The 114,747-nt window shown below is 66.6% G+C and carries 99 protein-coding genes and 2 pseudogenes (1 of these 101 only partly in view); 38 read left to right on the top strand and 63 right to left on the bottom strand.

Annotation, left to right across the window (positions count from 1 at the left end):
- From J2S97_RS17695 to J2S97_RS17675, 5 genes are all read left to right on the top strand, one after another.
- Window positions 1-760: the 3' portion of a CPBP family intramembrane glutamic endopeptidase gene (locus tag J2S97_RS17695; RefSeq protein WP_307051253.1), read on the top strand. 2 nt of this gene lie to the left of the window's left edge; the window shows 760 of its 762 coding nt (coding positions 3-762); its start codon straddles the left edge of the window (only 1 of its three bases is visible, at window position 1); the stop codon is at window positions 758-760.
- Window positions 761-855: 95 nt separating this feature from the next.
- Window positions 856-1,296 carry a VOC family protein gene (locus tag J2S97_RS17690; protein ID WP_307051252.1) on the top strand — a complete coding sequence of 147 codons (441 nt, stop codon included), beginning with the start codon at window positions 856-858 and terminating at the stop codon, window positions 1,294-1,296.
- A 21-nt stretch (window positions 1,297-1,317) separates the two neighbouring features.
- Window positions 1,318-2,271 (top strand): 1,4-dihydroxy-2-naphthoyl-CoA synthase, encoded by a 954-nt coding sequence (locus tag J2S97_RS17685; RefSeq protein ID WP_307051251.1) that lies wholly within the window; start codon window positions 1,318-1,320, stop codon window positions 2,269-2,271.
- Window positions 2,272-2,315: 44 nt separating this feature from the next.
- On the top strand, window positions 2,316-3,506 hold the full coding sequence (locus tag J2S97_RS17680; protein WP_307051250.1) for an AMP-binding protein: 1,191 nt from the start codon (window positions 2,316-2,318) through the stop codon (window positions 3,504-3,506).
- A gap of 103 nt (window positions 3,507-3,609) precedes the next feature.
- Entirely contained in the window at window positions 3,610-4,491 is an 882-nt protein-coding gene (locus tag J2S97_RS17675) for a 1,4-dihydroxy-2-naphthoate polyprenyltransferase (RefSeq protein ID WP_307051374.1), read from the top strand.
- A 93-nt stretch (window positions 4,492-4,584) separates the two neighbouring features.
- On the opposite strand, the gene J2S97_RS17670 is transcribed toward J2S97_RS17675, so the two are convergent.
- Window positions 4,585-4,935, bottom strand: coding sequence for a DUF4229 domain-containing protein (locus tag J2S97_RS17670; RefSeq protein WP_307051373.1), 351 nt, complete (start codon window positions 4,933-4,935; stop codon window positions 4,585-4,587).
- 159 nt (window positions 4,936-5,094) lie between these two features.
- On the opposite strand from J2S97_RS17670, the gene J2S97_RS17665 reads away from it, so the two are divergent.
- Window positions 5,095-5,568, top strand: coding sequence for a PLDc N-terminal domain-containing protein (locus J2S97_RS17665; protein ID WP_307051249.1), 474 nt, complete (start codon window positions 5,095-5,097; stop codon window positions 5,566-5,568).
- 914 nt (window positions 5,569-6,482) lie between these two features.
- Here J2S97_RS17665 and ccsB read toward each other — a convergent pair.
- The 5 genes from ccsB to J2S97_RS17640 are packed head-to-tail and all read right to left on the bottom strand — an operon-like array spanning window position 6,483 to window position 11,550.
- On the bottom strand, window positions 6,483-7,622 hold the full coding sequence (ccsB, locus tag J2S97_RS17660; protein WP_307051248.1) for a c-type cytochrome biogenesis protein CcsB: 1,140 nt from the start codon (window positions 7,620-7,622) through the stop codon (window positions 6,483-6,485).
- The gene (gene resB / locus J2S97_RS17655) at window positions 7,622-9,460 is read right to left on the bottom strand and encodes a cytochrome c biogenesis protein ResB (protein WP_307051247.1); all 1,839 of its coding nucleotides are present in this window, start codon (window positions 9,458-9,460) and stop codon (window positions 7,622-7,624) included. The genes ccsB and resB overlap by 1 nt, the downstream gene beginning before the upstream one ends.
- Entirely contained in the window at window positions 9,460-10,215 is a 756-nt protein-coding gene (locus tag J2S97_RS17650; RefSeq protein WP_307051246.1) for a cytochrome c biogenesis CcdA family protein, read from the bottom strand. Before J2S97_RS17650 ends, resB begins: the two co-directional genes overlap by 1 nt.
- 16 nt (window positions 10,216-10,231) lie before the next feature.
- Window positions 10,232-10,867: a TlpA family protein disulfide reductase gene (locus J2S97_RS17645; RefSeq protein WP_307051245.1), complete on the bottom strand. Its 636-nt coding sequence runs from the start codon at window positions 10,865-10,867 to the stop codon at window positions 10,232-10,234.
- Window positions 10,868-10,884: 17 nt separating this feature from the next.
- Window positions 10,885-11,550 carry a histidine phosphatase family protein gene (locus J2S97_RS17640; RefSeq protein WP_307051244.1) on the bottom strand — a complete coding sequence of 222 codons (666 nt, stop codon included), beginning with the start codon at window positions 11,548-11,550 and terminating at the stop codon, window positions 10,885-10,887.
- A 221-nt stretch (window positions 11,551-11,771) separates the two neighbouring features.
- On the opposite strand from J2S97_RS17640, the gene J2S97_RS17635 reads away from it, so the two are divergent.
- From J2S97_RS17635 to J2S97_RS17625, 3 genes are all read left to right on the top strand, one after another.
- On the top strand, window positions 11,772-12,320 hold the full coding sequence (locus tag J2S97_RS17635; protein WP_307051243.1) for a YceI family protein: 549 nt from the start codon (window positions 11,772-11,774) through the stop codon (window positions 12,318-12,320).
- A gap of 225 nt (window positions 12,321-12,545) precedes the next feature.
- Window positions 12,546-13,403 (top strand): hypothetical protein, encoded by an 858-nt coding sequence (locus tag J2S97_RS17630; protein ID WP_307051242.1) that lies wholly within the window; start codon window positions 12,546-12,548, stop codon window positions 13,401-13,403.
- A 297-nt stretch (window positions 13,404-13,700) separates the two neighbouring features.
- Window positions 13,701-14,417, top strand: coding sequence for a hypothetical protein (locus J2S97_RS17625; RefSeq protein WP_307051241.1), 717 nt, complete (start codon window positions 13,701-13,703; stop codon window positions 14,415-14,417).
- An 85-nt stretch (window positions 14,418-14,502) separates the two neighbouring features.
- Here J2S97_RS17625 and J2S97_RS17620 read toward each other — a convergent pair whose 3' ends face one another.
- Window positions 14,503-15,198, bottom strand: a complete 696-nt coding sequence (locus J2S97_RS17620) for a redox-sensing transcriptional repressor Rex (protein WP_307051240.1) — start codon at window positions 15,196-15,198, stop codon at window positions 14,503-14,505.
- 152 nt (window positions 15,199-15,350) lie between these two features.
- Window positions 15,351-15,605 (bottom strand): glutaredoxin family protein, encoded by a 255-nt coding sequence (locus J2S97_RS17615; RefSeq protein WP_307051239.1) that lies wholly within the window; start codon window positions 15,603-15,605, stop codon window positions 15,351-15,353.
- Window positions 15,606-15,680: 75 nt separating this feature from the next.
- On the opposite strand from J2S97_RS17615, the gene J2S97_RS17610 reads away from it, so the two are divergent.
- On the top strand, window positions 15,681-16,499 hold the full coding sequence (locus J2S97_RS17610) for an HAD family hydrolase (protein ID WP_307051238.1): 819 nt from the start codon (window positions 15,681-15,683) through the stop codon (window positions 16,497-16,499).
- 157 nt (window positions 16,500-16,656) lie between these two features.
- Here the strand turns inward: J2S97_RS17610 and J2S97_RS17605 are convergent, their stop codons facing one another.
- The 8 genes from J2S97_RS17605 to J2S97_RS17570 form a co-directional block, all read right to left on the bottom strand.
- Window positions 16,657-16,755: a 30S ribosomal protein bS22 gene (locus J2S97_RS17605; RefSeq protein WP_003792170.1), complete on the bottom strand. Its 99-nt coding sequence runs from the start codon at window positions 16,753-16,755 to the stop codon at window positions 16,657-16,659.
- A gap of 184 nt (window positions 16,756-16,939) precedes the next feature.
- Window positions 16,940-17,152, bottom strand: a complete 213-nt coding sequence (locus tag J2S97_RS17600; protein WP_043429999.1) for a helix-turn-helix domain-containing protein — start codon at window positions 17,150-17,152, stop codon at window positions 16,940-16,942.
- Window positions 17,153-17,333: 181 nt separating this feature from the next.
- Window positions 17,334-18,503 carry a 3-deoxy-7-phosphoheptulonate synthase gene (locus J2S97_RS17595; RefSeq protein WP_307051237.1) on the bottom strand — a complete coding sequence of 390 codons (1,170 nt, stop codon included), beginning with the start codon at window positions 18,501-18,503 and terminating at the stop codon, window positions 17,334-17,336.
- A gap of 352 nt (window positions 18,504-18,855) precedes the next feature.
- Window positions 18,856-19,881, bottom strand: a complete 1,026-nt coding sequence (locus tag J2S97_RS17590) for an acetylxylan esterase (protein WP_307051236.1) — start codon at window positions 19,879-19,881, stop codon at window positions 18,856-18,858.
- Window positions 19,882-20,034: 153 nt separating this feature from the next.
- Window positions 20,035-21,567 carry a rhamnulokinase gene (locus J2S97_RS17585; protein WP_307051235.1) on the bottom strand — a complete coding sequence of 511 codons (1,533 nt, stop codon included), beginning with the start codon at window positions 21,565-21,567 and terminating at the stop codon, window positions 20,035-20,037.
- The gene (locus J2S97_RS17580) at window positions 21,564-23,615 is read right to left on the bottom strand and encodes a bifunctional aldolase/short-chain dehydrogenase (RefSeq protein ID WP_307051234.1); all 2,052 of its coding nucleotides are present in this window, start codon (window positions 23,613-23,615) and stop codon (window positions 21,564-21,566) included. The genes J2S97_RS17585 and J2S97_RS17580 overlap by 4 nt, the downstream gene beginning before the upstream one ends.
- Window positions 23,616-23,618: 3 nt before the next feature.
- The gene (gene rhaI / locus J2S97_RS17575) at window positions 23,619-24,785 is read right to left on the bottom strand and encodes an L-rhamnose isomerase (protein WP_307051233.1); all 1,167 of its coding nucleotides are present in this window, start codon (window positions 24,783-24,785) and stop codon (window positions 23,619-23,621) included.
- 102 nt (window positions 24,786-24,887) lie between these two features.
- On the bottom strand, window positions 24,888-25,232 hold the full coding sequence (locus J2S97_RS17570) for an L-rhamnose mutarotase (RefSeq protein WP_307051232.1): 345 nt from the start codon (window positions 25,230-25,232) through the stop codon (window positions 24,888-24,890).
- Between the two features lie 223 nt (window positions 25,233-25,455).
- On the opposite strand from J2S97_RS17570, the gene J2S97_RS17565 reads away from it, so the two are divergent.
- Entirely contained in the window at window positions 25,456-26,493 is a 1,038-nt protein-coding gene (locus J2S97_RS17565) for a LacI family DNA-binding transcriptional regulator (protein ID WP_307051231.1), read from the top strand.
- Between the two features lie 49 nt (window positions 26,494-26,542).
- Here the strand turns inward: J2S97_RS17565 and J2S97_RS17560 are convergent.
- The 8 genes and pseudogenes from J2S97_RS17560 to J2S97_RS17525 all read right to left on the bottom strand — a co-directional run bounded on the left by J2S97_RS17560 (window position 26,543) and on the right by J2S97_RS17525 (window position 33,749).
- Window positions 26,543-27,539: pseudogene (locus J2S97_RS17560) on the bottom strand (squalene cyclase).
- Window positions 27,540-27,561: 22 nt separating this feature from the next.
- Complete coding sequence (locus J2S97_RS17555; RefSeq protein ID WP_307051230.1) at window positions 27,562-27,834, bottom strand: hypothetical protein; 273 nt, start codon at window positions 27,832-27,834, stop codon at window positions 27,562-27,564.
- A 110-nt stretch (window positions 27,835-27,944) separates the two neighbouring features.
- Window positions 27,945-28,667: a DUF1961 family protein gene (locus J2S97_RS17550; protein WP_307051229.1), complete on the bottom strand. Its 723-nt coding sequence runs from the start codon at window positions 28,665-28,667 to the stop codon at window positions 27,945-27,947.
- Window positions 28,667-29,386, bottom strand: a complete 720-nt coding sequence (locus J2S97_RS17545; RefSeq protein WP_307051228.1) for a rhamnogalacturonan acetylesterase — start codon at window positions 29,384-29,386, stop codon at window positions 28,667-28,669. The genes J2S97_RS17550 and J2S97_RS17545 overlap by 1 nt, the downstream gene beginning before the upstream one ends.
- A gap of 91 nt (window positions 29,387-29,477) precedes the next feature.
- A complete protein-coding gene (locus J2S97_RS17540; RefSeq protein WP_307051227.1) occupies window positions 29,478-30,350 on the bottom strand; it encodes a carbohydrate ABC transporter permease in 873 nt (290 codons plus the stop codon).
- Window positions 30,350-31,324 (bottom strand): ABC transporter permease, encoded by a 975-nt coding sequence (locus J2S97_RS17535; RefSeq protein WP_307051226.1) that lies wholly within the window; start codon window positions 31,322-31,324, stop codon window positions 30,350-30,352. Before J2S97_RS17535 ends, J2S97_RS17540 begins: the two co-directional genes overlap by 1 nt.
- Window positions 31,321-32,850, bottom strand: a complete 1,530-nt coding sequence (locus tag J2S97_RS17530; protein WP_307051225.1) for an extracellular solute-binding protein — start codon at window positions 32,848-32,850, stop codon at window positions 31,321-31,323. Before J2S97_RS17530 ends, J2S97_RS17535 begins: the two co-directional genes overlap by 4 nt.
- Before the next feature lie 197 nt (window positions 32,851-33,047).
- On the bottom strand, window positions 33,048-33,749 hold the full coding sequence (locus J2S97_RS17525) for a YesL family protein (protein WP_307051224.1): 702 nt from the start codon (window positions 33,747-33,749) through the stop codon (window positions 33,048-33,050).
- 353 nt (window positions 33,750-34,102) lie between these two features.
- On the opposite strand from J2S97_RS17525, the gene J2S97_RS17520 reads away from it, so the two are divergent.
- Window positions 34,103-36,382, top strand: coding sequence for a DUF6807 family protein (locus tag J2S97_RS17520; protein WP_307051223.1), 2,280 nt, complete (start codon window positions 34,103-34,105; stop codon window positions 36,380-36,382).
- On the top strand, window positions 36,379-39,681 hold the full coding sequence (locus J2S97_RS17515; RefSeq protein ID WP_307051222.1) for a family 78 glycoside hydrolase catalytic domain: 3,303 nt from the start codon (window positions 36,379-36,381) through the stop codon (window positions 39,679-39,681). Before J2S97_RS17520 ends, J2S97_RS17515 begins: the two co-directional genes overlap by 4 nt.
- A 109-nt stretch (window positions 39,682-39,790) precedes the next feature.
- Here J2S97_RS17515 and J2S97_RS17510 read toward each other — a convergent pair whose 3' ends face one another.
- From J2S97_RS17510 to J2S97_RS17485, 6 genes are all read right to left on the bottom strand, one after another.
- The gene (locus tag J2S97_RS17510) at window positions 39,791-41,080 is read right to left on the bottom strand and encodes an ABC transporter substrate-binding protein (protein ID WP_307051221.1); all 1,290 of its coding nucleotides are present in this window, start codon (window positions 41,078-41,080) and stop codon (window positions 39,791-39,793) included.
- A 190-nt stretch (window positions 41,081-41,270) separates the two neighbouring features.
- Complete coding sequence (locus tag J2S97_RS17505; protein ID WP_307051220.1) at window positions 41,271-42,536, bottom strand: MFS transporter; 1,266 nt, start codon at window positions 42,534-42,536, stop codon at window positions 41,271-41,273.
- A 97-nt stretch (window positions 42,537-42,633) separates the two neighbouring features.
- Window positions 42,634-43,269, bottom strand: a complete 636-nt coding sequence (locus tag J2S97_RS17500; protein WP_307051219.1) for a Poxvirus protein I5 — start codon at window positions 43,267-43,269, stop codon at window positions 42,634-42,636.
- A gap of 28 nt (window positions 43,270-43,297) precedes the next feature.
- Entirely contained in the window at window positions 43,298-44,215 is a 918-nt protein-coding gene (locus J2S97_RS17495; RefSeq protein WP_307051218.1) for a carbohydrate ABC transporter permease, read from the bottom strand.
- Window positions 44,212-45,165: a carbohydrate ABC transporter permease gene (locus J2S97_RS17490; RefSeq protein WP_307051217.1), complete on the bottom strand. Its 954-nt coding sequence runs from the start codon at window positions 45,163-45,165 to the stop codon at window positions 44,212-44,214. The genes J2S97_RS17495 and J2S97_RS17490 overlap by 4 nt, the downstream gene beginning before the upstream one ends.
- Window positions 45,166-45,212: 47 nt before the next feature.
- Window positions 45,213-46,496, bottom strand: coding sequence for an ABC transporter substrate-binding protein (locus J2S97_RS17485; RefSeq protein WP_307051216.1), 1,284 nt, complete (start codon window positions 46,494-46,496; stop codon window positions 45,213-45,215).
- A 182-nt stretch (window positions 46,497-46,678) separates the two neighbouring features.
- On the opposite strand from J2S97_RS17485, the gene J2S97_RS17480 reads away from it, so the two are divergent.
- Window positions 46,679-48,760, top strand: a complete 2,082-nt coding sequence (locus J2S97_RS17480; RefSeq protein ID WP_307051215.1) for a beta-galactosidase — start codon at window positions 46,679-46,681, stop codon at window positions 48,758-48,760.
- A 99-nt stretch (window positions 48,761-48,859) separates the two neighbouring features.
- On the opposite strand, the gene J2S97_RS17475 is transcribed toward J2S97_RS17480, so the two are convergent.
- The 3 genes from J2S97_RS17475 to J2S97_RS17465 all read right to left on the bottom strand — a co-directional run bounded on the left by J2S97_RS17475 (window position 48,860) and on the right by J2S97_RS17465 (window position 52,438).
- Window positions 48,860-50,221 (bottom strand): ABC transporter substrate-binding protein, encoded by a 1,362-nt coding sequence (locus J2S97_RS17475; RefSeq protein ID WP_307051214.1) that lies wholly within the window; start codon window positions 50,219-50,221, stop codon window positions 48,860-48,862.
- Window positions 50,222-50,547: 326 nt separating this feature from the next.
- The gene (locus J2S97_RS17470; protein WP_307051213.1) at window positions 50,548-51,501 is read right to left on the bottom strand and encodes a carbohydrate ABC transporter permease; all 954 of its coding nucleotides are present in this window, start codon (window positions 51,499-51,501) and stop codon (window positions 50,548-50,550) included.
- A complete protein-coding gene (locus J2S97_RS17465; RefSeq protein ID WP_307051212.1) occupies window positions 51,494-52,438 on the bottom strand; it encodes a carbohydrate ABC transporter permease in 945 nt (314 codons plus the stop codon). The genes J2S97_RS17470 and J2S97_RS17465 overlap by 8 nt, the downstream gene beginning before the upstream one ends.
- Before the next feature lie 647 nt (window positions 52,439-53,085).
- Between J2S97_RS17465 and J2S97_RS17460 the strand changes: the two genes are divergently transcribed.
- The 4 genes from J2S97_RS17460 to J2S97_RS17445 all read left to right on the top strand — a co-directional run bounded on the left by J2S97_RS17460 (window position 53,086) and on the right by J2S97_RS17445 (window position 60,031).
- The gene (locus tag J2S97_RS17460) at window positions 53,086-53,991 is read left to right on the top strand and encodes an acetylesterase (protein ID WP_307051211.1); all 906 of its coding nucleotides are present in this window, start codon (window positions 53,086-53,088) and stop codon (window positions 53,989-53,991) included.
- Window positions 53,988-56,114 (top strand): DUF6807 family protein, encoded by a 2,127-nt coding sequence (locus J2S97_RS17455; RefSeq protein WP_307051210.1) that lies wholly within the window; start codon window positions 53,988-53,990, stop codon window positions 56,112-56,114. Before J2S97_RS17460 ends, J2S97_RS17455 begins: the two co-directional genes overlap by 4 nt.
- Window positions 56,111-57,280, top strand: coding sequence for a M24 family metallopeptidase (locus tag J2S97_RS17450; RefSeq protein ID WP_307051209.1), 1,170 nt, complete (start codon window positions 56,111-56,113; stop codon window positions 57,278-57,280). The genes J2S97_RS17455 and J2S97_RS17450 overlap by 4 nt, the downstream gene beginning before the upstream one ends.
- Window positions 57,281-57,652: 372 nt before the next feature.
- On the top strand, window positions 57,653-60,031 hold the full coding sequence (locus J2S97_RS17445) for a bifunctional SulP family inorganic anion transporter/carbonic anhydrase (RefSeq protein WP_307051208.1): 2,379 nt from the start codon (window positions 57,653-57,655) through the stop codon (window positions 60,029-60,031).
- Window positions 60,032-60,089: 58 nt separating this feature from the next.
- Here the strand turns inward: J2S97_RS17445 and J2S97_RS17440 are convergent, their stop codons facing one another.
- The 6 genes from J2S97_RS17440 to J2S97_RS17415 all read right to left on the bottom strand — a co-directional run bounded on the left by J2S97_RS17440 (window position 60,090) and on the right by J2S97_RS17415 (window position 66,682).
- Complete coding sequence (locus tag J2S97_RS17440; RefSeq protein ID WP_307051207.1) at window positions 60,090-60,413, bottom strand: hypothetical protein; 324 nt, start codon at window positions 60,411-60,413, stop codon at window positions 60,090-60,092.
- Between the two features lie 230 nt (window positions 60,414-60,643).
- Entirely contained in the window at window positions 60,644-62,113 is a 1,470-nt protein-coding gene (locus J2S97_RS17435) for an aldehyde dehydrogenase (NADP(+)) (protein ID WP_307051206.1), read from the bottom strand.
- Entirely contained in the window at window positions 62,110-63,240 is a 1,131-nt protein-coding gene (locus tag J2S97_RS17430; RefSeq protein ID WP_307051205.1) for a mandelate racemase/muconate lactonizing enzyme family protein, read from the bottom strand. Before J2S97_RS17430 ends, J2S97_RS17435 begins: the two co-directional genes overlap by 4 nt.
- Complete coding sequence (locus tag J2S97_RS17425; RefSeq protein WP_307051204.1) at window positions 63,240-64,145, bottom strand: 5-dehydro-4-deoxyglucarate dehydratase; 906 nt, start codon at window positions 64,143-64,145, stop codon at window positions 63,240-63,242. Before J2S97_RS17425 ends, J2S97_RS17430 begins: the two co-directional genes overlap by 1 nt.
- Window positions 64,142-65,146, bottom strand: coding sequence for an NAD-dependent epimerase/dehydratase family protein (locus tag J2S97_RS17420; RefSeq protein ID WP_307051203.1), 1,005 nt, complete (start codon window positions 65,144-65,146; stop codon window positions 64,142-64,144). The genes J2S97_RS17425 and J2S97_RS17420 overlap by 4 nt, the downstream gene beginning before the upstream one ends.
- Before the next feature lie 66 nt (window positions 65,147-65,212).
- Window positions 65,213-66,682, bottom strand: a complete 1,470-nt coding sequence (locus tag J2S97_RS17415; protein WP_307051202.1) for a Gfo/Idh/MocA family protein — start codon at window positions 66,680-66,682, stop codon at window positions 65,213-65,215.
- 179 nt (window positions 66,683-66,861) lie between these two features.
- On the opposite strand from J2S97_RS17415, the gene J2S97_RS17410 reads away from it, so the two are divergent.
- Window positions 66,862-67,887 (top strand): LacI family DNA-binding transcriptional regulator, encoded by a 1,026-nt coding sequence (locus J2S97_RS17410; protein ID WP_307051201.1) that lies wholly within the window; start codon window positions 66,862-66,864, stop codon window positions 67,885-67,887.
- Window positions 67,888-68,039: 152 nt separating this feature from the next.
- Here the strand turns inward: J2S97_RS17410 and J2S97_RS17405 are convergent, their stop codons facing one another.
- Window positions 68,040-68,630 carry a TetR/AcrR family transcriptional regulator gene (locus J2S97_RS17405; RefSeq protein WP_307051200.1) on the bottom strand — a complete coding sequence of 197 codons (591 nt, stop codon included), beginning with the start codon at window positions 68,628-68,630 and terminating at the stop codon, window positions 68,040-68,042.
- Between the two features lie 109 nt (window positions 68,631-68,739).
- On the opposite strand from J2S97_RS17405, the gene J2S97_RS17400 reads away from it, so the two are divergent.
- Together J2S97_RS17400 and J2S97_RS17395 are read left to right on the top strand one after the other, a co-directional pair.
- Window positions 68,740-70,071 carry an MFS transporter gene (locus J2S97_RS17400; protein ID WP_307051199.1) on the top strand — a complete coding sequence of 444 codons (1,332 nt, stop codon included), beginning with the start codon at window positions 68,740-68,742 and terminating at the stop codon, window positions 70,069-70,071.
- Entirely contained in the window at window positions 70,072-72,570 is a 2,499-nt protein-coding gene (locus J2S97_RS17395; RefSeq protein WP_307051198.1) for a beta-glucosidase family protein, read from the top strand.
- An 83-nt stretch (window positions 72,571-72,653) separates the two neighbouring features.
- On the opposite strand, the gene J2S97_RS17390 is transcribed toward J2S97_RS17395, so the two are convergent.
- Window positions 72,654-73,361, bottom strand: a complete 708-nt coding sequence (locus J2S97_RS17390) for a FadR/GntR family transcriptional regulator (RefSeq protein WP_307051197.1) — start codon at window positions 73,359-73,361, stop codon at window positions 72,654-72,656.
- 118 nt (window positions 73,362-73,479) lie between these two features.
- On the opposite strand from J2S97_RS17390, the gene J2S97_RS17385 reads away from it, so the two are divergent.
- Complete coding sequence (locus J2S97_RS17385; RefSeq protein ID WP_307051196.1) at window positions 73,480-74,847, top strand: alpha-hydroxy acid oxidase; 1,368 nt, start codon at window positions 73,480-73,482, stop codon at window positions 74,845-74,847.
- A gap of 98 nt (window positions 74,848-74,945) precedes the next feature.
- Here the strand turns inward: J2S97_RS17385 and J2S97_RS17380 are convergent, their stop codons facing one another.
- Window positions 74,946-75,518, bottom strand: coding sequence for an ArsR/SmtB family transcription factor (locus J2S97_RS17380; protein WP_307051195.1), 573 nt, complete (start codon window positions 75,516-75,518; stop codon window positions 74,946-74,948).
- A 155-nt stretch (window positions 75,519-75,673) separates the two neighbouring features.
- Between J2S97_RS17380 and J2S97_RS17375 the strand changes: the two genes are divergently transcribed.
- Window positions 75,674-76,168: a hypothetical protein gene (locus J2S97_RS17375; RefSeq protein WP_307051194.1), complete on the top strand. Its 495-nt coding sequence runs from the start codon at window positions 75,674-75,676 to the stop codon at window positions 76,166-76,168.
- A 12-nt stretch (window positions 76,169-76,180) separates the two neighbouring features.
- Here the strand turns inward: J2S97_RS17375 and J2S97_RS17370 are convergent, their stop codons facing one another.
- Entirely contained in the window at window positions 76,181-77,404 is a 1,224-nt protein-coding gene (locus J2S97_RS17370; RefSeq protein ID WP_307051193.1) for an acetoin utilization protein AcuC, read from the bottom strand.
- A gap of 106 nt (window positions 77,405-77,510) precedes the next feature.
- Between J2S97_RS17370 and J2S97_RS17365 the strand changes: the two genes are divergently transcribed.
- Window positions 77,511-78,944 (top strand): TrkH family potassium uptake protein, encoded by a 1,434-nt coding sequence (locus tag J2S97_RS17365; protein WP_307051192.1) that lies wholly within the window; start codon window positions 77,511-77,513, stop codon window positions 78,942-78,944.
- Window positions 78,937-79,623 (top strand): potassium channel family protein, encoded by a 687-nt coding sequence (locus tag J2S97_RS17360; RefSeq protein WP_104173368.1) that lies wholly within the window; start codon window positions 78,937-78,939, stop codon window positions 79,621-79,623. The genes J2S97_RS17365 and J2S97_RS17360 overlap by 8 nt, the downstream gene beginning before the upstream one ends.
- 52 nt (window positions 79,624-79,675) lie before the next feature.
- Here J2S97_RS17360 and proC read toward each other — a convergent pair whose 3' ends face one another.
- The 8 genes from proC to J2S97_RS17320 all read right to left on the bottom strand — a co-directional run bounded on the left by proC (window position 79,676) and on the right by J2S97_RS17320 (window position 88,940).
- Window positions 79,676-80,509 carry a pyrroline-5-carboxylate reductase gene (gene proC, locus J2S97_RS17355; protein WP_307051191.1) on the bottom strand — a complete coding sequence of 278 codons (834 nt, stop codon included), beginning with the start codon at window positions 80,507-80,509 and terminating at the stop codon, window positions 79,676-79,678.
- Between the two features lie 577 nt (window positions 80,510-81,086).
- Window positions 81,087-82,385, bottom strand: coding sequence for an RNA polymerase sigma factor (locus J2S97_RS17350; RefSeq protein ID WP_307051190.1), 1,299 nt, complete (start codon window positions 82,383-82,385; stop codon window positions 81,087-81,089).
- 18 nt (window positions 82,386-82,403) lie between these two features.
- Entirely contained in the window at window positions 82,404-82,745 is a 342-nt protein-coding gene (locus J2S97_RS17345; RefSeq protein ID WP_307051189.1) for a YciI family protein, read from the bottom strand.
- A gap of 126 nt (window positions 82,746-82,871) precedes the next feature.
- Complete coding sequence (locus J2S97_RS17340; protein ID WP_307051188.1) at window positions 82,872-83,708, bottom strand: sugar phosphate isomerase/epimerase family protein; 837 nt, start codon at window positions 83,706-83,708, stop codon at window positions 82,872-82,874.
- Window position 83,709: 1 nt separating this feature from the next.
- Entirely contained in the window at window positions 83,710-84,801 is a 1,092-nt protein-coding gene (locus tag J2S97_RS17335; protein ID WP_307051187.1) for a Ppx/GppA phosphatase family protein, read from the bottom strand.
- Between the two features lie 81 nt (window positions 84,802-84,882).
- Window positions 84,883-85,332, bottom strand: a complete 450-nt coding sequence (locus tag J2S97_RS17330; RefSeq protein ID WP_307051186.1) for an SseB family protein — start codon at window positions 85,330-85,332, stop codon at window positions 84,883-84,885.
- A gap of 123 nt (window positions 85,333-85,455) precedes the next feature.
- Window positions 85,456-88,197 carry a type I DNA topoisomerase gene (gene topA / locus J2S97_RS17325; RefSeq protein WP_307051185.1) on the bottom strand — a complete coding sequence of 914 codons (2,742 nt, stop codon included), beginning with the start codon at window positions 88,195-88,197 and terminating at the stop codon, window positions 85,456-85,458.
- A 107-nt stretch (window positions 88,198-88,304) separates the two neighbouring features.
- Window positions 88,305-88,940, bottom strand: a complete 636-nt coding sequence (locus tag J2S97_RS17320) for an ArsR/SmtB family transcription factor (RefSeq protein ID WP_307051184.1) — start codon at window positions 88,938-88,940, stop codon at window positions 88,305-88,307.
- 79 nt (window positions 88,941-89,019) lie between these two features.
- Here J2S97_RS17320 and J2S97_RS17315 point away from each other — a divergent pair.
- Window positions 89,020-90,255 (top strand): annotated as a pseudogene (locus J2S97_RS17315) (MFS transporter); the annotation flags it as partial.
- Window positions 90,256-90,474: 219 nt separating this feature from the next.
- Here J2S97_RS17315 and J2S97_RS17310 read toward each other — a convergent pair.
- The gene (locus tag J2S97_RS17310; RefSeq protein ID WP_307051372.1) at window positions 90,475-92,112 is read right to left on the bottom strand and encodes a DUF7059 domain-containing protein; all 1,638 of its coding nucleotides are present in this window, start codon (window positions 92,110-92,112) and stop codon (window positions 90,475-90,477) included.
- Between the two features lie 153 nt (window positions 92,113-92,265).
- On the opposite strand from J2S97_RS17310, the gene J2S97_RS17305 reads away from it, so the two are divergent.
- The 7 genes from J2S97_RS17305 to J2S97_RS17275 all read left to right on the top strand — a co-directional run bounded on the left by J2S97_RS17305 (window position 92,266) and on the right by J2S97_RS17275 (window position 97,637).
- Window positions 92,266-93,627: an NYN domain-containing protein gene (locus J2S97_RS17305; protein ID WP_307051183.1), complete on the top strand. Its 1,362-nt coding sequence runs from the start codon at window positions 92,266-92,268 to the stop codon at window positions 93,625-93,627.
- A gap of 222 nt (window positions 93,628-93,849) precedes the next feature.
- Window positions 93,850-95,007, top strand: a complete 1,158-nt coding sequence (gene srmL, locus J2S97_RS17300) for a PheS-related mystery ligase SrmL (RefSeq protein ID WP_307051182.1) — start codon at window positions 93,850-93,852, stop codon at window positions 95,005-95,007.
- Between the two features lie 73 nt (window positions 95,008-95,080).
- On the top strand, window positions 95,081-95,539 hold the full coding sequence (locus tag J2S97_RS17295) for a hypothetical protein (RefSeq protein ID WP_307051181.1): 459 nt from the start codon (window positions 95,081-95,083) through the stop codon (window positions 95,537-95,539).
- Between the two features lie 42 nt (window positions 95,540-95,581).
- Window positions 95,582-96,073, top strand: a complete 492-nt coding sequence (locus J2S97_RS17290) for a hypothetical protein (RefSeq protein WP_307051180.1) — start codon at window positions 95,582-95,584, stop codon at window positions 96,071-96,073.
- Between the two features lie 192 nt (window positions 96,074-96,265).
- Window positions 96,266-96,454 (top strand): hypothetical protein, encoded by a 189-nt coding sequence (locus tag J2S97_RS17285; protein ID WP_307051179.1) that lies wholly within the window; start codon window positions 96,266-96,268, stop codon window positions 96,452-96,454.
- Between the two features lie 196 nt (window positions 96,455-96,650).
- The gene (locus tag J2S97_RS17280; RefSeq protein ID WP_307051178.1) at window positions 96,651-97,004 is read left to right on the top strand and encodes a hypothetical protein; all 354 of its coding nucleotides are present in this window, start codon (window positions 96,651-96,653) and stop codon (window positions 97,002-97,004) included.
- Window positions 97,005-97,097: 93 nt separating this feature from the next.
- Window positions 97,098-97,637 carry a hypothetical protein gene (locus J2S97_RS17275; protein ID WP_307051177.1) on the top strand — a complete coding sequence of 180 codons (540 nt, stop codon included), beginning with the start codon at window positions 97,098-97,100 and terminating at the stop codon, window positions 97,635-97,637.
- A 36-nt stretch (window positions 97,638-97,673) separates the two neighbouring features.
- Here J2S97_RS17275 and trhO read toward each other — a convergent pair whose 3' ends face one another.
- Entirely contained in the window at window positions 97,674-98,567 is an 894-nt protein-coding gene (gene trhO, locus J2S97_RS17270; RefSeq protein ID WP_307051176.1) for an oxygen-dependent tRNA uridine(34) hydroxylase TrhO, read from the bottom strand.
- Window positions 98,568-98,710: 143 nt separating this feature from the next.
- Here trhO and J2S97_RS17265 point away from each other — a divergent pair, with 143 nt between their 5' ends.
- Window positions 98,711-99,403: a GNAT family N-acetyltransferase gene (locus J2S97_RS17265; protein ID WP_307051175.1), complete on the top strand. Its 693-nt coding sequence runs from the start codon at window positions 98,711-98,713 to the stop codon at window positions 99,401-99,403.
- A gap of 62 nt (window positions 99,404-99,465) precedes the next feature.
- On the top strand, window positions 99,466-101,877 hold the full coding sequence (locus tag J2S97_RS17260) for a DEAD/DEAH box helicase (protein WP_307051174.1): 2,412 nt from the start codon (window positions 99,466-99,468) through the stop codon (window positions 101,875-101,877).
- A gap of 142 nt (window positions 101,878-102,019) precedes the next feature.
- On the opposite strand, the gene J2S97_RS17255 is transcribed toward J2S97_RS17260, so the two are convergent.
- The 7 genes from J2S97_RS17255 to ssd all read right to left on the bottom strand — a co-directional run bounded on the left by J2S97_RS17255 (window position 102,020) and on the right by ssd (window position 107,151).
- Window positions 102,020-102,400 carry an Rv3654c family TadE-like protein gene (locus tag J2S97_RS17255; RefSeq protein WP_307051173.1) on the bottom strand — a complete coding sequence of 127 codons (381 nt, stop codon included), beginning with the start codon at window positions 102,398-102,400 and terminating at the stop codon, window positions 102,020-102,022.
- Entirely contained in the window at window positions 102,397-102,864 is a 468-nt protein-coding gene (locus J2S97_RS17250; RefSeq protein ID WP_307051172.1) for a TadE family type IV pilus minor pilin, read from the bottom strand. Before J2S97_RS17250 ends, J2S97_RS17255 begins: the two co-directional genes overlap by 4 nt.
- Window positions 102,861-103,154 carry a DUF4244 domain-containing protein gene (locus J2S97_RS17245; protein ID WP_307051171.1) on the bottom strand — a complete coding sequence of 98 codons (294 nt, stop codon included), beginning with the start codon at window positions 103,152-103,154 and terminating at the stop codon, window positions 102,861-102,863. Before J2S97_RS17245 ends, J2S97_RS17250 begins: the two co-directional genes overlap by 4 nt.
- 178 nt (window positions 103,155-103,332) lie before the next feature.
- On the bottom strand, window positions 103,333-103,950 hold the full coding sequence (locus J2S97_RS17240) for a type II secretion system F family protein (RefSeq protein WP_307051170.1): 618 nt from the start codon (window positions 103,948-103,950) through the stop codon (window positions 103,333-103,335).
- The gene (locus J2S97_RS17235; RefSeq protein ID WP_307051169.1) at window positions 103,947-104,780 is read right to left on the bottom strand and encodes a hypothetical protein; all 834 of its coding nucleotides are present in this window, start codon (window positions 104,778-104,780) and stop codon (window positions 103,947-103,949) included. Before J2S97_RS17235 ends, J2S97_RS17240 begins: the two co-directional genes overlap by 4 nt.
- Complete coding sequence (locus J2S97_RS17230) at window positions 104,777-106,078, bottom strand: TadA family conjugal transfer-associated ATPase (protein ID WP_307051168.1); 1,302 nt, start codon at window positions 106,076-106,078, stop codon at window positions 104,777-104,779. Before J2S97_RS17230 ends, J2S97_RS17235 begins: the two co-directional genes overlap by 4 nt.
- The gene (ssd, locus tag J2S97_RS17225; RefSeq protein WP_307051167.1) at window positions 106,075-107,151 is read right to left on the bottom strand and encodes a septum site-determining protein Ssd; all 1,077 of its coding nucleotides are present in this window, start codon (window positions 107,149-107,151) and stop codon (window positions 106,075-106,077) included. Before ssd ends, J2S97_RS17230 begins: the two co-directional genes overlap by 4 nt.
- A gap of 462 nt (window positions 107,152-107,613) precedes the next feature.
- On the opposite strand from ssd, the gene J2S97_RS17220 reads away from it, so the two are divergent.
- Together J2S97_RS17220 and J2S97_RS17215 are read left to right on the top strand one after the other, a co-directional pair.
- Window positions 107,614-109,320, top strand: a complete 1,707-nt coding sequence (locus J2S97_RS17220; RefSeq protein WP_307051166.1) for a bifunctional 3'-5' exonuclease/DNA polymerase — start codon at window positions 107,614-107,616, stop codon at window positions 109,318-109,320.
- Window positions 109,321-109,480: 160 nt separating this feature from the next.
- Complete coding sequence (locus tag J2S97_RS17215; protein WP_307051165.1) at window positions 109,481-109,681, top strand: YegP family protein; 201 nt, start codon at window positions 109,481-109,483, stop codon at window positions 109,679-109,681.
- Window positions 109,682-109,706: 25 nt separating this feature from the next.
- Here the strand turns inward: J2S97_RS17215 and J2S97_RS17210 are convergent, their stop codons facing one another.
- From J2S97_RS17210 to J2S97_RS17200, 3 genes are read right to left on the bottom strand one after another with little or no spacing between them, the layout of a single operon-like run.
- Window positions 109,707-110,384 (bottom strand): NUDIX hydrolase, encoded by a 678-nt coding sequence (locus tag J2S97_RS17210; protein ID WP_307051164.1) that lies wholly within the window; start codon window positions 110,382-110,384, stop codon window positions 109,707-109,709.
- Window positions 110,381-111,214, bottom strand: coding sequence for an endonuclease III (gene nth, locus J2S97_RS17205; RefSeq protein ID WP_307051163.1), 834 nt, complete (start codon window positions 111,212-111,214; stop codon window positions 110,381-110,383). The genes J2S97_RS17210 and nth overlap by 4 nt, the downstream gene beginning before the upstream one ends.
- A gap of 11 nt (window positions 111,215-111,225) precedes the next feature.
- Window positions 111,226-112,728, bottom strand: coding sequence for a hypothetical protein (locus J2S97_RS17200; RefSeq protein ID WP_307051162.1), 1,503 nt, complete (start codon window positions 112,726-112,728; stop codon window positions 111,226-111,228).
- 648 nt (window positions 112,729-113,376) lie between these two features.
- Between J2S97_RS17200 and J2S97_RS17195 the strand changes: the two genes are divergently transcribed.
- A partial coding sequence (locus J2S97_RS17195) for an AMP-binding protein (RefSeq protein ID WP_307051371.1) occupies window positions 113,377-114,747 on the top strand: 1,371 nt, incomplete at its 3' end.

Genomic DNA, 114,747 nt, shown 5'->3' with positions numbered 1-114,747 from the left:
GGGAACAGCTCTCCGCAATTCCCCGGCGCCACAGCCGGAGCTCTACCGTTTTTCAGCGCTCGACTACACCACCGTGGGGCTCTACGTGGCCGTGGCGGCACTCTTTGCCGTGGCGGGCTCGCTGCTGCAGCCACTGCTCCTGCAGCTCTCTCCGGACCCGACTATCGCCGCGTACTCGGTGAACCTGCTGTTCTACGGCGGGGTGGGTGTCCTGGCCCTGGCTGCCGCCCGCCGGGTTGCCTCCCGGGACCTGCGCGTCCTTGCCACCAGGCCCTGGTTCACCCTCATCATGATTCCCGTCGCGGTGGTGGCCATGCTGATCCTGACAGCCCTGCTGGTGGCCCTCACCGGCCCCGTGCAGGGCTCCGCCAACCAGGCCAATGTCCAGGCACTCGTGCAACAGGTGTCGCCGTGGCTGATCGTGCCGCTGCTGGTCATCGTGGGCCCGTTCGTGGAGGAATACATCTTCCGCCACCTGCTGATCGGCAAGCTCAGCCGCCGGCTCAACATCTGGGTGTGCTGCATACTGTCCACTGTCCTCTTCGCGGCGCTGCACATCGTGGGCCAGGAAACCCTGACCCTGCCGGTGCTGATGCCGTACCTCGCCATGGGCGCCACGCTGGTGTTCGTTTACGTGTGGACCGGGAAGAACCTGATGTTCTCCTACTTCGTGCACGCCGCAAAGAACCTGCTGGCCGTAGTGTTCATCTACGCGATTCCGCCCGAACTGATGGAGCAGCTGCAGCAGGTCCAGTCCTAGGAGTCTTCCCGTACCCACTCGGGGCACGCTGAACGCGGACCGGAAGTGACCGCAAACCACTTCCGGCGGGAACACCGCCGTCGTAGTTTTGACCCATGGGACTCAACATTCAGATAGCGATCGACTGCAGGAATCCGCACGAACTGGCCGACTGGTGGGCGGAAACCCTGGACTGGGCGGTGGAACCGCAGGATGAAGCGTTCATCCGGTCGATGATCGATCAGGGGTTTGCCACCGACGCCGAAACGAAGACACACAACGGCAAGCTCGTGTGGGCTACCGGCGCTGCGATCCGGCCAGTGGAAGAACTCGAAGCCAAGGAACCTGCGCGCCGCCTGCTATTCCAGACCGTGCCGGAAGCAAAGGCCATCAAGAACCGCGTGCACTGGGATGTCCGCCTAGACGGCAGGGACAAGGATGAGGTCCGCGCGGAGCTTGAGGCGCGCGGCGCAAAGTTCCTTTGGACGGCCAGCCAGGGGCCGCACGAATGGCACACCATGGCGGACCCCGAAGGCAACGAGTTCTGCATCAGCTGAGTCGATTACTAGACTCGGTCTGTGAGCAACGAATTCCCAGCCAAGGTATCCGACGTCTTTGACCCCTCCCGGTGGCGCACCGTGGCCGGCTTCGACGACTTCCAGGACATGACCTACCACCGGCAGGTTGAAAGGGATTCGGACGGCGCCGTGCGGCGTGACCTGCCCACGGTCCGCATCGCCTTCAACCGCCCGGAGGTCCGGAACGCGTTCCGCCCGGGCACCGTGGACGAGCTCTACCGCGCCATGGACCACGCCCGCATGACCCCCAATGTGGCCACCGTGCTGCTCACCGGCAACGGGCCCTCGCCCAAGGACGGCGGGCACTCGTTCTGCTCGGGCGGGGACCAGCGGATCCGGGGCAGGGACGGGTACAGATATGCCGAGGGCGAGACCAAAGAGACCATCGACCCCGCCCGCGCGGGCCGGCTGCACATCCTGGAAGTCCAGCGGCTGATGCGCACCATGCCCAAGGTGGTCATCGCCGTCGTCAACGGCTGGGCGGCCGGCGGCGGGCACTCGCTGCACGTCGTTTCCGACCTCACCATCGCCTCGCGCCAGCACGGCAAGTTCAAGCAGACGGACGCCACCGTGGGAAGTTTCGACGCCGGCTACGGCTCCGCGCTGCTGGCCCGCCAGATCGGCCAGAAGGCCGCCCGCGAAATCTTCTTCCTGGCCCGCGAGTACTCGGCCGAGGACATGGTCCGGATGGGCGCCGTCAACGAGGCTGTGGACCACAAACGGCTCGAGGAAGTGGCGCTGGAGTACGCGGCGGACATCGCCCGGCAGTCGCCGCAGGCCATCCGCATGCTCAAGTTCGCCTTCAACCTGGCCGACGACGGTCTGGCCGGGCAGCAGGTGTTCGCCGGCGAGGCCACCCGGCTGGCGTACATGACGGACGAGGCCGTGGAGGGCAAGGAAGCCTTCCTCGAGAAGCGCGACCCCGACTGGTCCCAGTTTCCGTACTACTTCTAAGCCCTTCCTACTCCTAAGCCCTTCCTACTCCTAAGGCAGCCCCTGTGACTTCCCAGCCTCCGAACATCGAACCCGCGACCGTCGGCTCTGCCAACCTCGACTCTGCCCTGAAGGCCCTGGCGGATGCCCTCCACGGCGAGGGTCCCGCCGTCGAACTTTCCGCCGGTGCCGACGGCAACGTTGTGGTTTCCGCAGTGGAAACGCCGGACATCGAAGATGCCGCCGTGGTGGTGCGCACCTCCGGTTCCACCGGGACTCCCAAGGCGACTGTCCTCACCGTGGAGGCCTTGGCGGCGTCGTCCGTGGCCACCGCGTTCGCGCTCAAGGGCGAGGGCCAGTGGCTGCTCGCCCTCCCCCTGCAGTACGTTGCCGGGGTGCAGGTCCTGGTGCGCTCCCTCTTTGCCGGCACTCGGCCGTGGGCCATGGACCTCTCCGAAGGGTTCACCCCGGAGGCGTTCACTGCGGCCGCCCAGGAGCTCACGGACAAGATCCGCTTCACGTCCCTGGTGCCCACGCAGCTGCAGCGGCTGCTGGACTCGCCGTCGGCCGAAACGCTGGCCGCCCTGCGCCGGTTCAACGGCATCCTGCTCGGCGGGGGCCCCGCCTCACCGGAACTGCTTGCCGCAGCCCGTGACGCCGGCCTCCGAGTGATCACCACGTACGGCTCCGCGGAGACCTGCGGCGGCTGCGTGTACGACGGCTTCCCGCTCGAGGATGTCCTGGCCCGGGTCGACGAGGACGGCAGGATCCTGCTGGGAGGTGCCACGCTGGCCGCCGGCTACCTCGGCGACGCCGGGCCGGCCGCCGGTGACTTCTTCGAGGAGGACGGCGTCCGCTGGTACCGCACCGGCGACCTCGGCTCCATCGACGCCGACGGGAAGCTCACCGTGCTGGGCCGCGCCGACGACGTGATCATCACCGGAGGCGTGAAAGTTTCCGCCACGCACGTGCAGGCCGAGCTGGAAAAGCTCGACGGCGTGACGGCGGCCTTTGTGGCCGGCGTTCCGTCGGCGGAATGGGGCCAGGCCGTGGCCGCGTACGTTGCCGTGGAGGACAGCTCCCCGGCAGGCGTCGAAGGCTTCACCGCCCGGCGGCATGATGCGCTGCACGATGCTTTGGGCCGGCTGGCCCCGAAAACCCTCCTCGCTGCTGGCGAGCTGATGATGCTGCCCAATGGCAAACCGGACCGGCTCGGCATGACTGTTCTGCTGGACGCGCTGCATCAGGGAAAATAGAGAAGCCCCGCCCGGGCCGAAAAAGTCCGGGGCGGCAGGATTTCGGCGGGTTTATCCCTCCGGCCGCACTGAAATGACCAACGAAGCAATCGGAGTACTGACCGTGGCTACAGCCGCACAATGGATCCAAGGCGCCCGACCGCGCACCCTGCCGGCTGCCATCGCACCGGTCCTGATCGGCACCGCCGCGGCCTTCGAGATGGACGCCTTCAAGCCCCTCAACGCCGTCCTGGCCGCGCTCGTGGCACTCCTGCTGCAGGTCGGCGTGAACTACGCCAACGACTACTCCGACGGGATCCGCGGCACCGACGAGGACCGCGTGGGACCGCTTCGCCTGGTCGGCTCGGGCGCGGCGAACCCTGAGATGGTGAAGCGGGCTGCTTTCGCCGCGTTCGGGCTGGCCATGCTGTTCGGGCTGGTCCTGGTGGTCATCACGCAGGCGTGGTGGCTGATCCTGGTGGGCCTCGGCTGTGTCCTGGCGGCCTGGGGGTACACCGGCGGCAAGAACCCCTACGGCTACATGGGACTCGGGGACGTGTTCGTGTTTGTGTTCTTCGGACTGGTGGCCACCCTGGGCACCACCTACACCCAGGCGGGGCAACTCAGCCTGGCCGCCGTCATCGGGGCGATCGGCACCGGCCTGATCGCCTGTGCGCTCCTGATGGCCAACAACGTCCGGGACATCCCCACGGATATCCAGGCCGGCAAGAAGACCCTGGCCGTGCGGCTCGGCGACAAGCACGCCCGCGAAAGCTATGTGCTGATGCTGGCTGTCGCCATCCTGCTGGTGGTGGTCCTGGCACCCGGTCGCCCATGGATGCTCATGGTGCTGCTGCTGATCCCGGCCAGCCTGATGCCGTCATGGCTGATGATCAATGGCCGGAAGCGCAAGAGCCTCATTCCCGTCCTCAAGCAGACGGGCCTGATCAACCTGGGTTACAGCGTGCTGTTCTCCCTGGGCCTCGTCCTGAGCCACGGGCTGTAGGGACACAGCCGGGCTTTCAGGTGGCGTTGGCTGAGGCTAGTCGCTGGGCTGAGCGGGCGCTTGGCGGAGCCGGGCCGGCTCAGGCGAGCCGGCTCAGGCGTCCTTGCGGGGAGTTTCTTCGTCTGTCCGGGGAGCTTCCGTCCGGGGAACTTCCGAACGGGGAACTTCCGAACGGACGGTAATGTCCGGGTTGGCGTCCACCAGGGTGTCCTCGGCGGCGGCGTCTTCAACCTCGCCGGCCGTGCGGATGGGCTTGGCCCGGCCGGAGAAACGCTCATGCAGGCTGGCCGTAGCGGCATCGCGCTGCTTCTGGAAGAACAGGTAGCTGATGGCGAAAGCAATCAGGCCGGCGAAGACTGCGGCCAGCAGAATCCCCACCTCGAGGAAGCTGAACAGCACAAGCAACGGCACGAACAGCGCCAGACGGATCAGTGAGTATTTCATAAAAGCCACGGTTCAAGTTTAGCCGTCCGGCGTCGAGGCCCCCGCCAGCGTGCGGTGGAGCCTCCGGGAATGCGGGAGCCAGCGTGCGTGGGGTCGGGCCCAGCAGGGGGAAAGAACGGGAGGGCACTGCTGCAGGCGTCCGGACGGTAGACTGATGGTATGCCCCGTGTATTGGTCGCCGTTGCCGTTCTTGCCATATATGTCTATGGCATCGTGGACGTGATCCGCACTGATAAGAACCTCACCAGGGGTATCTCCAAGACTGCCTGGATGGTGGTGGTTGTTGTCCTCCCGGTGGTGGGAGCGGCACTCTGGTTCATCATCGGCCGGCCTCGTGGAAGCCGCCCCGCCGCGCAGTCCTACAGCCGCACCGTCGCACCAGATGACGACCCCGACTTCCTGCGAAACCTCGAAACCCGCCGCCGCAACCAGGCCGAAGCGGACCGCCTCAAAAAGCTCAAGGACGAGCTCCAGGCCAAAGAGCACAAGCTCAACGGCGGCGCTTCAGGCACGGGCGCCCCGGGCGAGGGCAAAGGCAAGGGCAGCCCGAACGGCAGCCACCGGGGCGACAAGCACTCCCAAGAATCACACCACCCCGAGACCGACTCCCACGGCACGGACGAGGTCAAGTAAGCCCGCTGTCCGCGGCCGCAACAGACTCCGCCATGCTCTGCGCCATGAAAATTCCGCGCTAAGAATCCGTGGCGCTAGAATCCGTGGCGTTAAGAATCCATCAAGAATGCGGCATAAGCGCTCCGCGGTGCCGTCCGCGGATGTTTGATGGGTTTAGGGGACTCTCGTAATACGAGAACCGAGTGCAGAGAGCCCCGGAGCCAGGCTTAAGGAGCCCTGTCATGACCAACGATTCTGCCGAGACGGTCCTGTTCTTCGTGGGCATGGCCGTGCTGCTGGTCATCCTCGTGGTCACCCTCATCCGGTCCACAAAGTAGAACCGGCCGCGACTTCGCCCCTCACCCGGGTCCACGAACACTCGCCCACGCGCCGGCCAGCCCCGCCCACGCCCAGCCCCACCCACGCTCCCGCGCGTCCCCATTTGCCACTTTTGGCCGCTATTTTCGGCCCTGCCATGGGGCACGTGTTTCAGCAGTTGCCGGGGATACCCTGCTGCTACGGGCCACCGCCCTCGTGGTTGCCACTGGAGCCGTGGTCAGCCATCTTTCAGCGGCCCTCCTGTGGGGCTTCCCGCTACCCCTGGAACTGCCGATTATCGACGTCGTCCATCTCACGTGCACTCCGGGCCAGCGAGCCATCCGACGGAATGGTCTCCCGCGACGAGAATGCCAAGGAGGCAGGCTGGCGGGTAGTGGTCCTGACACAGCGTGACCTTGATCCCACCGCACCCGGCTGGGAGCCCAGTGCCGTGACCCGTGTCCGCAAAGCGCTCCTTGAGCGTGCCTGGACGCCGGAACCGGTCCGGCGACGTCGCCCAACTGACACTAATGGCCGCTAAGCGGGTGTGCTTAGCGGCCATTAGTGGCGAATCGCGCTGGACGGGTCACCGCCGCCGATTGCAGAGGCGCCCTTGCCTACAGCCCCGAGTAGGAGTGCAGGCCGTTGAAGAACTGGTTCACGATGGTGAAGTTGAAGATGACGCAGAGGTAACCCACGATCGACAGCCAGGCCGCGCGGGTGCCGGTCCAGCCGCGGGTGGCACGGGCATGCAGGTAGCCGGCGTAAACCACCCAGATCACGAACGTCCAGACTTCCTTCGTGTCCCAGCCCCAGAACCGGCCCCAGGCCTTCTCGGCCCAGATGGCGCCGAACATCAGCGTGAAGGTCCAGCCGACAAAAGCGATGGCATTGATGCGGTAGGACAGGTTTTCGAGGCTCAGCGCGGACGGCACCAGGCGCATGAAGCCCAGCTTGTCCCCGCTGCCGGCCGCGATGGTCTTCTGGCGGTGGGCCTGCACCAGCTGCAGGGCGGACATCGCGAACGTCAGTGTGAAGAGCGCCGAGGACAGCACGGCGATGGACACGTGGATGATCAGCCAGTAGCTCTGCAGCGCCGGCACCAGGTGCCCCACGGGCGTCCAATAGGCCACGGACGCCGCCACCAGCATGATGATGGCCAAGCCGATCACGAACGTGCCCAGGAACCGCAGGTCACGGCGGATCAGCACCAGCAGGAAGACGGCCACGGCCACGAAGGCACCGGTGGTGAGGAATTCGTACATGTTCCCCCACGGCACCCGGCCCGCACCGAGGGCACGGGTGACCACGCCGGCGCAGTGGATCACTGCGCCCAGCACGGTCAGCGCGACTGCAACGCGGGCGGGAACCCGGCGTTCTGCTGCGTAGCGCATGTCGGCGTCGGCCGTCTGCCCGGCGCCGGCTGCGGCGCCCTTGGACGCACGGCCCGTTGCCGACGACGGCCGCTCGGCGCGGCCAACCGGCCCGCTGACGTCCGAATCGGCCCGGTCAACAGCCGGACGGTCAACGGCCGGACGGTCGACGGCGGCCCCCACCCCTGCGCCGACCGGCACCTTGGCCGTCGCGGACGCTGAAGCACCCGCCGCGGCGGCAGCCTTGAGGTCCACTGCGCGCAGCGCCTTGCTGCTCTTGGCCAGGTCCCACGCGAAGGCGATAAAGGCCACCGTGTAGGTGCCGGCCGCCAGCAGCATAAAGAGCTCGCTGTACTGGCCCATGGTTTCGTTGATGGGGAACATTACTGGTCCTTCTTCGACTCGGGTGAGCCGGCTGTTGACTGGATGAAGTCTTTTGTGGGCGTTTCCGCGGAGGCCTCGTTCTTGCCGCCGCCGGCCTGGCCGCTGTCCGTGGGCGCGCTGCCGGCCGGGACATTGTCCGCCGGGCCAGTATCCACCTGGCTATTATCCACCGGCGAGCCGGGAGCATTCTGGGAATCCAGGCCCCATTCGTCCGCAAGGAGTCCGCGGATCGCCTGGGCCTCTGCCGCGAGGCGGTGGTCCTCACCGCGGGCCAGGAGCCCGTACTCCACCATGGTGCGGCCGTCCGGGTGGGTGCCCGTGCGGACCCAGACCCGGCGGCGGTTCACGTACAGCGAGATGACCAGCCCGGCCACGGCAAGCAGCGCGAAGATCAGCGCGTACAGCTGGCCCGGGTTGTGGTGGATGTCGACGCCGATGTAGCGCTTCACGCCGTCAAAGCTGATGGAGCCCTTGCCGTCCGGGAGCGTGTAGGTGCTGCCGGGAGCCAGGGTGATGCCGCCGGCGTCAAGGTTCCGGGCATTGAGCGGGGTCAGCTTCTTTACGTCGAGCTCGAAGACGTTCTGCGGGGAGCCTGCGTCCAGGCCGAGGTCGCCGAAGTATGAATTCAGGGTGAGCTGCGGGTTGATCAGTTCCGGGTCCCCGCTGAAGGAGACGCCTTCCTCGGTGACGAACGCAGTGGGCAGGAAGAAGCCGGCAAATCCGAGCTGGTCCGGCTTGGCATCGGGAACCTTGATCACCACGGACGAGTAGTAGTTCTCCCCCTGCAGCTTCGCCACCACCGGGCCCTGCATCGCAACATTGCCGGCGCCGTCGCGGATGGTCACCATAGGGGCGTAGCCGTTGCCGGTGAGGTAGATGCTGGTGCCGCCCAGGCTGACGGGATCGTTGACCTTCAGCACCTGTTTCTCGGCAGGCGCGTCCGGGGTGTCCCGGGTGGTCACGTCCGCCTTGAAGTCGATGGGCTGGCCGAACTTGCCCTTCGATTCACGGTCGAACGTGATCTGGAACTTGTCCAGCTGGATGGAATAGGGCTGGAGCTGGCTGCTCTCGAAGTTGGTGCCGGGGGTGAACTGGTCGTAGCCCACCAGGGTGTTCACGAAGGTGTCGCCCTCCACCAGGATCCGCTGCCCGCTGTAGCCGAACAGGCCGCCGGCCGCCACGGACACCAGGACGCCGATCAGCGAGGTGTGGAACACCAGGTTGCCCACTTCCCTCAGGAAGCCGCGCTCGGCCCCCAAAGAGGGCCGCGCGCCGTCGTCGTCCCTTACGTCAACGCGGTAACCGCGCTTCTTCAGCTTCGCGGCAGCGTCCGCAATAGCGCTCGACGCCGGGATCCCGGCGTCCGCGGGAATCACCAGCGTGCCGTACTCGGGCAGGCGGGACAGCCTTGCCGGGGTGCGCGGAGGCTGGGAGCGCATGGCCTTGTAGTGGGCGATCGCGCGGGGAACCACGCAGCCGATCAGCGAGATGAACAGCAGGATGTAAATGGCGGAGAACCACGCCGAGGAGTAAACGTCGTAGAGCTGGAGGGAGTCGAGGATCTTGCCGTAGTCCGGGTGGTCCGCGATGTACTGCGTGACGATCGACGGGTTCGCAGGGCGCTGCGGGAACAGTGATCCGGGCACCGCGGCAACGGCCAGCAGGAGCAGCAGGAACAACGCCGTGCGCATGCTGGTGAGCTGGGTCCATGCCCAGCGGAGCATGCCCAGGGGTCCCAGCGCCGGTAGGGCAGCTTCCGCCTTGGCCTTGGCCACGGGTGTCGCTGCCGTCTTACCGGCGGCCTCTTGCTTCTTTTTGTCGTTCACTCGCTCGCTCATCAGATCGGCAATTTCACATCGGTTTGGAACCAGTACTGCAACCCGGAAACCCAGGTGCCCCACACGCCGCTGGCCATCAGCAGGCCGAGCACCACCAGGATTCCCCCGCCGATCCGCTGGATGGCGAGGCGGTGCTTGCGGAAGAAGGACATCACGCCGACGCCGCGGCGCACGGCCAGGGCAATCAGCAGGAACGGAATGCCCAGCCCGAGGCTATAGACGAAGGCCAGGAAGGCGCCCTTGGCGGCCGAGGACCCTCCGGACATGCTCAGGAGCTGGACGGCGGAGTAGGTGGGTCCGATGCACGGAGCCCAGCCCAGGCCGAAGGTGATGCCCAGCAGCGGCGCACCCCACAGCCCGGCGGGCGGCTTGGCATGGATCTTGGCGTCACGCTGCAGCCAGCTGAATCCACCCATGAACACCACGCCCATGATGATGACCAGGACGCCCAGCACCTGCGTGATCCAGGCGTTCTGGCCACCGCTGATCATGGACCCCAACTGGCCGAACGCCCCGCCCAGCAGGACGAAGATCACCGAGAAGCCGAGCACGAACAGGCCGATTCCGGCCAGCATCCGGCCGCGCTTCTGCTTCTCCAGGTCCACGCCGGTCAGTCCGGTCACGTAGCCCAGGTACCCCGGCACCAGCGGCAGGACGCACGGCGACAGGAAGGACACGAGTCCGGCCAGCAGCGCCACCGGGATGGCAAGCAGCAGCGAACCGTTCAGGATGGCTTCGGCGAAGGGGCTGTTCACGGTGAGGGCGCCGCCGTTACTCTGCCACGGCGGCGGCAATAAGGGCCTTGAGCGTGCCCTTTTGGATTTCCCCCAGGACACGGGAGGCAACCCGGCCCTGCTTGTCCAGCACCAGCGTGGTGGGCACGGCACCCGGAGGAACCAGCCCGGAGACGGCCAGGAGCACGCCCCCGTCCTTGTCATGGAAGCTGGGGTAGGTCAGGTTGAAGGTCTTGTCGAACGCCTCGGCGGCGGCCTTCTCGTCGCGGAGGTTCACGCCGTAGAACTGCACACCCTGCTCCTTGAACTCCTGGTGCAGAGCTTCCAGCGAGGGCGCTTCGACACGGCACGGCGCACAGCCAGCGAACCAGAAGTTGAGCACGGTGACTTTTCCAACGAAGTCCGCAGGCTCCACGGTAGTGCCGTCGAAGAGGGTGCCCTTGATGCTGACGGCGGACTTGCGGTCGGCAGCGGCGAATTCGGTCACGGACCCGTCACCGGCCACATAGTTCTTGTTGTCCCCCGCCTTGGCCTGCTTGGCCAGGGCGTCTTCCTGCGCACACGCGGAGAGCCCCAGTGTCAGGGCGGCCAGGCCCAGGCCGCCGGCGGCGAGGACGCTGCGGCGGGAGGCCGGGCGCGTCGCCTTGCTGGCGAAGTTGCCTTCGTTGTTCATCCTGGATCCGGCCACGCTCAGGCCCCCGGGGTGTTGGACGCGCCGGGCAGAAGGGCGGCAGCGGGCTCGCTGTACTCCACGCGCAGGAGGGTGCCGTCGTCGTCGAACACCAGCGAGGTGAGCGACGTGAGCGTGCACTCGCGCTTGCGCGGATCGTGCCAGAGGGGCTTGCCCTCGGCGCTGAGCCGCGTGGACCAGATGGGGAGCTGGTGGCTGACAAGGATGGCCTCGGCGCCGTCGCCGCCCAGTTCGATGGCACGCAGTCGTGCGTCCTGGACCGCGGCGATGACGCGCGCGGCCTGCTCCTTGTAGGGCTCGCCCCACGACGGAACGAACGGGTTGCGCAAATGCGGCCAGTGCCTGGGCCTGAGGAGCTCGGCTTTGTTGACCCGGAGCCCTTCGAAGTGGTTACCGGCCTCGATGATGCGGTCCTCGGTGTTGATTTCCAGGTTCAGCGCCTCGGAGATGGGGAGGGCTGTTTCCTGTGCGCGGGTCAGCGGTGACGCCACCAGGTGAACGATCTTCGCCCCCCGCGCAGCGCGGTCGCTGAAGTGAACGGCGAGCGTCTTGGCCATCTGCTGCCCGAGCGCGGAGAGGTGGAATTCCGGCAGCCGTCCGTAGAGGATGCCGTCCGGATTATGGACCTCGCCGTGGCGAAGGAGATGAACAGTGGCTTGGGGCATGTTTACCAGTTTCTCAAAGATGTCGGGTGATCTGAAATCTTCTACACCAAGTAGAACTCGAAAGTTTGAAGAAATGTTCCATGGAGTTGGAATAAAAGATGCAAACGCATGTTTATACTGGGTGAAGCAGTTAGTTGAGACTTCAACCAAAGAAGTTTTAGCTGGCGATCAGACATCCTTCCGCAAGAGATTTCCGACCACAGATCACAAGGAGCAACACCATGGCACTTCCCGCCAACATCACCACCGGCACCTGGACCCTCGACAACTCGCACAGCGAAATCGCCTTCACCGTTCGCCATGCAGGCATCAGCAAGGTCCGCGGCCAGTTCAAGGACGCCGCAGCAACCCTGGACCTCTCAGAGAACGTTGCCGACTCCAAGGTCAACGCCACCATCCAGACCGCCAGCTTTGACTCGGGCGACGTCAACCGCGACGGCCACGTCCGCGGCGAAGACTTCTTCGACGTCGAGAAGTTCCCGGAGATCTCCTTCGTGTCCAACACGATCGTTCCCAAGGGCGACGCCTACGAGCTCCAGGGCGATCTCACCATCAAGGGCGTCACCCGCGCGGTTGCCCTCGAGACCGAGCTCCACGGCGTAGCTGTGGACCCCTTCGGCAACACCCGCGCCGGCCTCACGGCTGAAACCACCATCAGCCGCAAGGACTTCGGCCTGACCTGGAATGCCGTCCTGGAAGCCGGTGGCGTGCTGGTCAGCGACAAGGTTGCCATCAACCTTGAACTCGCGTTCATCGCACCGGCCGCATAGTTTCTGCGCCCAGTAGCACCCCGCACCAACACAGCGCCCCGCTCCGTCACTGCGACGGAGCGGGGCTTTGTGCTTAATGCGCTGGGCCTAATTCGGAATACCTCTGCGGAATGATCCACCGCGCGGCCGGAGCGCGGTACGGTGGAAGCAAACCATGCTGGGGGCAGGGCACCGTTACTGATCCCGGTACCCGTTTAATCAGTAGTCGACCCGCAAAGGACCACTATGAGCACGCCTCCAGCCCAACCGGCCAACCCGAACGAACCTGAGAAGGACAAGCCGGGCCCCGACGCTCCCCAGTACGGCCAGAACGCCCCGCAGTCCCCCGCGGCACCGCAGTACGGCCAGAACGCCCCGCAGTCCCCCGCGGCACCGCAGTACGGCCAGCATTCCCCGGCGGCACCGCAGTACGGGCAGCCCCAGTACGGCCAGCAGCCCCAGCAGTTCGGACAGCAGGGCACACCACCCCAGTACGGCCAACAGCCCCAGCAGTTCGGACAGCAGGGCACACCGCCGCAGTACGGCCAGCAGCCCCAGCAGCCCTACGGCCAGGCACCCCAGCAGTACGGCCAGTCACCGTATGCCCAGTACCCGTCCGAACAGCCCCAGGGTGCTGCCGCCGGCGGGGTTCCGAAAATGGTCAACAACGCTTTCTGGATGATCATTGCGGCGGGCGTCCTGTCAGTCATTTCCATCCTGGTAGCCATTCCGGCCCTCGAAGACCCCGCCATGCGGAGTACGTTCGAAGAGCAGATGCGTGCCGGCGGTGCGGACGTCGACTTCGAGTCGATCAAGGGCCTTGTGATCGGCATGATGGTTGTCGTGGGCCTGATCGGCGCAGGGCTGTACGCGCTGGTTGCCTTCAACGTCCGCAAGGGCAAGAACTGGGCACGCATCCTCGGCACCGTCTTCGCCGCCCTTTCGATCTTCAGCCTCGTCCCGCTCAGCATCGGAACCGTCTCGGCGCTCCTGGGCATCGCAGCGATTGTGATGCTTTACCTCCCGGCCTCCGCGCCGTATTTCCAGAAGCAACAGCCTTTCGGGAGCCCCTACTCCCAGCCGGGCAACCCCTACGGCCGCTAACACTTCGGTCCGGCGCCACTGACGGTCGCCACCGCAGCCAAGCAGCACACAACGCAGCACCCCAGTTCCACAGCCAGCGGGCGTGGACTTCGGAAGGTCCGGCGGCTTCAGCCGCTGACTCCGGAGTCCGCGCCCGCTGCGCTTTGCCTTGTCTCTCCTTGAGCCGAAATTGAGCCAAAAACTATCCACAGATGGCGCCATCGCGCGGTACCGTGTAACCAAAGTGACGCTGGGGGCAGGAAGACGTGGCTGATCCCAACACGCGTTTAGTCAGTAGCCGACTCGCAAAGGATCAACATGAGCACTCCGCCCGTCCCGCCGTCGTATCCTTATGATCCCCAATCTGGCGGTCAGTACGGCCAGCAGCCGCCGCAGTACGGGCAGAATCCGTCCCATTTCCCGCAGGCGCCGCAATATGCGCAGGCTCCGCAATACGGCCAGGAGCCGCCCCAATACGGCCAGAGCCCCCAGTTCGGGCAGCCGCAGCAGTTCGGGCAACCGCAGCACCTCCTCTACCCTTCGGAGATGCCGCAGCAGCGGACTAGCGCTTCCAGTGCCGCTCCCCCGCTCGTGGACATCTCCTTCTGGCTGCTGATCGGCGCGTGCCTCCTGTGGGTGTTCTCCGTCTTCCTGTCGGTAGGTGCAATCGACGACCCCGCAATGCGCAGCCAGTTCGACGCCAGGCTGGCAACCAGCGGAGCTGACGTGGATTTCGAAGCCATCAAGGGCGTCATTGTGGGAATGGTGGTGCTGATAGCCGCCGTCGGAGTCCTGATGTACGCGCTGGTGGCGTTCAACATCAGGAAGGGCCGGAACTGGGCACGGATCCTCGGCACCGTCTTCGCGGCGCTCTCCCTGCCGGGCCTCCTCGAAATGGGGCTGGGCACGCTGTCCATCCTGGCCGGCGTGGCGGCAATGGTGCTCCTGTACCTCCCCACGTCCGCGCCGTACTTCAGGAAGTACCTGCCGTTCGGGAGCCCGTACGGGCAGCCAGGCTACCCTTACGGCCGCTAGGCGCTGCGGTAGACCGGGACGCGCGTCGTCGGACGGTTCCCAGGCGGTCAGAGCGGGCAGGCGGGAAGGGCAGCCAGGCGGTCAGCTACTCGCCGTCCTCCGGGCCCCTGATCCGCTGTGCATGATAGGCAAGGATCTGCAGCTCCGTGGCCATGTCCACCTTCCGCAGGTTCACTCCGGGCGGCACCTGGAGCATCACCGGCGCGAAGCTGAGGATGCTGCGCACGCCGGCTGCGATGACGCGGTCGCACACGCCCTGCGCCACAGCCGCAGGCAGCGCCAGCACCACCATGTTGGTTCCGGTGCGCTGGAGGACCGGTTCGAGGTCCGCCACGTCGCTGACGCGCAGCCAGCCGACTTCGTTGCCCACCACCATCTGGTCGGCGTCGAAAATGGCCACAACGTCGAACCCGCGGGACTCAAAGCCGCCGTACCGCGCCAGCGCCTTGCCCAGGTTACCGGCGCCCACGATTGCCACTTTCCAGTCGCGGGTGAGGCCGAGGGCTGCTGAGATATGGCGGCTGAGGTACTGCACTTCATAGCCGACGCCGCGCGTGCCGTAGGACCCGACATGCGAGAGGTCCTTCCGGAGCGTGGACGAGCTCACACCGGAGGCTTCGGCCAGGGATTCGGAGGAGACGCGTTCAACGCCCTCGGCCAGCATTGTGGTGAGGGCGCGCAAATAAATGGTCAGCCGGGCCACGGCCGCGGGCGGAATCTGCTTGGCCGCAGTACCGCCGTCCCCGTGGACAGCCTCGGGGGAAGAATCCAGCGAAGTCACTATCTGCTCCATTGCGTCGCGTTGTGAGTCCACTCTAGAGCCCCGTCCGCACTGCCAACAAAGCAGGAGTCATGGCGCGCCGCGGCGCCTTGCGCCCGATGCCGCCATGCCCCGGAGTCGTGCGGCCGCGTCCCATGCAGCTCCCGCCGCCCCTACTTGGCCATCGCCTGGCGCAGGACCCGGTCCAGGCGCGTTTCGTCGATCTTCCAGAAATCACGCTGGATCCCGTCAACCAGAACCACGGGGATTTCTTCGGCATACCGCTCGCGCAGCTCCGGCTGGTTGTCCACCAACTGTTCCGTCCACTCCAGTCCCAACGCGGCGGTAACGCGTCCGACGGCGTCGCGCGCCGCCTCACAGAGGTGGCAGTCAGCTTTGGTGATCAGGACGACGTCGGGTTTTGCCATACCTCAACCGTATCCCTGGGCGCCGTCCCGCCGCGACGTCACCAAGGCCGGACGGGCATTGACTAGACTCAAGGCATGCCCGAGGAGAAGTACGTCGCCGTAGTCCGGCAGCCGGCCGGCGCGTCGCATCACGGCGAGGCCGCCTTCTTCGACGTCGACAACACCCTCATGAAGGGTGCCAGCCTCTTTCACGTGGCGCGCAAAATGTACCAGCGCGGCGCGTTCACCCTGCCGCAGGCGGCCGGGATGGCGTGGAAGCAGTTCAAGTTCGTCCTCCGCGGCGAGAACATGGACGACGTCCACGCGGTCCGCGATTCGGCGCTGACGCTGGCGGCCGGCATCACCGTGGAGGACATCAAAGCGCTCGGCGAGGAAGTCTTCGACGAAATGATCGAGTCCAGGATCTGGCCCGGTGCCAAGGCCCTGGCCCAGCAGCACCTCCGGGTGGGCCGCATGGTGTGGCTGGTGACGGCGACGCCCATTGAGGTGGCCACCGTGATTTCCACACGGCTGGGCCTGACCGGAGCCCTGGGAACAGTGGGCGAGATTGAGGACGGCGCCTACACCGGCCGGCTGGTGGGCGACATCCTGCACGGGCAGGCCAAGGCAGTGGCTGTCCAGGGCATCGCGGACGCCGAGGACCTGGACCTCAAGCGCTGCTGGGCCTACAGCGACTCGCACAATGACATTCCGCTGCTGAGCATGGTGGGCCATCCGGTGGCCATCAACCCCGACTCCCGTCTTCGCCGGCATGCCCGCGAAAACAACTGGCCGGTGTACGACTTCCGGTCGGGACGCCGCGCCGCCACGCTGGGCCTGAAGGCGGCGACGGTGGGCGGGGCAATCTACGGCCTCTGGCGGGGCTTCACCCGCTTCCGCGGCCCCACGGTCTAACCCACACGACCGGCGACGCGCCAAATCCCTGAGCACGCCGGAATCCGCGTACGCCGGTCATTTGCGTCAGGGCGCACTTACCGTCGGCGCCGCCCCAGCCCAAAGAAAAATGCCCGCTGCCAAAGGCAACGGGCATCTCACGCTGTATGAAGTATCTCTACTTCTTGTTACGGCGCTGGTGGCGGGTCTTACGAAGCAACTTGCGGTGCTTCTTCTTGGCCATACGCTTGCGACGCTTCTTAATAACTGAACCCACGAAAGTTCCTTACAAACTAGATGGAGTACCTGTCTGATGGAAGAGGTCCGTGGACTAGGCAACAGACTAAACAACAAACAGATTCTTACAATAACGAAAAACGTTCCCTAACAGGGTACCGCTTATCCGGCGCACCCACTGACCGCCCGCCGGAAGGCACATGGCAGGGACGGCCAGGGAGGAGCTAGGCGGTGTCCGACTGGCCTTCCACAACAGCACCCTTGACGTACTGTTCGACGGCACTCTCCGGCACCCGGAAGGACCGGCCGAAGCGGACGGCAGGCATCTCTCCGGAATGGACAAGGCGATACACGGTCATTTTGGAAACGCGCATGAGCTCGGCCACTTCGGCCACAGTCAGGAACTGAGCGTTCGAGAAGTTCGACTCTGCGGACATTTCCCTTATTCCTTTTGTTAACAGCTGATAAAGGCAACCCCATTGAAACCCCATTGCGGTGTGCCGATGCTGAGCCATCAACCTACCCTGTGCTAGTTACTCTAGTGGCTGATGGTGCCATAGTGAAAGTCATTCCGAATAACCAGTTTCCTGGCGCGTGCCCCGTGTATCCCCTGAAAATTCAGCCCTGCAGCGCGTCCCTGCGCTTGCGGGCGGACGCTGCAAGCTGGCCCAGCACCGATGCCGTGACGTCCCACTCCATGCAGGCATCCGTGACGCTCTGGCCGTAAACCAGCTCGTCGGTGCCCGCAGCGTGCTCGGCCACATCCAGATTCTGCGCACCGCCCACCAGGAAGCTCTCCAGCATGACCCCGGCTACCGCCGAAGCGGCTGCTCCGCCGTCCTCCAACTGGGCTCCGATTTCGAGGGCCACCTCGGCCTGGCGGTGGTGGCTCTTGCCGCTGTTGGCGTGGCTGGCGTCCACAATAAGCCGCGGGTTGAGCTGCTTTGCGGCCAGTTTTGCCGACGCCGCTTCAACGTCCGCTGCGGAGTAGTTGGGGCCCTTGCGCCCGCCGCGAAGGATCACGTGCGTGTCCGGGTTGCCGGCCGTGGCCACGAGCGCGGCGCGGCCGTCGCCGTCGATCCCCAGGAAGGCCTGGGAGGCCGCAGCGGCGCTGCAGGCATCAACGGCAACCTGCAGGTCGCCGTCGGTCCCGTTCTTGAAGCCGATGGGCATGGACAGGCCGGACGCCAACTGGCGGTGGATCTGGCTTTCGGTGGTGCGTGCCCCGATTGCGCCCCACGAAACGAGGTCCGCCATGTACTGCGGGCTGATCGGTTCCAGGAACTCAGTGGCCGTGGGAAGGCCCAGGGAGGTGACCTGCTTCAGGAACTGGCGGGCGGCCCGCAGTCCCGTGGCGATGTCATGGCTGCCGTCAAGGTGGGGATCGTTGATGAGGCCCTTCCAGCCCACGGTGGTTCGCGGCTTCTCGAAGTAGGTCCGCATGACGATCAGCAGGTCTTCCCGGTGCTTCTCCGCCTGGCTCACCAGCCGGCGGGCGTATTCCAGGCCGGCTTTGGGGTCGTGGATGGAGCACGGTCCCACGATCACCAGCAGGCGATCATCCACGCCGTCCATGATGGCCCGGACTTCGTCCCGGCCGCGTTCGACGACGTCGGCCACCCGGGCGTCCAGCGGCAGTTCCGAGATCATGTCCTGGGGTGAGGGCAGCGCCTGGAATTCGCTGACGCGCAGGTTTGAGGTGGATTTCTGCGCGGATGCAGTGCGGTCCCGGGAGACAGTGGTCTCCAGTGAATTCTGATGCGTTTCGGTGGCTGCTGCGGTGCTCATGGGTACGGGTCCTGTTCCGGATGGTGCGGAGCGGGCCCAGATCAGAACCCGCCGGAGAAATGGCGAAGGGCAGAGAATGATCTCTGCCCTGTTGGCTCTGAAGGAAAGTTGGGTGCGTGTCAGTTAGACGCGGGCCCCTCCAGAGCCAACGAAAAATACGCATACCAACGGTTAGTCATAGCCAAGACCATAACGGCCGAACACGCTCTCCGCAAACCCGCCCGTCATTTCGCGACCTTGTGTTGCGGGGGCCAGACGCGCGCCCCTCCCCCAACTGACTCGCAGTTAACGCTCCGAAATCGCGATTTCGGGGCGTTAACTGCGAGTCAGTTGGGAAAGCCGGGAGTCCGTTTCAGCCGAGCAGCTTGCGGAGGTACTGCAGCTGGCGGTTCCACTGGTGTTCCTGGCCGCCCTCGTGGTTGTTGAACCGGTACACCTCGATGTCCTTGGCCGGGGTGGCACCGGTTCCCGTTCCTGCCCGCATGCCGGTTCCGTAGGCGTTGAAGCTGGCGAAGACTGTGGAAGGCGGGCAAATATCGTCCATTTGCGCGGCCGAGAACAACGCCGGTGCCGTAGCCGCCCGGCCCAGGTTGACGCCGTCGAAGTAGTTCAGCACGGCGAGGATGGGCTCGTAACGCTCCCGGTGGCGGGCCAGGAACGCGGCGATTTCGGGATACGGTCCGCGCGGCGCGATGTCGATGGCGCGCGGGAAATCCTGCAGGAAGGGCACATCCGGCAGGGCGGCGACCACGCCGTCGAGCCTTCCGGCCACAAGCCCTGCCACCGCGACGGTGATGCCGCCGCCCTGGCTGACGCCCGCCACCACCACCCGGGAGGCATCGACGGCGGGGTGCGCCTGGGCGGCCTCCACCGCCCGGAAAGCATCCACGTAGACCCGCCGGTAGTAATAGTCCTCGCGGCTTCCGATGCCGCGGGTCATCAGCCCCGCATGCGCGACGTCGCCCGCTGAGGAATGCGGGTCGGCGGTGTGCCCCAGGCTTCCGCCGTAGCCCTGCCCGCGGGTGTCCATGATGAAGTGCGCGTAGCCGGCCTGTGCCCACTTGGTGTCCTGGTTGGACAGCCCCCGACCGCCGGAATAGCCCACGTACTGCACGACGACGGGAAGCGGCTCGTCCGCCGACCGGTTGGCCGGCAGGTGCAGCCAGCCTTTAACCGGGGCACCGCCGAAGCCGGAAAACGTGACATCGAAGGTGTCGATCACTGTCAGGTAGTTGTCCACGGGCTCGAAAACTGCGTCCAGCGGGTACGCCCGGGCCTCGCCGATGGTGCGGTCCCAGAAGGCACCAAGATCCGCCGGAGCGGTGACAGCCGAGGTGTAGTTTCGGAGCTGATCAAGCGGTAGGTCGAAAAGGGGCATGGGGATTCCGGTTCTGTGAAGCGGGGTGATGGGCGGGTTGTGGTTGTGATCCTGTCAGGCGGGCGCAGCGGTTTCCATCCGCCACGACGCCAGGTTGAGGACTGTGTACCAGCGCGACTGGCGGTGACGTTATTGGACGCGCTCCCCCGTCACTCAGACCAGCGCCGCCTGGTAGCTTTCCAATGACTGCGAGCCGCGCACGAGCGTCCGCAGCTCGGCGAGGCCGCCGGAGACCGCGCCCGCGGCCCGGGCCTGGACCAGGACGTTGCCGAGGGCTGTGGCTTCCACGGGTCCGGCGATGACGCGTTTGCCGGTGGCGTCGGCGGTGAGCTGGCAGAGGAGCCGGTTCTGCGAGCCGCCGCCCACGATGTGCACCACGTCCACGGGAACGTCCGCCAGGCGTTCGGCGTCCGTGATGGTCCGGGCGTAGCCGGCGGCGAGGCTGTCCAGGATGCACCGGGTGATCGCAGCCGGGTTGTCGGTGAGGACGGAGCCGGTGTTGCGGACGGCGGCGCGGATCCGTTCGGGCATGTTGTCCGGGGCAATGAAGTACGGATCGTCGGCGTTGATCTGGGGTCCGCCGAACGGCAGTGCTGCGGCGGACGCCAGCAGTTCGTCGAGTGTGGCTGTGTATCCCTGCTGCGCCCAGGTGCGCTGGCATTCGCTGAGCAGCCAGAGTCCGCCGACGTTGCGGAGATAGCGGATAGTGCCGTCCACGCCGCGCTCGTTGGTGAAGTTCGCGGCCCGGCTCGCCTCAGTGAGCACCGGTTTCGGAAGCTCGACGCCGACGAGGGACCAGGTGCCGGAGGAGATGTAGGCGAACTTCTCCGCTGGCGTTGGTACTGCCCCGGCGGTGCCGGTTGCTCCGGCGGGTACGGCGGCGACGGCGGAGGCGGTGTCGTGCGAGCCGACGGCCACAACCTTCGTTGCCTGGCCCAGTCCGGTGCGCGCGGCGATGCCGGGCAGCAGGGTGCCGACGGTTTCGCCGGGCTGGATCAGCGGCGGGAACAGCTTTTTGGGCAGGTCCAGGGCGGCCAGGAACTCGGTGGCCCACTCCCCCGCAACAGCGTCGAACAGACCGGTGGTGGACGCGTTGGTGGCTTCGGTGCGGCGGACCCCGGTGAGCAGGAACGCGATCAGGTCCGGGATGAGCAGGGCCTGGACACCGTCCAGGTCCGGTTCGCTGGCGAGCTGGTAGATCGTGTTGAACTGCAGGAACTGCAGCCCGGTGGTGGCGTAGAGCCGGGCCGGGTCCAGTTTTTGGTGGACCGGGGCGACGGCGGCGCGGCTGCGGTCATCGCGGTAGCTGAACGGCTGCGCCGTCAGCTCGCCCGCGGTGTTGACCAGGCCGTAGTCCACCGCCCAGGTGTCGATCCCGATGCTGCTGATCGTTTCGCCGCGCTCCCCGGCGACGCGGGCCGCGGCAGCGAGCCCGGCCAGGACCTCGGCGAACAGGGCGTCGAAGTCCCAGCGCAGCCCGCCGCCGGACTCCACCACCCCGTTGGGAAAGCGGTGCACGGTTTCCAGCGTCGCTTTGCCTTCAGACCCGGCGCCGCCGTCTGAAACGCGCCCTAGGATGACGCGTCCGGAGGAGGCACCAATATCGACGGCAGCGAACACACTGCCGGCGGACACTGCCCGGGCCGTGGCCGGGGCGGAGTCCGCTGTTGGTGGCACGGTGCTCATCGCAGGAACGCGGCTGCCACACCGGCGTCCACGGGGATGTGGAGGCCGGTGGTGTGGGACAGTTCGGCGCTGGTGAGCACGGCGGCTGCGTTGGCCACGTGCTCGGGCAGCACTTCGCGTTTGAGCAGGGTGCGCTGGGCGTAGTACTTGCCCAGCTCCTGCTCGTCGACGCCGTAGACCGCGGCGCGCTTGGCGCCCCAGCCGCCGGCGAAGATCCCGGAGCCGCGAACCACGCCGTCGGGGTTGATGCCGTTGACCCGGATGCCGTACTCACCGAGCTCGGCTGCGAGGAGCCGGACCTGGTGGGCCTGGTCGGCCTTGGTCGCGGAGTAGGCGATGTTGTTCGGGCCGGCGAACACGGAGTTCTTCGAGGAGATGTAGATGATGTCCCCGCCCATGTCTTGGTCGATCATGACCTTCGCCGCGGCCTTGGCCACCAGGAAGGAGCCCTTGGCCATCACGTTGTGCTGGATGTCCCAATCCTTCTCCGTGGTTTCCAGCAGCGGCTTGGAGATGGACAGCCCGGCGTTGTTGACCACCAGGTCCAGTCCGCCGAACGCCAGCACCGCTTCCTGGATGGCGGCGGCGATCTGCGCCTCGTCGGTCACGTCGGCCTGCACGCCGATGGCAACGTCCGGACCGCCGAGCTCGGCGGCGACGGCCTGCGCGTTCTCCAGGTTCAGGTCCGCGATCACCACGCAGGCGCCTTCCGCGGCGAGGCGGGTGGCGATGGCCTTGCCGATGCCCGATGCCGCACCGGTGACCAGCGCGATGCGGGTGGCGTGCGACTTCGGCTTGGGCAGGCGGGCGAGCTTGGCTTCCTCGAGGGACCAGTACTCGATCCGGAACTTCTCGGATTCCTCGATCGGGGCGTACGTGGAGATCGCCTCGGCGCCGCGCATCACATTGATCGCGTTGATGTAAAACTCCCCGGCAACGCGGGCGGTCTGCTTGTTCGCACCGAAGGAGAACATGCCCACGCCCGGGACCAGCACAATCGCCGGGTCCGCGCCGCGCAGGGCCGGGCTTTCCGGGGTTGCGTGCCGGTCGTAGTACGCCTGGTAATCCTCGCGGTAGTCCGCGTGCAGCTCCTGCAGCCGGGCGACCGAGTCCTCGATCGAAGCGTCCGCGGGAAGGTCCAGGATCAGCGGCTTGACCTTGGTGCGCAGGAAGTGGTCCGGGCAGGACGTACCCAGCGCGCCGAGCCGCGGGTGCTCGGCGGCTTCCAGGAAGTCCAGCACGACGGCGTCATCGCTGAAGTGCCCCAGCTGCGGTTTGTCCGTGGACGCCAGTCCGCGGATCACCGGCGCCAGCGCGGCGGCCTTCGCACGGCGCTCAGCCTCCGGGAGGGCACCGTAGCCGGGCAGCTTCGCACCGAACGGTTCGGTGCGGCCGTTGTCGGCAATGAATTTCTCGGCCTGGTCGATGATCCACAGCGAGTTCTGCTCTGCTTCTTCGCTGGTGGCGCCCCAGGCGGTGATGCCGTGCCCGCCCAGGATGGTGCCGACAGCCTGCGGGTTGGCGTCCTTGATCGCGGCGATGTCCAGGCCCAGCTGGAAACCGGGCCGGCGCCACGGCACCCACACCACCTTGTTGCCGAAGATCTTGGCGGTCAGGGCCTCCCCATCCACCGCCGTGGCAATCGCGATCCCCGAATCCGGGTGAAGGTGGTCCACATGCGCGGCGTCCACCAGCCCGTGCATCGCGGTGTCAATCGACGGCGCCGCCCCGCCCTTGCCATGCAGGCAGTAATCAAACGCGGCCACTATCTCATCTTCACGCTCAACACCCGGGTACACGTTCTTCAAAGCGTTCAACCGGTCCAGGCGCAGCACCGCAAGGTTCCCGGCCGTCAGCGTGCCCAGGTCCCCGCCGGAGCCCTTCACCCAGAGCAGCTGGACATCCTCGCCCGTCACAGGGTCCTTCTCCGTGCCCTTCGCCGAGGTGTTGCCGCCGGCGAAGTTGGTGTTCCGCTTGTCCGCACCCAGGCGATTGGAACGGGCAATCAGTTCTTCAACAGTCTTATTCGCTGTGTTCTGCATGCTCATGCTCTATGCGCCCCATCCGGCTTGCTGGCCGCCCACGCGGTCCTCGTTGATCTGTTTCTGGTAACCGCTGGCCTTGAAGGCGGCCATCGGGTCCGCGGGCAGGCCGCGGGATTCACGCCATGCGGCCAGTGCCGGGCGGACGTCCGTGTAGAAGGCGTCGTTGAAGACCGCGTTCGCGGCCAGGACGTCGCCGGCCTTCTGGGCCTCACTCAGCGCTGAGGTGTCCACCATCAGGGCACGCGCCGTCATCTCCTGGACGTTCAGCACCGAGCGGATCTGGCCCGGGATCTTCTCTTCCAGGTTGTGGCACTGGTCCAGCATGAGCGCCACGCCTGAGCCCTTGCCGAATCCGCCGCCGCGGATCACCTCGAACATGATCCGGAACAGCTGGAACGGGTCCGCCGCGCCCACGATCAGGTCATCATCGGCGTAGAAACGGGAGTTGAAGTCGAAGGAACCCAGCTTGCCCAGGCGCAGCAGCTGCATCACGATGAACTCGATGTTGGTGCCCGGGGCATGGTGGCCGGTGTCCAGGCAGACGAACGCCTTTTCACCCAGCGCCAGGGTCTGCGCGTAGGACGTGCCCCAGTCCGGAACGTCAGTGTGGTAGAAAGCCGGCTCGAAGAACTTGTACTCCAGCACCAGCCGCTGCTCATCACCAAGACCGGCGTAAATCTCCTGCAGCGACTCGGCCAGCCGGTCCTGGCGGCCGCGCATGTCGTCCTGGCCCGGGTAGTTGGTACCGTCCGCCAGCCAGATCTTCAGGTCCTTCGAGCCGGTGGCGTGCATGATCCCGATGCATTCGAGGTGATGGGCGATGGCCCGGCGCCGGACGGTCTCGTTGGAGGACGTCAGCGAGCCGAACTTGTACTCGTCATCCTGGAACGTGTTGGAATTGATGGTGCCCAGGCCCACGCCCAGGCCTGCCGCATACTCGCGCAGGGCAGCGTAGTCGTCCACCTTGTCCCACGGAATGTGCAGCGCAACGGTCGGAGCCAGGCCCGTCAGTTCGTGCACCTTCGCGGCGTCCGCGATCTTCTCCTGCACCGTCCGCGGGGTGCCCGGCGTGCCGAACACCTTGAAGCGGGTACCCGAGTTGCCATAGGCCCAGGAGGGTACTTCAATGGCAAGCTCGCCGAGCCTGCCCAGCGCCGTTGCTACGTCATTCATGATGGTTCTTCCGGTCTCTCGTGGTGCGATTGTCTGTTGTGTGCCGACTCCCGCGTCGGCTGCATGCGGTCGTCGGTAGGTCCCGCTGCCCTTGACGCTGGGCTAATCCGCGGCGTTGGCCGTGGCCAAGTGGTCCTCCAGGTTGAAGATCTCCTCGAGCGCCACAAATCCTGTGTCAGGGGGCTGCTCCGTGTCTTCGAAGAGCGTGGCCATCTCCGCCTGCCAGCGGGCGTTGACCTCGGTGAGTGCCATCCGTGCCCGCACGGCGTCGAAGTCGTCGCACTCCACGTAGCCCACCAGCAGCCCGTCGTCGGCCAGGAAGAGCGAGTAGTTGTGCCAGCCCGCGTCCTTGAGCGCACGGAGCATCTCCGGCCAGACGGCGGCGTGCCGGCGCCTGTACTCATCGATCAGTCCCGGTTGGACTGAGGAGCGAAAACACACCCTCATCTGCGACTCTCCTGAAATTCAGATTCTTTGAATCGTTTCATTGTTACGATTCAAAGTACTCTTGAATTCGAGTAGGTGTCAAGAGATTGTCAGCGATTGAAAACCATTTATCTGCTGGCTGAACCGTTTCGTCCGACCCGAACGCCACCCTGGCAAGGACAATTGGTCAGGGGTCCGGTCCAGGCGGTTGCACGCCGCCCCGCAAGAGAGAGCTTGGAGAAAGATGTCACGGTCAGCCAGCATCAAGGACGTTGCAAACCATGCCCGCGTGGCAGTGGGAACAGTTTCCAACGTCCTGAACTACCCGGACCGGGTTTCTCAGCGGACCAAGGACCGGGTGCTGCAGGCCATCGACGAACTGGGCTTCGTCCGCAACGATGCGGCCCGCCAGCTCCGGGCGGGGCACAGCCGCACCATCGGCCTGATCGTCCTCGACGTAGGCAACCCCTTCTTCACCTCCGTGGTCCGCGCTGCCGAGGACGCCGCCGCTTTGCAAGGCAGCGCCGTCCTGCTCGGGGACAGCGGGCACGACGCCAGTCGCGAATCGAACTACATCGACCTCTTCCAGGAGCAGCGGGTCCAGGGCCTGCTCATCTCGCCGGTGGGCGATGTCACCGAGCGCCTGGACCAGTTGCGCGAACGCGGGGTGCCCACTGTCCTGGTGGACCGGCTGGCAGACGAGACGAAGTACAGTTCCGTCTCCGTTGACGACGACGCCGGCGGTTACCTTGCGGCGCGGCACCTGCTGGACCTGGGCCGCCGTCGGCTTGCCTTCGTGGGAGGCCCGACGTCGATACGCCAGGTGGCGGACCGTCTCCAGGGGGCGCAACGCGCCATCGCCGAGGTTCCGGACGCTTCCCTGGAAGTCCTGGATTCCGCCGGGCAGACGGTCCTGGCTGGGCGGGGCGTGGGCAACCAACTGGTCCGCCGCAGCGCCGAGGAGCTTCCGGACGGCGTGTTCTGCGCCAACGACCTGCTGGCCCTCGGCGTCATGCAGTCCCTCGCCATGATGCACACGCTGCGGATCCCCGAGGACATCGCACTGATCGGCTACGACGACATCGACTTCGCCGTGTCCGCCGTCGTGCCCCTGTCCTCCATCCGGCAGCCCACGGAAGCGCTGGGGCGGACCGCGATCGAGCTGCTGGCCGAGGAACTGGACGCCATGGGACCCACTTCCGTGCGGCCCCATCACCGCGCGGTGATCTTCACCCCGGAGCTGGTGGTGCGGCAGAGCACGGCGGGGGCTTCCGCGGGCTAGGCGTTACCGGAGGCCGCGGAACAGTCCCTAATGGGGAATCCCGGCCGGACTAAACTCGGGCAGCACCGTCCCACCAGGCCAGCACGCGCGTGCCGTAGAACGTAAGCCACTTGGACGGCTCACCGGGAGCCACGTCGACTTCAAACCACACCCGTCCGGGATGGCGGCGCTCCTGCAGCCAGGTGCCGTCGGGACGGCGGGCGGCGCGTATCGCTTCGATGGCGTCGGCAAGCCGCGGATCCGGCGAGGCACCGTCGTGCAGGGCTGCTGCCCGGAAGTAGTCGGCCGCGTTGAGCACGCTGTAGAACCAGCGGAACGGATACGCGAACCGGGTCGCCCACGGCCCGACGCGCTCCCCTGTTGACAGGGCCCGGAGCAGGCGGCGCTGAAGCAGGTACTCCTCGCCGGCCTTTCGGGCAGAACGCAGCTGGACCGCGCGCAACGCATTGCTGCCCCCGGTCGCGCCCTCGTAGTACAACAGGCCTTTGAGGGAATTGAGGGTGGAATGGAACGATGAGCGCGTCGAGCCCTCGACCCACTCGCAGTTCCAACCGCCGTCGGCCATGCGGTGGTCGAGGAACCACCGGGCGATTCCAGAGACATCCGCCCCCAGCCACGCGCCGTTGGCGAGGGTGTAAGGCGTTGATGCAGCAGTCGACTTCGCCGCCCCAGTACGGCAGGTTCCCGTACTCCCAACGGCTGTTCCTGGCGAGCAGTTCGGCGGTGCCGGCGAGGGCGGCAGCATCGAGCCCCCGGTCACGCAGCATGTTGAGCGCCCACGTCGTGGCGGTCCAGGGCTGCCCCGCATCTCCGGCTGCCTCGGGGCCGTGGAAGTCGAAGTCTTTGGGGAAGAACGCCCCGCCCGCCCACTGGCCGTCGGGATCCTGCAGCGCGAGCAGCCGCGCCCCGAACCCGTCCGTCGCGACCTCTGCCCGGGTTGCACCCCACATCTCCGGCGGGGCGCCCGCGAGGTCGCGCTCGACCTGCCAGCGCAAAGCCGGGTCGGCGTCGAGCAACCAGTCGAGCAGAGCGGGGTCGCTGGCCATTGTCCGCACCATCAGGCTCGGTCTATGCGCGCGGCTTGCGGGTGGGCACGGATTCCGGGGACGGGCTGTGCATCACCGTCATCGTGTACTCGTAGCCTTCGTGGCCTGACGCATAGCGGTAGTGGTAGTGCCCGAAGCCGATGACCGACGGTCCCCACATCGCCGCCGGCTGGCCGGTGACATCCTCCATCAGTTCCAGCAGGATTTCGGCATCGGCCCGGCGGACGGGATGGTCGACCGACGCGATGAATTCGCGGGGATCGACGTCGGTGAGGCGCAGCGCTGGTTCGGCCATGGAAGCAGTATGCCATCCGCGGGGATGCCCGCGGATGGCATCACGGAGGCGAAGCGCGAACGGACACTTGCGGCTAGGGCCGCAAGTGTCCGTTCGCGCTAAGAGGGAGGCTACAGCGCCTGCACCACCAGGTTCCGGTAGGCAGCCTGCAGCGGCGCCATCTGCCGGAAGCCGAGATAGCCCCCGCCCAGCACGCTGCGGCTCCCATCCCGCCACGCCAGCACGGGCAGTCCGTTGATGGAAAAGGCCACCTCCGGCCCGTCCTTGACTAGCTCCATGCGGTAGAAATCCAGTGCATCCTCCGTGGGCGGCAGCGGGTCCGCTGCCTGCGCCACCAGCTTGAAACCGGCACTCTTGCGCAGGTTGCAGGTCCGGAACGCCCGCTCCTCCGCGTGCTTGTGCCGGAAGTACGAGACGTGCAGGGCGTCGATGTCGCCTGAGTGGTACTGCGGGTAGTAGCCGGTGCGCGGCGCGAGGGCGCCCGAAAACAGGTCCCGTCCGCCGTGGCCCGCCGCCGAAAAGAACACCATGGCCAGCCCCGGCTCCGCGAGGGGGAGGAACTCCCAGCTGACCCTCACCCGGTCCGGGAACTCCACCGGGCACCAGATCGTCCAGTGGGCATGGTCGCCGAAGTCTTCCTCGTCCTTTGACCCGGAAAGCAGCAGTGCCCCCGGCAGGAGGTCAGCGGCAGGTGCCGTCCCGCCGTCGTCGTCCGCTGCCGGATGCCCGGCCAGGCTGACCGGGCCCTCGGCAATCCAGTCCGCCACGTCCTCCGGACCGGCGAGCGGGTTGCTGTACAGCAGGCCTCCGGACTTTTCCGCCGGCGTTCCCATCAGACGGACGCAGCCGCGGAGTGCCGGCGGGTTCCCTCGGGTACGGCGAGTCCCGGCGATGCCAGCCGGGCCGCCAACTGCGAAGCGACGTGCTCCGCCACCAGCCGGGCGCCGTCAACATGGAAGTGCGTGTTGTCCGCCAGGCCGTCCGGCCAGTGGGCGTGCTCCCCCGGGCCGAAGTGGCAGAACAGGGATTTGGAGCCCTCCACGCCGAGCCGCAGGTAGAGACCGCGCGTCCAGCTGGTGAGATCGATCAGCGGGACATGAAGCTCCGCCGCGAGCTCCCGGACCACTTCGGGGTAATCCTCCAGGCTCTGCTCCAGCACGGTCCCGGCCCTGCCCTCGGTCCCGGCGCCGGCAAGGAAATGGCGCCGTTCCACTGAGCTGCACAGCACGGGCACCGCACCGAGCGCGCCCACTTCGGCAACCATTGTCCGCAGGTTCGCCGCGTAGCCGGTCCTGGCCGCGAGGTGCGGGCGCTTCTGGTCGTTGTGGCCGAACTGGATCAGCACCACGTCGCCTTCGCCGGCCAGCTCCAGCAGCGCATCCCACAGGCCTTCGACCCGGAAGGACTCCGTACTGGCCCCGCCCTTGGCGAAGTTGTGGACTGATCCCCACGTGTAGACGTGCGGGGCAAGGTGCGCGCCCCAGCCGCTCATCGGGTACTCATGGGTGGGACAATTGGCGACCGTCGAGTCGCCGGCCAGGAGGATCTTCATCTTCGGCCTTTCTGTCAGATGGCGGTTGGGGAGTGGGGGTTGGAGGTGAGGCGGGGGCAGTGACTGGCGGTGACGCCCGGTGCGGCGCAGCTCAGCCCTTGACGGAGCCGATCAGCATTCCCTTGGCGAAGTGCTTCTGCAAAAACGGGTAGAAGATCAGGATGGGCAGGGTGGCCACCACGATCACGGCGAACTTGATGCCCTGTTCCGGCGGTATGTAGTTCGGGTCCACGTTGCCGGTGCCAAGGAGGTCGCTGGACGCGGTGACCTGGCGGAGGTACATCTGCAGGGTCCACTTGGAGTTGTCGCTCAGGTACAGCAGCGGCGACATGAAGTCATTCCAGATGCCCACGGCGTAGAACAGCGCGAACGTGGCCAGCACCGGCTTGGACAGCGGCAGCAGGATCCGCCAGAGGATCCCGACCTCGGTGGCGCCGTCCATCTTGGCGGACTCCTCGAGCTCCTGAGGGAGTTCCTGGAAGAAGTTCTTGATGATGATCAGGCTGAACGGGTTGATCGCAGCCGGCAGGATCAGCGCCCAGTAGCTGTTGAGCAGGCCCAGGTCCTTGATCAAAAGGAACGTGGGGATCATGCCGCCGGAGAACACCATGGCGAAGACCACCAGTGACAGGATCAGCTGGCGGCCGCGGAGGTTCCGTTTGGCCAGCGGGTAGGCCATGGTGACCGTCAGGATCAGCTGCACCACCGTGCCCACAACCGTGACCAGCACCGTGGTGACCAGGGCGCGGATGAAGGCGGGAGTGGAGAAGATGTACTCGTAGGAACCCAGGCTGAACTGCTCCGGCCACACGAAGAAGGCGCGGCGGGTGATCTCGGCTTCGGTGGCAAAGGAGCCCGCGAACACGTACACGAACGGCAGCAGCGTCAGGACGCCGATCACCGTCAGGAAGACGTAGTTGGCGGCATCGAAGATCCGCCCGCCGGTGGTGTTGTGAATCTTCATTAGAACAGTCCGCTCTGGTTGAATCGCTTGGCCAGCCAGTTGGTGCCGAAGATCAGCACGATGCCCACGAGGGACTTGAACAATCCCACGGCGGTGCTGTAGCTGTAGGCGCCCTGTGTGATGCCCACGAAGTACACGTAAGTGTCGAAGACGTCTGCCACGGACCGGTTGAGGGCATTGGTCATGAGGTAGATCTGTTCGAAACCGGTGTTCAGCATCTGCCCGATCGCGAGGATGAGCATCACGATGATCGTGGAGCGGATGCCCGGCAGCGTGATGTGCCAGACGCGGCGGAACCTGCCCGCGCCGTCGATGATCGCGGCCTCGTACTGGTCCTGGTCCACGGTGGCCAGGGCGGCCAGGAAGATGATGGTCCCCCAGCCGGTGTTCTTCCAGATCTCCTGGAGGACAATGAGCGGCCGGAACCAGGCAGGGTCGGACAGGAAGTCAATGTCCGTGCCAAGCACCGAGTTGATGAACAGGAACAGCGGCCCGAAATCCAGGGCGAACAGCAGGAAGCTCAGCGACGCCACGATGGTCCAGGACAGGAAGTGCGGGATGTAGACGAGGGTCTGGACCGTGCGTTTGAGGATGGACAGGCGGACCTCGTTCAGCAACAGCGCCAGGACGATGGTCAGCGGGAAGGCGATCCCCAGGTTCAGGAACGCGAGGATCAGGGTGTTGCCCAGCAGCCGGCCGAAGTCCGGGTTGCTGAAGAAGTCCTGGAAGTGCTGGAAGCCCACCCACGGGCTGCCATTGACGCCCAGGAAAGGGACGTAGTCCTTGAACGCGATGCTGACGCCATACATGGGGGCGTAGCGGAAGACCGCGAAGTAGACCACTCCGGGGAGAAGGAGGAGGTAGAGCCACTTGTAGTGGGCGAAGTGGACGGCGAAGCGGCGTCGCCGCCCAGGGGCAGGCGCGGGTGGCGGCGCCTGCTCCGGGGCTTTGACGTCAACGGTGGACGTTGTCACTTGCTGTCCTGCCAGAGCTTGTTGATTTCTTCCTGGACCTTGTCGCCGCCGCTGGCCTTCCAGAGCTTGATGGCATCCTTCAGGCCCTGCTCGTCGATCTGGCCGGCCAGGTATTTGATCCGCGCATCGGCCACGATGTTGTCCAGCTGCGCGCCCTTGGCAACGTAGGTGGGTGACACGAAGGCCGCGGCCGGGTTGTAGACGGCGCTCTTCAGGTCCTCCGCCATGACCTCAACCCGCTTGTCGAAGACTTGCTGCTCGTAGTCCGAGGCCTGCTTGACGGGGTAGAAGTTGTTGCCGGTGACGTTGGTGCCCAGCTGCGCGTAGCTCTTGATGTCGGTGGACACAGCTTTGCCCTCTGCTGTCTCGGGCTTGATGGTGGCGGCCTTTCCGTCCTCGACAGTGAAGTTCACCCCCTCGATTCCGTTGTTGAGGAGGGCAGCCACTTCCTTGCCGTTCATGGTGTTCAGGAACTCCAGGACGTTCTTCAGCTCAGCCTCGGTCCGGACGCTGGTCTTGGGAACGGCCAGGAAGCCGGAGTAGCCGTCCGTCGGGTGTGCGTTGAGTTCGCCGTCGGGCCCCTTGAGGTTGCCGACGAATCCAACCTTGTTTTCGAAGTCATTGGGGTTGGCCTGCTTGAACAGGTTGATGAGGACGCTTACGCGGGAGTCGACGTCGACGATGATGCCGCCCTTGCCGTTGAAGAACGGTTCGTTCCACTTGGTCCCGTCAAAGGTGGCGAAGTCCGGGTTGATGAGTCTCTCGTCAACCATCTTCTTGACGAAGCGGTTTGCTTCGAGGAACTCCTCGGTCTCGAAGCTCGGAATCAGCTTTCCGTCCTTCTCGGTCCAGCGGTTGCCGGCGCCGTACCACTCTTCGATGATGTCGTAGGGGCTGTTGGAGCCCAGGGCGCCCCACTTGGGAATAGTGATGCCCCAGGTATCGTCCTGGCCGTTGCCGTCCGGATCCTGTTCGGTGAACGCCTTGGCCACCTTGTACAGATCCTCGGTGGTCTCCGGCGCCTTCAGCCCGAGCTTGTCCAGCCAGTCCTGGCGGAACATCACCGCCGCACGGATGGGGTTGCGGGCGCGGAAGACGCCGTAGACCTTGCCGTTGATGCTGGCGTTCTGCTCAACCTCCGGGAAAGTGGTTTTCAGGTTTGGGTACTCGTCCAGCTTGTCGGTGAGATCCCAGAAGGCACCGGCTTCCGCGTTCTTGACGAACCCTGGCGACTTGCTCTGAACCACCATGACCTGGGGAATCTCGGAGGACGCCAACGTGATGTTCATCTTGTCCTCATAGGACGCATTCGGCGTCCACGTAATGCCGATGTCCTTGCCGGTGAGCTCTTCGAGCTTCTGCTGCACGGCACCGTCGGCCGACGGTGGCTGCGCCTCCAGGAAAGGCGCCATGATGCTGATCTTCGACGTGTCCGCAGCCGGTGCTTCACCTCCGCTGCAGGCCGTGAGGGTCAGGGCGGTGGCGGTCACGACGGCGGCCGCCAGGCTGAGTTTTCTGCGGGTCATGGTGTTTTCCTTTTCCACTTCGTCGGGGTTGGCTGACTGAGTTTTGGTGGTGGTTTGGTGGTGGCCCGGAGCGTCGCTGATTTTGATACGTTTCAGTCGCGGGCAGGCGATAAAGATTTTCGTCGAGCGCAGAGACCTCCCGGCAGCGCGCGCCCGCGCCGCCCGCCGCACGTCCGCAGGGCCGGCAGGCACCCACCTCAGGCAACCGGGGCCCCGATGGTGGCGGCAGGGTGGTGGTGACGGGCGTCCGAAACCTCAGCGGCACCGATGGCTTCAGCAGCTGCCGTCACGGATTCGTCGTTGGCGGCGAAGAACCGATCGCACAGCCAGCCGGTCACATACAGCCAGGCGCCGATGCTGAAGAACGGAATAAGCCCGGGCAGGGCCAGGCTTGCATACAGGGCGGCCGCGGTCACGAACAGCAGGATCGCGGTGCCTGCCAGGTGCCGGAAGGCAAACCGCGAGGACATCACAAGGTACTGCGGAAGCGGCAACTCATAGCGGGCAAACATGGGGAAAAGGTGGCAGACCACGGCAACCAGGAAGATGGCAGCAAGGAACACACCGGCAGCCATCAACTGCGACAGGAGGTCACCGGAGGCGGAGAAGTAGTTCCAGTTCAGCCCAAGGGCTGAGCCGGCCAGTATAACCGGCAGCGCGAGGCCGTTTCCCCGGCCAAAGTTGCGACCAAATTCCCTCGTGAACGCTCGAAGCAGCGGGGCGGCCTCACCCCGCACCCTGCGGCGTACCAGGATCTGGGCAGCCGCGGTCGCGGGACCAACGCCAAACACCCCCAAACCCGCAATCGAGAACACAATCCAGAGCAGATTCAGGCACGCAATCCACAGCAGGGTGTCGAAGAATGAATATGCCTTCGCGCTAAAACTTCCAGCCAGCATGCCAAGCCTCCAAACTCTCCATCGTTGCAGAAACGGGGGCCGCAGTGGTCCACGTCACGTAAGTAAGCGGTTTCTCGAAAATGTAGACGCTTTTGCAGAGACGGTCAAGGTTCAATTTGAATCGTTACATGAATCGGGAAACCGGGATATGCTGGGGCCACCATAATTTTGGAAAGCGCTTACCATGGGTTATGCCGGGCAGCCCGGCCTAGGCTGAAGGCAGAAATCCAAGGCCCCTGCTAGCCAAGGCCCCGGCCCCGGCTCCGGTCCAAGCTCCGGTCCAACCCGGCCCGCGATTTCCTGAACAGACACCGACGTCAACACCCCCGTCCCGGGGATAGAAGAGGAGAGCCATGGGCACCCTGTCCGAGCCCGTCCCGGAGGAACGCAAACTCCCCACCACCGCTGCGGCCAGGGTGGCACTCGTCGGAGTCCATGGCTTTGGAACACACCACCTCCGCAACCTTGAACGGCTGCAGGCAAGCGGCGCCGTCGCCCTCGTGGCTGTTGCTGATCCGAATCCGCCCGCTCCGGGCGCCCTTCCTCCCGAGACGGCAGTGTTCAGCAACCTTGACGAACTCCTGGCGGCAACCCCGGCTCTGGACCTCGTCATCGTGGCCACGCCCATCCAGACGCACGCCCCTCTGGCGCTGACCGCCCTCCCCCACGCTGACCTGTACCTGGAAAAGCCCCCGGTGGCTTCCCTTGCTGATTTCAACCGGCTGCAGGAGGCCGCCGCTGAAGCCGGGCGCAGCGTCCAGATCGGGTTCCAGAGCCTCGGATCCCACGCCCTGCAGGCCATAGAGGACTTGCTTGCGGCGGGAGAGATCGGCACACTCCTGGGGATCTCCGCCACGGGGCGCTGGGTGCGGGACCGGGCGTATTACAAGCGTTCGCGCTGGGCCGGCAAACGCAGCCTGAACGGTGTCGACGTCGTGGACGGGGTGGCCACCAATCCGCTGGCGCACGCCATCGCCACCGCCCTGAGGATCGCCGGCGCACGCACCCTGGATGATCTCGAATCGGTGGAAACGGATCTCTACCGCGCCAACGATATTGAATCGGACGACACCTCCGTGATCCGGGTCCGCACCACATCGGGACTGCCCATCACCTGCGCCCTAACCCTCTGCGCCACCGAATCCGTGGAACCGTACATCACGCTCCAAGGCAGCGAAGGGACGGCAGTATTCCACTACACCGAGGACCGCCTCAGCATCAGCGCTGCCGACGGCGAGCGCAGCCAGGTCTTCGGCCGGGAGGATCTCACCGAGAACCTGCTGGAGCACCTGCGCCGGCGCCACTCACCGCACGCCACGCCCAAGGAAGTGCCCCTCATCAGTCCGCTCGCCGACAGCGGCGCGTTCATGCGCGTGCTGGAAGCCATCCGCACTGCCGATGCTCCTACATTGATCCCCGGGCAGTACATCGACTGGGCAGGCGACGGCGATTCCGCCCACGCCGTGATCGCCGGCATCGAGGACGCACTGGAACGCGCGACGGCGGCGCACGCCACCTTCAGCGAGCTTGGCCTGCCATGGGCACGGCCCGCGGCCGGCACTGCGGAGAAGCCCTCACTCACTGTCAGCGACCCCGCTCTCCAGGACCTCACTGTTGAGGACCCGGCCGCTCGGGAGGACCCGGCCGTTCGGGCCGGAGGCCAGCACGGCGGCGGCCCTGCGGAGGCGGCCGCGCCAAGCGGCGCCGCCACGGTGGCCACCCTGCAGGACGGCACCGCCATCGCGGCGAGGCTCTCACCCCGGCCCTACCTGCACCCGGTGCGCACGCTCGGTGGAGTCACCGTGACCGATCACCTCCCGGCGGACCACCCCTGGCACCTAGGCGCAGGCATAGCCCTGCAGGACGTCAACGGCATCAACTTCTGGGGCGGAAAGACCTACACCCGGGCCGCCGCACGGTATCAAGAACGCCCGGACCACGGCCGGATCGTGCAGCTTTCCGCCACTTCAGCGCCGGGGTCACGTGATGGTGATTCCGTACAGCAGGAACTGAGCTGGCAGGCACCGGACGGCAGCGAACTTGTCCGCGAGCGCCGCAGCCTCCGGTCGGTGCGGGTGGACGCCCGTACCTGGCGGCTGGACCTGGCAACTGAGCTGACCGCCGTCGTGGACGCCTCGCTGGGCGGTCCCGGCTCCAACGGCGCCGCTGGCAGCGGCTACGGCGGATTCTTCTGGCGGCTGCCCGCATGCTCTGCGGCTGAGGTCTTCACAGCCGACAAACACGGTGAAAGCGAGGTCCATGGCTCCGTCTCGCCCTGGCTGGCGTGGACTGCCGACTTCCCGGACGGCCGCGCGAGCCTGGTGTTTACCGCCCCTGCGGAGGCGCCGGATCCGTGGTTCGTCCGGCTGTCCGGCTACCCGGGGGTGGGCTCCGCCCTCGCCTGGAACAGGCCCGTGAAGCTGCCCGCCGGGAAAACCGTCAAACGCGCCTTCACGGTCTGGATCGCGGACGGCACGCTGACTCCGGAGGAAGCTGCCGGGTTGGCCGCCGGGCCGGCTGACCGATCAGCTGCCGGGTTGGCCGCCGGGCCGGCTGACCGATCAGCTGCCGGGTTGGCTGACGGGTTGGCTGACGGATCAGCCGACGCCGCGTCAGCGGCTGGGGAACGGTGACGGGCCCGCTTGCCGCTGTCGCGCTGCTGACGGACGGACTCGAAGCCTGCCTGACGGCCTCAAAGCGCCCGCATTTCGGCTGGGAGCTGGTTGGCGCACCGGGCAGCGATCCGTCTTCCTGCTACCAGGGCGCCTACCAGCTGCGGCTCTGTGATGCGGCCGGCACGCTGCTGTGGGATTCGGGTGTTGTGGCCTCCAGCGAACAGCACTTTGTGCCATACGGCGGCCCGGACCTCGGGCCCGACGCCGACTACCGCTGGACCGTGCAGCTCCACGACGCGGTAGGCCTGCCGGGGCCGTGGTCCGCGGAACACGGCTTCAGCACGGGACTCGACACGCCGGAGTGGAACGCCGAGTGGATCCGCAGGACGCCCGGCGGCCGCGCCCCGCTGGAAGTTTTGGACGGCGCGCTGCGGGTTGCCGGTTCGCCGTTCCTGCCACTTCCCTGCCCGCCCCTCCGCCACGTCAGCCTGGAGGCGCGCCTCCGGCCGGCCATGGGATGGGCCGGCCTGCTCCTGCGCACCACCGGTCCCGGCACCGGGCTGTTGCTGGAACTGGATACCGCCGGAAACGTGGTTCTCCGGCGTGCCGCCCGCTGGGAAATCCCCGCTGCAGCCGTGCCGCCAACAGAGATCCTGGCCATCGCCCAACTGGAACGCGACACACCCGTCGTCCAGGAACGGCTGCCCGGCAAGGACCTTGTCCCCGGCACCTGGCAGGGCCTCAAGGTAACGGACGACGGATGCGCCATCGCGGTCACGCTCGACGGCGTGGAGCTCTTCACGGTGGACGAGCCCGCCCCGGCCGGATTTCAGGGACGCCTGGCCCTCCACCAGGGTCCGCGCAGCCAGGCTGAATACGCATCCATTTTCGTCACCGACGCCACCCCGGCGGATCAGCATTCCGATCCAAGTCCGCACGCCGGCCCAGGCGGCACAACACTCCCTGACCGCCGGATCCTTCACCACCGGTTCGACGCCGGCACTGACAACGCCCATGCGTGCCTCGCCCAGTGGGAGCGCACCACGGCCCACCGCCAACCCGACGAATGGACGCTGGCCCGGACCGACCTTGCGCTGTCAGGCAACGTGGTCCGCGCCAGGCTGTTTGCCGCGGCCAGCCACCAGGCCCTGTTCAGCATCGGCGGCGAGGCCTGCCTCGAGACGTCCTCGTTCGGCTACCCCGGCGAGGGCTATTACGACGCCGCCGACGTCACCGCACTGCTGAAGGCCGAACCAGGGCAGAACGGCAAGCGGGACGTGGTCCTCTCCGCAAGGGTCCACTGGTACGGACCGGGCCAGGGCAGGGCAGCCGGCGTTCCCGGACTCCTGGCCCACCTCCACGTCGACTACGACGACGGCCGCCGCGAGGTCCATGGAACCGGACATAACTGGCAAGTGGCCGAGGGCCCCTACCGGCAGTCCGGATACCGCAACGACGAAGGCGATCCGGTGGAGCATCTGGACGGAGCCAAATTCGGCGCCGGGCACCCCTCCGCGTGGGAGCGGGCGACCCCGCTCGGCAGGCACCCGATCGCGGACTTCCCGGCCCTGCTTCCCCGGCGCACCTTCCTGGCCAGGACACCCGTCACCGCCGACCGGCTCCTCACCGCTCCGGACGGCACGGTGGTGGCCGACTTCGGGCGCGTGCTGCCCGCCCGGCCCGTGGTGGAATTCAACGGCGGCCAGCCCGGCCGCACCGTCATGATCCGTGCGGGTTACAGCCTCGGGCCGGACGGCCGGGTTGACCGCGGCAAGTCGGCCAGCCAGAACACGGATATGTCCTTCCCCTACACGCAGGCTGCCGGCCCGCAACGCTACGAAGCGGCAGTTCACTTGGGGTTCCGTTACCTCGAGGTACCGGGGATCCCGGCGAACGAAATCGCCGCGGTGAGCGGCGTCGTCGTACATTCCGAACATCGGCGGGAAGGCTTCTTCAGTAGTTCCGATCCCGCGCTGGACGCGGTATTCACCCTGCTGCGGGACTCCGCCCTGTACGGCGTGCAGGAACAGTTTGTAGACACGCCTACCCGCGAAAAGGGCCAGTTCCTGGGCGACGCCGTCAACATTTCCTATGCCACCATGGCGCTGTTCGGCGAGCGGAACCTGACGGCCCAGGCACTGCGGGAGTTCGCGGCGTCGGCCATCAGGTACTGGGCCGACGGCGACGACCACGGCCGCTACAACGCGGTGTATCCCAATGGCGACGGGAAACGCGACATCCCGGACTTCTCCCTGATGATGCCCGAATGGGTCGAGGACTACCACCGGATCAGCGGCGACACCGCACTGGTGGAGGAGCTGCTGCCGGCACTGCGCGCCACGGCCGGATACGTGTTGCGCCACGTCCCTGTTGAGGGCCCGACGGCGGGACTGGTCACCCGCCTCGGCGGCGGCTCCGGCCCGTACCTGCACGGGATCGTCGACTGGCCGGCACCTGGACGGTTCGGCTATGACATGGAGTGCGCCGCCAAAACCACGGTGAACGCCCAGGCCGTGTCTGTCCTGACTGCCGTGGCCGGGCTGTGCGAGCTGGCCGGGAGGACCGGGCCGGCCCGGGAATACCGCCGGCAGGCAGCTGATCTGGCCGCCGCCATCAACACGCGCCTGCGCGTGGACGGCCTGATGGTGGACGGGCTGCACGCCGACGGCTCCCCGAGCAGCCATGCCTCCCAGCACGCAAGCTCCTTCCCGCTGTCGTTCGGCATCACGCGGGCAGAGTGGGTGGAACGGGACGGCCGGCGGCTGGCGGCGCTGGGGATGCGGCAGGGTCCCATGACCGTGCACCGCCTGGTGCGGGCGCTGCTTGCGGCGGGACTGGTGGACGAGGTGCTGGAGCTGCTCACCAACCCCGGCCAACCCGGCTGGGCACAGCTGCTGGAATCCGGGGCAAGCTTCACGTGGGAAGCCTGGGAACTGGACGAGGACACGGACTACAGCCAGTCGCACGCCTGGTCCGCTTCGGTGGTCCGGGAAATCCTTGGACACCTGCTCGGCGTCCGGGTGGCTGCCGGGGGTGCCGAGGTGACTGTCGAACCGCCCGTCTGCCGGCTGGAGCATGCGCGTGGAAGTGTCCCCCTCCAGCGCGGGATGGTTTCGGCCGACTGGCGCCGCGGCGCTGCCGGAGTTGAACTCAGCTGCACGGTCCCCGCCGGAGTCCGCGCGGCCGTGGTGCTGCCGGCGGGCCGCTACGCGGTGGAAGGCCCGACGCCGGGTGCCGCCGTCGTCGTCGAATCCTCCGCCGGTGACAGGGTGACGTTCCGGATCGATCCCGGGACCTGGCACTTCCGGCCGGAATAGCCAACTACCCATCCCCTCCCCCCGCACCTCTCCCCTACGGGAGTTTTTGTCCAGATGAAGCGACCTAAGGGACGTTGTGGCCGCTTTATCTGGACAAAAACTCCGAGGGCTAGCTGAGCCCGCTCTTCAGCTCTTCGATCGCCTTCTTTGCGGCTTCCTCCGGACTGAGGCGGCCGAAATGCACGTCGCTCGAGAACCGGGTGAGGATCTCCCCGGCCGGGCTTGCACCTGCCGGGGGTACTGCCGGGGAGTCGCCCACTTCGTCCGCAATATCGTCAATGAAGGATGCTGTTGCCGCGTCCACTGCGCTGAGCTTGGGCGTGATTGCAGCGCGGACCTCCGAGTTGCCGGGAATGCCCCGGTCCGCCAGCCCGATCTCTCCCGCTTCGACGCTATTGGCCAGGAAGTCGATGAACTGCTGGGCTTCCTTCGGGTGCTTGGTCCGCGAACTCGCCGACCAGAACTGGGATGCCTTGTAGTACTGCTGCGCCGACTTGGCGTTCCCGTCAGTGCTGGGCGGGCGCTTGATTTCGAGCGCCTGCCCGGAGGCCTTGGTCAGGGCGCCCAGCTGGTTGGACCACATCCATCCCAGGGCAAACTTGTTGGTGGCCATGCCGGTCTGGTCCAGCGGCGCGCTGGCCTCTTCGGTGAGGATGGACGCCGGCGGGACGGACTTCGCATCACGGAGGTCCTCCTGGAACTCGAAGAAACCCTTCGCATCCGCTTCATCGAATCCGAGCTTTCCGTCCGAGGTGAACAGCGACTTGCCGTGCTGGCGCAGCCACAGGTTAAAGGAGGCGTCGCCGGTGACCGGACCGGAGCCATAGGTGCCGGCCTTGCCCTTTGCCGTGATGTCCGCGGCGGTCTGCCCGTAGTCCTTCCAGGTCCAGGACTGGTCGCCCGGCAGGGTCACGCCGCTGGCGGAGACCAGCGAGGGGTTCGCCAAGACCACCAGCGCATTCATGCCGGCCGTCACGGCAAACTGCCCGTCCGGAGTTTTGCCGGCGTCGGCCGCGGCTTTGTCGAATTTGGATAGGTCCACCTCCTTCAGGTCCAGCAGGGCCCCGCGCTTGGAGTACTCCCCGAGGTACTGGAGGTCCATCTGGATGATGTCCGGAGCCTGCTGCGAAGCCACCTGCGTGGCGAGCTTGTCCCAGTAGCCCGACCAGTCCCCGTATTCGCCTTCGATCTTGATATTGGGGTTCTTGGCCTCAAACGCGTCGATCAGTTCCTGCGTCATTTTGTGCCTGACGTCCGAACCCCACCAGGTGAAACGCAATGTCACCGGCCCGCCGGCGTCGGGCTGGGCACCACCGCCGCAGCCCGAAAGGGCTAAGGCGAGGGCGGCTGCCACGGCCGCGATCTTGGGAGTTCGGGATTTTAGGGCGCGCAAAATCATTCGATGTCCTCTTGACGGCTTGGTTGGACTGAAGCGAGAAAACGCTTTCTCGACAACACTAGGTGTGCGTCACATCACAGTCAAGGACTGCCTGCGCCCAGGCCGGGACTGCCGGGGTCCGGCGCCCGGCCATTCGCCACATAAGGCCGCAATAGCCGGCGTTTAGCGGCCATTTCTGTCAAATCGCGGGTCAAATCGCAGCCCGACGTCGGGCATTCAGCCAAAGCAGCAGGCCGATGACCGCCGCCGACAGCATGCCCAGCGCCCCCGTCACCACGAGGCCGGCGCGGACACCGAACTCCTCCGTCAGCCAGCCGGCCAGCAGCCCGCCCAGCGCGTGCCCGCCGAGCAGGAGCGGCAGGTAGAGTGCCAGCACGCGGCCGCGGACTTCAGCGCCGGCTTCCAGCTGGACCGTGGTGGCTGCGCTGGTCAGGAAGAGCAGCGTCATGACGCCCACCAGCACCAGCATGGCCACGAACAGTTCCTGCGTGGGCATCAGTGCAGCCACCAGCTGGGTCAGCCCGAACAGCCCGGCGCTCGCCACGATCCCCTTGCGGCCCAGGGTCCGCAGCCGCGCCGCCAGCAGGGCCCCGGCAAGTGCGCCCAGGGCGCTGAAGGTGTTGAACGTGCCGAATCCGGCGGCCCCGCTGTGCCACACGTTTTCGGCGAAGGCTGCGAGCACCACGGGCCCGTTCATGCCGAAGGCGCCCAGGAGTCCGGCGAGGAGCATCACCAGCAGGAGGGCGGGCCGGTGGCGGACGTAGCGGAACCCGGCGAGGATCTGTCCGCGGCCGCGAAGGGGCGGCGCGCTGGGGTACAGCTGGGACGTCCGGATGGCGGCGATCAGGCCCAGCACCGCCAGGCACACCAGGGCGTTCGCAGCGAAGGCAGCGGCGGAACCGATCTTGGCGATCAGCAGGCCGCCGACCGCCGGCCCCAGCATCGCGCCCAGCTGGCCGATCGCGTTGTTCAGTCCGATCGCGGGGCGCAGGGCGGCGTCGCCCACCACCTCGTTGACGAACACCTGGCGGGCCGGACCGTCCACCGCGGACGTAATGCCCAGGGCAACGCAGCAGGCGTACACGGCCCAGACGGTGATCCCGCCGCTTGCATCCAGGACCGCGAGGGCCATGGCCAGGAGAGCGGTGATCGCCTGGCAGACGAGGAGGATGCGGCGCTTCGGGTATAGGTCCACCAGGATGCCGCTCAGCGGGCCCACCACCAGCATGGGCAGGAACTGCAGCGCCACGGCCACGCCCACTGCCGCGGGGCTTCCCGTCAGCTGCAGGATCAGCCAGTCCTGGGCCAGCCGCTGCATCCAGATTCCGGTGCTCCCGGCGAGCTGGATGGCAACGAAGAGGCGGTAGTTGCGCTGGGCCAGCGGGTGGTACCAGCGCGGCGGACGGTCAGTGGCGGCTTGGAGGGACTCTGCGGACTGGGGGCGCTCGGAAGACACGTCTGGCTCAACTCGATAGTGAAATGGACCTGCGGGGGCGGTACTTTGGCGCGGGCGGGGCGGGACTGGCCGGGGGCGGCGCTGGGCGGTGGCGGAGCTAGGCGCGGGTGGAACGCATTTTGACGGATGCCGAGGCCAGGATCAGTGTGCCGGGGACCACAACGAACAGCGCGGCCAGCATCCAGACGAACACGACGGCGGCAAAGAGGGCGGCGGCCAGGAGCAGGGAACCTGTCCAGTCGCGGAGGGATAAGGCCTTGCCGGTGGCAAGGGCGGCGGGCCAAGCACCGGTTCCTGTGGCGGTTCCCTTGGGGCCGGCGAAGTCGGACCAGGCCGCCGCGGTGCGCAGCAGCAGGATCGCTCCGGCGGCCGCCAGGATCAGGGTGGCGGGAAGGACCACTGCCTGGCCGGGCAGCTGCCCCACCATGGTGAGCAGGAGGTTCAGGACAATCACGACGGCGGCTGCCGCCGTCGTGATTCCCAGCTTCCAGCTGCCCGGCAAGGCTGAGCGGAACGTGCCCCAGAGGGCACGGATGGAATCGTCCCGGCCGGAAAGATGGCGCTCGAGATGGGCGATTCCCGCGGCGTAGGCGGCGGGGATGGTGACCAGAGGAATGGACAGCACCAGCACCAGCAGTCCGGCCAGCAGGGTCTCGGAAAACAGTGCGAAGCGGTTTACCGGGATCCGGTCGTCGCGACCTGATGCGGGTGTGGTGCTGTCCATGATGCTCATTTTCTGTCTGTAGCTTCCGTCGTCGCTATTAGCCCTTGAGGCCCTGGGTGGAGACGCCTTCAACGATGTAGCGCTGGAAGACGAGGAAGAAGATCAGTACCGGGAGGAGTGCCAGGACGGACATGGCGATCATGGCTCCGTAGTCCGAGGACTGGGTCTGGTCCACGAAGAGGCGCAGGGCCAGCGGCAGCGGGTATTTCTCCGGGGTGTTCAGGTAGAGCAGCGGGCCGAGGAAGTCGTTCCAGCTCCAGATGAAGGAGAAGATCGAGGTCGAGATCAGGGCCGGTTTCATCAGCGGGAGCATGATGGAGGTGAAGATCCGGACGTGGCCGGCGCCGTCGATGCGGGCCGCCTCGTCCAGTTCGGCCGGGAGGTTGCGCATGAACTGGACCATCAGGAAGACGAAGAACGCGTCCGCGGCCAGGAACTTGCCGATCAGCAGCGGGATGTAGGTATCCACCAGGCCCAGCTGCTGGAAGACGATGTACTGCGGGATGATCACCACGTGGAAGGGCAGGAGCAGGGTGGCGATCATCATGCCGAAGAACACGCTGCGGCCAGGGAACTTGATCCGGGCAAAGGCGTATGCCGAGACGGACGCGGAGAGGATGGTGCCGACGACGGCGCCGATGGCCAGGATCAGGGAGTTGGTGAAGAACTGCAGGGTGGACACCCCGCCGATCCCGTCCATGGCCGTGACGAAGTTGTCAAAGCTGAAGTTGCTCGACCACAGCGAGGTGTTCGCGCCGCCGATCTCGGAGTTCGGTTTGAAGGATGAGGCGATCATCCACAGGGCCGGGTAGAGGACCACACCGGTGAGGGCCAGCGCCACGATGTGGAAGATGGCGCTCTTGGTGCGCTTGGCCCCCGCGGACTCGGACTTGGGGTTGTAGACGGGTGCCGGTGCTTCTGCTGCCGGTTTGGTGGGGGTTGCCATGGTTGTCATTTTGCGTCCCCGCTGTAGTGGACCCAGGACTTGGACGTGCGGAAGATGACCAGGGTAATGAGGCCGACGACGATCAGGAGCAGCCAGGCCATCGCCGAGGCATAGCCCATCCGGAAGTCGGAGAAGCCGCGCAGGTACAGGTAGAGGGTGTAGAAGAGGGTGGAGCCGGCGGGGCCGCCTTCACCGTTGGAAATGATGTACGCCGAGCTGAAGATCTGGAAGGCGTGGATGGTTTCCATCAGCAGGTTGAAGAAGACCACCGGGGAAAGCATGGGCCAGGTGATGTTGAAGAACTTCCGCACCGGGCCGGCACCGTCCATCGACGCCGCCTCGTAGAGATCGGCCGGGATCTGCTTCAGGCCGGCCAGGAAGATCACCATCGGGGCGCCGAACTGCCACACGGTCAGCAGGATGAACATCGGCATGGTCATGGAGGGGTTGCCCACCCAGCCGCCGAGGTTGATGCCGAAGAAGGACAGGCCCTGGTCCACGGGACCGGAATCGCCGAACATCGCCTTCCAGACGATGGCGATGGAGACGGACGCGCCGATCAGGGACGGGGCGTAGAACGCGGAGCGGTAGAAGCCCTGGCCCTTGCGCGCACTGTTCAGCAGCATGGCCACCGCCAGTGCGGCGGCGAGCTTCAGCGGGGTGCCGAAGACCACATAGCCCACGGTCACGCCGACCGACTGCAGGAACCGTTCGTCCTGGAACATGGCGGTGTAGTTATCCAGCCCGATCCACTTGGGCGGATCGAACAGGTTGTAGTTGGTGAAGGACAGGTAGAGCGAGGAGATCATCGGACCCACGGTCAGGGCGATGAATCCCAGCAGCCAGGGCAGCAGGAAGGTGTAGCCGGCGCGGGCGTCCGCCCCCCGCTGCCGCGACTTGCGCGGCAGCGGAGGAGCGGACGGCGTCGACCGCCTGCTCAGGGTTGGGCTTTGAGTCACGATTTCATTCCGTCAGTAGTGAAGGCTTGATCAGATATTCTGCGTGATCAGGCGTTCTGCTTGATGAGGTCTTCGGCTTCCTTGAACCACGCATCCGCTGCGCCGTCCACGGTGAGCTTGCCGTAGTTCATGTCCGAGGCCACGCGCTTGAAGGAGGCCTCCAGGGTGCCGAAGCCGACGATGGGCGGCTCCGGGGCGTCCTTGAGGTACTTCTCGATGGACTTCTCGTAATCCACAACCAGCTTGTCGGTGCCCTCGAAGGTGGTGCCGTCGCGCTGGGTCTTCGAGGCCGGAACACCGCGGGAAGTCTTGAAGATCTGGCCGACTTCGGGGTCGTTGACCATGAAGTCGATGAACCGTGCGGCGGCGTCTTTGTTCTTGGTTTTGGCGCTGGCTGCCATCAGCATGGAGGGCTTCAGGAACAGGCCCAGGTTGTCCTTGTCATCGGAGGGAACCGGCACCAGTTTGAGCTCCTTGGCCCCGCTGTCCGCGAGGTAACCGGCCATGAAATTATCCCAGGTGACCTCCGTGCCGGTCACGTTCGAGCCGAACGGCGACTTGGGAGCGAGCTGGGTGACCCGCTCTTCGGAAACGAGGGCAGGCGTGCCCCGCAGGTCGGCCGTGAGGTTCCACCACTTCTTCAGGTCGTCCTTGGTGAAACCGAGCTTGCCGTCCTCGGTGAAGGCTTCGATGTTGTTCTGGCGCAGCCAGACGTTGAACATCCACCACACGCCGGTGTAGTCCGTGCCGCCGAAAAGAGCGCCGTTGCCCTTGGCTCCAACCTCGGCAAGGAACTTGTTGAACTCGTCATAGTTCCAGGTGCCGTCCGGCTCGGCAATGCCCAGTGAGGCGAGCTTGGCGGGGTCGTAGTAGACGGCAAAGGCGTTGGTGCTGGTGGGAATGCCGTAAGTCTTGCCCCGGATCTGGCCGGAAGGCAAAAGGGACTTATCGAAGGCGTCCGTGTTGATCTTGACCGTTCCCAGGTCCAGAAGCTGGTTCCGCTGGCCGTAATCCCGCATATAAGACAGGTCGAACTGCATCACGTCCGGCAGCCCGCCGCCGGCCGCTTCGGTGGCGCGTTTCTGCCAGTAGCCGGCGAAGTCGGTGAAGTTCCCGTTGACCTTGATGTCTTTGTTCTTTTCCTCGAACAGGGCGATGGCCTTGCGGGTACGCTCGGCGCGATCGTCGTTGCCCCACCAGGTGTAGTTGATGGTGACCGGATTCTCCGCCGATCCTGTCTGGGCGGGGGCGGGGGCGCCACACGCCGCCAGCACTGCGGCAGATGCTGTGCCCAGTGCCACGGTGGTGAGGAACTTCCTTCTGTCGATCATAAGAGCCTCCTTGCTCGGTTGTGTAAGCGCGATTCTTTGTGATTCTCTCAACGAGAGTAGTGACTTGGCTTACACGCGCTTTCTGAAACGATACAATATCGTCATTCCCATATTTGGGCAAGCGTTTTCCAAACATCGGTTTTCCTGCCGGCACCATCCGACAGCAACGACAAAGGAGTCCCATGACACCCCAGGAAAAATCAACTCCGCCCGCGGTGTGGGCAGGCTTGGAAGGTATCGCCTACGGAGGCGACTACAACCCGGAGCAGTGGCCGGTCAGCGTCCGGATGGAGGACCTGGAACTGATGAAGGAAGCAGGGGTTACCTTCCTCAGCGTGGGCATCTTCTCCTGGGGGCTGCTGGAACCGTCCGAAGGCGAATACGACTTTGGTTGGCTGGACGATGTCCTGGACAACCTGGCGGAGGCAGGCATCAAGGTGGCACTCGCGACCGCCACTGCCGCTCCCCCGGCCTGGCTCGTGCGCAAGCACCCGGAGATCCTCCCGGTCACGGCTGACGGCACCGTGCTGGGGCCGGGCTCACGGCGGCACTACACGCCGTCGTCGGCCGTCTACCGGCGTTACGCGACTGGCATCACCCGGGTGCTGGCCGAGCGTTACAAGGACCATCCGGCCCTGGCGTTGTGGCACGTGGACAACGAACTGGGCTGCCACGTTTCGGAGTTCTACGGGGACGAGGACGCGGCTGCTTTCCGCCTCTGGCTTGGACGGCGCTACGGGAGTATCGAGGCCCTGAATGCGGCGTGGGGAACGGCTTTCTGGTCCCAGCACTACGCTTCGTTCGAGGAAATCCTGCCGCCGCGGGTAGCGCCTTCCACTCTCAACCCGGGCCAGCAGTTGGACTTCCAGCGCTTCAATTCTTGGGCGCTGATGGACTACTACCGCGCCCTGCTCGAGGTCCTGCGCGAGGTGACTCCAGGGGTGCCTGCCACCACCAACCTCATGGTTTCGAGCGCCACGAAGTCCATGGACTATTTCGACTGGGCCAAGGACCTGGATGTGATCGCCAACGACCACTACCTGGTGGCTGCCGATCCGGAACGGCAGATCGAGCTGGCGTTCAGCGCGGACCTCACGCGCGGCGTCGCGGGCGGCAACCCGTGGATCCTCATGGAGCACTCGACGTCGGCAGTGAACTGGCAGCCCCGAAACCAGCCAAAGATGCCCGGTGAAATGCTGCGCAATTCCCTGGCCCACGTGGCCCGCGGCGCGGACGCCGTGATGTTTTTCCAGTGGCGGCAGAGCTTCGCCGGCTCCGAGAAATTCCACTCCGCCATGGTTCCCCACGGCGGGCGCGGCACCCGGGTCTGGCGCGAAGTGGTGGAGCTGGGCGCTTCGCTCAAGAAGCTGGCGCTCCTGCGCGGGTCGCAAGTCGAATCCCGGGCGGCCATCGTGTTCGACTACGAAGCCTGGTGGGCCAGCGAAATCGATTCCCACCCCAGCCAGGACGTCAAATACCTGGACCTGATGCGGGCTTTCCATCGTTCGCTGTTCCTGCGCGGGATCTCTGTGGATTTTGTGCACCCTGCCGCGTCGCTGGAAGGCTACGACCTGGTATTGGTGTGCACTCTCTACAACGTCACAGACGCTGCCGCTGCCAACATCGCTGCGGCCGCCCGGGCCGGGGCCACCGTCCTGATTAGCTACTTCAGCGGGATTGTCGACGAACGGGACCACATCCGGCTCGGCGGCTATCCTGGCGCGTTCCGGGACCTGCTGGGAGTCACAGTGGAGGAATTCCACCCGCTGCTGGCCGGGGCCACCGTCAAACTCAGCGACGGCTTCAGTGACGGGCCCAGCGATGGCGGGGTGGGCTCGGTGTGGAGCGAGCACGTGCACGTGGTGGAGGTTGCTGGGGACACTTCTGCGGGCGTTTCCGGGGACGCGCAGGCCGAGGTCCTCGCGACGTTCACTGAATATCCGCTCGACGCCGTTCCCGCCCTGACCCGCCGCTCCGTGGGCGCGGGTTCGGCCTGGTATTTGGCCACGTTCCCGGACCGGAACGGCGTCGAAGCACTGCTAGACCGCCTGCTCGCTGAATCCGGAGTTGCACCTGTGGCCCACGCGGACCACGGCGTCGAATTGACGCGCCGCCGCGGCGTTGACGGCGGGAGCTTCGTGTTCGCCATCAACCACACGCACGCCGATGCCTCGGTCCGGGTAGCAGGGGCAGAACTGCTTTCGGGCCAGCGGTTCGCGGGCACCGTCCCGGCCGGCGGTGTGGCGGTGATCGCGGAGGACTGAACGGCACGGCGGGCCGGCTCCACCGCAGACAACAAAGGCTTGTCCGCAGATCCTGCCCTACAGGGCCAGGATCTGCGGACAAGCCTGGAATGCCGCTGACTAGCTGCTGATGGCTGACTTCATTTCATCAACGGCCTTCTTGCCGGCCTCCTCAGTGGACAGCCGATCGAACAACACCTCCGAGGTGTAGCGCTTGACGATCTCCTGGATGGCACCAGCGCCCTTCGGCGGCGGTGCCGGAGCCTCGCCGAGCTCGCCCTTGATCTGGTCAATGAACTTGACCACCTTGATGTCGGCGGGGGTCAGCTTGGACTCGATTGCTGCCCGGACATCGGAGTTGGGATAAACACCGCGGTCGGCCAGAAGCGCTTCGCCGGCCTTGGTGTTGTTGGCCAGGAAGTCGATGAACTTGGCCGTTTCTTCCGGGTGCTTGGTGCGTGATGACGCGGACCAGAACTGGGAAGCCTTGTACCAAAGGTTGGCGTCCGCAGAGGTTCCGGTCTTGGACGGGAACCGCAGGATCTGCAGATCACCGCCGGCAGCCTTCTCAAGGGCCGGCAGCTGGTTGGACCACCAGAAGGCCAGTCCGTTCTTGCCGGTAGCCAGGCCACTCTGGTCCAGCGGTGCGGCCTCAGCCTCAACCACCTCGGAGGCGCCGGGTACGGCCTTCTTCTCGCTGAGCTCCTTCAGGAATCCCCACCACTCGGCAATGTCGTTCGGCTCGAAGCCGAGCTTCCCGTCACTCGTGTACAGGGATTTGCCGTTCTGCCGAAGCCAAACACCGAGAGACGCTTCGTCCGTGCCGTAGGCAGCGGCGCCGTAGGTACCCTTCGGCGACTTTGCGGTGACTTCAGCGGCGATGCGTTCGAAGTCTTCCCATGTCCAGGTGCTATCATCGGGCATTTCAACGCCGGCGGCCTTGAAAACGGCCGGGTTCGCCAGGATGGTGGCTGCGTTGATTCCGGCGGCAATGCCAGTCAGGCCGTCCTCGTTCTTGCCGGCGTTAAGGGCGGCTTCATCGAACTTGGACGTGTCGATGTCGTACTTGGAAAGATCCAGCAGGGCGCCGCGGCTGGAGTACTCCGTGATGTACTTTTCGTCCATCTGGATGATGTCCGGTGCGTCGTTGGCGGCAACCTGGGTGGCGAGCTTGTCCCAGTAGCCGCTCCAGTCGCCGAACTCCGGCTTGATCTTGATGTTCGGATTCTCGGCTTCGAAGGCAGCAATCGCGGCCTGTGTCAGCTGCGCACGCTTGTCACCTCCCCACCAGGAGAAACGGAGTTCGACTGTGCCGTCTGCACTCTGCGGAGGGGCTCCCCCGCCGCAGGCACTGAGGGCCAGGACGACGGCGGCAGCTGCGGCGACCGCGCCGGTTCGGCGCAGCCTCCGCCCGGACTGGGCGGACTTTGCCCCCGCTGAGCCGTGACTGGCGGCTGGGGCAGGGCGGGAAAATAGCGGCACTGGGTTCTCCGATCTTCGTTGATCTTGAAAGCTGACTGGGTTCGAAACTGAATGACCTTGAAAGCGTTGAGAAAACGCTTTCTCATAGGTGAGAATACAAGCAAGTTACTTGTAATACAAGATGTTTGACGCGCAAGTTCGGGCCGGGACCAAAGGGCTGGGGCGGAGGGGCAACGAACACCCATCCACCCCAGGAACTGCTAAGAACTGCAAGGAACTGCCAGGAACCAACGGCACCTACCAGGCCTGACCAGGCACCGGACCGGGAACAGCGCGGCCCGGAAACAAGATGGCCAGGAAACGAGATGACCCCGGAACAGCCCGACTTACTTGATGCCCGTGGTCGCGACTCCCTTGATGAGGAAGCGCTGGCCGAAGAGGAACACCAGGAACACCGGCAGAAGGGACACGATGGACATCGCGAAGAGCGAGCCCCAACTGGTCGCGGACTGCGAATCAACAAACGCCCGCAAGGCCACCGGTACGGTGAACATCTCGGGATCCGTCAGGTAGATCAGGGCCCCGAAGAAGTCGTTCCAGGTCCAGATGAACGTGAAGATTGTGGTGGTGGCGAGGGCCGGAACCATCAGCGGCAGGATGACCTGCAGGAAGATGCGCGGGTGGCCGGCGCCGTCGATCCGGGCGGCTTCGTCCAGTTCCTTCGGAAGGCCCCGGATGAACTGCACCATAAGGAACACGAAGAACGCATCAGTTGCCAGGAGCTTCGGCACAATCAGCGGCCAGAAGGTATTCACCCAGCCGATCTGCGAGAACAGGATGTACTGCGGAACGATGATCACGTGGAAGGGCAGCATGATGGTCAGCAGCATGATTCCGAAGAACACCTTCTTGCCGCTGAACTGCAGGCGGGCGAAGGCGTACGCGGCCATCGAGCAGGAGATCAGGTTGCCCAGGATGGAGCCGATCACCACCACCGCGGAATTGAGCATGTAGTGCCCGAAGGGATGGGTCAGTGCGGACCAACCGTCGGTGTAGTTGCCCATCTCCAGGCTGTCCAGCCAGAGTCCGGGTTCGCGGAAGATCAAATCGTTGGGCCGCAGGGAAGAAACCACCATCCACAGCAGCGGGTAGATCATCACGCCGCCGGCAATGATCAGGACGGCGTGCTTTGCGAGGGCTTTGATCCGGGCGCTGCGGCTGAAGGCCAGCGTTCCCCGGGATTCGGGTTTCCTGCTGCCGCCCCTGGGGCTCTTGCCCTTCGTTTTCCCTTCGGAGGACGGCAGTTTCTCCGGAGCCGGCAAGGTCTGTAGTTCAGTCATCGTAGAACACCCAATACTTTGAAGCGATGAAGTTGAAGGCCGTGAAAGCGCCGATGATCACCAACAGGAACCAGGCCATCGCCGAGGCGTACCCCATGTCGAACTGGCCGAACCCCTTCTGGTAGAGGTAGAGCGTGAAGAACATCGTGGAGTCGGACGGTCCGCCGTTGCCTCCCGAGACGATAAACGCCTGGGTGAAGGACTGGAACGAACCGATGATCTGCAGGACGAGGTTGAAGAAGATGATCGGGCTCAGCAGCGGCAACGTGATCCGCCAGAACTTCTGCAGGGTGGTGGCACCGTCAACCTCGGCCGCTTCGTAGTACATGTTGGGAATCTGGCGCAGGCCGGCAAGGAAGATGATCATAGGGCTGCCGAAGGTCCAGACATGGAGCAGGATGATCGAGCCAAGTGACGTGGACGGGTCCGAGATCCAGCCCGGTCCGGTGACCCCGAACATGGCCAGCACCTGGTTCACCAGGCCGGAGGTTCCGAAGATCTGCTTCCAGAGGATGGCGACGGCAACGGAGCCGCCGAGCAGGGACGGCAAGTAGAAAATGGACCGGTAGAACGGCAGGCCACGCAGGCCCTTGTCCAGCACCAGGGCAATCAGCAGCGCGACAGCCAACTGGAGCGGAACCCCGACCAGCACATACGTGAAGGTCACGCGGAGTGAATTGTGGAGCCGTGCATCGCCCAGCATGCGGGTGAAGTTGTCGAGGCCCACCCATTCCGGCGGCTGGAGCAGGTTGTAGTCCGTGAACGACAGGTAGAGGGACATGATCATGGGGCCAACGGTGATGGCCCCGAGACCGATCAGCCATGGCAGCAGGAAGATATAGGCTGCCTTGTTGTCACGGCGGTTAGCGCGTTTCTCCTCGGCTGTGGCCGGCCTTTTGCGCCGGCTGATGGAGGACAGTTCGCCAATAGCGCTCATTGCCTCCCCCTCGGTTGACGGACGCCTGCCGGCGTCCCCGGGTGATGCTGTGCGGCCATGTGGTCTCCTTTGGTCATCGTGGCCTTCCACGGCGTGCTGGTGTGAAGTGCTCTAGCCGACCCGGGCCTGCCGATAAGTTCCGGCACAGCCCGTCTGCCTGGCTTCCGGAGTGACCGGGCCAACAGCGGCTTTGTACCAAAGTAAACGCTTTCTTGACCGCTGTACACCCTTTTGCTAATTTTTGAGAAAGCGTTTTCTGCAATTCGGCCCATTCCGGATCAGAGCAACTGCGAGAGGCAGGACAACGATGTTTGCACCCGGCAGGCCGCACCGATGAAACCGCGCACCGGAGATCCCGGCACGATGGACCCGGCACCACGCCCCGGCGCAATCGGCGGTTACGAAGACTGGCCTTCCTATCTTCGCTCGCATCCGCGCCACATCGCGGAGTCTCCCGCGGGTCAGGAACTGGCAGACGCCCTGGGCGTTCCGTCCGCGCCGGCCAACCCTGGCGCCGTGCCGGAGTCAGCTGCGCTCGAATCGGAGGAGACGCACGACGGCGTCACTACTTCGCGGGTCAGCTGGCAGTTGGGTTTCGGTCCCCGCACCCGCGCCTGGTTCCTGCGCCCGGCCGGCGTGTCCGGCCCTTGCCGGGAGTCCTGGCGCTCCACTGCCATGCCGGCATCAAGTCAGTCGGCGCCGAGCGCCTGGTGGATCCGCGCCTTGTGGATCCGCGCCTCGTGGATCCAGGCCTGGACACATCGGCCCTCCAGCAAAAGCTCTACGGCGGCCGACCCTTTGCCACCTGGCTCGCATCCCGGGGCTTCGCGGTCCTGGCCCATGACACCTTCTCCTGGGGCAGCCGCCGCTTCGACCTGGGCACGCCACCGTGGCGGACAGCCGCCGTCATCGAGGGCCGCAAGGCACTCTGGCGGGAGGCCGGCGTCGTGCCTTCTGAAGCGGATTTGTACGACGCCGCCGCGGCGGCGCACGAGGACACTGTTGCCAAGGCAGCCGGCCTCCTGGGCACGAGCTTCGCCGGAATGGTGGCGCACGACGACCTCGCGGCGCTGCACGTCCTTGCGGGCCTTCCGGGCGTGGATGCCCGTCGGCTGGGCACCGTCGGCTTTTCCGGAGGAGGCGGCCGGTCCCTGATGCTGGCCGCGCTCAGCCCGCTCGTCCGCAGTTTCGCGGTCACGTGCATGATGACCACGTACCGCTCGCTGTTCCCGTCGTACCTGGATGCCCACTCATGGCTCCTGCAGACCCCGGGCCTGCCGCGGCTGGGCGAATATCCCGGGCTCGCAGCGCGCTCGATGGCGGACAACTTCCTGGTGCAGTACGGGCTCGCCGACGAACTGTTCCCGCAGGACGGAATGCGCGACGCCGATGCGCTGCTGGGTGCGCACGATACGTCCGGCCGCTACACCGGCAGCTTCTGGCCGGGCGGGCACGCCTTCACCACGGACATGCAGGAGGAAGCCGCCGACTTCCTGCTCGGGTCCCTCTCCCCAGCCCACCGCGTCTTCGCCCGCCAGAACGGACACTTATGACAGCCGAGACCTTCAGCTCCACCGCGACCAACCAGCGTCAGTGGACACCAACCGGGGCCGCGGCTACCGGCCCCGCACCACGGGTGGCCCTCGTGGGCGCACACGGTTACGGGGCACGTCACCTGGACAATCTGGCCCGGCTTGCCGCGCTGGATCTCGTGGAGCTCGTCGCGGTAGCGGACCCCCGACCGCCGGCGGAAGGCACATTGCCTGACGGGGTTGCGACGTTCCCGTCCCTGGAGGAGCTCCTGGCCGCCGGGACGGCGCCGGACGTCGTCATCCTGGCCACGCCCATCCAGACCCATGCGCCGCTGGCGCTGGCCGCAATCGCTGCCGGGGCTGATGTCTATGTTGAGAAGCCGCCCATGGCGTCCCTGGCCCAGTTAGACGCTGTGCTCGCCGCCGCCCATCAGGCAGGGCGGCTGGTCCAGGTGGGCTTCCAAAGCCTCGGCTCCCATGCCCTGCCGGCCCTGGACCGGCTCGTGGCGTCCGGAGCAATCGGCGAGGTCCGCAGCGTCAGCGCGGTGGGCACGTGGGTGCGCACCAAGGGATACTTCAAGCGTTCGCGGTGGGCGGGCAAACGGAGCCTGGACGGTACGGACGTCGTGGACGGTGTGGCCACCAACGCCCTGGCCCATGCGGTGGCCACCGGGCTGCGGATCGCCGGTGCGGCACTGGCCGCCGACGTCGTATCCGTGGAAACGGACCTGTACCGGGCCCACGCGACCGAGAGCGACGACACGTCGGTGCTCCGCGTGCGCACTGCCGGCGGGGCCGTCCTGCTCTGCGCCCTGACGCTGTGCGCGGACGAACAGACCCCGCCGTCGGTCACGGTCCATGGGACGGTCGGTCGCGCCGAATTCTTCTACACGGAGGACCGGTTGGCGGTCACCACGCCCGGCGGCGAGCGCACCGAGGTGTTCGGCCGCACTGACATGCTGGAAAACCTCCTCGCTGCCCGCCGGTCTCGTGGCGGGGACCACGGGCTGCTGAGTCCGCTGGCAGGCAACGGCGCCTTCATGAAGGTGCTCGAAGCCATCCGGACGGCGGAGCAGCCGCGCGCGATCGGCGCCGGGCATGTCACCTGGGAAGGCGAGGGCGACGACGCGCACCCCGTTGTCCACGGAATCCGCCAGCTGGTACGCAGGGCCGCGGCGGCGCAGGCCACCTTTGCGGAGCTCGGCGTGCCGTGGGCATGTGACCTGACCCGTGAGCTGCCCGCTGCCGGGGAATCCACTGCCGGCGCCCAGGCTCCGTTCATAGTGAACGGGAAAGTGGTGGCGAGGCCGGCAGACGGCAGCCGGATCATGCCCACCTCATCGCCCCGCCCGTACCTTCACCCGGTCAGCACCTTGGCAGGCACCGTAGTGACGGACCATCTGCCCGAGGACCACGTGTGGCACCTTGGCGCGGGGGTCGCCATCCAGGACGTGGACGGCGTTAACTTCTGGGGCGGACGCACGTTCACCCGCGACGCCGGCGCCTACGCCTGGCGGAAGGACCACGGACGGATCGTCACGCTCGCGGTCGAAAACGAGGGTGGTTCCCGGACTGAAACCCTGGCCTGGCTGGCACCGGACGGGTCTCCCCTCCTCAACGAACGGCGAACGTGGAGCTGGGCCGCCGTCGCCGCCTCCACGTGGCGGCTCACCCTCGACTTCGAAATCACCCCGTCCGGCCCGGACCCGGTCAAACTCGGCAGCCCGGGCTCGAACGGCCGGCCGCAGGGCGGCTACGGCGGCTTCTTCTGGCGCCTGCCTCCCGTCGACGGGGCCGCTGTGTGGACCGCGTCCGCGGACGGGGAGGACGCCGTGCACGGCTCGGTCCCCTCCCCCGCGGCGCCCTGGCTGGCATGGTCCGGCAGCTTCAGGAACGGAGAGGCCGACGGCGGTCCGGCCACCCTTGTCTTCCTGCCCGGCACCGGCGCAGAGCAGCCGGGGGATCCCTGGTTCGTCCGCATGGCTGGGTATCCCGGCGTCGGACTGTCCCTGGCGTGGGAGCAGGCAGCAACAACCAGCCACGCCCGCCCGCTTCACCGAACCGTCACGGTGCTGGTGGCCGACGGCCTCCTGTCCACTGCCGACATCGAACAGCTCATCACTACATTGGGGGAATCCAAATGAACACCGCTACCCAACAGGCACAGCAGGAACCGGACGCCGCAGCAGAAGGAGCTGCAACAGCCGCCTTCCCTCCCGTCCTACAGGCAACGGCGAACGGGGCAGCACCGGGGAACCCGGCCGACCGCGCCGTGAAGCGGCGGCGCGTCCTGGACATCCTGGATGCCGCGGGCCGGGATTCGCTGCTGCTCACCACGAACACAGCACTGACCTGGTACCTGGACGGGAGCCGGGTCCACATCAGCCTCGCCGGCGACCCCATCGCCGCCATGCTGGTTGACCGCGACGGCGACCACCTGGTCACCTTCACGAACGAGGCCGCCCGGATCGCGGCGGAGGAGCTGCCCGACGGCGTCGCCCTCCACACCGTGCCCTGGCACGGACAGCTGCATGCCGCCGCAGCCATGCTCGCCCCCGGCGGGAAACCGCTGGCGGAAGCCGATGTCGCCGCCGAACTCAGGGCCGCCCGCCAGGAGTTCCTGCCGGGCGAGAGCGCCCGGTACGCCAGGCTCTGCGCCGAGGCGGCTGCCGCGATGACCGACGTCCTATCCGGGGCCACGCCGGAAACCACGGAGTTCGGTGTGGCCTCTGCCTTGGCCGCGCGGATCGTGGCGATGGGGGCCGAGCCGCTGGTGCTTCTCTGCAACGGCGCGGGCCGCACCGAGTTCCGGCACCCGCTGCCTACCCACGCACCGCTCGGACGGCGGGCAATGGCGGTGGTGTGCGCGCGGCGCAACGGGCTGGTGGCCAACGTGACCCGCTGGGTGCGGTTCGACGCCGGGGCGCCTGCAGAGCGCGACGCCGAAGCCCGGATTGCCGCTGTGGAGGCGGACATCTTTGACGCCACGGTTCCCGGTGCCCGGCTGGACGGCATCTTCGCGGAAATCCAGGAAGCCTACCCCCGGCACGGTTTCGGCGCAGGCCAATGGACCCTCCACCACCAAGGCGGCCCGGCCGGCTATGCAGGCCGCGATCCCCGGGCCACGCCCGCCACTGACGACACCGTGGTCCGCAACCAGACCTTCACCTGGAACCCCTCGGGGCCGGGAGTGAAGATCGAGGACACGGTGCAGCTGACGGAGTCGGGCATCACCACCCTGACGGTGGATCCGCGCTGGCCGACCGCCGTCGTGAACGGCATCCCCCGGCCGCTGACCCTTCAGCTGTGAGCGCTCGCTTCCCAGCACCCGCACAGCATCGCACAGACCCAAACCACCGCCGCAATACGGAGTCACTGGTATAGACCGGCAGGCGCTTTCGGGAGAAAGCCGCAGAAAATTTTCCGCCTTGGATGCCGATTCGATGCCCCATCGAATGGATTTGACTTGAAAACCAAGTCTGATTCGGTGGGGCATCGCATCGCTCCCTGTCATAGGGAAACAGATGGCACCGCGTTCCCCTGCAACCGGTTAGTTGAGCCTCCGTTACGTTGCCTGGAGCGGGTTTTTGGCGTGTTTTATCTCACCACCAGTTCCCTTGCGGGCTGAACCGGGGCGTCAATAGCGTGGCACGGGACCGCGACGTACCAGCGAAGGACTGCAATGCCATCTGCACCCGCCAAGACGGACCCGCATGCCCCGACTGCCCAGGAGTCCGCCACTCTCCGGCAAGGTCCGCCGGAACCACCCGACCCCCAGAGCGTCCGGACGTTCCTGACAGCAGGACTCCGTTGGGACTTGCCGGCTTCCCTGGTGGTCTTCCTGGTGGCTGTCCCGCTTTCTTTAGGTATTGCGGCCGCCTCCGGCGCCCCCGTCATGGCCGGCCTGATCGCCGCCGCCGTGGGCGGGATCGTGGCCGGCAGCCTCGGCGGTTCACCCCTTCAGGTCAGCGGACCCGCCGCGGGCCTGACCGTGATCGTAGCGGGGCTGATCGAACAGTTCGGCTGGCCGGTCACCTGCGCCATCACGGCCGCGGCCGGTGTGCTCCAGGCTCTGCTTGGTCTGGCTCGGGTGGGCCGCGTCGCGCTGTCCATCGCACCGGTGGTGGTCCACGCCATGCTTGCCGGCATCGGCATCACCATCGTGCTGCAGCAACTGCACGTGATGCTCGGCGCTGAGTCTGCCAGTGAGGCCTGGGAGAACATCATGACCATGCCGGGCAGCATTTTCGCCGCGGATATCGCCGCCGCTGTCCTTGGCGCCATTGTCATTGCGCTGCTGCTGGGCTGGAAGCACCTGCCCGCAGCGATCCGGCGGGTTCCCGGACCCTTGGTTGCCGTCATCGTCGCAACGGCGCTTTCCCTGCCGTTCAACGTCGACAGGATTACGTTCGACGGTTCCCTGCTTGGCGCGCTGTCGTTTCCGGAGCTCCCTGACGGAAACTGGACCGCGGTGGTCATTGGCGTGGTGACCATCGCGCTGATTGCCAGTGTTGAATCGCTGCTCTCCGCCGTGGCCGTTGACAAGATGCACCACGGGAAACGGACGGACTTCAACCGCGAGCTCCTGGGCCAGGGTGCAGCCAATGTGACCTCCGGGATGCTGGGCGGCCTGCCCGTCACCGGAGTGATCGTGCGGAGCGCCACCAACCTCGAGGCAGGCGCCCGGACACGCAAGTCGGCCGTGCTGCACGGCATCTGGGTGCTGGTCTTCTCGCTGCTGCTGGCGGGCCTGATCCAGCTCATTCCGCAGGCTGTCCTCGCTGGCCTGCTGATTGTGATCGGCTCCCGCCTGGTCAGGCCGGCCGACATCAAGACGGCCCGACGGACCGGAGACCTGACGGTCTACGCTGTGACGCTGTTCTGCGTGGTGTTCATCAACCTGCTCGCAGGTGTCCTGACCGGCCTGGTCCTTGCCATCGCACTCGTTGTTTGGCGTGTGGCGCGGGCCAGCATCCACGCAGAACCCGTGGGGACCGACGGCGGGAACCGATGGCGCGTTGTCATCGACGGATCGTGCAGCTTCCTTTCGCTCCCGCGCCTGAGCACTGTGCTGGCCTCGGTTCCGGCGGGCGCGCACGTCACGGTTGAGCTGGAGGTCGATTTCCTGGACCATCCTGTCCACGACACCTTGGACGCCTGGCGCAACCGGCATGTAGTCAACGGCGGCACGGTGGTCATCGAGGAAAGCGGCACGGCAACGCTCTACGATGCCCAGGCCGGTCCCCCGAGCCGCGGCAGTTCCCGTTCGGCTCTTCGGAGCGGATTCGCCCCGTGGCGCAGCTGGCAGCGGCGTCTCCTGCCGGGGCATGCGCCCGCGGGTCCGGAAGTACCCGCGCCGCTGCGCTCGGTCCTGACCGGAGTGGACAACTACCACCGGCGGAACGCCCACCTGGTGCGTCCGCATGTGCAGGAGCTGTCCTCGTTCCAGGACCCGGGCACACTCTTCGTTGCCTGCTCGGATTCCCGCGTGGTGCCGAACCTGATCACCAGCAGCGGTCCCGGTGATCTGTTCACCGTCCGGAATGTTGGCAACGTGGTGGGCGGCAACGGCCGCGACGCGTCCATTGAGGCAGCCCTGGAATTTGCCCTCAGCGAGCTGTCCGTGGAATCGATCGTGGTCTGCGGGCACTCTGGCTGCGGCGCCATGACCGCGCTGTGGGCCGATCCGGACGGCTCGGGCACTGTGGTTGAGTCCGGTTCCGGCTCGGGCGCAGGGACGGATGCGGGTCCCGATGCAGGCCGGAGGGGTGCCATCGACGTCTGGCTCGACCACGCACGGCCAAGCCTGGCCGCCTTCCGCGAAGGGCATCCGGTTCAGGCGGCAGCGGCTGATGCGGGGTACGGCGCCGTCGACCAGTTGGCGATGGTCAACGTCGCAGTCCAGCTGGACAGGCTCGAGCGCCACCCCGGCCTTCAGGAATCATTGAAGGCCGGACGCGTGCACGCCGTGGGGCTCTTCTATGACATCTCCACGGCGCGGGTCCTGCAGATCACGCCAGAGGGCATCAGCCATCTGGACCCCGCCGCGCTCAAACACTAGGCAGTCAACCGCCCGGCGGTCACCTGCTCCTCGGCCTGATGCAGCCTTACGGCACGCCTCAGGCCGAGGAGAACCACACGACGTGCGGCTCCCGTCGGGACGCCCGGGTAACCGAAGCCCGTTCCGCGCGGACCGCCCTCTCAGCCCGGTCGGTTTCAACGTAGGCGGCCTCGGTCCGCACGGATTCAGTCCGCACGGCCTCGACAGGGATGATCTTTTCCACCCTGACGATCTCCAGGGCTTCCACGTCCAGCAGCTTGCGAGACCCCGTCCGTGAGTCCACGATCCAGAACAGCTCGGTGGACGGAATCGTCTCGGTCACGCGGCCCCGGTGGAACAGCCGGCCCTTGTGCCAGGCCTCGATTTCCTCACCGGCCGACAACTCCGAACATGTCCGGACATTTGATTTCCCGCCTGCATCCACAATGAGCCCCTCCCCTGGCGCTGAATGTGCTGAGACCGGCGCTTCAGCTAAGGCCGGTCATCACTTGAGATCAGCATCCTCCAGCGAGATTGCAGCAACGTTTCCGGAGGGTGATTTTCCTGTGTCGCTTCCGCACGTGCCGGATCTTACGGGGCAGTCTGCGGCCCGGCAGGCAGGTCAGGGCCTGGTCAGCGCAGCACCAGCACGCCGTCAACACGGCGCGGAATGCCCAGCGGGTTGGCTTCCCGCAGGGCAGGATGCAGCACAGTTTCCGGAGCGTTTTGGTAGGCCACGGGGCGCTGGAAGCGCCGCACCGCCGTCGCCCCCACAGAGGTGAACAGCGACGTGGTGGCCGGGTACGGGCCGCCGTGCTGTTGGGCCCAGTTCACGGCCACGCCTGTGGGCCAGCCGTCGAACAGCACGCGTCCGGCCAGTCCGGCAAGCTGCTCCACCAGCCCCGAAACGTCCTCGTCCGGCTGGGCGTGGACGGTGGCGGTCAGGCTGCCGGGCACCAGGGCAAGCACTTCACTCAGCTGGTCCGGGCCTGAATACTCGATCAGCAGCGTGGTGGGACCGAAGCACTCCTCCAGCAGTTCCTGCGGGCGCTCCAGCACGAGGGTAGCGGTCGTCCTGAAGATGACCGGCGCCGCACCGTTCGTTGCCGCGTCCTGCTCAACCGACCCGCTGACCACTTCGACGGCAGCCGCCCCTGTTGCATCGGTCATTGACGCGACGCTCCGCAGGCCGTCAGGGTAGGCCTCGGCGATGCGCTCCGTCAGCATGGGCGCCGCACCCTTGTCCTTGGCCGCCTCCGCGAGCCGGGCGGGGAAGCCGGTGCCCGCAGGGATGAAGACCAGCCCCGGCTTGGTGCAGAACTGCCCGGCGCCGAGGGTGAAGGAGCCCGCGAGGCCTGCGGCCAGCTCTGCGGTGCGGGCCTGCACGGCCTGAGCAGTGATCACCACGGGGTTGAGGCTGCCAAGCTCGCCGTAGAACGGAATCGGTTCGGGCCGGGAGACGGCGAGGTCGAACAGCGCCCGGCCGCCGGGAATGGATCCGGTGAAGCCCACGGCCTTGATGGCCGGGTCCTGCACCAGCGCCGTGCCGGCTTCCCGGCCGCTGACGAGGGCGAACAGGCCTTCGGGAGCGCCGGCCGCGGCCAGTGCGCCCGTGACGATTTCCGCCGTCCGCTCGGAGAGCCTGGGGTGGCCGGAGTGGGCCTTCACGATGACGGAACAGCCGACGGCGAGCGCCGACGCAGTGTCGCCGCCGGCCACCGAGAACGCGAACGGGAAGTTCGACGCCGAGAAGACAGCCACCGGCCCGATCGGCTTCAGCAGCCGCCGCAGGTCAGGCTTGGGCGGCGTGGCCGCTGGATCGGCGTGGTCGATCACGGCTTCGAGGTAGGAGCCTTCGGTGATCACCGTGGCGAAGAGCCGCAGCTGTGCGGTGGTGCGTGCCACCTCACCGGTGAGCCGTGCCGTGCCCAGCCGGGTTTCCGAATCGGCGATGGCCACCAGTTCCGTCACGTTGGTGTCCAGGGCGTCGGCGACGGCGTGGAGCCAGGCGGCACGGTCGACGTCGGACGCGGCAGCGGCGGCTTTGGCCGCCCGGGTGGCGGCTGTTGTCACGGCAGTCAGGTCGAGGGTTGCTGTTGTCACTGTGGCTTCCTGTTCTGGTTGTCGGCGGGTGCCCCGCGGAAGGCGAACCCCACGCCGGGCCGGCCGGCGAGGGTGAGCCGGCTGTTGCTGACCCGCACGGGCGAGGGCGCGTCCAGCACGCCAAGCTGTTCGAAGGAGGCGTCCTCGACGTCCTCCACGAGGGTGGGTTCGGCCATGGTCAGCGCGAGCTGGCCGGAGAGTTCGGGCAGCAGGTGCGGCATGACCCTGATGCTGTGCGTGCGTGCCAGCTCCACGATGCGGCGGAAGGGTGTGATGCCGCCGACACGGATGATGTTGGGCTGGATGATGTCCACCGCTCCCGCCTCGATGAAATCGCGGAAGCGGTAGATGTTGTGCAGGTTTTCGCCCAGTGCGATGGGTACCGGGGATTGTTGACGCAGCCTGCGGTACGCCCAGAGGTCGTCCGCCCGGAGGGGTTCTTCGAGCCAGTCAAGGCCGAACTCCCCCAGCACGTCCAAGGCACGGAACGTGGTGGGCAGGTCCCAGCGCTGATTGGCGTCGATCATGAGCTTCCGGTCAGGCCCCAGGACCTGCCGGACAGCAGCAACACGTTCCGCGTCTTCCCGGATGTCCGGCTTGCCCACCTTGATTTTGACGGCGTGGTGCCCGGCTGCCACCCAGCGTTCCGCCTGCGCCACCAGCTCCCCGAGGGAATAGTGCAGGTTCACGCCGGAACCGTACACCTCCACCGAATCCTGGCGCTGGCCCAGCAGCCCGGTTACCGACGTCCCGGCGCGGCGGGCCTGCAGGTCCCACAGTGCAAGGTCAACGCCGGCCATGGCGATGGTGGTCAGTCCCCCGCCGCCGGCCTCGTGCAGCCGCTTCCACAGCCGGTCCCACACGGTTTCCGGGTTCGCTTCAAGCCCGGCAATGAAGGGAGCGATGTCGAAATCCAGGAGGGCCTTGACCGCGTGCGGGCCGATGGTGGGGGTCCAGGAGAACCCGTGCCCGGTCCCACCGTCGTCCGTCTGGATTTCGGTGGCGATCACGTGGTTTTCCGGTGCCTCCGCGCCCCAGCTGCGCAGGAGCGGAACCGTCAGGAGGCGCGTGGACAGACCCGTTATGAGCGGCGCCGTCCGGACCCCTTCGGCAACGGGCGCACTCATTAGCGGCCGGCCAGCTCGTAGCCCTTGGCCAGGATGGCCTTAAGCTGGACCAGCTGCTCTTCGGTGGGGTCGACCAGCGGTGCGCGGACCGGGCCCACCGGCAGGCCGCCCAGCCGGAGTCCGGCCTTGATGAGGGAGACGCCGAAGCCCGGGGTCTGGTCGCGGAGGCGGACCAGCGGCGCGTAGAAGCCTTCCAGCAGCGCGTGCCGGCGGTCTTCGTCACCGGAGGTGTAGGCGTCGTAGTAGGCCTTGGCGATTTCCGGCGCCATGGCGAAGGCCGCCGAAGAGTAGAGCGGGATGCCCAGGCCGCGGTAGGCACCCTGGGTCAGTTCCGCGGTGAGCAGGCCGTTGAAAAGCAGGAAGTCCTCGCGCCCACTGGCGGCGATGGCGGTGACGATTTCCTGGGCGAGGCCCACGTCGCCGAGGCCGTCCTTGAAGCCGATCACCTTCGGGTTGGCGGCCAGCCGCGCCATGGAGGCGGCGGAGTATTTGGCGTTCCCGCGGTGGTAGACGATCACCGGCAGGCTGCTGGCCGCGGCCACGGCCTCGATGTAGGCCACCAGCCCGTCGGTGGGGCCGGTGACAAGGTACGGTGGGAGGACCAGCAGGGCGTCTGCCCCCGCTTCCTCGGCCACCCGGGCGGCGGCGAGCGCGTGGCCCAGCGGCCCGCCGGCACCGGCAACAACCGGCACCTGGCCCGCTACGGCCTCGACGGCGGCGGTCACCACTGTGCGCACCTCGTCAATGCTCAGGGCATGGAATTCGCCGGTGCCGCAGGCAGGGAACACGCCGCCCGGACCGTGCGGCAGGCGGGACGCGATGTGCTCTTTGAGGATTTGCACGTCCACGTCCCCTTCCGGTGTGAAGGGTGTGACAGGGAAGAACAGTACGCCGTCGAATTTCATGGGGTCTCCTTGGATCCTGTGCCGGCCGCGACCAGCGCGGCGGGGGTCTCATCGTTGAGGGGCAGAACAAGTTGGGACGGTGCTTCGGTCGGCTCGGAAAGTGGCTCGGACAGCTCGGTACGCCAGCTTCGCGTGGGTTCCCAGCCGAGCAGTTCGCGGGCCTTGGCGATCGAGAATGCCGGGCTGGTGCCCGTGAGTCCGGCGGCAAGCTCCGTACTGCCAGGCAGGAACCGCGGCATCAGCTCGGCAAGCGGAGCTGTGGCCAGCGCGTCGGCGGCCCCCACGAAGAAGGTCTGGCCGTTGGGAATGGTGTCCATCCTGGCAAGCAGCAGGTCCAGGAAGTCCGCCACGTCGCGAGCATCCACGTAGTTGAACAGTGCAGGCGCGGACAAGGCCGGATCGGCCAGCCGTTCGCGGACGGTGTGGCCCTGCTGGGTGGGCGCACCCGCCCACTCCTCCGGCGAAATCACGTAACAGGGACGGAAGGCCGCATAGCGGATGGCATCCCCCTGGACCGCAGCGAACATCTGTACGGTCTGTTCGGCAATGAGCTTGGACAGTGCATAGGCGTTCCAGGGCCGGGGTGCGGTTTCCTCGTTCACCGGGAAGCTCTCGGGGAGCCAGCCCGCGGGCGAGCCGTAGCCGAGCACTGTGGGGCTGCTTGCCGTGATGATCTTGCCGATGCGCAGTTCCGTCGCCGCGCTGACGACGGCGTACGCCAGCCTCGTGTTGGTGCTGAGGATGACGTCCTCAGGTGCGCTGAACGGTACGGCGATCGCCGCAAGGTGGACGACGGCGTCGGGCGCTGTTTCCCGAAGGAGGCGTTCCGCCTCTCCCGGCGCCAGGAGGTCGGCGGTGCGCTGCTCGACGCCGTCGGGCAGCTGGGCGGCGGGGACGGCGTCGCGGTCTACGGAGATGACATGGTGGCCTGCACCGGCGAGGCCGGCCACAACACTGCGCCCCAGCCGGCCGGAGCCGCCGGTGACAAAAATCCTGCTCATGGTGATCGGGTCCTTATTCGGGTCTGTTGGCACTCGGTTGGTTGGCGCTCGGTTGGTTGCCGCAGGTCACTGGGCTCGGGTCACCGGGGCTCGGCGGAGGTCTGCTCCGAGTCCCAGGTCCGCGGTGCGGACCGGAAGCCCGGACTCCAGGGAGGCGTTGCCCGCGATGCCGACGGACACGGAGCGAAGTCCGTCCAGGTAGCCGGAGGGCCGTCCCAGGGGGTCCTCGCCGGGACCGTTGAAGAGGTCGGAGAGGAGGAGTTCGTCGCCGCCGCCGTGGCCGCCTTCGCCATTGACGATCGGCACCTCGTAGGCTGCCTCCCAGTGCCGCTGGACCACCAGGCGTTCGCCGTTGCGGCGCACCGAGTCCTCTTCTTCGACCGGCGTTGCCGAGGGGTCCACCGCGGTCTTCTTGTCGGTGCTGTGCAGCACTGCGGCGCGTTCGACGACTTCGAGCTCCGCCCTGCCTTCGGTGCCGTTGACCGCCACACGGTAGCCTTCCCACGGGCTGTGGGCGTTCAGGGAGTAGCTGAGTGTGGGGCCGCCGTGGTAGTCCACCACGAGCGCCAGGTTGTCCTCGATGGTGATGCCGGACGTGAAGACATCCTGGTCGCGGCGGTATCCGTCGAAGTGTTCGTTGTCCAGGAAGAGTGCCTTGAGTCGCTCGTCTTCACGCAGGTCCAGCGCGAATGGGTCCTTGGCGGCGGAAACGGGAGTGCCGGCAGTTCCGGCGTCTGGAGTGCCCCGCTCCGGACGCGGGCCGAGCCCGCGCGCGGCCGCGTTCTTGTCGCCGTAGAACCTCAGGCCACCGGAGGCGAAAACGCGCTCCGGGACGTCGTCGATCCACCAGTTGACCAGGTCGAAGTGGTGGGATGCCTTGTGGATCAGCAGACCGCCGGAGTTCTTCTTTTCGCGGTGCCAGCGGCGGAAGTAGTCCGCACCGTGGACCGTGTCCAGGACCCAGCTGAAGTCGATGGACGTGACCTTGCCGATCACGCCGCTCTGGATGATCTCCTTGAGTGCACTGTTGCGCGGTGAGTACCGGTAGTTGAAGGTGACCACGACGTTCCGGCCCGTTTCCTCGACGGCCCTGGTGATCCGGCGGCAGCCTTCGGCATCGATGGTCAGCGGCTTCTCCACCACGACGTCAGCGCCGGCTTCGAGGCCTTCCACGATGTAGTCGGCATGCGTGTAGTCCGGCGTTGTCACCACAACGCGGTCAATATCGTTGTCCCGGATGAACGCGGTCAGATCGGCGGGATCAAACGCTGCAACCGGGCCCGGTGCGCCAAGTTCCTGGATGAGCTTCTGGTAGAACTCCACCCGGCCCGGGTTGACGTCGGAGAATGCCACGAGCTCGGCGGTGTCCGAGTGCTTGCCGAAGATTGCCCGGATGTACATTTCGGAACGGCCACCCGTGCCGATCAGGACGATCCGCGCCTTGCGGACAGGGTTGGCGGAAGCGGCTGCGTCGGCAGTTGTGTCGTCGGCAGCGACGGCGCTGCCTGGATTGACGGTGTTGGCTGTGTTGCCCATTGCGGTGTAACCCTTTCGGAAGGCAGGAACGCTGGCCGCTTGACGGCCGGTAGTGGTGCGGTGAGAATTGTGAGAAAGCGTTTTCTCAGAGCGTTATAAGCTTTGTATCAAGACTCTGGCGGTCACGTCAACCATCCCGCTGATTGGGATGGAGTCGGAGAAGCCCGGAAAGGGGCCACATGGGCAGGAGAGCCACCACCCGGCGAATCGGCATTGCCGACGTCGCGCTCAAAGCTGGCGTTTCGCACGCGACGGTGTCGCGTGTCATGAACGGCAACTTCACCGTTGACGCCACCATTGCCGCCCGGGTCCGGGCTGCAGCTACCGAGCTGAACTACCAGCCGAACCCGGTGGGCCGCAGCCTGGCGCTGGGCAAGACCGACACCATCGGCATTGTGGTGCCGGACCTCTCCAACCCCACGTTCCAGGCCATTCTCCGCGGCCTCAGCATGGCGGCTGCCCAGGACGGCTACCGCGTCCTGATCGCCGACTCCTCCGAGGTTTCCAGCGAGGAGGCCATCCTCGCCGGCGAGGCGCGCCGGCGCTGCGACGGACTGGTGCTCTGTGCACCGCGTATGGGCGACGCCGAACTGGAGGAACTCGCGCCGTCACTGCACCCCATGGTGCTGATCAACCGCACCACCATGGACACCCGCGCACCCAGCCTCATGGTGGACTATGGCCAGGGCATCCAGGAGCTCGCGGAGCACCTCGTGGGCCTGGGCCACACGCGGCTCGCCTTCCTGGCCGGCCCTGAACGGAGCGCGTCCAACGGCCTGCGCCTCGCGGGGCTGGAGAAGTTCAAGGCCGCCCACCCGGGGATTGACCTCCAGATGCTCGACGGCGGCTCCAGCTTCGAGGCCGGCCACGGGTCAGCGGACGCGGTCCTGGCCAGCGGAGCCACCGGCGTCCTGGCCTTCAACGATCTTGTGGCGATGGGCCTTCTGAGCGGACTGCATGAGCGCGGCATCCGGGTCCCGGAGGACATTTCGGTGACGGGCTTCGACGACATCCCGTTTGCCCGCTACACCACGCCTACGCTCACGACGGCAGCGGTTCCCATCACCGAGCTGGGCCAGCAGGCCTGGCACCGGATGCGGGACCTGATCCGCAACGTACCCTCCGACGCGGTCGCCGAGGGACCTACGGTGTTCCAGCCGCGGCTGGAAGTCCGCAGCAGCACGGGAACGGTCAGCAAGTCCTAGCCGCGACCTGCGAGTTTTTGTCCAGATAATGCGCCCTCTACGCCCCTTTGGCGGCACTATCTGGACAAAAACTCCATCCGGCGGCGAGGCCGGGGCGCGTCGAGGCCGGGGCGCGTCGGGGCGTACCGCCGTCGCGCTGGCTAGCTGCGGGGCTAAGCTGCGGGCGGAGCCAGGAGGACGTCGATGAGCTGCGTCAGGCCGTCCGCCATGTCCACATTCTTGTCGTAAAGCCACTGCAGCTGGAGGCCGTCGAAGGCGGCCACCACCAGCCGTGCCAGCTTCTGCGCGGGCACGTCCCGGCGCACCTCGCCGGCGTCCTGGCGGCGGGCGATGTCCGCGGCCAGTTCCTCCACCACCAGCGCATAGCGCTCCTGGAAATACGGGTGGGAATCATGACCCGGGTCGTTTGCGGTGGCTGAGGCCACGGCATAGAGCGTGGTGAGCCCCGGCTCCTTGCGGTTCCGCTCGGCGATCGGCGCCATCAGCCGCAGGCCCACTTCCTCATGGTCGCTGGCCGCAAGGCTGCGCCGGTCCCTTTCCGCGAGGACTGCAGTGAGAAGCTCCTGCTTGCCCCGGAAGTAGTGGAACAAGGTTGCTTCCTTCACCCCCACGAGCTCGGCCACGCGCTTGAGCGCCGTGCCTTCGAAGCCCTCCGTGGCAAAAACATCAGTGGCCGTCTGGATTATCTGTTCGCGGCGCTCCGCTCCCTTTGGGTACTGGCCGCGTGGCTTCGACGATGACATTGAGTCAGTGTATTTCACTTTGTTCTTTAAAAATCTAGTCAGACTAGGTTTTTGTCGCTACCATCATTCTCAGGACCCAACGGAGGGTCACTTTTCGTCAGGAGGCAATGTGGCCGTCAAGACCATTCCCCAGGATTCCGCTGCTTCTCCGGCCAGCGGAACCCCAGACAGCAGCACGTCAACGAGCAATACGTCAGTCAGCGCCCCGTCAGGGGCAGCGCCTCAGGCGCCGGCAAAGGCGCCCCGTGCCTATGTCATCGGCATGCCCATCGCGAGCGCGGGCCTGTGGATGGCCGTCCTGGCACCGGCCCTGGTGGTTCTGGCCATCAAGGTTTCCGAGATCACCACACCGGATACCCGGGCAGGGGCACTGAGCCTCGTGGCCGGCGTCGGCGCCATGGTCGCACTTCTCGCCAACCCGTTCTTTGGCAGGCTCAGCGACCGCACCACGTCGCGGTTCGGCATGCGCAAGCCCTGGATCGTCGGCGGATCCCTCGTAGGGCTGGCGTCGCTGTTCCTGCTGGGCTCGGCCACCGACGTCTCCACCGCGCTGATTGCGTGGGTGGTCGCTCAGCTCGGCTTCAACGCCGCGCTCGCCGCCCTCGTGGCGACGCTCCCCGACCAGGCCGCTCCGGCCGAGCGCGGGCGCCTGTCCGGGCTGATCGGCATGACCCTCCCCGTGGGCCTGGTCGCAGCAGCCTTCTTCGCACAGCTGTTCGACAACGCGCTACAGATGGCCGTGGTGCCCGGCGTCGTGGGAACCGCAGTGGCGATCGCCTTTGCCTTTACGTTCAAGGACCGGGTCCTGACCGAAAAGCCGGCCCCGCTGAACCTCAAGGAGATCCTGGGGTCGTTCTACTTCAATCCCCGCACCTATCCCGGACTGGGCTGGGCCTGGCTCACCAAGTTCATGGTCTACATCGGCTACTGCGCAGGACTCCTCTACCTGCCGTACTTCTTCACGGACCACCTCCACGTGGCTGAAACCGAGGTCACCAGCCTGGTGTTCCAGGCAACCCTGGTCAGCTCCGCCGGTACGGTCGCCACGAGCCTCGCCGGCGGCTGGATCAGTGACCGCATCGGGAAGCGTAAGGGCATGGTCATCGCCTCCGCGCTGATCATGATGGTGGGCCTCATCGTTATTGCCACCAGCAGCACCACCGACCAGGTCCTCGTGGGCCAGGCGATTGCCGGGCTCGGCCTCGGCTGCTTCGGCGCCGTGGACGTCGCCCTCATCGCCGATCTCCTGCCCGGCAGCCAGAGCGAGAACGCCAAGACCTTCGGGGTGTTCAACATTGCCCAGGCGCTGCCCCAGTCCCTGGTGCCCGCGGTTGCTTTCCCGGTCATCGCCTTCGGCGGATACCCCGCCCTGTTCCTCGGCGGCGCAGCCATCGGCATCATAGGCGCCCTCCTCGTCATCCGCATCAAAGGAGTCAAGTAAATGAACCCCGCACTGTCACCGGCCGTACTGGCCCCGGCCCCGGATTCCCCGGACGCCGAGGCGCGCATCCGCGAACTCGCCCAGAGCCTCACCCTCGAGCAGCAGGTCCAGTTGCTGACCGGCGCGGACGTCTGGGCCACGCATGCCATTCCGGAAATCGGGCTGAGCCGCGTGGTGATGTCTGACGGACCGTCCGGCGTCCGCGGCGAAGACTTCGACGAGCGCCACGACTCCATCTCCCTGCCGTCGTCGTCCGCCCTGTCCGCCACCTGGAGCGTCGAAACGGCGCGCCGCTACGGCCAGGTGCTGGGACAGGAGGCGCGTCGCAAGGGCGTGCACGCCGTCCTGGGCCCCACAATCAACCTGCACCGCTCACCGCTGGGCGGCCGCCACTTCGAATGCATGAGCGAGGACCCGCGGCTCACGGCAACCATGGCTGCCGGGTACGTCTCCGGCGTGCAGTCCATGGGCGTCGGCGCCACACCCAAGCACTACCTGGCCAACGAGGCCGAGACGGACCGGTTCACCGCGGACTCGGTGGTGGCCGAGCGTCCCCTGCGCGAGCTCTATCTGGCGGCCTTCGAGGACGCCATCACGGAGGCCCGCGCGTGGCTGGTGATGAGCTCCTACAACTCGATCAACGGCACCACGGCGAGTGAAAACAAGCTGCTCGAAACCCCGCTGTCCACGGAATGGGGCTTTGACGGCGTGGTGGTTTCGGACTGGACCGGTGTCCGGTCCGTGGATGCGGCCAACGCACACCAGGACCTCGAAATGCCCGGCCCCGTGGGCCACTGGGGGCCCAAGCTGCTGGCCGCCGTGAACGATGGCCGGGTCAGCCGGGACGCCATCCTCGAGAAGGTCACCCGCATCCTGCGGCTGGCAGCACGCGTGGGTTCCCTCGAGGGATTCACCCCAGCCGTGGCGGAGCTTCCCGCCCAGCTGAACGGCGCCGCCGTCGCCCGTGAGGTGGCGGTCCGCGGCGCGGTGCTGATCCGGAACGAAGGCGGCCTCCTGCCGCTGGACGCCGCCAGGCTCAGCAGCGTCGCGGTAATCGGCCATAACGCCGAGGAGGCGCGCACCCAGGGCGGCGGCAGCGCCACGGTGATGCCCAAGTACGCGGTTTCGCCGCTGGAGGGACTGCGGAAGGCACTGCCCACCGGCGTCGACGTCAGCTATGTCCGGGGCGCCAAGGTAGCCGAGGGGCTTCAGGCGTTCCCCCGCCACTCACTGCGCAACCCGGTGTCCGGCGTCCCCGGGATCCGGGTCACGTTCCTCGCCGGGGACGGCTCGGAAATTTCCGGCGAGGACCGGCTTGCCTCGCACCTGATTTGGTTCGGCGTGGGCATCCCCGACGGCGCAGCCGCCATCCGGATGCAGGCCGACTGGACTGCGGAGACCGCTGGCGTCCACCATTTGGGCGTCGGGACGGTCGGACAGATCCGCCTGGCGCTCAACGGTTCCGAGGTGTTCAACAGCGGGCTCGAGGACGATACCGACGTCCTCGGCGCCGCCCTGTTCGATCCGCCCAAGACCGTCCACGCCATTGAAACCGCAGCCGGCCAGAGCGTGCGCATCGAGGCCGAGTACAAGCTGCCGACGCAGCAGGTCATTCCGTTCACCGCCATCCTCCTGGGTGAGGAAACGGTGGTCACGGACCCGCAGGCGGAAATTGACGCCGCCGTTGAAGCCGCACGGACCGCCGATGTGGCCGTGGTCGTGGTGGGCACCAACGCGGCCATCGAGTCCGAAGGATTCGACCGCAAGGACCTGGACCTTCCCGGCCGGCAGAACCAGCTGGTGGAGGCTGTGGCCGGGGTGAACCCGCGCACGGTAGTGGTGGTGAACTCCGGGTCCCCGGTGCTCATGCCATGGCTGGACAAGGTGGGCGCCGTGCTGCTGGGGTGGTTCGGCGGCCAGGAATTCGGCACCGCCATCGCTGACATCCTGCTGGGCGCCGAGGAACCGGGCGGACGTCTTCCCACCACCTGGCCCGCCGCACTGGCGGATGTGCCCGTCGTCAACACCACGCCGGTTGACGGCAAGGTGGTTTATTCCGAGGGGATCCACGTCGGCTACCGCGCGTGGCTGAAGCAGGAAGCCGCGGGCGGAGCCGCGCCGGCCCTGCCGTTCGGTTTCGGACTGGGCTACACCACGTTCGAGCTGGGCACCGCCCACGCACCCCAGTCGGTTCCGGCCGGGCAGGACGTTGTGGTGCACGTTCCGGTCCGGAATACCGGCACGCGCACGGGCCGCGAAGTGGTCCAGGTGTACCTTGACCGCGCGGACTCGGCCGTGGAGCGCCCGGTCCGCTGGCTCGCCGGCTATGCCGGAACGCACCTTGCGCCGGCCGGGACGGACAGCGTTGAGGTTCGCATCCCGGCGAAGGCCTTCGGGCATTACGACGGCGGGTGGCAGTTCGAGCAGGGCACGTTCCGCCTGCTGGTTGGCCGGCACGCGGCTGACGACTTCCAGGTGCTGGAGATCGAACTGCGCTAGGCCGCTCTTCCATTGGAGTTTTTGTCCAGATAACGCGAGATAGACGCCCTTTTCGGGACGTTATCTGGACAAAAACTCCCCGGCTAATGCCGGGTTGGGTCCGAATCCTTCGGGTCCAGCCCGGCTTCTTTGTAGTACCCGTCGATGTGGGCTGCCACGAGCCCGGCGGCCGTACCGCCGTCGTGATTGTGGATGGCTGCCAGGATTTCGCGGTGCTCCGCACGGAGGCGGGCGGCGGTGGCGTCCCAGTCGGGAAGGTTGGCCGTGAGCTTGCCGGCATAGCTTTGGATGGCCTCCCGCAGTGAGCCCATCATTGCGCTGACCACGGCGTTCCCGGCGGCTTCGGCGAGGGCCAGGTGGAAGCGGACGTCGAGCGCCAGGAATTCGTCCGTGTCGGGGCACGCCTCCATTTTTTCCAGCAGCGCGGCGGCCTCAGCCAGCGCCGGGGAGTCCGTGCGGGCGCGGGCCACGGCCCAGGATTCCAGCAGGATCCGGGTCTGCACGATGTCTGCCACCGGGAGGTGCGAAGTGGCCACATGCAGGCGCAGGGCCGAGCCGAGCGCCGCCGTCGGGTCCGCGATGACCACGGTGCCGGCTTCGGGCCCGGATCCAACTCCCGCGCGCACAACGCCCATGGCCTCAAGGACCCGGATCGCCTCGCGGACGGACGTGCGCGAGACCTGAAGTTGTTCGGCGAGCGTCCGCTCCGCCGGCAGCCGGCCGCCCAGGGCCAACTCGCCACTCGACAGCTGGTTCTCGATCCATTGCAGGACCAATTGATGGGTACGCATGGGCCAATGGTACTTGATGTGGTTGGACCACATCCTTTAGAGTGTGGTTAGACCACAGAAACAACCTGTCCAGACCCTCTGTCCAGAGCCACCACAGCCCTATGCCCCGGAGGCAGCAATGACGCACACCATCCAGCCCAACAACCCGGAGACCACGCCGGCCCCCGACTCGACCGACGCGCCCGGCACCACTCCCGCCGGCGCCCCAACCGGCGGCTCTGTAGCCGGCGCGGTGAACCGGGCGGCAGCCGCTGTCCCCGCCGCGCTCAAGCGGCGCGTGCCCAAGTACTCGGACCTCGCCCCGCTGATGCAGTTCAAAAAGCCGGAGTTCAGCCGCGCCGCGAAACTCCAGCGTGCCAGCACCATCTGGGAGCTGCGGGACATGGCCAAGCGCCGCACCCCGCAGGCCCCCTTCGACTACACCGACGGCGCCGCGGAAGCAGAGATCACCCTGCGCCGTGCCCGCGAGGCCTTCCTGGACATCGAGTTCCGTCCGGGCATCCTCCGGAACGTCTCCAGTATCGACCTGAGCACTGAGATCCTGGGCAAGCCGTCCCGGCTGCCCGTTGGCATCGCACCCACCGGCTTCACCCGGATGATGCAGTCCGAAGGCGAGTACGCCGGGTCCCAGGCCGCCGAGGCCGCCGGGATTCCGTACACCCTCTCCACGATGGGCACCGCATCCATCGAGGATGTTGCCGAGGCGGCACCCAGCGGACGCAACTGGTTCCAGTTGTACCTGTGGACGGACCGCGACCGCTCGCTCGAAATGATCGAGCGCGCCGCCAAGGCCGGCAACGACACGCTCATGGTTACGGTGGACACCGCCGTCGCCGGCGCCCGCCTCCGAGACGTCCGCAACGGCATGACCATCCCGCCGGCGCTCACGCTGAAGACCGTGCTGGACGCGTCCTACCGCCCCGCCTGGTGGTTCAACTTCCTCACGCACGAACCCCTGACGTTTGCCTCACTGTCCCGCTACACGGGCACGGTGGCGGACCTGATCAACTCCATGTTCGATCCCACACTGACGTTCGAGGACCTCGACTGGCTGCGCGAAACGTGGAAGGGCAAGCTGGTGGTCAAGGGCATCCAGACCGTGGACGACGCCCGCAAGGTGGTGGACCACGGTGCCGATGGCGTGGTGCTCTCCAACCACGGCGGCCGCCAGCTGGACCGCGCGCCCATCCCGTTCCACCTGCTGCCCGGCGTCAAGGAAGCCTTCACCAAGGACAACTCCGACGCCGCGATCATGCTGGACACCGGCATCATGAGCGGGGCTGACATCATTGCCGCGCTGGCTCTGGGCGCCGACTTCACGCTGATCGGCCGCGCCTACCTGTACGGCCTCATGGCCGGCGGCCGGGCCGGTGTGGACCGGGCAATCCAGATCCTGGAAAAGGACATGACCCGCACCATGGCGCTGCTTGGCGTCAGCAAGCTGTCCGAGCTCACCCCGGACCATGTGCGGATCCTCGGCAAGTAGCCGGTCCCGCCGCCGCACGCCCCGCCCAACTGACTCGCAGATAACGCACCGAAAACGCGTTTTGACAGCGTTATCTGCGAGTCAGTTGGGTATCTGGGTTACTTTTTGCGGCCGAACTTCGGCAGGTTCGCGATGAGGTCGGCGGCTTTGGTGGCGGCCCGGCCCACGGTGCGGCCGATCTGCTGCGGCACCGAGTCATCCCCGGCCGTGGCCACCGGAATCGCAACGGCAGGGCTCAGCTGCCCGCCCGCCGAGAGCCCGGAGACTTCCGCGGCAGCCGGGCGGCCCGCCCCTGCAGTGGCCGGCACCGGCGACGGCGCCGCGGATTCGACGGCCTGCTCCGTTTTTTCCTCCAGGATGCGGGCGGCCGGTGAGCTTGCGGCCGCTGAGCTCGCGACGGCGGCCCGCGGCCCGACGTCGAACGTCTCCAACCAGCTGGCGACACCTGCAAGCGGCTTGGGGTTCAGGGCGTAGTAGCGCTTCTGGCCCTGGGCGCGCATGCTGACGAGGTCGGCCTCGCGAAGCACCTTCAAATGTTTGGAAATGGTGGGCTGGCTGGCGTCCAGTTCCTCAACCAGCTCCCCCACTGCTTTATCCCCCGAGCGGAGGGATACCAGAATGTCACGCCGGGTTGCCTCAGCAATGACGGCAAATACGTCGTCTGTCACCATGGCATCCACCCTAGCGACATATACGCCGGATGGCATCCACTATTTCGCCCCGCGCACAAAGGCCATTGCCCCCTACCGGCCACGGTGCTAGAACGGACTCACGGTTGCCCCGGGCTGTCCGGCTGCGGCCGCACAAACATGAGGGGTGGGTGGCCATGGATTTTCTGCGCCAGCAACTGTTCAACATCATCGCTTTTGTGTTTCTGGGCCTGTTCGTGGCGGTCTGGACCTCGGTGCTGCTGCGCGTCGGGTTCTGGGTCCCTGACGGCAGGACTGTCGCACCGCCGTTGAACGGAGCCTTGGTCACCGCCGCGGGTGTGCTGGCCACGTCGCTGAGTTCACTGACGGCGTCGGCCCTGGGCTTCACCATCGCCGAGGTCCGCCGCGACGAAGAAAACCGCCGTGATCTCCAGCCCGGCGACGCGGACACGGGCATCGCGGTCAACCCGGCCGAAGTCACCGCCCGGCTGTCCGGGCGGATCGTGGCGGCGGTAGTGGTCTACATGGTGGTGGGACTGCTCGTCCTGGTGCTCTGGCTGTTCAAAGGAACCGCGTCCACGGACCTGATCGGCGCGTTCGCACTGTCCCTGCTGGGCTGGCTCATCGGCGCCGCCGGGGTGGTGTTCCAGACGGAAAAGCCGCTCACCTAGCCGGACCACGCGCTAGTCGAACCAGGGATCCAGGCCGTACAGCGGAAACACTTCCTTTCGCGTGGCCATCACCGTGCGGTCCACTTCGTCATTGGGATCGAAGCCGACCTCCCACGAGCGCCACCACAGATCCACGTCGTCGCCCATGAGCTCCGGCGCGGACACCCCGTACTTTGCCCCGTACTTGTCCTGGACGTACTGCCGCCATTCCTCGGGGACCGGGGTGCGGAGCGGCACCGGCCGTCCGGCGGCGATCGCAATCAGGTGGCTCCAGGAGCGCGGCACCACGCTGATCACGTTATAGCCGCCTCCGCCCGTGGCAATCCACCGGTTGCCGCAGTAGCGGGCAGCAAGATTCCCGACGGCGGTGGCGGCTTCGCGCTGGCCGTCCACACTGATGTTGAGGTGCGTGAGGGGATCCAGCCGGTGTGAGTCGCAGCCGTGCTGGCTCACGATGACCTCGGGTTCGAAGGCACCGATCAGCTGCGGCACCACGGCATGGAACGCCCGCAGCCAGCCGGCGTCGCCCGTGCCGGAAGGAAGGGCCACGTTGACCGCGCTGCCCTGGGCGTTGGGGCCGCCGATCTCGTTGGCGAAGCCCGTGCCGGGGAACAGCGTCAGTCCGGTCTCGTGCAGGGAGACGGTGAGGACCCGGGGATCATCCCAGAAGATGCTCTGTGTCCCGTCGCCGTGGTGGGCGTCGACGTCGATATATGCCACACGCTGCACACCGCCGTCGAGCAGCCTCTGGATCGCCAGGGCGGCGTCGTTGTAGATGCAAAAGCCGCTGGCGCGGTCCCGGGCCGCGTGATGCATGCCGCCGCCGAAATTAACTGCCCGAACGGCACTGCCATCCAGGATCGCACTCGCCGCCAGCAGTGAACCGCCGGCAAGCCGCGCGCTGGCCTCGTGCATCCCGGCGAACGCGGGGTCGTCGTCCGTGCCGAGGCCGCGCTCAAGGTCGGGAACGTCCGGGTTCGAGCTGACGCGCCGAACGGCCGCCACAAACTCGGGACTGTGAACGGTGCACAGTTCGTCATCGCCGGCCACGTCCGGGGCGGCTACAGTAACGTGGCCCAGGTCCAGCAGGCCCAGGCTTTGGGCCAGGCGGGCGGTGAGTTCCATGCGCTCCGGGGCCATCGGGTGTCCATGGCCGAAGTTGTATGCGGTCATGGCCATGTCCCACACCACCGTCGTTGGCAGGGCGGGCTGAGCGAGTCCGGGCAGGAATGTCATCAAGGACAGGCTACCCGAGCCTGGTAGCCGGATTTCCCGGTCATCGCGCGGAATATAGTGGTTTACTACTGAAAGAAGCAGTTTCAACCGAGGAAAAAAGCCGCACATGACGCAAAGCCAGCCGAGGTCCAAGAGCCCGGCTAACTGGCACCCCGGCATGCCGGAGCGTGAGGGCCTGTGGATCTTCACCGGCATCCGCGACTTCATCGACAATATTGCCAACACCTCGCCCGCTCGGCTGGCACTGACTGCGTTCGGTGTTGTCATCCTCGTGTTCACGGGGCTCCTGTCCCTGCCGGCGTCTTCCGCGACCGGTGACTTCACTCCCCTGCACCAGGCTCTTTTCACCGCAGTGTCCGCAGTCTGCGTCACCGGCCTGACCGTCGTGTCCACCGCGGTGCACTGGTCCTTCTTTGGCCAGCTGGTCATCCTGGTCGGCATTTTCGTGGGCGGCCTGGGCACCCTGACCCTGGCCTCGCTGCTGGCGCTCATGGTCAGCAAGAAGCTCGGCGTGCGCGGCAAGCTGATCGCCCAGGAAGCCATGAACAACGCCGGCCGCCTGGGCGAAGTGGGTACCCTGCTGCGGATCGTCATCACCACGTCCGTGGTCATTGAAGCCATCCTGGCGCTTGCCCTCATCCCCCGGTTCCTGACGCTGGGCGAAAGCTTCGGCCAGTCGGTCTGGCATGGCGTCTTCTATTCGATCTCGTCCTTCAACAACGCCGGTTTCACGCCACACTCGGACGGCATCGTTCCCTACGAAACCGACCTGTGGATCCTCATTCCGCTGATGCTCGGCGTATTCTTCGGCAGCCTGGGCTTCCCTGTGGTGATGGTGCTGCAGCAGAACGGGCTGAACTGGAAGAAATGGAACCTGCACACCAAACTGACTATCCAGGTGTCATTCATCCTCCTGGCGGCCGGAACCGTGCTGTGGGGGCTCATGGAGTGGGAGAACATGCGGACCATTGGTTCCATGGACGTCGGCGACAAAATCACGCACTCCCTCTTCGCTTCCGTCATGACGCGGTCCGGCGGCTTCAACCTGGTGGACCAGAACCACATGGAATCCACCACCATGCTCCTCACAGATGCCCTGATGTTCGCCGGCGGCGGGTCGGCCTCCACGGCCGGCGGCATTAAGGTGACCACCATCGCCGTGATGTTCCTGGCCATCGTGGCCGAAGCCCGCGGCGACGCCGACGTGAAGGTCTACGGCCGCACCATCCCGCAGGGAACCATGCGGGTGGCCATTTCGGTGATCGTCGCCGGCGCAACACTGGTTTCCGTTTCAGCCTTCATGCTCCTGCACATCAGCGGTGCCTCCCTGGACCGGGTGCTGTTCGAGACCATTTCAGCCTTCGCCACCGTGGGGCTAAGCACGAACCTCAGTGCCGAACTGCCGCCGTCGGGCGTTTATGTCCTGTCCGCGCTGATGTTTGCGGGCCGCGTCGGCACCGTAACCCTCGCCGCTGCCCTGGCATTGCGCCAGCGCAGCCAGCTGTACCACTACCCGGAAGAGAGGCCCATCATTGGCTGATCCGTCAGGCGCCACCCACCGCCCCGCCCACAATGCCCCCGTACTGGTGATCGGCCTGGGGCGCTTTGGCTCATCCACCGCCGAACAGCTGGTCAAGCAGGGCCGCGAGGTGCTGGCCATCGAGCGTGACCGCAACCTGGTGCAGAAGTGGGCCCCGGTGCTCACCCACGTGGTCGAGGCCGATGCCACCAATATCGACGCCCTGCGGCAGCTCGGCGCGCAGGAGTTCAGCTCCGCCGTCTGTGGCGTGGGCACCTCGATCGAGTCCTCGGTGCTGATCACCGTGAACCTGGTGGACCTCGGCATCGAGCACCTCTGGGTCAAGGCGATTACGCCCTCGCACGGCAAGATCCTCACGCGGATCGGCGCCAACCATGTGATCTATCCCGAGGCTGACGCCGGCGTCCGGGCGGCGCACCTGGTCTCCGGCCGGATGCTGGACTTCATCGAGTTCGACGACGACTTCGCGATCGTCAAGATGTACCCGCCGCGCGAAACCGTGGGCTTCACCCTGGATGAGTCCAAGGTCCGGTCCAAGTACGGCGTCACGATCGTCGGCGTGAAATCACCCGGCGAGGACTTCACCTACGCCCGGCCCGAGACCAAGGTGTCCTCCCGGGACATGCTGATCGTGTCCGGGCACGTGGACCTGCTCGAGAGGTTCGCCGCCCGGCCGTAGCCGGGTCCGGTACGGCCGCCCGGGAGCGGCCGTGACAGGAGCGTCCCGCAGGTTACGCGAGTTGCTTGGTGATCTCGGCTGCGCGGGCTGCGGCGGCGCGGGCGCCGTCGGCGATGATCGCCGGCATGCCGCGCTCGTCGAACGTGGCTATGGCTCGTTCAGTGGTGCCGTTCGGGCTGGTCACGGCCTTGCGCAGGGCGGTGGGGTGCGCCCCGGGTTCCGCCAGCATGAGGCCGGCTCCTGCTACGGTTTCCCGTGCCAGCAACAGGGACAAATCAGGATCCAGCCCGAGTTCGACGCCGGCGGCCGCCATCGCCTCGGCCAGGTAGAACGCGTAGGCCGGTCCCGAACCGCTGATCGCGGACAAGGCATCCACCTGCTCCTCGGGCACTTCCACCACAGTCCCGGCGCCCTTGAGGACGTCCTTGACCAGCTGCAGCTGGTCGGCCGAGCAGTTGGTTCCCGGCGACACGGACACAACACCGCGCCCCAGTTTGGCCGGAGTGTTGGGCATGCTGCGGACCACCGGCTGGCCGGCCGGCAGTGCGGCCTCCAACTGCGCGATGGAAACCGCCGCAGCCACACTGACCACAATGGTCTTCGGAGACAACGAACCGCTGACCTCCCGCGCCAGGTCGATGATTCCCACGGGTTTGACGCCGAGGATCACGACGGCGGAGCCGGTGGCGGCCTGCTTGTTGTTGTCCGGCTCCTCTTCGCCCGCGATGGCCGTAATGCCGTGGTGGCGCTGGGCAAGTTCGGCAGCACGCTCCGCGCGCCGGACAGTCGCCACGACGTCCGCCGGGTCCGTTCCGGCCGCCAGCATGCCGCTCATGACGGCCTCGTTCATGGATCCACAGCCAAGGAATGCGATTCGGTTGCTCATTGGTCCATCATTGCAGTTCGGTGCGGGTTATCGCATCCGGGGGTTGCGGTCCGGACCACTGTCCGCGGCGGGCAGCGCACTGCGGGGCCCCATTCACAGGTGGCTCACATGCTCACCGCAGCTTCTTCACAAAGTGGCCCCATAGCGTAGTAACTACCTCATTGAGGGTGCGAGTGATGAGGCAAGCATGGGGATGTTTGCCCGGCACCGGTGGTCCACAGCAGGTTTCCCCCATTTTCCTGCCAGGGCCGCCGGTGCTTTCGCTTTTAACCATGGCTGTCCGGTTGAACCGTCGCTACCGGACATTGCCAGCCTACGCACAGGGAAAATAGCTGAAACACCCAAACTGCTTGTGTAACTTGGAAAGTGCCTCATAGGTGCGAGTGATGACAGCCGGTTCCACGGAACCGGCGCGGCGCCGGGCGGCTGCGGAAGGGTTCCCCCAATTCCTTCGGCAGGACCGCCCGGTGCTTTCGCTTTAAGCCGCGCTTTGGCTTTAAGCGGGCTAAGCCGAGCTAAGCCGGGCTTTCGCTTTGGCCGAAGCCTTCCCGGCAGGAGCCGCTCCGCAGGAGGAATGTCAGTCCCCGCCAGGCAGCCCGCGGAGCCGGCCTTCGAGGAACCGCCGCTCAGCCGCATTTCCTGCCAGCCCCACGGCGTCACGGTACGACGCCTTGGCTTCCCGGAAGCGGCCCAGGCGCCGGAGCAGGTCCGCCCGCACGGCGTGGAAAAGTCCGTAGCCTCCCAGGTCCAGCCCGTCCACCAGCCCGAGGGCCGCCGCAGGGCGGTGCACTTCGGCAACGGCCACCGCACGGTTGAGGGCAACCACGGGACCGGGTGACAACTGCAGGAGCTGATCGTACAGCGCCAGGATCTGTTCCCAGTCCGTCGCCTCGGCGGACGGGGAGTCGCTGTGGACCGCGTTGATGGCGGCCTGCACCTGGTACGGCCCCGGCTGGTTCCGGCGAAGGCACTGCCGCACAATGGACTGGCCCTCGGCAATGAGCTCCCTGTTCCACAGCCGCCGGTCCTGGTCCGCCAACAGCACCAGGCCGCCGTCGGGCGTCATCCTGGCCGCGCGCCGCGACTCTATCAGCAACATCAGCGCCAGAAGCCCCCGGGCTTCGGGTTCGTCGGGCATGAGCGATGCAAGGAGCCGGGCCAGCCGGACAGCCTCCGCGCAGAGCTCGTCCCGGATCAGCGCCTCGCCGGAGCTCGCACTGTAGCCCTCGTTGAAGATGAGGTAGACGACGGCGAGCACGGCCGTCAGCCGCTCCGGCAGTTCCGCGCCGCTGGGCACACGGTAGGGAATCCGGGCGTCCCGGATTTTCGCCTTGGCCCGGACCAGCCGCTGGGCCATGGTTGTTTCGGGAACCATAAAGGCCCGGGCAATCTCCGCTGTCGTCAGTCCGCCAAGGAGCCTCAGGGTCAACGCCACGCGGGCCGGGGTTCCGAGGGCAGGGTGGCAGCACGTGAAGATCAGCCGCAGCGTGTCATCGCGCATCGCAGCCTCCTCCGCCAGCTCCTCCAGCGGCTCCCCGGGGGCCACACCGGAGGCATGCCCTGTCCCGGAGTGCAGGAGGGCGGCCTGTGCATATTTGTCCTCGCGGACGGCGTCCCGGCGGAGCCGGTCGATGGCCCGGTTCCGGGCAGTGGTGATGATCCACCCCGCCGGGCTGGGCGGGATGCCGGCGGACGGCCAGCGCTGCACGGCCGCCGTGAAGGCGTCCTGGACGGCGTCCTCAGCGATGTCGATGCTGCCGAAGACCCGGACCAGCACGGCCACGGCACGGCCGTACTCGCTGCGGAAGATGCGGGCTATCTCCGCAGAAAGATCCCCCTCAGAACAATCCCCCGCCGCGGAACCGGGCCCGGTCATCCGGATGCGTCCTAACGCCTAGTGCTGGAGGGGGCGGACTTCGACCGGCAAGGTGACGATCTTCGCCAGTCTGCGTCCCCAGTCCAGCGCGGCGTCCAGGTCGTCGACATCAATGATTGTGAACCCGCCGAGGTGTTCCTTGCCCTCGGTGAACGGGCCGTCCGTGATGAGCACTTCGTCTCCCTTTTTCCGCAGGACGGTGGCGGTGTCCGCGGGATGGAGTCCGGCGGCGAACACCCAGGCGCCGGCCGCCTTCATCTCCCGGTTGAGGCCTTCCAGGTCGCGCATGATGGGCTCCAGGAAGTCCGCGTCCGGTACGGGACCGTCGGGCTGGTAGATGCTGAGCAGGTATTGTGGCATTTCGTTTTCCTCCTCGAGGAATCAGCCGGCCCGGTGCCGGCCTCTCACCATCTACACGAACGGCACCCTCCAATATCGACACCCAATCGTCGACACCCTGCGCACCCCAACCTCGCGAAAGCCTGCCTAGGCGTCCCGGGCACCGACCAGCGGGAGGTTCAGGTGCTGCCGGGCAAACTTCAGGGTTTCGTTCAGCCACTGCTCGCGCTCCCCCGCGTACTTCGCCCGGCGGGTGGAGATTTCCGCCACCACCATACCGTCGAATCCGCTGCCGGCCAGGTGCTGCAGCGCCTCGGCGCAGCCTTGGTTTCCGCGTCCGGGAATGAGGTGCTCGTCCCGTCCGGAGCCTGACCCGTCAGTCAGGTGGATGTGCCGAAGTTTGCTGCCAAGGGCCTTGATCGCCTCCACACTGTTTACCCCCGCGGTGGCGGCGTGCGAGAAGTCCCACGTGACGTCGTCGTAATCCTGGCCCAAGGGATCCCAGTGCGGCAGGTAGGCAACCGTTTCCCGGCCCCGCACACGCCACGGGTACATGTTTTCCACGGCGATCCGCACTTGGTACATGTCGGCGAGCTGGCGAATGCCGGCGGGGAAGTTCTCCGCATAGTTGCTCTGCCAGCGGAACGGCGGATGCACCACCACGGTGCCGCAGCCCACTTCGCGGGCCATCCGGCAGGACATTTCAATCTTGTTCCAGGCCGATCCCCACACCTTCTGGGTCAGCAGCAGCGTAGGCGCATGAATGGAGACGATCGGCTGCCGGTAGCGGTGGCTGAGCTCCAGGAGGGAGTGCGGGCTCTGGCTGGTGGCATTGTTGGTGACCATCACCTCCACGCCGTCAAAGCCAAGGTCCTGCGCCACGGCGAAAGCATCGTGCACGCTCAGCGGGTAGACGGAGGAGCTGGACAGCGCCACCGGAATCACGCGGTTCTCCTCACGGGAAAGTTCGACGCCGTTGCTCATCTCAGTCAGCCCTCCCGCCTGCGGCGGCGGCCGGGGCGGCTGTGGTAGGGGCAGTGGCCGGGGCGGCGGCGGTTGCCGGCTCCGGTGCGGTGGCGGCGAGGGCTGTGTCCGGGCCGGCCGCAACCGGCGGCAGGGCGACGTGGGGCGCCGGCTCCAGCGGCCCCTCGAAAATCAACTGGTCCAGCCTGCGGAGGATGAGACCTTCCCGCAGGGCCCACGGGCAGATCTTGACCTTCTTGAATTCGAAGAGTTCCAGGGCCGCCTCAGCCACGAGTGCTCCGGCAAGGAGCTGGTTGGCTCGGGCTTCGGAGACGCCCGGGAGGTGCAGCCTGTCCTCCGTTTTCATGGCTGAAATCCGCTGAGCCCAGATGCCAAGGTCCGTTGCGCCCAGTTCGCGCTTGACGTACGGTCCGGCGGCGCTCGGGGCTGCCCCGGCGATCCGGGCCAGCGAACGGAAAGTCTTGGACGTCCCGGCCACCACGTTCGCCCTGCCCAGCTCGTTGAAGTTCCGGACTGCCGGCTTGAGGGTTGCCCGGATATAGCGGCGGAGTTCCTTGACGCTCTTCGCGGAGGGCGGGTCATCGTGCAGCCAGTCCCGGGTGAGGCGGCTCGCCCCCAGCGGAACGGACGTGGCCAGCTCCGGCAGTTCGTCCTGGCCCAGCGCCATTTCGAAGGAGCCGCCGCCGATGTCAAGGTTCAGGATGGGACCGGCGCCCCAGCCGTACCAGCGGCGGACGGCGAAGAAGGTCATGGATGCCTCCTGGCTGCCGGTGAGCTCCTGGAGCGTAACAGTGGTTTCATGCTTGACCCGGGCCAGCACGGCCGGCCCGTTCGTGGCTTCGCGGATGGCGGACGTACAGAACGCCAGAAGGTCCTGGGCTTTGTGTTTGGCCGCAAACTCCCACGCCTCGAGGACGAATTCGATGAGTTCGTGCTGGCCGGCGTCGTTGATGTTGCCCTCGGCGTCGAGGAACTGCACGAGCGAGAGCGGACGTTTATGCGAAGCGAAGGGCACCGGCCGCGCGCCGGGATGCGCATCAACCAGAAGCAGGTGGACAGTGTTGGAACCGATGTCGAGGACGCCTAGACGCATTCTGCCATTATTCACCGATAGCAAGCCGCCGGCGCAAATGCGTCGGCGGCTTGCCTGTCCGGGTCGGGATTATCGCGGTTGTTACTCCGCAGCTGCCTCGGCGGAACCGTCGGCAGGCTGATCGGCGCGCTTGAAGTCGCGCCGGATGTTGGCCACACCCTCGGGGTCGATCTCAAAGCCGAAGGCGCTGCCGGGGTTGATGACCATACCGAGGTCATCGCCAAGGTTGCCGATGATGGCCGCTCCCTGGGTGCCAAGGACGTTGGGGGCGGCATCGAGGAACTGCTGGTCAACGCGGCTCGGGTGCGAGAACACGGCCAGTACAGGCTTGCCCTCGGCGTTGGACAACACGAGTGGTTCGACCTGCGCGTCTTCGCCTTCAAGCGCATCGGAGCTGATGATGTAGACCTCGTTGTTGAGGAAGGACAGGATGACGTCCACCGGGTTGGCATCCGGGTGGTCACCTGTGGCGAGCTTCTCTTCGAGGTCGTTCAGGGGCTGGATTTCCGCGGGTGCAGGCTGTTCAGTCATACATCTACTCGACCACGTTTGCCGGGCGGGGCGCAAACGCGAATTCGCCGGTAAGCTGCGGATTCGCCGCAAATTTCCGGCGAATCCGCACGCTTCCGGCGAATTCAACGAGCAAGGGAATTCCTATTTCTTGGCGGCTGCCTTCTTCTTGGCCGGGGCCTTGCGGGCGGTGGCAGGTCGCTTCGCCGGGCCCTTCGCACGCTTCTCCGCCAGGAGTTCCACGGCCTGTTCCCGGGTCAGTTCCTCGAGGGACGTGGCACGGGGAACGGTGATGTTGGTGATGCCGTCGGTGATGTACGGGCCGAAGCGGCCCTCCTTCACCACAATGTTCTTTTCGGACACAGGATCCGGGCCGAACTCAGCGAGCGGCGGAACGGCGGCGCGAGCTCCACGCTGCTTGGGCTGCGAGTAGATCTCCAGCGCCTGCTCCAACGTAATCGTGAAGATTTCCTCTTCGGAACCGATGGAGCGCGAGTCCGTGCCCTTCTTCAGGTACGGGCCAAAGCGGCCGTTCTGCACCGTGATCGGGTTCCCCTCGGCATCCTGGCCCAGGACCCGCGGAAGGCTCATGAGCTGCAGCGCCTCATCGAGGGTGATGGAATCAACGGTCATTGACGCGAACAGCGAACCCGTGCGGGGCTTTGCCTTGACGGGCTTCTTCGGCGGCTTGGGCTTGCCGTTCTTGTAATACTCCACCGGCTGGTTGGCCAGCTGCTCCTCCGTCATCTCCGGAATGATCTCCGTGACGTAGGCTCCGTAACGGCCGTTCTTAGCCACAACGGTGTGCCCGGTGTGGGGATCGTCGCCAAGAACGCGCTCTTCGGGAGCCGCGGTTTCCATCAGCTCTTTGGCCTTCGCAGCCGTCAGCTCATCCGGAGCCAGGTCCTCGGGGACGTTGGCGCGGGCGGATTCAACCACCTCACCGGTTTTCGGGTCCACCGTCGGAACAGAGCTTTCGAGGTACGGTCCGAACTTGCCGACGCGCAGCGTGATGCCCTCGGCGATGGGCACCGAGTTGATCTCCCGGGCATCGATTTCGCCAAGGTTGTTCACGATGCTCAACAGGCCGGGATCGGCGTCTTCACCGTAATAGAAGTGCTTGAGCCAGGCAGCGCCCACGGCCTGGCCGTTGGCGATCTTGTCCAGGTCACCTTCCATGTCTGCGGTGAACTCGTAGTCCACGTAGTCATGGAAATGCTGTTCGAGCAACCGGATCACTGAGAACGCGATCCAGCTGGGAACCAGCGCGGAACCCTGCTTACGCACATAGCCGCGGTCCTGGATGGTGGAAATGGTGGAGGCATACGTGGACGGTCGCCCGATGCCCTTCTTTTCCAGCTCCGCGGTCAGCGAAGCTTCCGTGTAGCGCGGCGGCGGCGAAGTCTCGTGGCCCACGGCGATGATGTCCGCGGCGCTGAGGGGATCGCCCTTGGCCACGTTGGGCAGGCGGCGGGCTTCCTCGGAGTCGTCGTCCCCGCGGCTTTCGTCCTTGCCCTCTTCGTACGCGGCCAGGAAGCCGGGGAAGGTGATGACGGTGCCTGAGGCCGAGAATTCCGCATCCCGGCCTTCGGCCGCGCCAATGACAGCAACCGCGCCGAGGCGGATGGTGGCCGTGGAGCCCTTGGCGTCACCCATCTGGGAGGCGACGGTGCGCTTCCAGATGAGCTCGTAAAGCCGGAATTCGTCGCCGGAGAGCTGCTTGGCGACCTGCGCCGGGGTGCGGAAGGAGTCACCGGCGGGGCGGATGGCCTCGTGGGCTTCCTGCGCGTTGGCTGCCTTGCTGGCGTAGACGCGGGGCGACTGCGGCACGTACTCCGGGCCGTACAGTTCGGAGGCCTGCCGGCGGGCGGCCGTCACGGCTTCGTCACTCAGAGCGGACGAGTCCGTACGCATATACGTGATGTAGCCGTTTTCGTAGAGGCGCTGGGCCACCTGCATGGTGCTCTTGGAGGAGAACCGCAGCTTGCGGCCTGCTTCCTGCTGCAGCGTGGAGGTGGTGAACGGGGCGGCAGGCCGGCGGGTGTACGGCTTGGTGTCGACGGAGCGGACACGGAACTCGGCGTCCTGCAGTCCCGCCGCGAGGGACGTGGCGAGTTCCTCGTTGACGTGCGTGACGTTGCGCGAGGTGAGTTCGCCGTCGTCGTTGAAGTCACGGCCGCTGGCCACCTTAGCGCCGTCGACGGCAGCCAGCTTCGCTTTGAAGGAGCCCGACTCGGCGCCGAACTGACCCGTGAGGTCCCAGTAGGACGCGGCCTTGAACGCCATGCGTTCCCGTTCGCGGTCCACCACCATGCGGGTGACCACGGACTGGACGCGGCCGGCGGACAGGCCCCGGGCCACCTTGCGCCAAAGTACGGGGGAAATTTCGTAACCGTACAGGCGGTCCAGCACGCGGCGGGTTTCCTGGGCGTCAACAAGGGCCGAATCGACGTCGCGCAGGTTGTCCATGGCGCGGTGGATGGCTTCCTTGGTGATTTCACCGAAGGTCATCCGATAGACGGGAACCTTGGGCTTGAGCACTTCCAGCAGGTGCCACGCGATGGCCTCGCCCTCGCGGTCCCCATCGGTTGCGAGATAAAGAGCGTCAGCATCTTTGAGCTGGGCCTTGAGTTCGGCCACCTTTTTCTTCTTGTCCGGGGACACGACGTAGTACGGCTTGAAGTCGTTTTCGATGTCGACGGCGAACTTGCCGATGGAGGTTTTCTTGAGCTCGGCGGGGAGTTCCGAAGGCTGCGGCAGATCGCGGATGTGACCGATGGAGGCCTCAACGATGAAGCCCTCGCCCAAGTACTTGGCGATGGTCTTGCTCTTGGCCGGAGACTCCACAATCACGAGTTTCTTGCCGGTTTTGGCCTTGCTTGGCACGGTGCTCCTACAGAAAAAGGTTGGCTCGGGCAGATGAGCCCATACTCGCCTAGTTCACCATATTTTGCAGGATGATGCGCATTCATGTGGAAAACGGGTGCCGGGAATCACTTACGGTCGTCCGGAATCAAGGACCACATTGTGGCCATGCGTTCGGCCCCTTCGGGGACATGCTCCGGATCGTCGAGCTCGTATTCCTTGAGCAATCCGAAGACCTTCGCCGTAAGCTCCGAGCGCTGCGCCGGGGTCAGGTACAGCAGGTTGCTGGACAGCACCACGAGTCCCGGAGATTCGGTCGATTCACTGTCTTGCCGGCGCTGGTCCCGAACTTTGGCGTAGGCGTCGACCCTGCGCCGGAAGGCATCCAACTCCAGGTCGAGGACGGCAAACTCGGGGCTGGCCACACCCCCGCCGGAATTGATGGTGAACTCAGAGCCGGCAGCCCGCCATCGCCGTTCGCGTGCATCGCCCGCGGTTGCCGCGGGTTCCACGATCCCCCACTTCTGCAAGGCCCGCAGGTGGTAGCTCATGGCGCTCGGCGTCAGGCCCGTCTGCGCGGCAAGCTCCGTGGCCGTCCGGCTGACCTGCGTGGAATACAGCTCCGAGATCACTTCCAGCCGTGCGGCGTGGGCGAGCGCGCGGATGGCCTTGGGATCGGTGATCTCCACCTTCTTCTCCGGCCGTACCCTGCGTTTGGCGCCCTCTTGCGCTGCTGGCTCCGTTTCTGGAGTTTCTGCATTCACACCTCCATTCTATCGAGCATGCGGCAACTCTGAAAGAAACGCTTGACATTCCCACCTGACCGGGAGTAGCTTCGCGGACATGGGGGACTCGTCCGGGCTATCGCCTGCCTTACTTCGCGCAAATCCACCGCTCTGGCGAAACCGGGATTTCCTGTTGGCAAGCACTGCCCGCTTCATGGCTGCCGCCGGCATGGGGGCAGTCATTGTCAGCGTGATGCTGCATTTGCAGGCGGCTGACGCCGCCGGCACCGTTCGTTTGGCAGGCTCTTGGCTGGTGGCCCTCTATCTGCTGTGTTCCGCCCTGCCGCTGGTGGTCCTCGCCCCGTGGGCCGGGAGGCTGGCGGACACGCGGGATTCCCGGGTACTCGCGACGGCGACTTCCGCCGGCAGCGCCGCCGCCGTGGCAGGCATGGGCCTGAGCATGCACTACCTGGAGCATTACATTTCCGCGCTCTTCGCGCTTACTCTCGTGCTCAACGCTTGCCAGGCAGTGGCCGGCCCCACGTGGCAGGCGCTGTTGCCCCGGATCGTCGGTGAGGAGCGAACACCCCGTGCCGTCGGAACCATGCAGGCGACCATTATGATCGCGGGGATGGCCGGACCCGCGGCGGGAGGGCTGCTGAGTGGCTGGGGCGGCTCGGTACTGGTGTTTTCCGTGGCGAGCGCGTGCTATGTGGCAATGGGGCTGGGTGCCGTCCTCATCCGGACGCGCAGGGGTACCGGAGCGGACCTCGCCGGCCGGGAGCGGCCCGCTTTGATGGACGGGCTCCGTCTCATCCGGCGGGACAGCCTGGTATGGGCTCTGGTGATCGGTACCCTGTTTTTCATTGCCGTGGGGGAAGCGACCAACGTCCTTGAGGTGTTCCTGGTCCGGGGCGAGATGGGTGCCTCCGAAACGGAATACGGCCTGCTCGTTGCGGCTTTTGCCTTGGGAATGGCTGCCGGGGCGGCGCTCGCCGGCCTGATCAAAACGCCGCCTGTCCGGCTCCGCATCCTGCTGGGATCCATGGCACTGACGTCCGCGGTGCTCGCCTGCATCGGGCTGGTGCCGAGCGTGGACATAATGTTTGTCGCCTACACCGGGATGGGGGTTTCCTGCGGTGTCCTCAACGCGTGCTTCGGGGCGATCGTGATCCTCCGGATCCCCGAGGAAGGCCGGGGGCAGGCGATGTCCATGATCGGGGGCCTGATCCGCGCCATCAGCCTTGCGGCCTTGGCTCTCGGCGGGCTCCTGGGCGCGCTGCTGCCGGTCCGGTCCGGTTTCCTGCTGATCGGAGGAATCGGCGCGGTTGTCTCCCTGGCCATCGCCATAAGAGTGCTGTGGCGTTTCGGTTCACAAGACCTGGCACCGGCCCGCCCGGGCGATGCCGGCCAAACAGATGCCGGCGCCGATGCCGGCCAAACAGATGCCGGCGCCGATGCCGGCCAAACAGATGCCGGCGCCGATGACGGCGCCGATGACCCTGACGGCCCCGACGGCCCCGCCGGCGCCGCGACAGCCGGCCCTGCGGTTCCAGGCCGGGCAGCCCTGGGGTCAGGCCGGCAGCAGGAATCCGTCGCGGACCAGGTTCCGCACATCGGCGAGAAGCCCGTCCCGGAACGCGCCGCCGTCAAAGCCGTCTTCCCCGCCCAGCAGCGCTTCAAGGGCTCCGATGATCTGCCCGACGGACAGGTCGCCGTCACACGCTGACACGAAGCCTGCCAGCTCCGTGCTCAGCAGGTTGGTGCGGCGGAGCCCTGCACCCTGGCGCAGCAGGATCACGCCGGGGTGTTCCGCTCCCGGACGTTGGTGCCGTTCCTCGGTGACGTCCTCGGCCACCAACAGGTGCGCGGCGGCCAGATCATTGGCTGCCAGCCAGTCGGCCCGCTCCACCGCTGCGCCCAGGTGCGGGCCAACGGGCTGCTCGATGGGATACGTGATCTCCTCGAAGCGGCTGATGACCGGCCGGGCGCCGTCCGCGGGGCGCCGCAGGTAGATCATGCCGAAGCCGATCCCCTCCACGTTCCGCGAGGCGAAGTCGTCCAGGTAGGCGGCGTAGGCGTCCTGGTAGTGCTGGCGGTCCCGGGCTTCGGAGGCGTCCTGCAGCCAGGTCTCGGCGTACTGTTCCGGCCCCACCAGCTCGCGCTGGATGAACCACGCATCCACGTCCGGACCGGCCCAGCTTTGCGGCCGTTCCGACCACGGCGTCCCCGCTGCGACCTCCCAGTTGCCCAAGAGCTGGGCTGTTCCGTCCGGGGCAAGGACCGACGGCAGAGCCCTGACCAGCGAGGCGACGATGTCATCCCCCGGCAGACCGCCGTCGCGGTAGGTGAACTGGTCTGCGGCGGCCTCGCCGAGGCTCCGGGGCGTGATGACGAACGGCGGGTTGGAGACGACGAGGTCGAAGGTTTCCCCGGCCACGGGTTCCAGCAGCGAGCCCAGCCGCAGGCTGACCCGGCTTTCCGGGCTGGCCGGGTCGATGTGCAGTGCTTCGGCGTTCAGGAGCATGTTGAAACGGGTGAAGGCCAGCGCCCGCGCTGAGATGTCCGTGGCCGTCACGTGCTCCGCGTGGTGCAGCAGGTGGAAGGACTGGATGCCGCAGCCGGTGCCCAGGTCCAGGGCCCTCCCTACGGGTCGGCGGATTGTGGTCCGCACCAGCGTGGTGGAGGCCTGCCCGATCCCCAGCACATGGTCGTGGCGGAGAACGCCGGGCTGCTGGTGCGCCGCCAGGTCGCTGGCCACCCAGAGATCGGCGCCGCCGCTGCTGTCCGTGTCAGCTGTGGCATCTCCGCTCCAGCTGTACGGCCGCAGGTCAGCCTTTGCCCTGACGGCTCCCGTGTCGGTGTCGGTCCCGGCCGGTTCAACGAGCCCCAGCGCCAGGAGACCTTCCGTGCGGATCCCCGGGAGGGCGGCGTCGAGCACGTCAGCGCGCTGGGGCACAGCCAGCAACCAAAGGCGTACGACGGCGGCAAGCGCCGCGGCGTGCTGGTCCCCCTTCTCGGCGGCCTCTGTGACTATCAACGCCGGAATGAGCTGATCGCGGCCGAGGGCGGCGTTGGCCGACTCGCCGAGCAGCCCTGCCACTCCATCCACGGTGTAGCCGGCGCCTCGCAGGTCCGTGGCCAGGGCGGACAGCAACTCTGGGAGGTCGCTGCGCGGGGCGTCGGGAGTGTTGCCGGCCGTGAAGTGCATAGCTGTTTCAGTCACCGTGCAAGTCTATGGTTCCGGCGGCGCCCTCCAGTCTGGGAAATCAGCTGGGTGTTCGGGCTGGCGTACAGCCTGCCTTGTCCGGGATGCGGCTTGCCTGCGGACGGATTGCCGGTAGCACCACCTATGCTTCTGAGCATGAGCCGCAAAAGTGTGATCTTCGTTGACGCAGGTTTCCTCCTGGCCACGGGCGGGCTGCGGGTCACCGGAAACTCACTGCGCTCTGCGTTTTCCGTCCAGTACAAGAGCCTTGTGGACGGAATCCAAGGATTCGTGAGCGAACGCGACAGCCGGGACCTGCTGAGGATGTACTGGTATGACGCCGCCAAGGACGGCCTGTTCAGCGACGAGCACAAACGGATCGGCCTGCTTCCGGGGGTCAAGGTCCGGCTGGGGCGCATGTCCTACAACGGCGAGCAGAAGGGCGTGGACCTCAAGCTCGGGCTGGATCTGGTGGGTGTCGCGCGGAACCGTTCGGCCGACGTCGCCTATCTGCTTTCCGGCGATGACGACCTGGCCGAGGCCGTGGAAGCAGCCCAGGACCTCGGCATGAAGGTGGTGCTGCTGGGGATCGAGAACCAGGGCCACCGGCTGGGAGTCACCGCGGTCGCGGAACACCTGGCGTTGCAGGTTGACGACATCGCCACACTGCCGCAGTCGCTCCTGGACCGTTGCTTTGCGAAGTCCGCGCCGATGATGGCCTGGGCAATCGCGGAACCGTCCGATGCAACAGCGGACACCGCAACAGCCGACGCCGCTGACCGGGTCGGCGGGGACTTCGGTACGGCTGCTGAAGTGCCCGCAGAGGCGGACGTGGCGGCTTACGCAGTCGCGCCGGTCGCGGGCAGCGCCTCAGCCAACGGCCAGCGTTCAGTTCCGGGCCCCCGCCCGGTCCCGCGTCCCGGCACCCTTCCCGGCTGGGCGGGCGCGGGTTCGGCCGCAGGTGCAGGTGCAGGCGCGTCAGCGGCGGCCTCCAGCTCGTCCGGTGCCGCGGCCCCGTCCAATACCTCACCCGATTCCTCGTCCGATTCCTCAGTCAACCCCTCGTCCTATGCTCCGCGGCCCGCCGGTCCGCCGGCCCCTGCGGCCGTAGGCCTTGCTGGCCCAGGTCCGTCCGGCAGGCCGGTGCCCACGCCGGGCCCCCGGCGAGTGCAGCCGGACGTGCGGCCCGACGTGCGGCCGGTGCCGGGGGCCGGCTCCGTTCGCCGTGAACCGGTCTATTCGACCGAGACCGGTGCACCCGCGGCCCAAAGCCCGTGGTTCGATCTCGTGGAAAGCGCTGAAGCGGTGGCTGTCAGCCTTGCGGACAACTGGCACGGCAGCGTCACCCAGCGCGAACTCAACGAACTCCTCGCCGAGCGTCCGCTGCTGCCGCCGACCATTGACCGGGTGCTGATCAAGGACTGTGCCGCGAAGATCGGCGAAGCCAAGACGGACCTCCAGGACATCCGAAAGGCCATCAGGGCAGCGTTCTGGCGCCGCCTGGACGAGCTCGTGTAGCAACACCGTCATGGCTGGCCCGTGCGGCCGGAGGTTGCGGATCCGGTGCTCGCGGGGGCACCATGGTCCCATGCATCTGCAGCAACGATTTATCAGCCCTCGGCCGCTTTCCGGCCGCACGGGCTTCTTGTTGCGCGCATAATTGCAGCCGCCGGGGTCCGTCCGGCGCAGCGGCTGAGGGTGATTGCTCCCCCTCCAAATGCTGCCATCAAAGGATCCCCCGTGAAGAACTATCTCTCCCTGACTGAACTCAATTCCGCCCTTGCCCTGCGTGACCTTACAGATCCCGCCGCCGGGACCCACGCCATGCAGCTTTTGCTGGCGGACGCCGTCTCGGCGCTCGAACGGCTCTGGGACATCCCATCGGAAACACACCGGTTGAACCCGCTGGTGGCCACCGCCGACAACTACGACCGGCTGGGCTATTCTCCCGGCGATGTCACGCGGGACTCGCGGTACTCGCGCCATGTCAGTCCCACGGTGATGTTGCGAAGCCACACCTCGGCGGGAATCCCGGCACTCCTCGACTCCCTCCGCGGCGAGCAGGGCCTTTACGACAGGCTGCATGTGCTGCCCGGGCTGGTGTACCGCCGGGACGCCGTGGACCGCACCCACGTCGGGGCGCCGCACCAAGTTGACCTGTGGCGCCTCAAAGCGCGCGGGCTGCTGGGGCCCGCCGACCTCCAGTCGATGATGGCGGCGGTCGTCGAGGCCGTGCTGCCCGCGGCGGACCATCCGGGGGTGCAGTGGCGGTCAACGCCGTCCACCCACAGCTATACCGCCGCCGGCCGGCAGCTGGACGTGCTGGTCACGTTGCCGGACGGCAGGAACGAATGGCTGGAACTCGCCGAGTGCGGTCTTGTGGCTGCGCCGGTCCTGCGCAGCTCCGGGCTTGATCCGCGGAGGTGGGCTGGCCTTGCCCTGGGGATGGGACTCGACAGGGCAGTCATGCTGCGCAAAGGCATCGACGACATCCGGCTGCTCCGCTCGGAGAACCCGGAGATCCGGGCGCAGCTGCTGGACCTTGCCCGCTACCGGCCGGTTTCACTCATGCCTGCCGTCCGCCGGGACCTTTCCCTGGTGCTGGCCGACTCTGCCGAGGCCGATGTCGAGCTGCTCGGCGACCGGGCCCGCGGCGCCCTCGGGACGGACGCCGACGTCCTTGCAGCCCTGGAGATCAAAGCGGTGACGCCGACGGCGGAGCTGCCGCCGGCCGCCGTCGACCGCCTTCGCATGGACCCGGGAGACGTCAACGTCCTGCTCCGGCTGGTGCTCCAGCCGCTCGACCGGACGCTGACCGATGAGCAGGCCAACCGGCTGAGGGACCGTGTCTACGTTGCCCTCCACAGAGGAAAGGTGCAGGAACTGATAGCCGGCTAGGCCTTTCCCAAAGGGGCTCGGCGGCCTCGGCAGGCGTCCCGGACCGGCCGTCTCCAGCGGGTAAGTTGGAGGCATGCTTTCACGTTCATCCGGGCCGCAGCGGCTGACTGCCCTGAGGCGCATCGGCACAGCGGTTGCCGGCGCCTGCCTCATGGTGGCCGCCTCGGCCTGTTCCTCAGCTGTCTCCATCGAGAACGCCGACGTCCCGGCATGGAAGGCCACGGCCCTGCCGACGGCCAGCGGAACCGTGCTTGAGGACGCCGGCAAGATCCTCAACCGCGAGCCGCTGGTCAAGGACGCGGCCGACGTTCCGTCCGGGGCATACACCCTGACAATGACGTGCGACGGCGGGGGCAAAGCCTTCTTCACCGTAACCTCGGGCGGCACCAAAATTGCCGAAGCGGGGGCTGCCTGCAACGGCAGCCGCGAGCGCGCCAAGATCACCGTACCCGCCGCCGGCACCGTGCAGGTCAGCACGTCCAGCGTGGATGCCCCGCTCCTCTACGCCTACCATCTGGCGGCAGGAAGCTAGCTGTGACTTGCGCCGTCGGCGACGGTGCGTATGCTCAGGGACATGTCAGCTCTTTGGGGGAAGCGGATAGTGCGCATGGCAGCGGTTGTGCCGGTTCTCTGGGTGCTCGCCGCCGGCCTGGGCGGCTGCGAATACAGCACTGACGCTGACGCCCCGAGGGATGCAGCCTCCGGCCCGGCTTCCAGCGCCGGCCCGGCGTCGAACCCCGGCCCGGACGAAGGGGACGCCCCGCACCGCCAGCAGGACTACATCGACGCGCTGACGGAGCTGCTGGGCCTCCCCGACGACAGCGGGCTCCCCTACGCATCAGGCGGTACGGCCTCATGGACCGCGGACATTCCTGCCGGGGAATACTTTCTGACAGCTGCATGCGTTGCCGCGCCGGCCGCCGAACTAAGGATCCAGCTGGGGGACGCCGAGCCCAACCGGATAACCTTCGGATGCGGCATGGGCACTACCTGGACCACAAAGGCGGCACGATGGACGCCAAAATCGTGCCACTCACCGATGCGCCGCACTTCGTCAGCGGCGTGAGGCTGGATCCCGACAAAGCACCCCGCGGCCCCTCGGCCGCCGAAACAACAGCCTGGGCAGCCGCAGAGCTGGGACCTGAGCAGGCAGGCGAATTCAGGGGCTATCCATGGGCGGGACAGTGGCACCATTCCGGCCCTCCCCCGGTGCCAGGCATGCGTACCTTCACGTTTGTTTGCGAGGGGCCCGTCATGGTTGGTCGACGTCACCGTTCTCCGGCCCAGGGGTGAGGATCTGTTCAAGGGCAGCGGCCTCCCCTGCGGCAGGCCGCTGTCCGCCGATATTCCAATGGGACCCGAGGGAGTCATGGTGATGGTGGACTCGGACAACTCTCCAGTCCAGGCCGCGTACAGCCTGCTGCCGACCGCCGCGAGCGGGCAGTAGTGGCGGGCATGGCGCCCAAACGCGCTGTGTTGCTGGTGCCGGTTTGATCGCCGCCTGCCTGGCCGGGTGTGAATACGCGGACGACGTCGGGCCCGCCCCTTCGGCCGCCGCCAGCCGGACGGGAAAAGGCGTGACCCCAACTCCAATTCCGCTCGCTTCCGTGGATCCCGAACTTATGGCTGAGATAAATCGCAACATGGCCACACTGGAAATGGCCATGGTGGAGGTCCCGTTCGGTTTGGCCGGAGCTGCCGGCGGCATCAGCGATGGCGGGTTGGCATTCACTACAAACGTGACCGGGACCGCCACCCACAAAGTCACCGCCGCCTGCATCGGTGCGCCCGGCGCCAAGCTTTCAATCAGCTCCGCTTCCAGCAACACGCTGCTGGAATTCACCACGCCCTGCGGCGAACTATTCAGCCGCGATGTTGAGCTCCGGCCGGGAACCCTGATTGTGCGCTTGGTGGCGGTTGGGGACGGCTACCTGCAGGCAGCCAGTGGTGTGATGCGTATCAACGAAGCGGCAGCTTTCCCGTCGTCTCAGCCCTGACCGGTTTCCCGCCGAAATTCGGCCCGCACGAGGCCACGAAAGCAGCCGCGGCAGCCTCTGGCTTGGGGGTGGCGCCAGGCTTAAAGTCAGAGTATGCACACCGTGCAGGCACCCCTGGTGCCACGGCGGACGGCCGCGGCGGCCGCCGTCGTGCTTTCCGGTGTGCTGGCCGTCGGGGCGGCCCTGGGCGGTTGCGAGTACGTGTACGACGACGGCCGCGGGCCGCTGCCGAGCGCGACGGCCCCGACCTTCACGGACGCGGCGCTCCCGCAGGACCCCCGGCGGAACCTGCCGGTGTCCGGAGCGGAACTTGACGCCTGGGTGGAGCAGGTCCTCCCCGAAACCGCCGGCCAGGTTTTCCACACGGGTTTCGGTCTGCTTCGAGGGGGCACCACGCGCCAGGAGAGCACCGGGCATCTGCCTAGCGGGACGTACTCGCTGACGCTGGCCTGCAAGAGCGCGCGCAGGGTGTCGTTCACGGTGCGTGACGGTGAGTTTGCCCTGGTGGACCTGAGCCTGCGGTGCGGAACGTCAAGGGTCAACGTGATCCATGTGTCCGAGGACTCCGTGCTCAGCGTGGAAGTGGCCGCGCAGTCCGCCGCGAACTTCGCCTTCCGGGTGAGCCGGCTCTGACATCCGGCACGTAGCTGCCGCGCGCCGGGCGCAGCGCTAGGCCGCGCAGCCTTCCGGGCAGCGGAGGGTCTCCGGGCTGGAAGCGCACTCCGCGCAGTAGAGCGTCAGGGTGCGGCAGCTGGGGTTGGAGCAGTTCTCGAACTTGCTGGTGGAGGCTGAACAGCGCACACACTCGCCGATGGTCTTGGCGTCCTCGCTGAATTCGAGGTGCATGCGCTTGTCGAAGACGTAGAGCGAACCTTCCCAGAGGCCCTGGTCCTTGAACGTCTCGCCGTAGCGCACGATACCGCCATCAAGCTGGTAGACCTCCTTGAACCCGCGGTTCACCATGAGGCTGGAGAGCACCTCGCAGCGGATCCCGCCGGTGCAGTATGTGACCACCGGCTTGTCCTTGAGGGAGTCGTATTTGCCGGACTCGAGTTCTTTGATGAAGTCGTGGGTGGTGGCCACATCCGGGACAATCGCGTCCTTGAACTTGCCGATCTGCGCTTCGAACGCGTTGCGGCCGTCGAAGAACACCACGTCCTCGCCCCTCTCCTTTTTGGCGTCCACGAGCTGATGGAGCTCCTCGGGTTTGAGGTGTGTTCCGCCGCCCACAACGCCGTTGGCGTCCACCCTGAGTTCGCCGGGTGCTCCGAAGGAGACGATCTCGTCGCGCACCTTGACGCTGAGCCGCGGGAAGTCAGCCGCTCCGCCGTCGGACCATTTGACGTCGATGCCGTGGAAGCCTTTGTACTCGCGCGTGGTCTTCACGTACTGCTTGACGGCGTTCAGCTCGCCGCCGACGGTCGCGTTGATGCCGTCCTTCGAGATGAGGATGCGTCCGGTCAGGCCCAGCTTCTCACAAAGGGCGCGCTGCCACAGGCGCACGGCATCGGGGTCGGCGATCGGAGTAAAGCCGTAAAAGAGCACAATTCGGTTCAAAGCCACGTATTTAAGGGTACTTGCTGCCCTCAGGCCCCGGAACCGGGACCATAGCCTCTACCGATGGCCCGGGTCACAATTCAGTAAGCAAGCCCACTTCCCGGACCCTACCCCTGTTGCTTGCGGCAGGGCTGGAATAGTCTCATCACATGAGTCCAGACGCCATGGTTGAAGACATCACCCGCCTCTTGGAAATCTGGGTGACCGGATGGGCCGGTTGCCGAGGATACGAGACGCGAATGGAAGGCCGCTTCCCGGCCGCGCTGCGGGCCGACACCACCGAGGAGTGGGAATACTTCGCCCACGATCCTTCGGACACCGAATTCGCCGAGCTCGCGGCAAAGACGGCTGAAGCCCCGGCCCGGATCCTCACCATCCTCACTAACGACGTCGCGCGATATAAATACCTGGCCGAGCAGCAGGGCCTGAACGTTACCTCCGCTTCCCAAACCATGATGATCGTGGACATGGAGACGCAGGACTCCGAAGATCCATGGCTGGCCGACGATGACCTCAAGCTGAGCACGTTCACGAAGGACGGCGTCCACCATGCCGTGGTGCACGCCGGCCAAGCGGTGGCTGTGAGCGGCCGGGTGTTCGTGGTGGGCCGCACTGCCGTTTTCGACAAGATCGTCACCGAACCCGCCTATCAAAGGCGCGGGCTGGGAAGCTTCATCATGAAGGCCCTGGCGGCACAGGCCTTCGAGCACGACGTGGAAAATGGCCTGTTGCTGGCCTCGCTGGACGGGCAAAAGCTGTACTCGCACCTGGGCTGGACAACCTTGTGCCATGTGCTGATGCTGTCCGCGTCTGACGAGGGTGCCGACCTTTCTGTCGGCTGACGCAATTTCACCGACGGCATTGTGATGCCGGGCGATTTGAGCCCGGATGAAACAATATTGAGGTGAACCCCCATGACTCCCTGATTCCGCTGCTGGGCCGTGGCCCGGACCCGGAGCAGCTGCGTCATGTGCGCATCATTCCAGCCCGGCAGGCTGTGAACGAGCCGTGGCCGGAATGGACGCACCCCGATCTCATCGAGGCCTATGGTTCCCTGGGAATCCATGAGCCGTACCGTCACCAGATCCAGGCGGCGAACCTTGCCCACGGTGGCGAGCATGTAGTGATCGCCACCGGCACCGCCTCCGGTAAATCTTTGGCCTATCAGCTGCCTGCGCTGGACGCGATCCACCGCTCGGAACTGCGGGTCCTTGCCGAGCCTGGAAAGATCCACGACGACGGCGCCGTGGCCCTTTATCTCTCCCCCACCAAGGCCTTGGCAGCCGATCAGCTCGCGGCTATCCGCTCGCTGAGGCTCCCGACTGTCAGGGCGGAAACGTACGACGGCGACACTGACCCGGCGTCGAGGCGCTGGATCCGGGACCACGCCAACGTGATCCTGGCCAACCCCGACATGCTGCACTTCGGCATCCTCCCCAACCATGCCTGGTGGGCCAGCTTCTTCCGCCGGCTCAAGTACGTCATTGTGGACGAGGCCCACAGCTACCGCGGCGTCTTCGGTTCCCATGTGGCCAACCTGATGCGTCGGCTGCGGCGCATCTGTGCGTATTACGCCAATGCCTCCCAGCCGGGCCCGGTGTTCATCGCGGCCTCAGCAACGGCCTCCGAGCCGGGAACCTCCTTCGGCCGGCTCATCGGCGCACCCGTCCGGGCCGTGTCCGAGGATTCCTCGCCGCACGGCTCCACCACCGTGGCGTTCTGGGAGCCGGCCCTTACGGAACTGAGGGGCGAGAACGGCGCCAAGGAACGCAGGACGGCGGTCGCGGAAACGGCGGACCTGCTGGCCAACCTCGTGTCCTCCCGGATCCGGACCATTGCGTTCATCAAGTCCCGGCGCGGGGCTGAGACCATCTCGGCCATCACCAAGCGGCTCCTGGACGAGGTGGATCCCAGCCTTCCCCAGCGCGTGGCGGCGTATCGTTCCGGTTACCTGCCCGAGGAGCGCCGGGCCCTGGAGAAAGCCCTGCGGTCCGGGGAACTCCTGGGGGTTTCCAGCACCTCCGCCCTCGAACTCGGCATCGACATCTCGGGCCTGGACGCCGTCCTGGTGGCCGGCTGGCCGGGCACGAGGGCCTCCCTCTTCCAGCAGATCGGCCGGGCGGGGCGGGCCGGCCAGGACGCCATCGCCGCTTTCGTAGCCAGCGACGATCCGCTGGACACCTACCTGGTGAACCACCCGGAGGCCATCTTTGACGTGTCCGTGGAAGCCACGGTGTTCGATCCCTCCAATCCGTACGTGCTCGGGCCGCATCTGTGCGCCGCCGCGGCGGAGCTTCCGCTGGGTTACGCGGAGCTGGAGCTGTTCGGACCCACAGCGGAGAAACTGCTGGATCAGCTCGTGGCCCAGGGCTACCTGCGCAAACGTCCGGCCGGCTGGTTCTGGACACACCCCCAGAGCGCGGCGGCCATGGTGAACCTACGGGCCGACGGCGGCGGTCCGGTGAGCATCGTTGACGCTGAGACGGGTTCCCTGCTCGGCACGATGGACTCCCCGCAAACGCACTACCAGGCCCACACGGGTGCCGTCTACGTGCACCAGGGCGACAGCTATGTGGTGGAGGACCTGAATGAGGGAGACCACTGTGTGATGGTGCGCCGTGCCAACCCCGACTACTACACCACAGCCCGTGACGTGACCCAGATCGAAGTTCTGGAGACGCAGCGCACAGCGCAGTGGGGCGACGTTGCCGTGCATTTCGGGGACGTGAAAGTGACAACACAGGTGGTCTCCTTCCAGCGCAAGGCGCTGATCTCGAATGAGATCCTGGGTGAGGAACCGCTGGAGCTCGGCGCCCGTGACCTTTTTACGAAGGCTGTCTGGTTTGTGGTGGACAACCGTTCGCTGACCGGGGCCGGGCTGATCGAAGCCCAGTTCCCCGGTGCACTGCATGCAGCCGAACACGCTGCCATCGGGCTGCTACCGCTCGTGGCGTCCAGCGACCGCTGGGACATCGGCGGGGTATCCACTGCCATCCACGCCGACACCGGGGTGCCCACGATCTTTGTGTACGACGGGCACCCCGGCGGCGCCGGTTTTGCCGAACGCGGCTTCGACAAGGCCAAGGTGTGGCTGTCGGCCACCCGTGACGCCATCGCCGCCTGCGAGTGCGATGCCGGCTGCCCGTCCTGCGTTCAGTCGCCTAAGTGCGGCAACAAGAACAACCCGCTGGACAAGGCGGCCGCGATCACCTTGATCGACGTGCTGCTGAATGATGCCACCGAGGAGCAGTGGACTCCCCAGTCGGCTCCTGCAGGGCAAACGAGGCCGACAGAAGAGCACGCGACTCCCTTCTGAGCCCGCCCTGCCTGAGCCAGTTTATGAGCCGGGTCAGCCCGAGCCAGGTTTATGAGCACGGTCAGCTGACCCGCCGTGGCCGTCCGGCAACCACGACCTCGGGGCCGACGCCCCGGCGGTCGTAGCGCACCAGCACCGGAGGTCATGGTGGCGGGCCTGCCCTGGCGTGGCCGGTGGCCGCGCCGAGCATGCTGCGATTCAAGAGCTCCGTCCGGACCTCCACGGTTTCACCTCCCCCTTCCGTGCAGCTGATGATCTTTGCCCCTTGCCTGCCCGCGACATCGGCAGCAACCGAGCAAGGCACACCGGGGCTGATCCCGCGCAGTGCGTCGGCGGCAGCCAGCGCTGCGAGGTCGGCGGCTGCGGCTGCCCTGGACGCCATCACTGCCGACTGTGCCAGCAGGAGCATCAACGCCATGGCCACCATCACCACCATCCCGAGCCCGGCGGCGAGTACCGTTCCGGATCCGCGCTCACACGAACGTCTCGGACGGCCCTCCTGAGGGGTCTGCTGTTTGGTCATGAGGCCGCAGCTTCCGGACGCTGCTCCCGCGCGGGTGCGGGCCACGGCGTTGCTTGACGGATGACTGCTGATTCGGCGGTTTCGCCCCGCGCCGTGGCACGGGCGGACAGGGTCCACGGGACGATCGACCCCACGGGACCGGAGACCCTGCCGGAAACCGTGACGCCGAGCCATTCACCATCGGCCACGATCGACGACGACGCGGAGGTGCCGGCGAGTTGCCGGACTATTCCGTCCACCGCGCCGGCATCCTCCCCTCGGGCCAGCGCCCTTGCCCCGGCCCGTGCTGCTTCTTCGAGCCGCAGCTGGGTAATCCCGGCCGCTGAGCCTGCGAGCAGCAGCGCCAGGAGGAGTATGACTGCCGGCAGCGCCACCGCGAATTCTGCGGTGACAGCGCCACGGTCCTTCCCCGGGCCGCGGAGTCCCTTCCCGCCGGGCGCCCCGCAGCCCACTCCCGGTGTCATGGCAACGCCAGCGCCGTCCGGATCAGGTTCAGCAGAAAGCCACGGACTTCATCGCTGCGGAGAATGAACACCAGGATCCCGGCAAAACCCACTGCCGCCAAGGTGGCGATTGCATATTCTGCGGTTGCCATCCCCAGCTCTGATCCCAGAAGGCGTCCGTGCCCCCGGACTGATACCGGCGCCGCGGCCCTGGCACCGGGGTAGATTTCCCGGACCTCCGCTTCGTCCGGCGCGGCCAGGCCCGAGTGCTCCGGCTGGGCATTCGGGCGGTGATTGGACGTGGTTGACATGGCAGTTCCTTTCATTGGTTTCCGGCTGAGTTGCCGGCTGACTCGACTCTTCCGGCTCCGGCGAATGCGGATAAGGCAGAAGTTCGGCTAAGTGGAAAATCCTGTGAACTATCGGCTGTGGAGGAACACTCGGACACCGCCCCAGCAAGCCGTCACGGCCGCGGACAAGGGCTCCGGGTCAGGCTCCGGACGGGAGCATCGCGAGCAAAACCGGCACCACGCCCAGACAGACGAAAGCGGGAAGCGAACACAGTCCGAGCGGGACCACCAGCCTGACGCCGAGGGCGGCCGCACGCTTCTCCGCCGCGCGGAAGCGCTCCCGCCGCAGCCTTGCAGCCTGGGCATAGAGAATGGCGGACGATGGCGCCCCTGTCAGGGCGGCAAACCCCAGCGCCTGGCGCAGGATCAGCAGCTCCGGTGTCCGAGCCTCCGAACTGCGCCAGGCTGTGTCCCAATCGGCTCCAATGGCCAAGGCCGACACCACAGGGCGCAGGGAACGGTGATACTCGGGTGAGGCTGAGTCTGCGACGAGCTCCAAGGCTCGTCCGATCCCTGAACCGGCGTCCAGCATGGCTCCGATCAGCTCCAGCATCATGGCCGTATCACGCAAGCCCTCATCGGCCCGCAAATTCGGACCGTCGGTTGTCCCGCCGTCGCCGTTCTTTCCTTCTCCCGCATGCACCTGATGCTGCCGAAGGAGCCGTCTGTGTGCGCCGCCACGTCCGGTCAAAGCCAGCGTCGCGGCGGCGGCCAGCGCCAGTGCGAAGAACACGGAAGACAACCATTCCCCCGTCATGGTGTTCCAATGGCCGAGCCGACAAGCCTGGCTGACCAGATCCGGCCGGCCACTGTCAGCACCATGCCCGCTGCGAGCGCCGCCACGCCAAACGGCGTGCCGAGCAGGACGGACAGCGGATCCACGCCCAGCGCAACCCCCAATCCCAGACCCAGCAGCGGTAGCCAGGTGAGGAGCGTGACGGTGGCTTTCGGCCCAGCGAGGGCAGTCTGACGAGCTGCTTCGGCGTCATCCTCCACTTCCAGCTGCGCTGCCAGGCGGGTCAGGACGTCCGCCAGCGGGCATCCGCTCGCCGCCGCAATATCGAAACAAGCCGCAAGCTCGCCCCAGATTCTTCGTTCCCGGTCTTGTCCTCCGGAGAAAGCCGTGGCAGAGGCTGCCCGGATGGCGTCCGCTACCGGAGCGCCCCGCATGGCGGCTGCCCGGGCTACCGACAGCAACGACAGAGACGCAGGGGTAAGGCCCGGTCCGCCTTCGGCCCCGGCGTACTCTTCCGCGGCATAGACCAGCCAGAGTTCATCCCACAGCCGCGACGGCGTACGGCCGCCCTTGAGCAGCGCGGCCAGCTGCTGGACAACCACCGTCATCGGGACCCCGGCGGAGCGTTGGCCGGACTTGCCCAACCAGATCGCCCGCGGTGCACCGGGAGCGTCCCGCCAACCGCCGCCGCCTGAGCCCTCGCCTCGGCCGGCACCGCGGCTCCTGACCCTGCCCGGAGGCGCTGAGCGTCCCGTGTCCAGTGCCTTGCGGATCCTGCCCGATCTGCCGCCAGGGGGCCGCAGCGCCAGCCATGCAGCGAGTGCCAGCGCCGCGATCAGCAGCGCCGTCATTCGCTTGCCCCGGGCACAGGTCCCCGCGGCCGTGAACCCCCGACCGCCGGCTCGACTCCCCCGTCCTCGTGCCCGGAATCGTCAAGGCCAAGCCTCCGGGCCAGCCCTGGCCACGCCGGTCCCAGGCTGACAGTGCCCGCCTGCACCGCCACGGCCGCCGAAACTTCGAGTCCGTGGGCGCCGTCTTCAACGACGCCGATGCATGCCACGTGACGTCCGCTGCGGGACCGTTCAACATGCACCACGACGTCCAGGGCGCTGGTGACCTGCAGCCGCATGGCGTCCTGGCCCATCCCGGCGAGGGCGCCCAGCGCCGTGAGCCGCGCAGGCACCGCCGCCGCTGTGTTGGCGTGGATGGTGCCACCGCCTCCGGTGTGTCCGGTGTTCATGGCCGTCAGCAGTTCACGGACTTCGGCTCCACGGCATTCCCCCACCACCAGCCGGTCGGGCCTCATCCGGAGGGCCTGGCGGACCAGCTCGGCAAGGTCAACGCCACCACCGCCTTCGAGGTTTCCGTGCCTCGATTCAAGCGACACGACGTGCGGATGGACAGGGTTCAGTTCGGAGGCATCCTCTATCAGAACCAGTCGTTCGGCGGGATGGCTCAGCCCCAGCAGCGTGGAGAGAAGCGTGGTCTTGCCTGATCCGGTGGCCCCGCTGATCAGGAAGCTCAGCCGCCGGGAAACCATGCGCTCCAGCATGTCCTGGACCAGACCCCCAAACATGCCGCCCTCCCGGAGTTCGTCCAGCGTGAACACGTCGTGCCGGCGGATTCGGACGCTCAGCAGGGTTCCTGCCGTCGATATCGGCGGTAGGACGGCGTGGATCCGGTAACCGGCATCGAGCCGGACGTCCACGCACGGGGAACCGTCGTCCAGGCGCCGACCGCCCGCCGCCACGAGCCGGGACGCCAGGGCGCGGACCTCGGCTTCGGACGAAAACGACACTGCGGCATGCTCCAGGCCGTTTCCGCGGTCCAGCCAGACGGAGTCCGGGGCGTTGACGAAGATGTCCGTGACCGACGGATCCCGGGTCAACACCTGGAGAGGTCCCAAGCCGTTGAGCTCCGCGCTGATCCGCTCGACGGCGGCCAGGGAACCTGCCGTCCCCAGGAGTTTGCCGGTGGCCTGCACCGCTGCGGCCACCCGGGACGGGGTTACCGGGCCGGAATCGGCCATGACCGATTCCCGGACGGATTCCAGCAGGCCTGCATCCAGGGCACGGTTCGGGCGCCGTCTGGAGCCCTGGCCGGGACCGGAAAACCGGGACAACCCCGACGGTTGCAGAGGCGTGCTCATGGAAGCTCACCGCCCAGCAACTCCAGGACCGACGCCGCGAACCGGCGTACGGTGCGCCGGCGGCCCATTTCCAGCAAGCGGCCGAGTTCCGTTGCACTGGCTGTGCCTTTTAGCTCCGGGACGAGGCCCTGCAGCGGCAGCCCTACGGATTCGGCGATGAGGGGCCCGTCGAGGACCGCGCCTGCCTTGCCTCTGATGACCAGCGCCGTCTCCACCGGAGGAAGCTCCTGCAGCAGCCTTGCCGAGGCAACAGCGGCTTTAAGCTGCGCGGGCGCCACCACCAGGATGCGGTCACAATCCCACGCGAATGTCCGCAGCGGCTCCGTTCCCCGCCCGATGTCAACCACCACCAACTCGTAGCCGCGGCGGGCGGCGTCAAGAACGCCGCCCACAGTAGTAGCCTCCACGCCGTGCTGGCGCTCGCGGCTGCCCGGCCAGGACAGGAAAGAGAACCCGCCCGCCACCGGCAATGCGTCGGACAGCTGTTCCGGATCAATGCTTCCGCTCGCATCCGAAAGGTCAGTCCACCGAAGCCCGGGAGATTCCTCGGCGGCCAGCGCAAGCTCGAGGCCGCCGCCCCAGGGATCGCCGTCGATCAGCAGGACCCTGGCTCCCCACTCCGCGGCTGCCTGGGCGATCCAGATGGCGGCAGTGGTTGCTCCGGCGCCCCCGCATCCGCCGGTCACACCCAAAACAAGTCCTCCGGCTTCCGGCGACCGGGACCGGCTCAGGTATTCAGCCAGCCACGCAGCAGCATCGGGAAGCACCGCCACGCGTTCGGCTCCAAGGGCTGCGGCAAGGTGCCAGAGACTGTCGCCCTCGCCGCCCAGGCCCACGAGAACGGCCGGTGCCCGGCGCCGGGGCGGAAGCTCGCGGATATCGCTCCCCACCAGAACGACGGCCGCGGTGTCCCAGAATGGAGCCGCTTCGGTGGCATCGGCCACCACGCGAAGCTGGCCGCCTGCGGCGGCCACGATCCGTTCAACCTCGCCGCGCAGGAAGTCGAAGCCCGTCACCAGGAGCGTTTCCGCGGACTCGGCCGGAAGCCATGCGCCCGGAGCCCGCGCCCCCAACGTTGCATCCCCGGCCGGCGGAACGGCACGGCCAGGCGCACTGCCGCCGCCTGGCGGCTTCGCCGATTGCCGTGCCGGCTTGTGCCGTAACCGTGCGTCCCCTCCAATGGCGTCCCGTCCACTCCCGTGCGTCCCGGAGTGGTTCCCCTGGGCAGCGCCCCCACTCCCGCGCGGCGCGGCGCGTGCAGCACCGCGTGCTGCCCGGCGTGGGACCGCGGCCGTCTCAGGGCCCGGGCTAGTGACTTCCGGCGTGTCCTTCTGAAGATGGTGCCTGCTCATCCTGACACTGTGCCCAGTAGCCTGTCGGCGCAACAGACCGCCGGCCTGCCATGTGGACAACACTCGCGACCGGGCGCCTGTGGAGGGACGGTGCGCCCTCTCACCCCTACGCGGACACAGGCTGTCCGCTATTGCCCCGCGCGCGGCGCAAACCATGGCACGCCACAGGGCAGAATTAGGACTATGTATCTGCTGCTGTCCGCCCACCCCGACGGCGCAGCCCTACAGGAACTCACGGCGGACGGCACGCCTGCTCCGGCGAACGCGGAACCCCGCGTGATCAGCGCCGGCGACCTGGCCGGCGTCGTGCTCGAACTCGAAATGCGGCGCCCGCGCTGGATCTGGCACCGCACCCAGGACTGGTACCCGGCGCTCCTGAACGCCGGCGTCGAGCTGGAACGCTGCTACGACCTCACACTCTGCGGCGCCATCCTGGCCCATTCGGAGTTCACCGCCCACACTGCCTACGCCCGGAACGCGGAGAAGCTCACCCAGGACGACGACCTGCAGCAGCCGCCCCGCAGCCTCCAGCCACCGCCGCAGCCGGAACACCAGGGTGCGTTGTTCGAAGACTCCGGATTCAGCCGTGCGCCCAGGCACTCGCCGGAGGAGCTGCGCACCGAGTACGCCGCCCAGCAGGAAGCACTGAGCCAGGCCAGCACGGACGCGAACCGCAGGCAGCGGCTGCAGCTGCTTCTGGCCGCCGAATCCGCCGGTTCCATGATCGCGGCGGAAATGCAGCACACCGGAGTGCCCTGGCGCGAAGAACTGCACGAACAGATCCTTGCGGACTACCTGGGCCCCCGCCCGCCGCTGGGCCACCGGCCCGCCAAGCTGGAGGCGCTGAACACCGAGCTCCGCAGGCTCCTGAACTCGCCAAGCCTGAACCCGGATTCGCCGCAGGAACTTATGCGCGCCCTCCACCGGAACGGCATCGAGGTGAAGACCACCCGGCAATGGGAGCTGAAGGAATCCAGCCATCCGGCCATCGAGCCGCTCCTTGCCTACAAAAAGCTGTCCCGGCTGCATGCCGCCAACGGCTGGGCCTGGCTGGACGCCTGGGTGAAGAACGGCCGCTTCCAGCCGGAGTATGTGGTGGGCGGCGTCGTCTCCGGGCGATGGGCCTCCCGGGGCGGCGGCGCCCTGCAGATTCCGCGTCAGATCCGCGGCGCCGTGCACGCCGATCCCGGTCACAAACTCATCGTGGCTGACGCCTCGCAGCTTGAGCCGCGGGTCCTGGTGGCCCTTGCCCAGGACTCCAAAATGGCCGAAGCTGCCCGGGACAAGGACCTCTACGCCGGCATCGCAGCACAAGGCTTCGGCGGTGACCGCGCCAAGGCCAAGGTTGCCCTGCTCGGTGCCATCTATGGCGCCACCACGGGCGAATCAGGACGCCTCATGCCACAGCTGACCCGCACGTATCCGCGCGCCGTCGGTTACGTGGAACAGGCCGCCCGCGACGGCGAAGCGGGCGGAACCGTCACCTCACGGCTGGGCCGCAGCAGTCCGCCGCCGTCGGACGGCTGGCGGCAGAGCCAGAAGTCCACCACGGCCGAGGAACAGCGGCGTGCAGAGGCGGTTGCCCGCTCCCGCGGCCGGTTCACGCGCAACTTTGTGGTCCAGGGGTCCGCGGCTGACTGGGCGGCCTGCTGGCTGGCGGAATTACGACGGCGGCTCCGCGCCATGCGGTCGGCCGGCGAACCGGCCGGAGAATTGGTCTTCTTCCTGCACGACGAAGTCATGGTCCATTGCCCTGACAGTTCAGTGGACGATTGTATCAAGGCCATCGAGGCGGCGGCCGCTGCCGCAAAGGAACTGCTGTTCGGCAGGATTCCGGTCGAATTTCCGGTGAGCGTCGCCGTCGTGGACTCCTACGACAAGGCAAAATAGCTCCTGAAAGACGCGGTCTGTAACGTACCCGCGGGTAGTTTTGTGAACTGCCTCACCTCCCGGTTAAGCTCAATTAGCCGGTTTGCAGCAGTGGCAGTGCAGCACCGATAAAGGACCGGCCGATGCAATGACGCATGGATTTTTGGGGAGGCACCACAGAGTGGCTGGCACATTTGAAATTGTAAGTACGGAAGAAGAGGCTTTCTACTTCCGGCTCACGGCCGACGACGGCACATTGGTGGCGGTTTCGCCACGGTTCAAGACGCTCAAGGGCGTCGTCGCAGGGATTAATGCCGTCCGTGAGAACGCGGCCACAGGACTTGTGGTGAACCGTTCCCGGCGGGAACTGGCGTCCGGGTAAGCGCCCGACATAAACCGCCGGGCAATCACACGTCGATCTGGTGCAGCCGGGTCCGGTCCCACGGGACCGACCAGCCCAGGTGATCGAAGAGTTCATTCAGGATCATTCCGGTGAAACCCCAGACCACCACCTTGTTCACCACAAACGCGGGGCTGAGGAACGTCTGGCCGGAGCGGCTGACTTTAGCCATAACGCGGTTGTCGGGATCCAGCAGGTCCCGCACCGGGATCCGGAACACCTGGGCGGATTCGCCGTAGTCCACAACGCGGACCGGCGACGGCGAACGCCACCAGGCCAGGACCGGCGTCACGAGGAAGTTCCCGCGGGGCAGCGCCAGCTGCGGCATTGCCCCCAGAACCTCCACGCCGGCCGAGTCCAGCCCCGTTTCCTCCTCCGCCTCTCGGAGGGCCGCTTCGATGGGCGATTCGCCGGGGTCGATTCCACCGCCGGGGAACGCCACCTGGCCGGGGTGGTCATCCAGGGTGTGGGCGCGTTCCAGCAGGAGAACGTCGAGATCGGCGGGGGCTAACTGTTTTCCGGAAGTTGCGGGCACCTTATCCAGCGCACCGAACAGCATCAGCACGGCAGCCTTGCGGACCACGGAGTTGTCGACGGTCAGCTCGCGCCAGTACGGATTGCGGGCCGGGCCGTTCCCGGCTTCGATGGCGGCAATGAGCTCGACGAGATCCTGGCGGGCGGTCATGGCTCCCGCTTCTGTGATTCCATCCGGATTTCGGCAGCCCGGTGTGTCTCCGCCAGCAGTTGCGCCAAGAGGGCTTCCTGCCCAGGGGCCAGCTCGTACTTGAGCAGCTTCCGCGCCCTCTCCGGGTCCGTCTCACCGGCACCGTAGCTGGGGCACCACGTGGCCACCGCGCACGCACCGCACGCGGGCTTGCGCGAATGGCAGACACGGCGCCCGTGGAACACCACCCGATGCGAAAGCATGGTCCAGTCCCTCGGTTCAAACAGCTCGGCCACATCCGCCTCAACGCGCACGGGATCATCGGACTCCGTCCAGCCGAAGCGCCGTGACAGCCGGCCGAAGTGTGTGTCCACGGTGATTCCGGGGATACCGAAGGCGTTGCCCAGCACCACATTGGCGGTCTTCCTGCCCACTCCCGGAAGCGTCACCAGGTCCTGCAGCCGGGCCGGCACCTCGCCGTCATACTCGTCCACAAGCCGGTTGCACAGCGCCATCACGTTCCTGGCCTTCGCGCGGAAGAAGCCGGTGGGCTTGAGGATCACCTCGAGGTCGGCCGGATCGGCCTCGGCCATGGTCCGGGCATCCGGATATCGGGCGAACAGCATCGGCGTGATCTGGTTGACCACCACGTCGGTGGTCTGGGCCGAGAGCACGGTTGCCACCAGCAGCTCGAACGGGCTGCGGAAGTCCAGCTCGGCGTGCGCGTACGGGTAAACCTCCGCGAGCGCCCGGTTGATCCTGCGGGCGCGGCGCTTCAGCGCCAGCATTGATTCCCCGGACGCCTGCGGTGTGATGCTGCCCGGCTTAGGAGTGCCGGATTGGGTGGCCATTGGGGGCCCGGCTAGCCGCGCTCGATGTTGCTAAGGTCGCGCAGCACGCCCACCCGTCCATCAGTGTGCTGGACCAGGAATTCGTGTCCGCGGTCTTCCAGCGCAAGAACCCAGCCGCCGGGTTCGATCACGAAAGCAGGCGTGCCGGTTCGCTCGTCGACGGCCGTGCGGGGCTGGGCGACGGCGAACCAGAACGCCTCGTGGACGGGCTGCTCCTCATGTTCTTCGGGGCGGCTGGACGGGTCCACGGTGGCACCGATGGGCTCCTGCGACGTTACCTGCGGGTGCAGCATGGTCTCGGCCGGAGCCGATGCAGCGGGCATTGCGCCAGTGGCGGGACCGCTGGCGTTTCCGTGGCTGGCCGCGGCGGCGGGGACGTCCGTCGCCTGGGTCGCGCCCGACGCTGAAGGTGCGACGGCGGCTGCCTGCGTCTGCTCTGCTGCTGACGGCACGACGTCGGCGGCCTGGGTTGCGGGCGAAGGGTGGGTGTCGCGGGTTGCTTCGGCGGCCCGCGCCGCGGCCGGCGCTCCTGCGGCCCCGGCGGCTGCAGCCGCAGTGGCTGCGGTCCCGGCTCCGGCAGCGGGTGCGGGTGCGGCCAGCGTGGCGTCAGCCTGCGGAGTGGCATGCCCGTGCGCAGAATCGGGCTGAGCCCAGCTCTGCTGGCCTGAACCGTATTGGCCGGAAGCCTGCTGTGCCGGCCCCTGCTGTACAACTCCGTACCGCGGTTCCCCATGCTGGGCCGCGCCGGCCGAAGCTCCCGCATGCGTACGGTCGCCGTTCAGGGAGGCTCCAGCTGCCGTGCCGCCGGCCGCAGTGCCTGCGCTACGGGCTGCACTGCCCGACGTCAGTTGCTTGCCCCAGCTGGCCAGCGTACCGGAGCCCGGTTCCTTGGCGGGCTTGGGTTCCTTCGGGGCGCTGGGCTTGCGGAACGGCACAGCGGACTCCCGGGCCACCACGTGTGCGGGTGCCTCGGCGCGGTCCAGGAAATCGCCGGCGAAGAAAGGAATGAAGCGCGCCAGGACGGTGGCGGCAAGAAGCCCCAGGGATCCGATCAGCGACACCAGCACGGCCGGCTCATACGTCTCGGCACCGGCCAGGAAGAAGAAGGCGAGGGCAAAGGACGCAACCACGGACGCGAACTGGTCAATGGAAAGTGACCCGATCCTGAGCTTTGACGCCGGCGTGAGGCGGCGTGCCACGAAGAGTGCTGTCACGATCAGGGGCAGGAGGATTCCCAGCCCGAGGAAGAAGAGGCTGCCCAGGTTCCACAGGTTGTACCGTGAAGCGAACATCGGGATCAGGGACCCTACAAACAGAATCAGCGTTGATCCGAAGACGGCCAGGTCCCGGATGGTGAAGGGGCCAAGGACCGTTTCGTTCTTCTTGGCTGTCAGGCGGCTTCCCGCGGGCTTTGGCCCTTCCGTGCCGGCCGGCTTGCCGGAGCTCGCCGGGCCGGTGGTCTGACCGGGATGCGGATGGGCGGCCTTATGCTGTCCATGGCTTTGCTGGTTCATTCTGTTCTCCTTAGCACGGCGGCGCCCTGGACAGCGCCTCCTAACGGCAGGCAGAAACCGGACCGCAAGCGGTCCCGTCGCCTCCATTGGATGTCACAACTCCATCTCAGCCTAGCCAAGTGCTTGCCTGATCACTAGCTGACGGGCCGGAGGCGGGCGGCCGGAATGCAGGCCGAATTCGCCTAGCACACGCGCCTGCTTGCAGGGTGAACGGATTCCGTTAAGACAGGCGGGTCCACGTCTCCAGCGCCCGTGTGAAGCTTGCCGGAACATTGCGCGTCACAGCGGACGCGGCAAGGTGGCGGTGGGTGATCCGACGGACAAAGAACCCCGCATACGAAAGCTCTTTCACTGTGTCCCGGCCGCATTTCCCCGCGGCTATCAGGGCAGGCAGGCTCTGTGGTTCCGGCCAACCTGCAGCCGCGGCCATCCCGCCGGGAAACCATTCGGCGCTTAATATGCGCCGTTCACGGTTCACTATGTGACCGGGCACACGTGCGGCGCGGGGCAGGCGTTAGTGTGTATTTCGGAACAGCTCTTTGCGGTACAGCCGTGATCAGCCGCTGCCCGACGCCGCGCATGCGGTACGGCTGCGGCACGTGACGGCGTGTCCCGCGCAGCAAAGATCGATGAATGATGAGGTTCACCATGTCCCACGACACACCCAGCTCCACGGCCACCGCTGCCCACTCCGAAGTGCCGGCCAACCAGGCCCCCGCCGGAACCGCCGCAGCGTCCGGAGGAGCCACAAACGCCGCAGCCAACGGAGGCCAGGCAGGGAACGGCGATGCCTTCGAGAACCTCTCCCACGAGAACCGGAAGTTCGCTCCCTCGGAAGACTTCGCCGCGAACGCAGTAGTCACCGCGGCGGATTACGCGGAGGCCGACGCCGATCGGCCCGCTTTCTGGGCCAGGCAGGCCCGTGAACTGCTCACGTGGAGCAAGGACTTCACGGAGACCCTGGACTGGTCCAACCCTCCGTTCGCCAAGTGGTTCGTCGGCGGCGAGGTCAACGCCGCGTACAACGCCCTGGACCGCCACGTGGAGAACGGGCTCGGAGACCGGGTCGCCATTTACTTCGAGGGCGAACCCGGTGACAGCCGCAGCTACACGTACGCGCAGCTCACCGAAGAGGTCAAGAAGGCCGCCAACGCCTTCGAATCGCTCGGCGTGGCCAAGGGCGACCGCGTGGCCGTCTACCTGCCCATGATTCCCGAAGCCGTCATCACGCTGCTGGCCTGCGCCCGGATCGGCGCCGTCCATTCGGTGGTGTTCGGCGGCTTCTCCGCCGACGCCCTCCGCTCCCGGATCGACGACGCCGAAGCCAAACTGGTGGTCACCGCCGACGGCACATACCGCCGCGGCAAGCCCAGCGCCCTGAAGCCGGCAGTCGACGACGCCCTGGCCCAGTCCGGACACACCGTCCAGAACGTGGTGGTGGTCAAGCGCAACGGCCAGGACGTGGACTGGCGCGAGGGCCGGGACCACTGGTGGGCCGACACCGTCGACGCCGCCTCCCCGGAGCACACCGCCGTGGGCCACGACTCGGAGCACCCGCTGTTCATCCTCTACACCTCAGGCACCACGGGCAAGCCCAAGGGCATCCTGCACACCACCGGCGGCTACCTCACCCAGACCGCCTACACCCACAAGGCCGTGTTCGACCTGCACCCCGAATCGGACGTGTACTGGTGCACGGCCGACGTCGGCTGGGTCACCGGCCATTCCTACGTCGCCTATGCCCCGCTGCTCAACGGCGCCACCCAGGTCATGTACGAAGGCACCCCGGATTCCCCGCACCACGGCCGCTGGTGGGAAATCATCGAAAAATACAAGGTCTCCATCCTCTACACCGCCCCGACCGCGATCCGCACGTTCATGAAGTGGGGCAAGGAGATCCCTGCCAAGTTTGACCTCTCCTCCATCCGGGTCCTGGGCTCCGTGGGCGAACCCATCAACCCCGAAGCCTGGATGTGGTACCGCGACGTCATCGGCGCCAACGCCGGCAAGAACGGCGAG

Source organism: Arthrobacter oryzae (genome assembly GCF_030812315.1).
GTDB lineage: Bacteria > Actinomycetota > Actinomycetes > Actinomycetales > Micrococcaceae > Arthrobacter > Arthrobacter oryzae_B.
The sequence above is the reverse complement of the archived record's forward strand: the minus strand, read 5'-3'. Positions and strand labels throughout refer to the sequence as shown.

Bases quoted from the DNA above. Each gene is read 5' to 3' on its own strand.
- rhaI (WP_307051233.1), bottom strand. From the start codon at position 24,785: ATGAATGACGTAGCAACGGCGCTGGGCAGGCTCGGCGAGCTTGCCATT.
- J2S97_RS17470 (WP_307051213.1), bottom strand. From the start codon at position 51,501: ATGACTGAACTACAGACCTTGCCGGCTCCGGAGAAACTGCCGTCCTCC.
- J2S97_RS17410 (WP_307051201.1), top strand. From the start codon at position 66,862: ATGGGCAGGAGAGCCACCACCCGGCGAATCGGCATTGCCGACGTCGCG.
- J2S97_RS17380 (WP_307051195.1), bottom strand. From the start codon at position 75,518: ATGGTGACAGACGACGTATTTGCCGTCATTGCTGAGGCAACCCGGCGT.
- J2S97_RS17210 (WP_307051164.1), bottom strand. From the start codon at position 110,384: ATGACCGCCCGCCAGGATCTCGTCGAGCTCATTGCCGCCATCGAAGCC.
- J2S97_RS17485 (WP_307051216.1), bottom strand. From the start codon at position 46,496: ATGATCGACAGAAGGAAGTTCCTCACCACCGTGGCACTGGGCACAGCA.
- J2S97_RS17480 (WP_307051215.1), top strand. From the start codon at position 46,679: ATGACACCCCAGGAAAAATCAACTCCGCCCGCGGTGTGGGCAGGCTTG.
- J2S97_RS17540 (WP_307051227.1), bottom strand. From the start codon at position 30,350: ATGAAGATTCACAACACCACCGGCGGGCGGATCTTCGATGCCGCCAAC.
- J2S97_RS17445 (WP_307051208.1), top strand. From the start codon at position 57,653: ATGCCATCTGCACCCGCCAAGACGGACCCGCATGCCCCGACTGCCCAG.
- J2S97_RS17305 (WP_307051183.1), top strand. From the start codon at position 92,266: ATGAGCCGCAAAAGTGTGATCTTCGTTGACGCAGGTTTCCTCCTGGCC.
- J2S97_RS17630 (WP_307051242.1), top strand. From the start codon at position 12,546: ATGAGCACGCCTCCAGCCCAACCGGCCAACCCGAACGAACCTGAGAAG.
- J2S97_RS17235 (WP_307051169.1), bottom strand. From the start codon at position 104,780: ATGACGGCGCTGCTGATCGCGGCGCTGGCACTCGCTGCATGGCTGGCG.
- J2S97_RS17255 (WP_307051173.1), bottom strand. From the start codon at position 102,400: ATGACCAAACAGCAGACCCCTCAGGAGGGCCGTCCGAGACGTTCGTGT.
- J2S97_RS17405 (WP_307051200.1), bottom strand. From the start codon at position 68,630: ATGTCATCGTCGAAGCCACGCGGCCAGTACCCAAAGGGAGCGGAGCGC.
- J2S97_RS17615 (WP_307051239.1), bottom strand. From the start codon at position 15,605: ATGGCAAAACCCGACGTCGTCCTGATCACCAAAGCTGACTGCCACCTC.
- J2S97_RS17635 (WP_307051243.1), top strand. From the start codon at position 11,772: ATGGCACTTCCCGCCAACATCACCACCGGCACCTGGACCCTCGACAAC.
- J2S97_RS17570 (WP_307051232.1), bottom strand. From the start codon at position 25,232: ATGAGGGTGTGTTTTCGCTCCTCAGTCCAACCGGGACTGATCGATGAG.
- J2S97_RS17525 (WP_307051224.1), bottom strand. From the start codon at position 33,749: ATGCTGGCTGGAAGTTTTAGCGCGAAGGCATATTCATTCTTCGACACC.
- J2S97_RS17580 (WP_307051234.1), bottom strand. From the start codon at position 23,615: ATGAGCATGCAGAACACAGCGAATAAGACTGTTGAAGAACTGATTGCC.
- J2S97_RS17240 (WP_307051170.1), bottom strand. From the start codon at position 103,950: ATGACGGGGGAATGGTTGTCTTCCGTGTTCTTCGCACTGGCGCTGGCC.
- J2S97_RS17690 (WP_307051252.1), top strand. From the start codon at position 856: ATGGGACTCAACATTCAGATAGCGATCGACTGCAGGAATCCGCACGAA.
- J2S97_RS17510 (WP_307051221.1), bottom strand. From the start codon at position 41,080: ATGATTTTGCGCGCCCTAAAATCCCGAACTCCCAAGATCGCGGCCGTG.
- J2S97_RS17520 (WP_307051223.1), top strand. From the start codon at position 34,103: ATGGGCACCCTGTCCGAGCCCGTCCCGGAGGAACGCAAACTCCCCACC.
- J2S97_RS17600 (WP_043429999.1), bottom strand. From the start codon at position 17,152: ATGTCCGCAGAGTCGAACTTCTCGAACGCTCAGTTCCTGACTGTGGCC.
- J2S97_RS17280 (WP_307051178.1), top strand. From the start codon at position 96,651: ATGGCCACACTGGAAATGGCCATGGTGGAGGTCCCGTTCGGTTTGGCC.
- J2S97_RS17340 (WP_307051188.1), bottom strand. From the start codon at position 83,708: ATGAGCAACGGCGTCGAACTTTCCCGTGAGGAGAACCGCGTGATTCCG.
- J2S97_RS17290 (WP_307051180.1), top strand. From the start codon at position 95,582: ATGTCAGCTCTTTGGGGGAAGCGGATAGTGCGCATGGCAGCGGTTGTG.
- J2S97_RS17430 (WP_307051205.1), bottom strand. From the start codon at position 63,240: ATGAGTGCGCCCGTTGCCGAAGGGGTCCGGACGGCGCCGCTCATAACG.
- J2S97_RS17245 (WP_307051171.1), bottom strand. From the start codon at position 103,154: ATGTCAACCACGTCCAATCACCGCCCGAATGCCCAGCCGGAGCACTCG.
- J2S97_RS17295 (WP_307051181.1), top strand. From the start codon at position 95,081: ATGCTTTCACGTTCATCCGGGCCGCAGCGGCTGACTGCCCTGAGGCGC.
- J2S97_RS17385 (WP_307051196.1), top strand. From the start codon at position 73,480: ATGACGCACACCATCCAGCCCAACAACCCGGAGACCACGCCGGCCCCC.
- J2S97_RS17585 (WP_307051235.1), bottom strand. From the start codon at position 21,567: ATGAGCACCGTGCCACCAACAGCGGACTCCGCCCCGGCCACGGCCCGG.
- J2S97_RS17590 (WP_307051236.1), bottom strand. From the start codon at position 19,881: ATGCCCCTTTTCGACCTACCGCTTGATCAGCTCCGAAACTACACCTCG.
- J2S97_RS17465 (WP_307051212.1), bottom strand. From the start codon at position 52,438: ATGAGCGCTATTGGCGAACTGTCCTCCATCAGCCGGCGCAAAAGGCCG.
- J2S97_RS17565 (WP_307051231.1), top strand. From the start codon at position 25,456: ATGTCACGGTCAGCCAGCATCAAGGACGTTGCAAACCATGCCCGCGTG.
- J2S97_RS17500 (WP_307051219.1), bottom strand. From the start codon at position 43,269: ATGAGCATCATGGACAGCACCACACCCGCATCAGGTCGCGACGACCGG.
- J2S97_RS17640 (WP_307051244.1), bottom strand. From the start codon at position 11,550: ATGCCCCAAGCCACTGTTCATCTCCTTCGCCACGGCGAGGTCCATAAT.
- J2S97_RS17250 (WP_307051172.1), bottom strand. From the start codon at position 102,864: ATGACACCGGGAGTGGGCTGCGGGGCGCCCGGCGGGAAGGGACTCCGC.
- J2S97_RS17625 (WP_307051241.1), top strand. From the start codon at position 13,701: ATGAGCACTCCGCCCGTCCCGCCGTCGTATCCTTATGATCCCCAATCT.
- J2S97_RS17220 (WP_307051166.1), top strand. From the start codon at position 107,614: ATGTATCTGCTGCTGTCCGCCCACCCCGACGGCGCAGCCCTACAGGAA.
- ccsB (WP_307051248.1), bottom strand. From the start codon at position 7,622: ATGTTCCCCATCAACGAAACCATGGGCCAGTACAGCGAGCTCTTTATG.
- J2S97_RS17455 (WP_307051210.1), top strand. From the start codon at position 53,988: ATGACAGCCGAGACCTTCAGCTCCACCGCGACCAACCAGCGTCAGTGG.
- J2S97_RS17450 (WP_307051209.1), top strand. From the start codon at position 56,111: ATGAACACCGCTACCCAACAGGCACAGCAGGAACCGGACGCCGCAGCA.
- J2S97_RS17275 (WP_307051177.1), top strand. From the start codon at position 97,098: ATGCACACCGTGCAGGCACCCCTGGTGCCACGGCGGACGGCCGCGGCG.
- J2S97_RS17595 (WP_307051237.1), bottom strand. From the start codon at position 18,503: ATGAGCACCGCAGCAGCCACCGAAACGCATCAGAATTCACTGGAGACC.
- J2S97_RS17390 (WP_307051197.1), bottom strand. From the start codon at position 73,361: ATGCGTACCCATCAATTGGTCCTGCAATGGATCGAGAACCAGCTGTCG.
- resB (WP_307051247.1), bottom strand. From the start codon at position 9,460: ATGAGCGAGCGAGTGAACGACAAAAAGAAGCAAGAGGCCGCCGGTAAG.
- J2S97_RS17555 (WP_307051230.1), bottom strand. From the start codon at position 27,834: ATGGCCGAACCAGCGCTGCGCCTCACCGACGTCGATCCCCGCGAATTC.
- J2S97_RS17365 (WP_307051192.1), top strand. From the start codon at position 77,511: ATGACGCAAAGCCAGCCGAGGTCCAAGAGCCCGGCTAACTGGCACCCC.
- J2S97_RS17335 (WP_307051187.1), bottom strand. From the start codon at position 84,801: ATGCGTCTAGGCGTCCTCGACATCGGTTCCAACACTGTCCACCTGCTT.
- J2S97_RS17330 (WP_307051186.1), bottom strand. From the start codon at position 85,332: ATGACTGAACAGCCTGCACCCGCGGAAATCCAGCCCCTGAACGACCTC.
- nth (WP_307051163.1), bottom strand. From the start codon at position 111,214: ATGGCCACCCAATCCGGCACTCCTAAGCCGGGCAGCATCACACCGCAG.
- J2S97_RS17610 (WP_307051238.1), top strand. From the start codon at position 15,681: ATGCCCGAGGAGAAGTACGTCGCCGTAGTCCGGCAGCCGGCCGGCGCG.
- J2S97_RS17530 (WP_307051225.1), bottom strand. From the start codon at position 32,850: ATGACCCGCAGAAAACTCAGCCTGGCGGCCGCCGTCGTGACCGCCACC.
- J2S97_RS17645 (WP_307051245.1), bottom strand. From the start codon at position 10,867: ATGAACAACGAAGGCAACTTCGCCAGCAAGGCGACGCGCCCGGCCTCC.
- J2S97_RS17310 (WP_307051372.1), bottom strand. From the start codon at position 92,112: ATGCACTTCACGGCCGGCAACACTCCCGACGCCCCGCGCAGCGACCTC.
- J2S97_RS17670 (WP_307051373.1), bottom strand. From the start codon at position 4,935: ATGAAATACTCACTGATCCGTCTGGCGCTGTTCGTGCCGTTGCTTGTG.
- J2S97_RS17350 (WP_307051190.1), bottom strand. From the start codon at position 82,385: ATGACCGGGCCCGGTTCCGCGGCGGGGGATTGTTCTGAGGGGGATCTT.
- proC (WP_307051191.1), bottom strand. From the start codon at position 80,509: ATGAGCAACCGAATCGCATTCCTTGGCTGTGGATCCATGAACGAGGCC.
- J2S97_RS17425 (WP_307051204.1), bottom strand. From the start codon at position 64,145: ATGAAATTCGACGGCGTACTGTTCTTCCCTGTCACACCCTTCACACCG.
- J2S97_RS17375 (WP_307051194.1), top strand. From the start codon at position 75,674: ATGGATTTTCTGCGCCAGCAACTGTTCAACATCATCGCTTTTGTGTTT.
- J2S97_RS17395 (WP_307051198.1), top strand. From the start codon at position 70,072: ATGAACCCCGCACTGTCACCGGCCGTACTGGCCCCGGCCCCGGATTCC.
- J2S97_RS17345 (WP_307051189.1), bottom strand. From the start codon at position 82,745: ATGCCACAATACCTGCTCAGCATCTACCAGCCCGACGGTCCCGTACCG.
- J2S97_RS17230 (WP_307051168.1), bottom strand. From the start codon at position 106,078: ATGAGCACGCCTCTGCAACCGTCGGGGTTGTCCCGGTTTTCCGGTCCC.
- J2S97_RS17550 (WP_307051229.1), bottom strand. From the start codon at position 28,667: ATGGGAACGCCGGCGGAAAAGTCCGGAGGCCTGCTGTACAGCAACCCG.
- J2S97_RS17415 (WP_307051202.1), bottom strand. From the start codon at position 66,682: ATGGGCAACACAGCCAACACCGTCAATCCAGGCAGCGCCGTCGCTGCC.
- J2S97_RS17545 (WP_307051228.1), bottom strand. From the start codon at position 29,386: ATGAAGATCCTCCTGGCCGGCGACTCGACGGTCGCCAATTGTCCCACC.
- J2S97_RS17420 (WP_307051203.1), bottom strand. From the start codon at position 65,146: ATGAGCAGGATTTTTGTCACCGGCGGCTCCGGCCGGCTGGGGCGCAGT.
- J2S97_RS17265 (WP_307051175.1), top strand. From the start codon at position 98,711: ATGAGTCCAGACGCCATGGTTGAAGACATCACCCGCCTCTTGGAAATC.
- J2S97_RS17200 (WP_307051162.1), bottom strand. From the start codon at position 112,728: ATGAACCAGCAAAGCCATGGACAGCATAAGGCCGCCCATCCGCATCCC.
- J2S97_RS17370 (WP_307051193.1), bottom strand. From the start codon at position 77,404: ATGACATTCCTGCCCGGACTCGCTCAGCCCGCCCTGCCAACGACGGTG.
- J2S97_RS17665 (WP_307051249.1), top strand. From the start codon at position 5,095: ATGCCCCGTGTATTGGTCGCCGTTGCCGTTCTTGCCATATATGTCTAT.
- J2S97_RS17495 (WP_307051218.1), bottom strand. From the start codon at position 44,215: ATGACAACCATGGCAACCCCCACCAAACCGGCAGCAGAAGCACCGGCA.